At 70.1% G+C, this 90,358-nt stretch carries 84 protein-coding genes, 1 tRNA gene, 4 pseudogenes and 1 riboswitch (1 of these 90 running past the window's edge); of the genes and pseudogenes, 45 read left to right on the top strand and 44 right to left on the bottom strand.

From position 1 onward, the window contains the following. The first annotated feature begins 182 nt into the window (after window positions 1–182). From ACYVO6_RS42815 to ACYVO6_RS42790, 6 genes are all read left to right on the top strand, one after another. A complete protein-coding gene (locus ACYVO6_RS42815) occupies window positions 183–833 on the top strand; it encodes a class I SAM-dependent methyltransferase (protein ID WP_461071220.1) in 651 nt (216 codons plus the stop codon). A gap of 117 nt (window positions 834–950) precedes the next feature. Then, window positions 951–5,690, top strand: coding sequence for a cation-translocating P-type ATPase (locus ACYVO6_RS42810; protein WP_461071218.1), 4,740 nt, complete (start codon window positions 951–953; stop codon window positions 5,688–5,690). A 149-nt stretch (window positions 5,691–5,839) separates the two neighbouring features. Then, on the top strand, window positions 5,840–6,820 hold the full coding sequence (locus ACYVO6_RS42805) for an N-acetylmuramoyl-L-alanine amidase (protein WP_461071216.1): 981 nt from the start codon (window positions 5,840–5,842) through the stop codon (window positions 6,818–6,820). Window positions 6,821–6,978: 158 nt separating this feature from the next. Further along, on the top strand, window positions 6,979–7,851 hold the full coding sequence (locus tag ACYVO6_RS42800; protein ID WP_461071214.1) for a hypothetical protein: 873 nt from the start codon (window positions 6,979–6,981) through the stop codon (window positions 7,849–7,851). A gap of 112 nt (window positions 7,852–7,963) precedes the next feature. Next, window positions 7,964–8,983 (top strand): LLM class F420-dependent oxidoreductase, encoded by a 1,020-nt coding sequence (locus ACYVO6_RS42795; RefSeq protein WP_461071212.1) that lies wholly within the window; start codon window positions 7,964–7,966, stop codon window positions 8,981–8,983. Window positions 8,984–9,051: 68 nt separating this feature from the next. Next, window positions 9,052–9,342: a hypothetical protein gene (locus tag ACYVO6_RS42790; RefSeq protein WP_461071210.1), complete on the top strand. Its 291-nt coding sequence runs from the start codon at window positions 9,052–9,054 to the stop codon at window positions 9,340–9,342. 27 nt (window positions 9,343–9,369) lie between these two features. Here ACYVO6_RS42790 and ACYVO6_RS42785 read toward each other — a convergent pair whose 3' ends face one another. Genes ACYVO6_RS42785 through ACYVO6_RS42775 form a run of 3 tightly spaced genes read right to left on the bottom strand, consistent with a single transcriptional unit; the run spans window position 9,370 to window position 12,625 of the window. Beyond that, complete coding sequence (locus ACYVO6_RS42785) at window positions 9,370–10,440, bottom strand: prenyltransferase/squalene oxidase repeat-containing protein (protein WP_461071208.1); 1,071 nt, start codon at window positions 10,438–10,440, stop codon at window positions 9,370–9,372. Continuing rightward, a complete protein-coding gene (locus ACYVO6_RS42780; RefSeq protein WP_461071206.1) occupies window positions 10,437–11,216 on the bottom strand; it encodes a class I SAM-dependent methyltransferase in 780 nt (259 codons plus the stop codon). Before ACYVO6_RS42780 ends, ACYVO6_RS42785 begins: the two co-directional genes overlap by 4 nt. After that, a complete protein-coding gene (locus ACYVO6_RS42775; protein WP_461071204.1) occupies window positions 11,210–12,625 on the bottom strand; it encodes a glycosyltransferase family 4 protein in 1,416 nt (471 codons plus the stop codon). Before ACYVO6_RS42775 ends, ACYVO6_RS42780 begins: the two co-directional genes overlap by 7 nt. 219 nt (window positions 12,626–12,844) lie before the next feature. Here ACYVO6_RS42775 and ACYVO6_RS42770 point away from each other — a divergent pair, with 219 nt between their 5' ends. Next, window positions 12,845–13,585 (top strand): TetR family transcriptional regulator, encoded by a 741-nt coding sequence (locus ACYVO6_RS42770; protein WP_461071202.1) that lies wholly within the window; start codon window positions 12,845–12,847, stop codon window positions 13,583–13,585. A 39-nt stretch (window positions 13,586–13,624) separates the two neighbouring features. Here ACYVO6_RS42770 and ACYVO6_RS42765 read toward each other — a convergent pair whose 3' ends face one another. Further along, the gene (locus ACYVO6_RS42765) at window positions 13,625–13,858 is read right to left on the bottom strand and encodes a ferredoxin (protein WP_033324547.1); all 234 of its coding nucleotides are present in this window, start codon (window positions 13,856–13,858) and stop codon (window positions 13,625–13,627) included. Window positions 13,859–13,861: 3 nt separating this feature from the next. Next, window positions 13,862–15,325 carry an aldehyde dehydrogenase gene (locus tag ACYVO6_RS42760; RefSeq protein WP_461071199.1) on the bottom strand — a complete coding sequence of 488 codons (1,464 nt, stop codon included), beginning with the start codon at window positions 15,323–15,325 and terminating at the stop codon, window positions 13,862–13,864. Window positions 15,326–15,489: 164 nt separating this feature from the next. Between ACYVO6_RS42760 and ACYVO6_RS42755 the strand changes: the two genes are divergently transcribed. Beyond that, window positions 15,490–16,515, top strand: coding sequence for an MBL fold metallo-hydrolase (locus ACYVO6_RS42755; RefSeq protein ID WP_461071232.1), 1,026 nt, complete (start codon window positions 15,490–15,492; stop codon window positions 16,513–16,515). A 29-nt stretch (window positions 16,516–16,544) separates the two neighbouring features. Further along, complete coding sequence (locus tag ACYVO6_RS42750; protein ID WP_461071197.1) at window positions 16,545–17,273, top strand: nucleotidyltransferase family protein; 729 nt, start codon at window positions 16,545–16,547, stop codon at window positions 17,271–17,273. Between the two features lie 77 nt (window positions 17,274–17,350). Here ACYVO6_RS42750 and ACYVO6_RS42745 read toward each other — a convergent pair whose 3' ends face one another. Continuing rightward, on the bottom strand, window positions 17,351–18,106 hold the full coding sequence (locus tag ACYVO6_RS42745; protein WP_461071195.1) for a helix-turn-helix domain-containing protein: 756 nt from the start codon (window positions 18,104–18,106) through the stop codon (window positions 17,351–17,353). Window positions 18,107–18,331: 225 nt separating this feature from the next. On the opposite strand from ACYVO6_RS42745, the gene ACYVO6_RS42740 reads away from it, so the two are divergent. Beyond that, the gene (locus ACYVO6_RS42740; protein WP_461071230.1) at window positions 18,332–18,997 is read left to right on the top strand and encodes a DUF4097 family beta strand repeat-containing protein; all 666 of its coding nucleotides are present in this window, start codon (window positions 18,332–18,334) and stop codon (window positions 18,995–18,997) included. On the opposite strand, the gene ACYVO6_RS42735 is transcribed toward ACYVO6_RS42740, so the two are convergent. Beyond that, complete coding sequence (locus ACYVO6_RS42735) at window positions 18,994–19,224, bottom strand: hypothetical protein (RefSeq protein ID WP_461071193.1); 231 nt, start codon at window positions 19,222–19,224, stop codon at window positions 18,994–18,996. The genes ACYVO6_RS42740 and ACYVO6_RS42735 overlap by 4 nt on opposite strands. Between ACYVO6_RS42735 and ACYVO6_RS42730 the strand changes: the two are divergent. Then, a pseudogene (locus tag ACYVO6_RS42730) lies at window positions 19,133–19,463 on the top strand (GtrA family protein); the annotation flags it as partial. The gene ACYVO6_RS42735 and the pseudogene ACYVO6_RS42730 sit on opposite strands and share 92 nt — an antisense overlap. Window positions 19,464–19,547: 84 nt before the next feature. Here ACYVO6_RS42730 and ACYVO6_RS42725 read toward each other — a convergent pair. Next, the gene (locus tag ACYVO6_RS42725) at window positions 19,548–20,228 is read right to left on the bottom strand and encodes a phosphotransferase (protein WP_461071191.1); all 681 of its coding nucleotides are present in this window, start codon (window positions 20,226–20,228) and stop codon (window positions 19,548–19,550) included. 88 nt (window positions 20,229–20,316) lie between these two features. Beyond that, a riboswitch (cobalamin riboswitch) is annotated at window positions 20,317–20,406 on the top strand. Between the two features lie 143 nt (window positions 20,407–20,549). Here ACYVO6_RS42725 and ACYVO6_RS42720 point away from each other — a divergent pair. From ACYVO6_RS42720 to ACYVO6_RS42700, 5 genes are read left to right on the top strand one after another with little or no spacing between them, the layout of a single operon-like run. Beyond that, the gene (locus ACYVO6_RS42720; RefSeq protein ID WP_461071228.1) at window positions 20,550–21,806 is read left to right on the top strand and encodes a prenyltransferase/squalene oxidase repeat-containing protein; all 1,257 of its coding nucleotides are present in this window, start codon (window positions 20,550–20,552) and stop codon (window positions 21,804–21,806) included. Between the two features lie 53 nt (window positions 21,807–21,859). Continuing rightward, window positions 21,860–22,498 carry an SCO2322 family protein gene (locus ACYVO6_RS42715; protein ID WP_461071226.1) on the top strand — a complete coding sequence of 213 codons (639 nt, stop codon included), beginning with the start codon at window positions 21,860–21,862 and terminating at the stop codon, window positions 22,496–22,498. Window positions 22,499–22,509: 11 nt separating this feature from the next. After that, window positions 22,510–23,625 (top strand): energy-coupling factor transporter transmembrane component T, encoded by a 1,116-nt coding sequence (locus ACYVO6_RS42710; RefSeq protein WP_461071189.1) that lies wholly within the window; start codon window positions 22,510–22,512, stop codon window positions 23,623–23,625. Beyond that, window positions 23,622–25,364, top strand: a complete 1,743-nt coding sequence (locus tag ACYVO6_RS42705; protein ID WP_461071187.1) for an ABC transporter ATP-binding protein — start codon at window positions 23,622–23,624, stop codon at window positions 25,362–25,364. Before ACYVO6_RS42710 ends, ACYVO6_RS42705 begins: the two co-directional genes overlap by 4 nt. Next, window positions 25,361–26,212: an ECF transporter S component gene (locus tag ACYVO6_RS42700; RefSeq protein WP_461071185.1), complete on the top strand. Its 852-nt coding sequence runs from the start codon at window positions 25,361–25,363 to the stop codon at window positions 26,210–26,212. Before ACYVO6_RS42705 ends, ACYVO6_RS42700 begins: the two co-directional genes overlap by 4 nt. 20 nt (window positions 26,213–26,232) lie before the next feature. On the opposite strand, the gene ACYVO6_RS42695 is transcribed toward ACYVO6_RS42700, so the two are convergent. Next, complete coding sequence (locus ACYVO6_RS42695) at window positions 26,233–27,258, bottom strand: LacI family DNA-binding transcriptional regulator (RefSeq protein WP_461071183.1); 1,026 nt, start codon at window positions 27,256–27,258, stop codon at window positions 26,233–26,235. Window positions 27,259–27,439: 181 nt separating this feature from the next. Between ACYVO6_RS42695 and ACYVO6_RS42690 the strand changes: the two genes are divergently transcribed. The 6 genes and pseudogenes from ACYVO6_RS42690 (at window position 27,440) to ACYVO6_RS42665 (ending at window position 31,133) form a co-directional block, all read left to right on the top strand. After that, complete coding sequence (locus ACYVO6_RS42690; RefSeq protein WP_461071181.1) at window positions 27,440–28,222, top strand: TIM barrel protein; 783 nt, start codon at window positions 27,440–27,442, stop codon at window positions 28,220–28,222. 53 nt (window positions 28,223–28,275) lie between these two features. Continuing rightward, window positions 28,276–29,301: a Gfo/Idh/MocA family oxidoreductase gene (locus ACYVO6_RS42685; RefSeq protein ID WP_461071179.1), complete on the top strand. Its 1,026-nt coding sequence runs from the start codon at window positions 28,276–28,278 to the stop codon at window positions 29,299–29,301. A gap of 53 nt (window positions 29,302–29,354) precedes the next feature. Further along, a pseudogene (locus tag ACYVO6_RS42680) lies at window positions 29,355–29,567 on the top strand (ECF transporter S component); the annotation flags it as partial. Between the two features lie 19 nt (window positions 29,568–29,586). Further along, window positions 29,587–29,757: pseudogene (locus tag ACYVO6_RS42675) on the top strand (type II toxin-antitoxin system Phd/YefM family antitoxin); the annotation flags it as partial. Window positions 29,758–29,817: 60 nt separating this feature from the next. After that, window positions 29,818–30,252, top strand: a complete 435-nt coding sequence (locus tag ACYVO6_RS42670) for a VOC family protein (RefSeq protein WP_461071177.1) — start codon at window positions 29,818–29,820, stop codon at window positions 30,250–30,252. 104 nt (window positions 30,253–30,356) lie between these two features. Continuing rightward, window positions 30,357–31,133, top strand: a complete 777-nt coding sequence (locus ACYVO6_RS42665; protein ID WP_461071175.1) for a class I SAM-dependent methyltransferase — start codon at window positions 30,357–30,359, stop codon at window positions 31,131–31,133. Between the two features lie 18 nt (window positions 31,134–31,151). On the opposite strand, the gene ACYVO6_RS42660 is transcribed toward ACYVO6_RS42665, so the two are convergent. The 6 genes from ACYVO6_RS42660 to ACYVO6_RS42635 all read right to left on the bottom strand — a co-directional run bounded on the left by ACYVO6_RS42660 (window position 31,152) and on the right by ACYVO6_RS42635 (window position 36,993). Continuing rightward, a complete protein-coding gene (locus ACYVO6_RS42660) occupies window positions 31,152–33,944 on the bottom strand; it encodes a HEAT repeat domain-containing protein (RefSeq protein WP_461071173.1) in 2,793 nt (930 codons plus the stop codon). A 40-nt stretch (window positions 33,945–33,984) separates the two neighbouring features. After that, window positions 33,985–34,296: a trypco2 family protein gene (locus tag ACYVO6_RS42655; protein WP_461071171.1), complete on the bottom strand. Its 312-nt coding sequence runs from the start codon at window positions 34,294–34,296 to the stop codon at window positions 33,985–33,987. Window positions 34,297–34,334: 38 nt separating this feature from the next. After that, the gene (locus ACYVO6_RS42650) at window positions 34,335–34,580 is read right to left on the bottom strand and encodes a hypothetical protein (RefSeq protein ID WP_461071169.1); all 246 of its coding nucleotides are present in this window, start codon (window positions 34,578–34,580) and stop codon (window positions 34,335–34,337) included. Window positions 34,581–34,794: 214 nt separating this feature from the next. After that, a complete protein-coding gene (locus tag ACYVO6_RS42645) occupies window positions 34,795–35,274 on the bottom strand; it encodes a pyridoxamine 5'-phosphate oxidase family protein (RefSeq protein ID WP_461071167.1) in 480 nt (159 codons plus the stop codon). A gap of 1 nt (window position 35,275) precedes the next feature. Continuing rightward, window positions 35,276–35,734, bottom strand: coding sequence for a hypothetical protein (locus tag ACYVO6_RS42640; protein WP_461071165.1), 459 nt, complete (start codon window positions 35,732–35,734; stop codon window positions 35,276–35,278). An 89-nt stretch (window positions 35,735–35,823) separates the two neighbouring features. Further along, entirely contained in the window at window positions 35,824–36,993 is a 1,170-nt protein-coding gene (locus tag ACYVO6_RS42635) for a steroid 3-ketoacyl-CoA thiolase (RefSeq protein WP_461071163.1), read from the bottom strand. A gap of 312 nt (window positions 36,994–37,305) precedes the next feature. Here ACYVO6_RS42635 and ACYVO6_RS42630 point away from each other — a divergent pair, with 312 nt between their 5' ends. Together ACYVO6_RS42630 and ACYVO6_RS42625 are read left to right on the top strand one after the other, a co-directional pair. Next, window positions 37,306–38,541, top strand: a complete 1,236-nt coding sequence (locus ACYVO6_RS42630) for a cytochrome P450 (RefSeq protein ID WP_461071161.1) — start codon at window positions 37,306–37,308, stop codon at window positions 38,539–38,541. A 265-nt stretch (window positions 38,542–38,806) separates the two neighbouring features. Then, window positions 38,807–40,459, top strand: coding sequence for a hypothetical protein (locus ACYVO6_RS42625; protein ID WP_461071224.1), 1,653 nt, complete (start codon window positions 38,807–38,809; stop codon window positions 40,457–40,459). Here ACYVO6_RS42625 and ACYVO6_RS42620 read toward each other — a convergent pair. Further along, on the bottom strand, window positions 40,413–42,464 hold the full coding sequence (locus ACYVO6_RS42620) for a bifunctional glycosyltransferase 87/phosphatase PAP2 family protein (RefSeq protein WP_461071159.1): 2,052 nt from the start codon (window positions 42,462–42,464) through the stop codon (window positions 40,413–40,415). The genes ACYVO6_RS42625 and ACYVO6_RS42620 overlap by 47 nt on opposite strands. 288 nt (window positions 42,465–42,752) lie before the next feature. Between ACYVO6_RS42620 and ACYVO6_RS42615 the strand changes: the two genes are divergently transcribed. Beyond that, window positions 42,753–43,424, top strand: a complete 672-nt coding sequence (locus ACYVO6_RS42615) for an O-methyltransferase (protein ID WP_461071157.1) — start codon at window positions 42,753–42,755, stop codon at window positions 43,422–43,424. A 37-nt stretch (window positions 43,425–43,461) separates the two neighbouring features. Here the strand turns inward: ACYVO6_RS42615 and ACYVO6_RS42610 are convergent, their stop codons facing one another. Continuing rightward, on the bottom strand, window positions 43,462–43,857 hold the full coding sequence (locus ACYVO6_RS42610) for a hypothetical protein (RefSeq protein ID WP_033320636.1): 396 nt from the start codon (window positions 43,855–43,857) through the stop codon (window positions 43,462–43,464). Window positions 43,858–43,983: 126 nt separating this feature from the next. Here ACYVO6_RS42610 and ACYVO6_RS42605 point away from each other — a divergent pair, with 126 nt between their 5' ends. Continuing rightward, a complete protein-coding gene (locus ACYVO6_RS42605) occupies window positions 43,984–44,382 on the top strand; it encodes a DnaJ family domain-containing protein (protein WP_461071155.1) in 399 nt (132 codons plus the stop codon). Window positions 44,383–44,750: 368 nt separating this feature from the next. Here the strand turns inward: ACYVO6_RS42605 and ACYVO6_RS42600 are convergent, their stop codons facing one another. Continuing rightward, complete coding sequence (locus ACYVO6_RS42600; RefSeq protein ID WP_461071153.1) at window positions 44,751–45,422, bottom strand: hypothetical protein; 672 nt, start codon at window positions 45,420–45,422, stop codon at window positions 44,751–44,753. Window positions 45,423–45,556: 134 nt separating this feature from the next. Between ACYVO6_RS42600 and ACYVO6_RS42595 the strand changes: the two genes are divergently transcribed. Continuing rightward, the gene (locus ACYVO6_RS42595; RefSeq protein WP_461071151.1) at window positions 45,557–46,102 is read left to right on the top strand and encodes a GNAT family N-acetyltransferase; all 546 of its coding nucleotides are present in this window, start codon (window positions 45,557–45,559) and stop codon (window positions 46,100–46,102) included. A gap of 17 nt (window positions 46,103–46,119) precedes the next feature. On the opposite strand, the gene ACYVO6_RS42590 is transcribed toward ACYVO6_RS42595, so the two are convergent. Further along, complete coding sequence (locus ACYVO6_RS42590) at window positions 46,120–47,481, bottom strand: peptidoglycan-binding domain-containing protein (RefSeq protein ID WP_461071149.1); 1,362 nt, start codon at window positions 47,479–47,481, stop codon at window positions 46,120–46,122. A 177-nt stretch (window positions 47,482–47,658) separates the two neighbouring features. Between ACYVO6_RS42590 and ACYVO6_RS42585 the strand changes: the two genes are divergently transcribed. Continuing rightward, window positions 47,659–49,740: an MDR family MFS transporter gene (locus ACYVO6_RS42585; RefSeq protein ID WP_461071147.1), complete on the top strand. Its 2,082-nt coding sequence runs from the start codon at window positions 47,659–47,661 to the stop codon at window positions 49,738–49,740. 394 nt (window positions 49,741–50,134) lie between these two features. Here the strand turns inward: ACYVO6_RS42585 and ACYVO6_RS42580 are convergent, their stop codons facing one another. Next, window positions 50,135–50,818, bottom strand: coding sequence for an HAD family hydrolase (locus ACYVO6_RS42580; protein WP_461071145.1), 684 nt, complete (start codon window positions 50,816–50,818; stop codon window positions 50,135–50,137). A gap of 357 nt (window positions 50,819–51,175) precedes the next feature. Between ACYVO6_RS42580 and ACYVO6_RS42575 the strand changes: the two genes are divergently transcribed. From ACYVO6_RS42575 to ACYVO6_RS42555, 5 genes are all read left to right on the top strand, one after another. Next, the gene (locus tag ACYVO6_RS42575) at window positions 51,176–51,820 is read left to right on the top strand and encodes an HNH endonuclease family protein (protein WP_461071143.1); all 645 of its coding nucleotides are present in this window, start codon (window positions 51,176–51,178) and stop codon (window positions 51,818–51,820) included. A gap of 98 nt (window positions 51,821–51,918) precedes the next feature. Beyond that, a complete protein-coding gene (locus tag ACYVO6_RS42570; RefSeq protein ID WP_461071141.1) occupies window positions 51,919–53,640 on the top strand; it encodes an alkaline phosphatase D family protein in 1,722 nt (573 codons plus the stop codon). 191 nt (window positions 53,641–53,831) lie between these two features. Next, window positions 53,832–55,778, top strand: coding sequence for an FAD/NAD(P)-binding protein (locus ACYVO6_RS42565; protein ID WP_461071139.1), 1,947 nt, complete (start codon window positions 53,832–53,834; stop codon window positions 55,776–55,778). A gap of 85 nt (window positions 55,779–55,863) precedes the next feature. Further along, window positions 55,864–56,316 (top strand): DoxX family protein, encoded by a 453-nt coding sequence (locus ACYVO6_RS42560; RefSeq protein ID WP_461071137.1) that lies wholly within the window; start codon window positions 55,864–55,866, stop codon window positions 56,314–56,316. Window positions 56,317–56,611: 295 nt separating this feature from the next. Next, a complete protein-coding gene (locus ACYVO6_RS42555; protein ID WP_461071135.1) occupies window positions 56,612–57,229 on the top strand; it encodes a DedA family protein in 618 nt (205 codons plus the stop codon). 30 nt (window positions 57,230–57,259) lie between these two features. On the opposite strand, the gene ACYVO6_RS42550 is transcribed toward ACYVO6_RS42555, so the two are convergent. From ACYVO6_RS42550 to ACYVO6_RS42505, 10 genes and pseudogenes are all read right to left on the bottom strand, one after another. Continuing rightward, the gene (locus tag ACYVO6_RS42550) at window positions 57,260–57,493 is read right to left on the bottom strand and encodes a DUF2277 domain-containing protein (RefSeq protein ID WP_461071133.1); all 234 of its coding nucleotides are present in this window, start codon (window positions 57,491–57,493) and stop codon (window positions 57,260–57,262) included. Window positions 57,494–57,602: 109 nt separating this feature from the next. Beyond that, window positions 57,603–57,959, bottom strand: coding sequence for a YciI family protein (locus tag ACYVO6_RS42545; protein WP_461071131.1), 357 nt, complete (start codon window positions 57,957–57,959; stop codon window positions 57,603–57,605). Between the two features lie 150 nt (window positions 57,960–58,109). Next, a complete protein-coding gene (locus ACYVO6_RS42540; protein WP_461071129.1) occupies window positions 58,110–58,595 on the bottom strand; it encodes an SRPBCC family protein in 486 nt (161 codons plus the stop codon). Beyond that, complete coding sequence (locus tag ACYVO6_RS42535) at window positions 58,592–58,960, bottom strand: ArsR/SmtB family transcription factor (RefSeq protein WP_189323662.1); 369 nt, start codon at window positions 58,958–58,960, stop codon at window positions 58,592–58,594. Before ACYVO6_RS42535 ends, ACYVO6_RS42540 begins: the two co-directional genes overlap by 4 nt. A gap of 87 nt (window positions 58,961–59,047) precedes the next feature. Next, window positions 59,048–59,620, bottom strand: a complete 573-nt coding sequence (locus ACYVO6_RS42530; RefSeq protein WP_461071127.1) for a GNAT family N-acetyltransferase — start codon at window positions 59,618–59,620, stop codon at window positions 59,048–59,050. Window positions 59,621–59,736: 116 nt separating this feature from the next. Next, window positions 59,737–59,943, bottom strand: a pseudogene (locus tag ACYVO6_RS42525) (Lrp/AsnC family transcriptional regulator); the annotation flags it as partial. Window positions 59,944–60,017: 74 nt separating this feature from the next. Further along, window positions 60,018–60,152, bottom strand: a complete 135-nt coding sequence (locus ACYVO6_RS42520; protein WP_461071125.1) for a hypothetical protein — start codon at window positions 60,150–60,152, stop codon at window positions 60,018–60,020. 45 nt (window positions 60,153–60,197) lie between these two features. Then, window positions 60,198–61,364, bottom strand: coding sequence for an NAD(P)/FAD-dependent oxidoreductase (locus tag ACYVO6_RS42515; protein WP_461071123.1), 1,167 nt, complete (start codon window positions 61,362–61,364; stop codon window positions 60,198–60,200). Window positions 61,365–61,397: 33 nt separating this feature from the next. Then, window positions 61,398–62,111, bottom strand: coding sequence for a GntR family transcriptional regulator (locus ACYVO6_RS42510; protein WP_461071121.1), 714 nt, complete (start codon window positions 62,109–62,111; stop codon window positions 61,398–61,400). A 767-nt stretch (window positions 62,112–62,878) separates the two neighbouring features. Beyond that, window positions 62,879–63,796 carry an aminoglycoside phosphotransferase family protein gene (locus tag ACYVO6_RS42505; protein ID WP_461071119.1) on the bottom strand — a complete coding sequence of 306 codons (918 nt, stop codon included), beginning with the start codon at window positions 63,794–63,796 and terminating at the stop codon, window positions 62,879–62,881. A gap of 176 nt (window positions 63,797–63,972) precedes the next feature. Here ACYVO6_RS42505 and ACYVO6_RS42500 point away from each other — a divergent pair, with 176 nt between their 5' ends. After that, window positions 63,973–64,347, top strand: a complete 375-nt coding sequence (locus ACYVO6_RS42500) for a hypothetical protein (RefSeq protein ID WP_461071117.1) — start codon at window positions 63,973–63,975, stop codon at window positions 64,345–64,347. 87 nt (window positions 64,348–64,434) lie between these two features. On the opposite strand, the gene ACYVO6_RS42495 is transcribed toward ACYVO6_RS42500, so the two are convergent. Beyond that, window positions 64,435–64,509 (bottom strand) — tRNA-Val (locus tag ACYVO6_RS42495). Between the two features lie 227 nt (window positions 64,510–64,736). Here ACYVO6_RS42495 and ACYVO6_RS42490 point away from each other — a divergent pair. The 3 genes from ACYVO6_RS42490 to ACYVO6_RS42480 all read left to right on the top strand — a co-directional run bounded on the left by ACYVO6_RS42490 (window position 64,737) and on the right by ACYVO6_RS42480 (window position 67,272). Beyond that, window positions 64,737–65,504: a DUF4097 family beta strand repeat-containing protein gene (locus ACYVO6_RS42490; protein ID WP_461071115.1), complete on the top strand. Its 768-nt coding sequence runs from the start codon at window positions 64,737–64,739 to the stop codon at window positions 65,502–65,504. 74 nt (window positions 65,505–65,578) lie between these two features. Beyond that, entirely contained in the window at window positions 65,579–67,006 is a 1,428-nt protein-coding gene (locus tag ACYVO6_RS42485) for a hypothetical protein (protein WP_461071113.1), read from the top strand. A gap of 44 nt (window positions 67,007–67,050) precedes the next feature. Further along, on the top strand, window positions 67,051–67,272 hold the full coding sequence (locus ACYVO6_RS42480) for an FmdB family zinc ribbon protein (RefSeq protein WP_386356530.1): 222 nt from the start codon (window positions 67,051–67,053) through the stop codon (window positions 67,270–67,272). A gap of 20 nt (window positions 67,273–67,292) precedes the next feature. Here the strand turns inward: ACYVO6_RS42480 and ACYVO6_RS42475 are convergent, their stop codons facing one another. Both ACYVO6_RS42475 and ACYVO6_RS42470 read right to left on the bottom strand, forming a co-directional pair. Further along, a complete protein-coding gene (locus ACYVO6_RS42475) occupies window positions 67,293–67,937 on the bottom strand; it encodes a response regulator transcription factor (protein ID WP_461071111.1) in 645 nt (214 codons plus the stop codon). Next, window positions 67,928–69,022: a sensor histidine kinase gene (locus tag ACYVO6_RS42470; RefSeq protein ID WP_461071109.1), complete on the bottom strand. Its 1,095-nt coding sequence runs from the start codon at window positions 69,020–69,022 to the stop codon at window positions 67,928–67,930. The genes ACYVO6_RS42475 and ACYVO6_RS42470 overlap by 10 nt, the downstream gene beginning before the upstream one ends. Before the next feature lie 177 nt (window positions 69,023–69,199). On the opposite strand from ACYVO6_RS42470, the gene ACYVO6_RS42465 reads away from it, so the two are divergent. Beyond that, window positions 69,200–69,976 (top strand): DedA family protein, encoded by a 777-nt coding sequence (locus ACYVO6_RS42465; protein ID WP_461071107.1) that lies wholly within the window; start codon window positions 69,200–69,202, stop codon window positions 69,974–69,976. Here ACYVO6_RS42465 and ACYVO6_RS42460 read toward each other — a convergent pair. From ACYVO6_RS42460 to ACYVO6_RS42450, 3 genes are all read right to left on the bottom strand, one after another. Continuing rightward, window positions 69,903–70,715: an HAD family hydrolase gene (locus ACYVO6_RS42460; RefSeq protein ID WP_461071105.1), complete on the bottom strand. Its 813-nt coding sequence runs from the start codon at window positions 70,713–70,715 to the stop codon at window positions 69,903–69,905. The genes ACYVO6_RS42465 and ACYVO6_RS42460 overlap by 74 nt on opposite strands. Further along, window positions 70,715–73,174 (bottom strand): phosphoribosyltransferase, encoded by a 2,460-nt coding sequence (locus tag ACYVO6_RS42455; protein WP_461071103.1) that lies wholly within the window; start codon window positions 73,172–73,174, stop codon window positions 70,715–70,717. The genes ACYVO6_RS42460 and ACYVO6_RS42455 overlap by 1 nt, the downstream gene beginning before the upstream one ends. 64 nt (window positions 73,175–73,238) lie before the next feature. After that, entirely contained in the window at window positions 73,239–74,405 is a 1,167-nt protein-coding gene (locus ACYVO6_RS42450) for an HpcH/HpaI aldolase/citrate lyase family protein (protein WP_461071101.1), read from the bottom strand. Between the two features lie 206 nt (window positions 74,406–74,611). On the opposite strand from ACYVO6_RS42450, the gene ACYVO6_RS42445 reads away from it, so the two are divergent. Beyond that, complete coding sequence (locus ACYVO6_RS42445; RefSeq protein WP_461071099.1) at window positions 74,612–75,451, top strand: TerD family protein; 840 nt, start codon at window positions 74,612–74,614, stop codon at window positions 75,449–75,451. Window positions 75,452–75,494: 43 nt separating this feature from the next. Here the strand turns inward: ACYVO6_RS42445 and ACYVO6_RS42440 are convergent, their stop codons facing one another. From ACYVO6_RS42440 to ACYVO6_RS42415, 6 genes are all read right to left on the bottom strand, one after another. Then, window positions 75,495–76,235, bottom strand: coding sequence for a TerD family protein (locus ACYVO6_RS42440; RefSeq protein ID WP_461071097.1), 741 nt, complete (start codon window positions 76,233–76,235; stop codon window positions 75,495–75,497). A gap of 107 nt (window positions 76,236–76,342) precedes the next feature. Then, entirely contained in the window at window positions 76,343–77,485 is a 1,143-nt protein-coding gene (locus ACYVO6_RS42435) for a DUF475 domain-containing protein (RefSeq protein ID WP_461071095.1), read from the bottom strand. A 49-nt stretch (window positions 77,486–77,534) separates the two neighbouring features. Beyond that, complete coding sequence (locus tag ACYVO6_RS42430) at window positions 77,535–78,110, bottom strand: TerD family protein (RefSeq protein WP_461071093.1); 576 nt, start codon at window positions 78,108–78,110, stop codon at window positions 77,535–77,537. Between the two features lie 124 nt (window positions 78,111–78,234). Continuing rightward, a complete protein-coding gene (locus ACYVO6_RS42425; RefSeq protein WP_461071091.1) occupies window positions 78,235–78,810 on the bottom strand; it encodes a TerD family protein in 576 nt (191 codons plus the stop codon). A gap of 113 nt (window positions 78,811–78,923) precedes the next feature. Further along, on the bottom strand, window positions 78,924–79,382 hold the full coding sequence (locus ACYVO6_RS42420; RefSeq protein ID WP_461071089.1) for a peroxiredoxin: 459 nt from the start codon (window positions 79,380–79,382) through the stop codon (window positions 78,924–78,926). Between the two features lie 178 nt (window positions 79,383–79,560). Then, complete coding sequence (locus tag ACYVO6_RS42415; protein WP_328771960.1) at window positions 79,561–79,998, bottom strand: DUF3052 domain-containing protein; 438 nt, start codon at window positions 79,996–79,998, stop codon at window positions 79,561–79,563. A gap of 479 nt (window positions 79,999–80,477) precedes the next feature. Here ACYVO6_RS42415 and aceE point away from each other — a divergent pair, with 479 nt between their 5' ends. Together aceE and ACYVO6_RS42405 are read left to right on the top strand one after the other, a co-directional pair. Then, complete coding sequence (gene aceE, locus ACYVO6_RS42410; RefSeq protein WP_461071087.1) at window positions 80,478–83,225, top strand: pyruvate dehydrogenase (acetyl-transferring), homodimeric type; 2,748 nt, start codon at window positions 80,478–80,480, stop codon at window positions 83,223–83,225. Window positions 83,226–83,629: 404 nt separating this feature from the next. Further along, the gene (locus ACYVO6_RS42405; protein WP_461071085.1) at window positions 83,630–84,397 is read left to right on the top strand and encodes a potassium channel family protein; all 768 of its coding nucleotides are present in this window, start codon (window positions 83,630–83,632) and stop codon (window positions 84,395–84,397) included. Between the two features lie 64 nt (window positions 84,398–84,461). On the opposite strand, the gene ACYVO6_RS42400 is transcribed toward ACYVO6_RS42405, so the two are convergent. Both ACYVO6_RS42400 and ACYVO6_RS42395 read right to left on the bottom strand, forming a co-directional pair. Next, window positions 84,462–84,770 (bottom strand): small hydrophobic protein, encoded by a 309-nt coding sequence (locus ACYVO6_RS42400; protein ID WP_461071083.1) that lies wholly within the window; start codon window positions 84,768–84,770, stop codon window positions 84,462–84,464. 282 nt (window positions 84,771–85,052) lie between these two features. Continuing rightward, window positions 85,053–86,675: an MFS transporter gene (locus ACYVO6_RS42395; protein WP_461071081.1), complete on the bottom strand. Its 1,623-nt coding sequence runs from the start codon at window positions 86,673–86,675 to the stop codon at window positions 85,053–85,055. A 146-nt stretch (window positions 86,676–86,821) separates the two neighbouring features. On the opposite strand from ACYVO6_RS42395, the gene ACYVO6_RS42390 reads away from it, so the two are divergent. The 4 genes from ACYVO6_RS42390 to ACYVO6_RS42375 all read left to right on the top strand — a co-directional run. Continuing rightward, window positions 86,822–87,487: a TetR/AcrR family transcriptional regulator gene (locus ACYVO6_RS42390; RefSeq protein WP_461071079.1), complete on the top strand. Its 666-nt coding sequence runs from the start codon at window positions 86,822–86,824 to the stop codon at window positions 87,485–87,487. A 134-nt stretch (window positions 87,488–87,621) separates the two neighbouring features. Beyond that, window positions 87,622–88,842 carry an alpha/beta hydrolase gene (locus ACYVO6_RS42385; RefSeq protein WP_461071077.1) on the top strand — a complete coding sequence of 407 codons (1,221 nt, stop codon included), beginning with the start codon at window positions 87,622–87,624 and terminating at the stop codon, window positions 88,840–88,842. Between the two features lie 67 nt (window positions 88,843–88,909). Then, window positions 88,910–89,776, top strand: coding sequence for a DUF4429 domain-containing protein (locus ACYVO6_RS42380; RefSeq protein WP_461071075.1), 867 nt, complete (start codon window positions 88,910–88,912; stop codon window positions 89,774–89,776). Between the two features lie 155 nt (window positions 89,777–89,931). Next, window positions 89,932–90,358, top strand: partial view of a sensor histidine kinase gene (locus ACYVO6_RS42375; RefSeq protein ID WP_461071073.1) — the start only. It continues 1,061 nt past the right edge of the window; the window shows 427 of its 1,488 coding nt (coding positions 1–427); the start codon lies at window positions 89,932–89,934; its stop codon lies off the right edge, out of view.

Here is a 90,358-nt window from a genome sequence, read left to right as displayed (position 1 = left end):
CGGCCCGAGTCAAGGGTCGGCCGGAGGCCGATCGGCGGCAGCCGACGCGAAGCGCCCTTTACTCGGGCCGCGGAACCACGACACTGACAAAGAAGCGGGCGGTCCCCACGGCAACCAGGTAGCCAGGGCCCACAAGAACCCACCTCACCCCAGACCAACCACGCACAACCAGGAGGACCCCCATGCCCGCGGCCCCCAAGCCCGAAATCCTCACCGCTTTCGAGGAGGCCAAGGGCTTCATGCCCACCCGCGAGGGCCTCGCCCTGTACGCCGCCGCAGCAGAAGCGGGCACACTCGCCCTCCCCCTCCTGGAAGTCGGCACGTACTGCGGACGCTCCACAATCCTGCTCGCAGCCGCCGCCCGCGAGACCGGCGTCACCGCGATCACCGTCGATCACCACCGCGGCAGCGAGGAGCAGCAGCCCGGCTGGGAGTACCACGACCCGACGACGGTCGACCCGGAGCTCGGCCGAATGGACACGCTCCCCACCTTCCGCCGCACCCTCCACAAGGCAGGCCTGGAGGACCACGTGGTCGCGATGGTCGGCCGCTCTCCCCAGATCGCGGCCTTCTGGCGAACACCCCTCGGCCTCGTCTTCATCGACGGCGGCCACACCGACGAGCACGCGACCGCCGACTACGAGGGCTGGGCCCCGCACCTCGCCGAGGGCGGCCTCCTCCTGATCCACGACGTTTTCCCCGACCCGGAGGACGAGTTCACCGGACAGGCCCCGTACCGCATGTACCAGCGAGCCCTCGCCTCCGGCGCGTTCACCGAGCTCTCGGCCACCGACTCGCTACGTGTCCTCCGACGGACAGGCTCTGGAATCTGAACCGCACCCCTCCATACCGCTCCCTGCCTCCTGCTCCCTGCCCCGACGGTTGAACCGTTCGTAATCGGCTACTCGCCCCGAATCACCTCACGCCGACGGACGGGAGGCCTCTGCCGCATGTCGCTGCTGCCAGGTCTGCTCTCACGACCCCCTTCTCTCCTCAGGCCCGTGGCGTCCGGCGTGGCATCCGGTGTGACATACGGCATCGCAGCCGGCGTACGGGGAACCGCCGAGGTGGCGAGCCGACTCATGGGCATGGGCCTACCACGGCGGGACACGTGGTGGCACTCCGGACGCTGCTACATCAAAGTGCACGGAGCCCACGGCCCGGACGGAACCCGCCTTGCCCGCCATGTGGAGCGGACGCTCGAAGCGCACCCGGCAGTGCGGTGGGCGCGCGTGAACGCACCGTCCGAGCGCGTCATCGTGGCCGTGGACGCACCGCCCCCACCCGAACACGAGCTGGTCGCACTCGTCGATCGCGCGGAGGGCGAAGTCGGGGCAGGGGCCGACGAGTTCGACGAGTGGATCCCCGAGCCGCACCATCCGTCCGAGGGAGCCAGGACCCGCCCGACCGTGCCCGCACTGGCCGCCGACACGGTGGGACTCGCACTGTCCGCCATGCGCCAGCTGGCACCGTGGCTCCGGCTGCCGCCCGAGGTGGCCGCCCTCGCCGGTGCCCTCAAGTACCACCCGCGGCTACGGCATCTGGTCAGCGCCATCAGCAGTACGGAGCAGGCGGAGTCGTTCCTGCCGGTGGTCAACGCCCTGGCCCAGGGGGTCGCCACGCGCGGCGGAGGCATCGCCTTGGACGTACTGGAACGCATAGCCCAGTGGCGGGAGGCCACCGCGGAGGGTGACGCCTGGGAAGAGGCGGAACCCCGGCTCGTACGCGGGCCCGACGACGCCGCGGCCGAGCCCCCGGTGCTCGAACGGGCCGGGCCGACGCCCAAGGACACGATGGACCGGTACGCCGAGCGCGCCATGGCGGCGGGCCTGACCGCCGGTGCCCTCACGATGCCCTTCACCGGCCCCCGCCGGGCCCTCGCCGTCGCCCTCTCCGCCGTACCGAAGGCCCCGGAGGCCGGCCGGGAGGGCTTCGCCAGTCACCTCGGCCGGGCCCTGGCGCTGCGCGGCGTGGTGACCATGGACCGGGGTGCACTGCGGCGGCTCGGCCAAGTGGACACCGTGGTCCTGGACGAGGACGCACTGCGCGGCGACCGCTACGAACCCGTGGACCTGGAACTCCTCAACGGCGCCGACCCCGAAGGCACCGCCGAACGACTCTTCACCCTCTTCGACGCGGACGCACCGCTACGGACCGTACGCGACACCGACACCGACACCGACGACAACCGCAGCGACCACAACGCCGACGACACCGACACCAACGAAATCTGGGTCCTGGGACCGCTCTCCGAGCTGGAGTTGGACCCGACGGGCCCCACAGACTCCCCGGGCCCTACAGACCCCACCGGCCGGGAGGCCGAAGCGCGCCTCCGCCACCGCGGCAGCGAGCGCACACTCGGCCTGGCGAAGGGCCGCCGCCTCCAGGCCGTGGCAGGCCTGGCCAGGCAGACGGCCCCCGGCTCCGAGGCCGTCGCGGCGGCGGCCCGCCGTGCCGGGGCCCGGGTGGTACTGGCCACCGACCGCGCCCAGCGCCCGGCGTTCACGTTCGCCGACGCGGTGGTACCGGCGGGCGACCGCCTCGTCGCCTCGGTACGCGGCCTGCAGGCGGACGGCGCGGTGATCCTGCTCGTCTCCGGCGACCGCCGGGCGCTGGGCGCGGCGGACTGCGGCGTCGGTGTACACGGTGAGGGCGAACCCCCGGCCTGGGGCGCCCACTTGATCGTCGGCGCCGACCTCGAAGCAGCGGGGCTGATCGTGGACGCCGTGGGCGTGGCGGCGCGGGTCGACCGGGACAGTGCCGTACTCGCCGCCACGGGCAGCGGTGTCGGCGCGGTCGCCGCGCTGCGGGCCCCGCGCCCGCAGGCAACCGCGCGGGCGATGGCGACCGGCAACACCGCCGGAAGTCTGGCGTTCTGCCTGGGCAACTGGCGGGCCCGGCAGTTGCTCGCCCGCCCCCTCGCCCCGCCCGTGACCAGCGTGCCCTGGCACCTGATGCCCACCGACCGGGTCCTTCGGCGGCTGCGTACGACCGCCGAAGGGCTGACCTCCGAGGAGGCGTCCGCACGCGTCGGCCCGGGGACGAACGGCAGCGGCGGGACCGAACCGCCCCGGCTGACCCTCCCCTCGGCCTTCATCGAGGAACTGGCCAACCCCTTGACCCCCGTACTGGCCGGTGGCGCCGCCCTCGCCGCCGCCGTCGGCTCGCGTACCGACGCCACGCTCGTGGCCGCCATCACCGGCAGCTCGGCGCTCATCGGCGGCTTCCAGCGCGTACGTACGGAGCGGGCGCTCGCCGAGCTCTTCGCCCGCTCGGCCATCGGCGCACGCGTACGGCGGGCGGGCCGCGAGCGGCTGGTCACGGCAGGCGAACTGGTGGCGGGCGACATCATCCTGCTGCGGCCCGAGGACGTCGTACCCGCGGACTGCCGGCTGCTCGAGGCCGAGGGGCTGGAGGTCGACGAGTCGTCGCTGACCGGCGAATCGCTCGCCGTCGGCAAGGCCCCGGCCCCGGTGGTCGCCACGGACATCACCGGCCGCCGCTCGATGGTCTACGAGGGCACCACCGTCTCGGCGGGGCGGGCCGTGGCCATTGTGGTGGCCACCGGGTCGAACACCGAGGTGGGGCGCAGCCTCGCCACCGCACGGCAGGCCGCGCCGGAAACCGGCGTGGAGGCCCGGCTCGCCTCCCTCACCCATACCAGCCTGCCCATCGCGATCGGCTCGGCCGGCGCGGTGGCCGCCTCCGGGCTGCTGCACGGGCGCCCGCTGGCCGACAACCTCGCCTCCGCGGTCAACCTGGCCGTCGCCTCCGTCCCCGAAGGGCTGCCCTTCCTGGTCAACGCCGCCCAACTGGCCGCCGCCCGGCGCCTGGCCGACGTCGGCGCGCTGGTACGCAACCCACGCACCATCGAGGCACTGGGCCGCGCCGACGTCCTGTGCTTCGACAAGACCGGCACGCTCACGGAGGGCAAGCTCCAACTATGGGGCGTCAGCGACGGCGGCGCCGCGGGCCCGGACGACAAACGCGGCGACACGGCCGGCCCCGGCGCCCTCCCCCTCGACCGCCTGGACACCTCCCGCAAGGAGGTGCTGGCCGCCGGCCTGCGCGCCACCCCGCCCGCCCGGCAGGCGGAGCCCATGGCGCACCAGACCGACCGGGCCGTGACCGAGGGCGCGCGCACCGCCAGGGTCACCGCACGGCAGGGCGCCGCCCGCTGGCGACGCCTGGACACGCTGCCCTTCGAGCCGTCCCGGGCGTACCACGCGACGTCCGGCCAGACCACGCACGGCCTGCTGCTCAGCGTGAAGGGCGCCCCCGAGAACGTACTGGAACGCTGTTCCCGGCGCAGAAAGCCCGAGCCCGGCGACGGACGACAGACAGGACAGGCCACCGCCACCCCCCTCGACGACGAGGCGCGCACCCGGCTGACCGACGAGGCGGAACGGCTCGCCGGGGCCGGACGCCGGGTGCTGGCGGTGGCCGAGCGCCGGATGGGCGCGGACGAGGACCTCACCGACGACAGCGTGCGTGACCTGGTGTTCCTGGGGTTCCTCACGCTGGCCGACCCGGTACGGGCGGGCGCGGCGCCCGCGACGGCGCGACTGCGGGAGGCGGGCGTACAGACCGTGATGCTCACCGGCGACCACCCGGCCACCGCCGACGCCATCGCCTCCACGATCAGCGACATCACGGAGCCCAAGGTCTGCACCGGCGCCGACCTGGACGAACTCGACGACGCCGGGCTCGACGAGCTGCTGCCGACCGTGGACGTCATCGCCCGCTGCAGCCCGCACCACAAGGTCCGTATCGTCCAGGCGTACCAGCGCATCGGCCGGGTCGTGGCGATGACCGGGGACGGCGCCAACGACGCACCGGCCATCCGCCTCGCGGACATCGGCATCGCCCTGGGCCGCCGCGGCACCCCGGCCGCGACCGCCGCCGCGGACCTGGTGGTCGGCGACGACCGCCTGGAGACGATCGTGTCGGCGCTGATGGAGGGCCGGGCCATGTGGGCGTCGGTGCGGACCGCGCTCGGCATTCTCATCGGCGGCAATCTGGGCGAGGTCACCTTCAGCGTGCTCATCTCGGCGCTCACCGGCAGTACGCCGCTCAACGCCCGCCAGATCATGCTGGTGAACCTGCTGACCGACCTGGCGCCCTCGCTGGCCATCGCCGTACGCGAGCCGACCGGCCAGACCGGCGAACGGCTCCTGGAGGAGGGCCCGCGCCGCTCCCTCGGCACCGCGCTGACCAACGAGATGCTGCTCCGCGGCGTCATCACCGCCACCGGGGCCACGCTGGCCTGGGGCGCGGCACGGTTGACGGGCCGGGGGCGGCGCGCCGCCACGGTGTCGCTCGCCGCAGTCGTCGGTACGCAACTGGCGCAGACCCTCGCCACCGGCGGCCTGGACCGGCACGTCGTCGCCGCCAGTCTGGGCTCGGCGGCGGTCCTGGCCGGCATCATCCAGACGCCGGGCGTCAGCCAGTTCTTCGGCTGCACCCCGCTGGGCCCGTTCGCCTGGTCCATCGCACTCGGCGCGATCACCGCGGCCATGCTGCTAGGCCCTGTCGTCAAACTCCCGTCTGCCCTGCGACGCCATGCACGCACTCTCGCCGCACCGGGCGAAAGCCCAAGTACGTCCAGTACGAGGGCTTCCGCCCGGCACGCCGAGAGCACGCACCTGACGCCGCAGGGCCCGCCCTTCGGGCGGACGACGGGAGTTTGACGACAGGGCCTCACGTTCGGCTCGCCCCTCGTGACCCGGGCGGTCGGCCGGGCCTCCGGAGCCCTCGCCGGCCCTCTCGGCTCAGTCCCGGGAGCGCTGCGGACGGCGGTGGCAGCCCCGTAAGGTGACAGCCCCGTAAGGTGGCTGCCGTGTCGTACGTAGGTCCGGACTTCGATCCCCCCCGCCCGCCGCGCCGTTCCCGGCGCGGACCCCTGACCGTCGCCGTCGCCGCGCTCGTACCGGGCGCGTTGGTGGGGTGGCTGGTATGGCAGGCGGTGGGGGACTCGGGCGGGGGCGGCTCGGACGGATCGGTGGCGCAGTCGTCGCCGTCGCCACCTTCGCCGGATACGCCCGCATCGGACACGCCCTCCTCTCCCCCCACCCCCGGGACGGACGACGCCGACGCCAAGGAGCCCGGCAAGTCCGCCTCCCCCTCCGGCTCCTCGGCTGCCTCCGGCCCTCTCAAGGGCAAGGTCGTCGTGATCGACCCGGGTCACAACCCGGGCAACTTCCGGCACACGGCCGAGATCAACCGCCAGGTCGACATCGGCACGAACTCCAAGGAGTGCGATACGACGGGCACGTCCACGAACGACGGCTATACGGAAGCCCGGTTCACCCTCGACCTCTCGCACCGCGTGCGCACGCTGCTCGAGAAGCAGGGAGCCACGGTGAAGTTCACGCAGGACGGCGACCGCGCCTGGGGCCCGTGCATCGACGAGCGCGCCCGCATCGGCAACAAGGCGAAGGCGGACGCCGTGGTCTCCATCCACGCCGACGGCTCGGGCGCCGGAAACCGCGGCTTCCACGTGATCCTGCCGGGCGCCGTGAACGAAGGCGACGCCGACACCCGCCCGATCGTCGCCCCGTCCCGCGAACTCGGCGAACGCATCGCAGGCAATTTCGTCAGCGCCACCGGCAGCGCGCCCTCCAACTACATCGGCGACGGCACCGGACTCGACGTACGCACGGATCTCGGCGGTCTCAATCTGTCAACGGTTCCCAAGGTGTTCGTCGAGTGCGGCAACATGCGCGACAGCAAGGACGCGGCGCTGCTGACCAGCGGCGCGTGGAGGCAGAAGGCGGCGCATGGAATCTCTGCGGGAATCGTGAGTTTCCTGCGGGGGTAATGACCTGCGAACGGATCCGGCCACCCACCCTTCACGAGCGGACGATAGTGTCATCCCTACGATGAGGGGCCACTCCCGCGCTTCACACCGCGGCCATACGGCGACATGGTGACAGCGACGCCTCCACCGATGACGAGACGACTGACGAAGGACCTGAAGTGAATATCCGCTCCCTCACTCGAGGCGACGGCGTGGTGATCGGAGCAGCCGTACTGCTGTTCATCGCCTCGTTCCTCGAGATCTATTCCGTCGACGGGGCCAGCGACAGCGCCGACATTCCGAGCGCCTGGGGCAGTGGCCCGCTTCTCATGAGCGTCACCCTGGCCGGAATCATCGGCGCCGCGCTGATCGTCGTCGCCCACGGCCTGCCGCAGGTGCCCAAGGTCGCCGGTCTCGATCTCGGCCAGTTCGGCATCGCCTTCACGGTGTTCGCCGCATGGAGTGCACTCGGGAACATCTTCGACCCGATCGGTGGCCTCGACAATGACGGTGGACTCAGCACCATCAGCGCCGGCACCGGCCTCATCCTCAGCCTGATCGCCACCCTCGTCCTCGCCGCCGCCGCGATCGCAGCTCCGCTGGTGCCCGCGCTGAAGGGCCCCCTCCTCCCGGCCCCGAAGCCCGCCGCCCCCCAGCCCTACGGCGCCCAGCCGCAGGGTGGTTACGGCTACCCGGGCGCCCAGCAGCAGCCGGGCCAGCCGTTCGGCGGCCAGCCAGGTCAGCCGCAGCAGGGGCAGCCGTTCGGCGCGCAGCCCGGTCATCAGCAGCCCCAGCAGGCACAGCCGCAGCAGGCCCAGGCCCCGCAGGCACAGCAACAGCAGCCGCCCGCCGCGGACTTCTCGCCGTTCTGGTTCGCGGTGCCGGTGCCGCGTCCGCTGTACGGGGAGGACGGTTCGCCGACGCCGATCGCCGAACTGGCGCCCGGTACCTGGTACTTGGCCGTCGAGCAGCGCGGCCCCGGCCTGGTGGCCCAGACGCAGGACGGCCGTCGTGGCGTACTGCAGGACACGAGCGGAATCCAGCGCGGCTGACCAGCCCGCTTCCGCGCACGACTCACGGCCCACGGCCCCTCGTTCTTCCGAGCGGGGGGCCGTTGTCGTACAGTCACCGTCTTGGCTGACGGATCGTCAGGAAGGGGCAGTCATGCGACTCGGTCTCGCACTCGGCTACTGGGGGCGCGGCCCCAACGCGGACCACATCCCACTGGCGCAGGAGGCGGAACGCCTCGGCTACGACTCCGTGTGGACCGCCGAGTCCTGGGGCTCCGACGTCTTCACCCCGCTGACGTGGATCGCGGCGCAGACGTCCCGTATCAAACTGGGCACGGCCGTGGCGCAGATGGCCGCCCGCTCCCCCACCACGACCGCCATGCACGCGCTGACCCTCGACCATCTCTCGGGCGGCCGCATGATGCTCGGCCTCGGCCTTTCGGGCCCACAGGTCGTGGAGGGCTGGTACGGCCGCCCGTTCCCGAAGTCACCGCTCACGGCGACGCGGGAGTACGTCGATGTCGTACGCCAAGTCCTGCGCCGCGAGGCCCCCGTCGAGCTGAACGGCCGCTTCCACACCCACCCCTACCAAGGCCCGGACGCCACAGGCCTGGGCAAACCCCTCAAGCCCATCACCCACCCCCTGCGCCCCGACCTCCCCGTCCTCCTGGGCGCGGAGGGCCCGAAGAACATCGCGCAGACGACCCGGATCGCGGACGGCTGGCTCCCGTTGTACTGGTCTCCCCTGCGCCCCGACGTATACGAGGCGTCCCTGACCGACGTACAGGAGAACTTCCTCATCGCCCCCATGGCCCAGGCCAGGGTCTGCGACGACGTATCGGAAGGCCTCCTCCCCGTAAAGACGATGCTCGGCTTCTACATCGGCGGCATGGGCCACGCAAAACACAACTTCCACGCCGACCTCATGGCACGCATGGGATACGAGGAGGAGGCGCGACGGATCCAGCGCCTGTTCCTGGAAGGCCGCCGCGAGGAGGCCGTCCTCGCGGTACCGGACGCCTTCGCGGACGAGATCTCCCTGGTCGGCCCCCGCGAACGCATCGCGGAACGTCTGGAGTTGTGGAGGAAAGGACCGGTAACGGACCTGCTGCTCCTGTCCCCCGACCGCCACACCCTCCAGGTCCTGGCGGAGCTCAACGAGACCTCGGCGTGAGGTGACGGGATTTCAAATGATGAGACCTCAGGCGGTTTCATCCCGGATTCAAGGGCTACTCGGGGGACATGTCCCCTCGATATCGCACCAACCAGGCAGGCAGGGTCATCGCGATCGTCGCCGACATCATGGCGTTGATCCTCGGACTGTGGATCCTGATGTACCTGCTGGACGCGAACCGGGCGAACGACTTCGTGCAGTTCATCCAGGACGCGGCCCGCTGGCTCGCCGGCTGGTCCCATGACCTGTTCACGTTCGACGAGGGCTGGGCCCGAGTCGTCGCCGGCTACGGCCTGGCAGCGGTCGTATACCTCTTCGTGGGTCACGTGATCGCCAACCGCATGTACCGCCACCACTGAAACCACTGAGGCGCTACGCGCAAGGCGTTACGAACAGCAGTCGGCGTCCAGCCCCCGCGGCAGCCGCTCCCCGCTGAACACCGCACACGTCGCCTCGTCCCCGCCCAGCGCGGCCACGGCGAGCAGCAGCGAGCCCGCCGTCCAGGCCGTCAGCTCCTCGGGCCAGACCGCCGCGTCCTCGAAGACGTAGCCCGTCCAGTACAGGCCGGTCTTCGGGTCGCGCAGGTGCTGGATGGACTGGAGGATCTCCAGGGCACGATCGGACTCGCCCACGGCCCAGAGCGCCAGGGCGAGTTCGGCGGACTCGCCGCCCGTCACCCACGGGTTGGGGACGACGCACCGTACGCCGACTTCTGGCACCACAAAGCGATCCCAGTCCCGCTCGATACGTTCCTTCGCCTCGGCCCCGATGAGCGCTCCGCCCAGCACGGGGTAGTACCAGTCCATGGAGTAACGGCTCTTGTCGAGGAACCGCTCCGGATGCCGCCGTATCGCATGCCGCAGCGCCCCCACCGCCAACTCCCAGTCCGGCTGCGCCTCTTCCCGCTCCTCGGCGATCGCGAGCGCGCAGCGCAGGGCGTGGTGGACGGACGAACTCCCGGTCAGCAGCGCCTCGTCGGCCCCGGTCCCGTCGTCCTCGCACCGCCAGCCGATCTGCCCGCCCGGCAGTTGGAGCCGCAGCACGAACTCCATGGCCGAGTAGACGGTGGGCCACATCCGGTCCAGGAAGGTGTCGTCGCCGGTCGCCAGATAGTGGTGCCAGACGCCGACGGCGACGTACGCGCAGAAGTTGGTCTCCCGGCCGCGGTCGGTGACGTCGGCGGCGTCCCCGTCGGCATACGCCGCGTACCAGGAGCCGTCCTCGTTCTGATGCCGGGCCAGCCAGTCGTACGCCCGCTCGGCGGCCTCGTGCTCGCCCGCCGCGTCCAGCGCCATGGCGGCCTCGGTGTGGTCCCACGGGTCGAGGTGGTGCCCGCGGAACCACGGTATGGCGCCGTCCGCGCGCTGCACGGCGAGGAGGCCCCGCACCGTCTGGGCGGCCTGCTCCGCGGTGAGCACCCCGGTCAGGACGAGGTGTTCTGTACGGGGCGTCGTCACGAAGCGTCCACCGAGGCGTCGGCTGAGGGGGCGGCTGAGGCGGCGTCAACCAGGCTGCCGGGCAGATGCGGCTTGGTCGCGTACGCCACGAAGCTCTTGCCGATCAGCGGGTTCAGCGCCTGCTCGGCGACCCGCGTGGCGAGCGGCTTCTTCATGATGTCCCAGACCAGAAGCTTGTGATACGCCCGCACCGGCAGCGCCTTGTCGTTGTCGACGCCGAACGCGCACTTCAGCCACCAGTAGGGGCTGTGCAGCGCGTGGGCGTGATGCGTGCCGTACGGCTTCAGCCCCGCCTCGCGCATCCTGCCGAGCAGTTGGTCGGCCTTGTAGATGCGGATGTGGCCGCCCTCGACCTCGTGATACGCGTCGGACAGCGCCCAGCACACCTTCTCGGGCCCGTAGCGCGGGACCGTGACGGCGATCCGCCCGCCCGGCTTCAGTACGCGCACCATCTCCGCGAGTACGCCCTTGTCGTCGGGTATGTGCTCCATGACCTCGGAGATGATCACGACGTCGAACGACTCGTCGGGAAACGGGAGTTGAAGCGCGTCGCCCTCCATGGCGACGGCGCTCGCGCCCTCCGGCGCCTCCCCCGCCTCCTTCATCGCGGCGAACCAGGTGGCGACCTCGCGGATCTCCTCGCCGTTCTGGTCCAGCGCCACGACGTGTGCTCCGCGCCGGTAGCACTCGAAGGCGTGCCGGCCGGCTCCGCACCCGAGGTCCAGTACGCGGTCGCCCGGGGCGAGCGGGAACCGGGAGAAGTCGACGGTCAGCACGTGGCCCTGCTTTCGCGATCGGTTACGACTACTTCTTCGACAGCTTCGGCTTCAACAGCCCGTACAACGGCGGGCCGAGGGGCTCCCCCGGCATCGGCGATCGCCTCGCGATACCGCGCCACCGTCCCCTCGGCCGCCCGCGTCCAGGTGAACCGCTCAAGGACCCGCGCACGCCCTGCGGATCCGAGCCGCGCACGCAGCGAGGGGTCTGAGAGAAGCCTGCTCAGGGCGGCGGCCAGCGCCCCGGAATCACCCGGCGGGACGGCCAGACAGGTCTCGCCATCGGGTCCGGTGACCTCCGGGATGGCTCCGCCGGTCGTGGCCACGAGCGGCGTCCCCGTCGCCATCGCCTCCGCGGCGGGCAGCGAGAAGCCCTCGTACAGGGAGGGCACGCAGGCGACCTCGGCGGACCGTACGAGGTCGACCAGTTCCTCGTCCGAGATCCCCTTCACGAACTCGACGGCGCCTTCGAGCCCGTACCGCTCGATGGCCTGCGCGACCGGCCCGTCCTCGGCGCGCTTGCCGACGACGACGAGGTGGGCGGCGGGGTGCTCGGTGCGCACCTTCGCGAGCGCCTCGACGAGGAAGACGAGCCCCTTCAGCGGCACGTCCGCGCTGGATGTCGTGACGATCCGCCCCGGCACCTGCGGCACGGACGGATCCGGCGAGAAGAGGTCGGTGTCGGCGCCGATGTGCACGACGTGGATACGTTCGTCGCGTACGCCGAGCTGGTCGACGATCTCCTGGCGCGACGTACCGGAGACGGTGAGGACAGACGGGAGGCGGCGGGCGACGCGCTTCTGCATGCGCGTGAAGGCGTACCAGCGGCGCTTGGAGGCCCGCTCGCGCCAGCCGTTCGCCGCGTCCAGCTCCAACTGGCGGTCCACGGTGATGGGGTGGTGGATCGTCGTGACGAGCGGCGCGCCGATGTCGCCCAACAGGCCGTAACCGAGGGCCTGGTTGTCGTGCACGACGTCGAACTCGCCGCGGCGGGCGCGGAGATGGCGCCGGGCGCGCAGCGAGAAGGTCAGCGGCTCGGGGAAGCCGCCGGTCCACATCGTGCCGACTTCGAGGGCGTCGATCCAGTCGCGGAACTCGCCGGGTTTCGGGGTGCGAAAGGGGTCCTCGGGGCGGTACAGGTCGAGGCTGGGCAGCTCGGTGAGAGAGAGCCTGCCCGGGCCCTCACCTGCGTCGAGCACGTCCACGTCGAGTACGGGGTACGGCTGGGCTCCGATGACCTCGATCCGGTGACCGAGGCGGGCGAGTTCGCGCGAGAGGTGCCGTACGTAGACGCCCTGGCCGCCGCAGAACGGGTTCCCTTTGTAGGTGAGGAGCGCGATGCGCAACGGTCGGTCGCCGTCGGCGGCCGAGCCCTCCTCGGGACCCGCCTCCATGGCCTCAGCGGTCACTCCGGGCCCCCTTCTTCCAGCAGTTTCCCGCGAGATTACTTCGGGACGGTAATCTAGAACAAGTTTCAGAGTTGATCGTTCAGGGAGCACTGAATCTACCGGGAGGTAGTCCTCCTGTGAGCGGTGGATGGGGTGATTCACGCCACGGCAAGGCCCTAATCTGCTGTCGCTCGCCCCACCCCCACCGACCCTCTGCACGAACGTCACGGAACGGGACACATGCCAGCGGAAGCCAAGACTCCGGCGAAGACCGCGCAGCCGACGACGAAGGCCGGGCGCTCGGCCGCGGACGCCGACAAGTCCGCCGGAAAGACCGATCGGCCCGCCGCCGCGAAGAGCGCGCAGGCCGCGGTACGAACGGTCCAGTCGGACTCGCCGCCGCTCACCGAGCGGCAGGAGGCGCGGCGGCGGCGCATCCTGCACGCGAGCGCGCAGCTGGCCAGCCGGGGCGGTTTCGACGCGGTGCAGATGCGCGAGGTCGCGGAGTCCTCGCAGGTCGCCCTCGGCACGCTGTACCGCTACTTCCCGTCGAAGATCCACCTGCTGGTCGCCACGATGCAGGACCAGCTCGCCCACATGCACGGCACCCTCCGCAAGAAGCCCCCGGCCGGCGACACGGCGGCGGAACGCGTCGCCGAGACCCTGATGCGCGCCTTCCGCGCCCTGCAGCGCGAGCCGCACCTCGCCGACGCCATGGTCCGCGCCCTGACGTTCGCGGACCGCAGCGTCAGCCCGGAGGTCGACCAGGTCTCCCGCCAGACCACCATGATCATCCTGGACGCCATGGGCCTGGACGACCCCACCCCCGACCAGCTCTCCGCGGTCCGCGTCATCGGCCACACCTGGCACTCGGCCCTCATCACCTGGCTTTCCGGCCGCGCATCCATCGCCCAGGTCAAGATCGACATCGAGACGGTGTGCCGTCTGATCGACTTGACGGACCCGGGCGAGGAGGGCTGACTCCCGCACGACGGCCATGACGAGCGGCCCGAGCGATCGTCACTCCTCCGGCGGAAACACCGGCTCCCCCGACCCCACCAGGCTGATCATGATCGCCTCCACCGGGCAGCCCTCCGCCGCCTCCAGGACCTTCTCGTTGGCGTCCGTGTCCGGGTCCAGGGGGTGGGACTGGCGGGCGGAGTCGAGGTGGAAGGCGTGGGGAGCCTGGTTGACGCACTGGGACGAGCCGATGCAGACCGAGCGGTCGACCTCGATGTGCCAGCGGTCACCCATCTTCTAGGCCTCCCCCTCGTAGCCGTTGGGCAGGTGGATCATCTTGTGCTCGAAGTACTCGCCGTACCCCTCGGGCCCGAACTCCCGCCCCAGACCGGAGTTCTTGTAGCCGCCGAACGGGCCGAGCATGTCGAGGCTGAAGGTGTTGACGGAGTACGTGCCCGTACGGACCTGACGCGCGACCTCGATGCCGCGCTCGACGTCCGCGGTCCACACGCTGCCGCTCAGCCCGTACTCCGAGTCGTTCGCGATCTTCACGGCCTCGCTCTCGTCGCCGTACGGGATGAGGCAGATGACCGGCCCGAAGATCTCCTCGCGGGCGATCCGCATGGAGTTGTCGACGTCGCCGAAGAGGGTGGGCTCCACGTACCAGCCGCGGTCAAGGCCGGGCGGACGACCGCCACCGGTGAGGATCTTGGCGCCCTCCTCCTGGCCGATCCGTATGTAGTCGAGCGAGCGCTGCTGCTGACGCCGGGCGACCAGCGGGCCCACCTCGGTGGCCGGGTCGAGCGGATCGCCGATCTTCAACGCGCCCGCGACGGCGGCGAAGGCCTCGGCGAACTCGTCGTAGCGGGTGCGCGGCACGAGGATCCGGGTCTGGGCCACGCACGCCTGCCCGTTGATCATCCACGCGAAGGGCGCGATGCCGCCCACGGCCGTCTGGGCGTCGGCGTCCGCCAGGATCACGGCGGCCGACTTGCCGCCCAACTCCAGCGTGACGCGGGTGAGGTTGCGCGAGCAGACCTCCATGACCCGCTTGCCCGCTCCGACCGACCCGGTGAAGGACACCTTGTCGACCCCCGGGTGCCCGACCAGGTACTCACTCACCTCACGGTCCGCGGGCAGGATCGACAGCACACCCTCCGGCAGCCCGGCCTCGGCGGCGATCTCCGCCAACAGGTAGGCGTCGAGGGGGGTTTCGGGCGACACCTTCAGGATCGCGGTGCAGCCCGCGAGCAGCGCGGGCGCGAGTTTGGCGGCGGCGGTGAACTGCGGCACGTTCCACGGCACGACGGCCGCGACCACGCCGACGGGTTCGCGCCGCACGAGGATCTTCCCGAGCACGCCGTCGCGCTGCTCCTCGTACGTGAAACCGCGTGCGGTGGTGATCGCCGCGTCCCACACCATCATCGAGGCGAGCGCCTGCACCATCACGGAGGAGGTGTACGGGGTGCCGTTCTCGGAGGAGATGACGCGGGCGATCTCCTCGTGCCGTACGGCGAAGGCGTCCTTGATCCTGCTTATGACCTCGATCCGCTCGTCGAGCGTCATACGCGGCCAGGGCCCCTCGTCGAACGCCGTACGCGCCGCCGCGACCGCCCGGTCCACATCGGCCGCCGAGGCGTGCGGCACCCTCCCGATGACCTCTTCCGTGTGCGGCGAGACCACCTCGATGACGTCCTGGCCCAGGGGGTCCGTCAACTCCCCGCCGATGAACAGCTGTCCGTGTTCCACGAGCTCGGTCATGAGCGACTGCCTCCTGCGGAGCCGGCGATCCCAGTTGCTGATCTCAGGTACTGACACTTTCTGACGCTGTTTCAGATGCGTACGAGGAACTGATACCAGTTCTAGTTATCATGAGCAATGGCCATGCCGAAGCGGACCAGGACGAGGACCAGGACGGGGAATCCATGACGAAGGTGACCGACCACGGCGGGGGCGTACGGTCCATCCGGGTCCCCATTCCGGACAACCCGCTCGGTTACACGCTGGTGTACGTGGTCGACACCGACCGCGGCCCGGTCCTGGTCGATACGGGTTGGGACGACCCGGATTCCTGGGAGACACTCGCCAACGGCCTTGCGGGATGCGGCACTTCGGTCTCGGAGATCCACGGGGTGGTGATCACCCACCACCACCCCGACCACCACGGACTGTCCGGCAAGGTACGGGAGGCCTCCGGCGCCTGGGTCGCGATGCACGAGGCGGACGCCTCGATCGTCCGGCGCACGCGCGGGACGCGGCCCGAGCGCTGGTTCACGTACATGACGGACAAGCTGACGGCCGCCGGCGCGCCCGAGGAACACGTGGCGCCCATGCGCACGGCCCAGCCCCGCAACCTCCCCGGCCTGTCCCCTGCCCTCCCCGACCGCGAGATAGTCCCCGGCGAACTCCTCGACCTCGCGGGCCGCCGCCTCCGCGCGATCTGGACGCCCGGCCACACACCGGGCCACGTCTGCCTCCACCTGGAGGAGGACCACCCGGCCCAACTCCCCGGCAAGGGCCGCCTGTTCTCCGGCGACCACCTCCTCCCCGAGATCACCCCGCACATCGGCCTGTACGAGGACCCGGACGACGCCACAGTCATGGACCCCCTCGGCGACTACCTCGACTCCCTCGAACGCATCGGCCGCCTCGCCCCCGCCGAGGTCCTCCCGGCCCACCAGCACGCCTTCACCGACGCCCCGTCCCGCGTACGGGAACTGCTGACCCACCACGAGTCCCGCCTGACCGGCCTCCTCTCCCTCCTCACCACCCCCCTCACCCCCTGGCAACTGGCCGAACGCATGGAGTGGAACCGCCCCTGGGCCCAGATCCCGTACGGCTCAAGGAACATCGCGGCCTCCGAGGCAGAGGCCCATCTGCGCCGGCTGGTGAAGCTGGGGCGGGCGGAGGCGGTTACGGAGAGCGATCCGGTGACGTATATGGCGGTGTGAGGGCGGGGGCTGAACTACGGTCGCTGTTCATGTTCACGGTGGAGCGGCGGCAGCAGGTACGGGAGCGGCTGCTGGAGCGGGCGCGGGCGGACGAGCGGATCACCGGGGCGGCGCTCACCGGGTCCGCCGCGCGCGACGCCGAGGACCGCTGGTCCGACATCGACCTGTTCTTCGGGGTCGGCGTCCCGGTGACCGAAGTGCTCACGGACTGGAGCGCGTACGTGTACGACTCCCTCGGCGCCCTTCACCACTTCGACCTGCACACGGGCCCGGCCGTCTACCGCGCGTTCCTCCTGCCCGAACTCCTGGAGGTGGACCTGGGGTTCACTCCTGCCGAGGCCTTCGGCCCGCTCGGCGAAGGAGCTTTCCAGGTCGTCTTCGGCGAGGCGGTGCCGCAACCCACCCCCGCACCCACCGACCGCGACCACCTCATGGGCCTCGCCTGGCACCACGTCCTCCACGCCCGCACCTCCCTCGAACGCGGCGCCTTCTGGCAGGCAGAGCACTGGATCAGCGCCGTACGCGACCACGTCCTGACCCTGGCCTGCCTCCGCCTCGGTCTCCCCGCCGCCTACGCGAAGGGCGCGGACCGGCTGCCGCCGGCTGTCACCGGGGCACTGGAAGAGACACTCGTACGCTCCCTCGACCGCCCCGAACTCGCCCGCGCGCTAAGGGCGGTGACCATGATCCTCGTACGCGAATCGCGGATGCCGGACGCTCTCGCTCAGGCGCTCCTCGATCTCGCGGAAGATGCGTAGTGGCTTGGCTCGCATTGCGGAAGGGCAGGGCGTGGCATCCGGCCACCAGTCAGCGCAAGCGGTGGGACGACGGCTGTCTATCCGCGGTCTGAACTTGGCGTGGCGGTGCCACCTGTGGTCGTTTCGGGTTTTGCGTGGAGGATCTCGCGGGCCTGTTCCGCGGCGCGGGCGGTGCTCTCGGAGACAAAGTCGAGGAAGCGGGCGATGTTCTCCAGGCGGGTGGCGGCCGGGGTGCCGGGGACGAGGACGCCGACGCCCTGCCGTGCGGTCTCGACGATCTGAGTGAGGGACCGGGCGCTGGCCACCATCGACTGGTACCAGACGTCGTCGTCGACGACGTAGCGCTCGCGGCGGCGTTCGCCTTGTTCCCGGCGGACGAAGGCCTGGCTCTCGAGGAACGTGATCGCTTTCGAGATGGACGCCGGGCTGACCTGGAGGCGCTGGACGAGTTCGGACGCGGTGAGGCTGCCGGAGTCGGTGAGGGTGAGGCAGACCATCACCCGGGCCGTCATCGTGGTCATGCCCGAAGCCATCATGACGGTGGTGAACATCTCCTCGTACTCGCGCACCGCCTCGGCGTCGCGTCCGTAGGCCTGCTCGGGTGTCTCCGGTCCCCGGGGTGCGGCCTGTCGGCGCCGGTGGGTGCGGCGTTCGGTGGCGCGGTGGGCGAGGTCTGCGCGGTAGGCGGTGGGGCCGCCGTTGCGCATCACCTCACGTGTGATCGTCGAGGTGGGGCGGTCGAGGCGTCGGGCGATCTCCGCGTAGGCGAGGCCGTCGGCCAGTCCCAGCGCGATCTGCTGGCGTTCGGGCTGGGTGAGTCTGCCTCCCGGCATCGCGGTCTCCTTCGTCGTGCTCCGTGGCGCCCCCAGTATAGCGTTCACTCTCAATTCATTGCAACGAGCCCGCGATCGCCGTTGCATTAATCTAGAAGCCCGTTGCAACGATTTCCTGGCTTTCACCTGCGTCTATGACAATATTTCGCAACGAGTACGTTGCTAGATCTATGAATGCAACGTAGCCTTTCCGTCATCAGAAACGACGAGTCACAGGAGAGCATGATGCAGAAGTTCGACACCCCCGCCCCGGTCTCCGCCGTCCTGGACATCCCTGCGGGACGCATCCAGTTCATCGCCGCCGACCGGGCCGACACCACGGTCGAGGTCCGGCCCGCCAACCCCTCCAAGAGCCGCGACGTGAAGGCGGCGGAGCAGACCACGGTCGCTTACGCCGACGGCGTCCTGCGGATCACGGCCTCGGCCCCCGGCAACCAGCTCTTCGGCCCCTCCGGATCCCTGGAGGTCACCGTCCAGATGCCCGCCGGCTCCCGCATCGAGGCCAAGACGGCCAGCGCCGAGCTCCGCGGCGTCGGACGGCTCGGCGACGTCGCCTTCGAAGGCGCGTACCGACAGATCAAGATCGACGAGGCCGCGAGCGTCCGCCTCACCGCGATCGACGGCGACGTCGAGGTCGGCCGGCTGGGCGGCCCCGCGGAGATCAGCACGGCAAGGGGCGACATCCGGATCACCGAGGCGGTGCGCGGCACGGTCACGCTGCGCACCCAGTCCGGCGACATTTCGATCGCCGCCGCCCGCGGCGTCTCAGCCGCCCTGGACGCCGACACCGGCTATGGCCGCGTCAGCAACTCCCTCAAGAACGACGGCACCGCCGAACTCGACATCCGCGCCACCACCTCCCACGGCGACATCACCGCCCGCAGCCTCTAAAAGCACCCAACCCTCCGGAAGGACGCCGCCATGAAGTCGCCGCTTTCAAAGAAGTCCGAAGTGGCGACTTCGGCCGGCCCCGGCCCGATCGCCTCCTTCATCCGGTTCGTGGTCTTCGGTGGTGGCGTCGGAGTCCTGTGCAGCTTCGCGGTGCCGCTGTTGGCCATGACCATGCCCTGGGCGGTCTCGAACGCGATCATCACCATCGCCTCCACCCTGCTGTGCACCGAACTCCACGCCCGCTTCACCTTCGCCAAAGGGCGCAGCGCCGGATGGCGGGAGCACTGGCAGTCCGCGGGCTCGGCGACCGCCGCCTACCTGGCGACCAGCGTCGCCGTTTACGTCCTGCATCTGGCGCAGCCCTCCCCCGGCACGCTGACCGAGCAGATCGTCTACCTCGGCGCCTCCGGCCTCGCCGGCGCAGGCCGCTTCGTCATCCTGCGCCTCTACGTCTTCGCCGGCCGCCGCGGTCAGACCACACGACCGCTGCGGCACCGGATCCTTCGCGGTCCGGCTGATCCGCCGCAGCCAACGCCTCTGAGCCAAGCCACTAACGCAGCAGTCCGCGTATCAACTCCTCGGCGTCACCCAGGACTTCGACCTCCCGGGCCGTCATGGTCGCGTTGGCGGCCCGTCGTCGGCGGGCCTCCGCGAGGCCCTGCTCCGTCACCTCGTGGGCGTTGCCGTCGAGCAGCGCGGCGAGTATCGCCCCGGCCGGTTCCGTCAACTGCTCGTCGCCGGCCGCGGCTTGGGCGAGGATCACTGCAGACATGCCCCAGTCCAGACCGGGTGGGCCTTCCTCGGAGTTGGCCCAGTCGATCACGCGCGGGCCGTCCGGGGTGAGCATCACGTTGTCCGGGTGCAGGTCCAGATGGAGGATCCGGACGGCGGGGTCGGTGGAGAGCCGGGGCGGCAGCGCGTGCAGGTCACGCAGCAGCCGCGCGAGCGTGGCTCCGGCATCCCGGGGCCCGAGCAGGCCATCGCTGAACGCCTGCAACATGGTTGGCCCGGAGAGCCGCTCCATCACCAGGTCGGTGCGCTTACGCGTCGGCCGCACGCGCGGCACCGGATAGCCGTAGCCGCGTACGTACTCCATGACGGCCGCCTCGGCGGGCGCGTCGCCGTAGCCGTCGCGGTAGCGGCGTAGCACCCACCCCTCGTCGTCGAGTGCGTACACATCCGCCGTACGGCCCGATCCGAGCAAGCCGCCCACCCCTACGTGACTGTCCATAAGCCGAAGCTACCGGCGCCGCACAGCCGGGCCTCAGCGTCTCCATACGGGCCGGTACAGTAAGCAGGTCGTCATCACGCTCGTACGGGGGGAAGCCGGTGCAAATCCGGCGCTGACCCGCAGCCGTGAATCGCCCGGAGCGTCAGAGCAGAGCAACGGGCGGTGAGCCGGAATGCCCCGTACGGAAGTGACCGGCTCGCGTCACTGGAAATCGCCGGTGACCGGCACCGTCGAGGCATACGGAGCCGAGCCGCCTGGAGTTCTGGGCTGCCCGGCTCCCTGTAGGGAGAGCCGATGAGCTCAGAGAGGCATCCGTCGATCATGGTTGTTCGCCGTAGCGCCGCTGTACTGGCCGCCACCGCCGTGATCGCGACGGCGTGTGCGCCGGTCGCCCTCGCCGCCGAGTCGCCCTCCCCGTCGCCGTCCAAGGCGTTGCCGTCCGGGCTGTTCGGCAGCGCCGATCCGACGTACGACGGCGTCTGGCGGCAGTCGCTCGCGCTGCTCGCCCAGCACACCGTGGGCGTGACGCCCGCGGCGAAGGCGGTCGACTGGCTCGTCGGGCAGCAGTGTGAGAGCGGGGCGTTCGCGCCGTATCGCGCGGACGTGAGCGCGAAGTGCGACGCCAAGACGATGGTCGACACGAACAGCACGGCCGCCGCGGTGCAGGCCCTGGAGGCGCTCGGCAGGCAGGGCATGGCGGCGGACAAGGCCGTGGCCTGGCTGAAGTCCGTGCAGAACAAGGACGGTGGCTGGGGCTACGCGGCGGGCGGCGCCAGCGACGCCAACTCGACGTCCGTCGTGATCGGCGCGCTGGTGGCCTCGGGCGAGCAGCCTGACGACGTGCTGTCCAAGGGCGGCGAGTCCCCGTACCAGGCGCTGCTGAGGCTGTCCGTCCCCTGTGACGAGGACGGCGGGGGTGCGTTCGCCTTCCAGCCGGACAAGAAGGGGCAGCTCGTGGCGAACGCCGACGCGACGGCGGCGGGCGTGCTGGGAAGCCTGGGCAACGGGTTCGTGACGAAGACCGGGAAGCTCGCGGCAGAGGAACCCGCGTGTGCCGACGGTGGCGACAAGTTCACGCCGGAGGACGCCTCACGCAACGGCTCCGCGTATCTCGTGAGCGCCCTCGCCAAGGACGGTTACCTGAAGTCCGCGCTCGCCGGCACTGAGGACCAGCCCGACCACGGCAACACCGCCGACGCGGTTGTCGCGCTCGCCGCCGCGGGTCATACCTTCGACGCCTCGAAGCCGCTGGCCTGGCTGGAGAAGAACTCCGGTACCTGGGCGGCGCAGAGCGGCCCGGCCGCGTACGCCCAGCTGATCTTCGCGGCGCACGCGACCGATACGGACCCTCGCGACTTCGGCGGCGTGGACTTGGTGAAGCAGCTCGGCTCGACCGGCCCGGCGGGCTCGGGGGGCGCGAACGCCACCGTTACCGACACCGCCGGCCCCAGCAATGAACAGAAGGACGAGGAGGACGGCGGCGTCAGCGTCTGGTGGATCGTCGGCGTCGGCCTGGTCGGCGGCATCGGTGTCGGCTTCCTGATCAGCAGCCGCAACAAGAAGCAGCCGCAGCCGTGATCCGCCGTCGTACGTTCCTGCTGGTCCTGGCACCGTTGTTCGCCGTAATCACCATGCTCGGCTCGTCGGGGCAGGCCCACGCGGCCGGTTACCGCTACTGGTCCTTCTGGGACCGCGACGGCGACACCTGGGTGTACGCGACGCAGGGCCCGTCGACCGCACGCCCCTCCGACGGCGACGTACAGGGCTTCCGCTTCGCGGTGAGCGAGGACTCCCGGGACGCCGCGAAGCCACGCGGGGCCGCGGAGTTCGCGACGATCTGCGCGAAGACGCCCGCGCGGGACGGCTCGAAACGGGTCGCCCTCGTCCTCGACTTCGGCACGAGCGCGGACGCGCCGTCCGGCGAGACGCCGCCCCGTCCGCGTACGGCCTGCGCCCGCGTCCCGGAAGACGCGACGACGGCGGATGCCCTCGCCACGGTCGCGAAGCCGCTCCGCTACGACACGAACGCGCTGCTGTGCGCCATCGCGGGCTACCCGCGTACGGGGTGCGGCGAACAGGTCTCGGCCACAGAGCCGACGACGACGGCTTCGGCCACGCCTCGCGACACGAGCGCCTCCGGCGAAAGCTCCTCCGGCAAGAGCGACTCCGACGATCAGGGCCCGTCGCTGGGCCTGCTCGCGGGCATCGGGGCCGTGGCAGTGCTGGGCGCGGCGGCGGTCTGGCAGACGCGTCGGCGGCGCAGCGGCTGACGGTGGACGCGATGAGCGAGGTCAGCCGTCCCGCCGCACCGGGTGCGCAGGCAAGCAGGGCCCAACGACGGAACGCCCTGCACCCGGGCGCCTGGTGGCTCTGGTCCCTGGGCCTGGCCACCGCCGCCTCCCGCACCACAAACCCCCTCCTCCTCGGCCTCCTCATCGCAGTGACGGGCTACGTCATAGCTACCCACCGCACGCAAACCCCCTGGTCCCGCTCCTACACCGCCTTCGTCAAACTCGCCCTCGCCGTACTCGCCATCCGCCTCGCCTTCGCCGTCTTCCTCGGCTCCCCCATCCCCGGCACCCACACCCTCGTCACCCTCCCCGAACTCCCCCTCCCCGACTGGGCGCAGGGCATCCGCATAGGCGGCCGGGTCACCGCGGAGGGCCTGGTCTTCGCGCTGTACGACGGCCTGAAACTGGCCACGCTCCTCATCTGCGTAGGCGCCGCGAACGCCCTAGCCAACCCCGCCCGTCTCCTCAAGTCCCTCCCGGGCGCCTTGTACGAGGCGGGAGTTGCCGTGGTCGTCGCGCTCACCTTCGCCCCGAACCTGATTGCGGACGTCCAACGCCTACGCGCCGCACGCCGCCTGCGCGGTCGGCCCGACAAGGGGATACGCGGACTGCTCCAGGTCGGACTCCCGGTCCTGGAGGGCGCGTTGGAGCGTTCGGTCGCGCTCGCGGCGGCGATGGACGCGCGCGGTTACGGCCGCAGCGCCGAGGTAGCGCCCGCCGTCCGCCGCACCACCGCCGTACTCACCCTCGGCGGCCTGGTCGGCGTCTGCGCGGGAACGTACGGCCTGCTCACCGCCGAAGGCGGCACCTACGGCCTGCCCGTGCTGCTCGCCGGACTCGGCGCGGCCCTCGCCGGGTTGTGGCTCGGCGGTCGCCGATCGCTGCGTACGCGGTACCGGCCGGACGTGTGGGGTGTACGGGCGTGGCTGGTCGCCGCGTCCGGCGCGGGGGTCGCGGCGCTGCTGATCCTGTACGCCGCGTACGACTCCGCCGCCCTGCACCCCGGCGTCGTACCCCTGACGTCCCCCACCCTCCCCCTCTGGCCGGCCGCCGCGATCCTGCTCGGCCTCGCCCCGTCCTTCATCGCCCCCAAGGAGCCGTCGTGATCCGCTTCGAGGATGTCTCCGTGACGTACGACGGGGCGACCGAGCCGACCGTACGGGGCCTTGAACTCACCGTTTCCGAGGGCGAGTTGGTGCTGCTGGTTGGGCCATCCGGAGTCGGTAAGTCGACGGTCCTCGGTGCGGTGAGCGGTCTGGTCCCGCACTTCACGGGCGGCACCCTGCGCGGACGCGTCACGGTGGCCGGCCGGGACACCCGTACGCACAAGCCGCGCGAACTCGCCGATGTCGTCGGCACGGTGGGCCAGGACCCGCTCGCGCACTTCGTGACGGACACGGTCGAGGACGAACTCGCGTACGGGATGGAGTCGTTGGGCCTCGCACCGGACGTGATGCGCCGCCGTGTCGAGGAGACCCTGGACCTGCTGGGCCTCGCGGACCTCCGCGACCGCCCGATCGCCACCCTCTCCGGCGGCCAGCAGCAGCGGGTCGCGATCGGCTCGGTCCTCACCCCGCATCCCAGGGTCCTGGTCCTCGACGAGCCGACCTCGGCGCTCGACCCGGCCGCCGCGGAGGAGGTACTCGCCGTCCTCCAACGCCTCGTCCACGACCTCGGCACCACGGTCCTCATGGCCGAGCATCGCCTGGAACGCGTCATCCAGTACGCCGACCAGGTCGCCCTCCTCCCGGCCCCGGGCGCCCCGCTCGTACTGGGCCCGCCGTCCGAGGTCATGGCTGTCTCCCCCGTGTACCCGCCGGTCGTCGCCCTGGGCCGCCTCGCCGGATGGTCACCGCTGCCGCTGACGGTGCGCAACGCCCGCCGGAGAGCGGGGGCGCTGCGGGAACGGCTGGAGAGGATGAAGGGGGTGGCGTACGAGGACGAGTCCGCAGAAGTGAGTCCGCCCGCACCCCGACCCGTACCACCCCGCTCCCGCCTCTTCCGCAAGCGCGACACACCAACTGCCCCGGTGGGAACCGCAGTTGCCGCGGTCGACCACCTCACCGTCCGCCGAGGCCGTATCGAGGCGCTCCACGACGTCACCCTGACCGTCGCCCCCGGCGAGACCATCGCCCTCATGGGCCGCAACGGGGCCGGAAAGTCCACGCTGCTCAGCGCACTCGTCGGGCTGGTCGAGCCGGCGTCGGGTTCCGTACGGGTCGGGGGTGCCGTACCGCACCGGACGGCACCCCGTGAACTCGTCCGCCGCGTCGGTCTCGTACCGCAGGAGCCTCGCGACCTGCTGTACGCGGACACGGTGGCCGCCGAGTGCACGGCCGCGGACCGGGACGCGGGCGCGGAACCGGGCACCTGCCGCGCCCTGGTCTCCGAACTGCTCCCCGGAATCGCGGACGACACCCACCCCCGCGACCTCTCCGAGGGCCAACGGCTCACCCTGGCCCTGGCCCTCGTCCTCACGGCCCGCCCTCCACTCCTTCTGCTGGACGAGCCGACCCGCGGCCTCGACTACGCGGCCAAGTCCCGCCTGGTCACAGTCCTACGGGACCTGGCGACCGCGGGCCACGCCATCATCCTGGCCACCCATGACGTGGAACTGGCCGCCGAACTCGCCCACCGGGTAGTGATCCTGGCCGACGGCGAACCGGTGGCCGACGGCCCCACCGCCGAGGTCGTCATGGCGTCCCCGTCCTTCGCCCCGCAGGTGGCGAAGATCCTGGCCCCGCAGAGGTGGCTGACGGTCTCCCAGGTACGCGCTGCTGTGGGCGCAACGGAGCGGGAGACGGAAGGCCGGGCGACGACGGCAGACCGGGAGGCGGAGGCGTGACCCCCCAGGCGGCCCCTCCGGCGATCCCCCAGGCCCGCGCGATCCGTCTCGGCCCCCGTTCCGTCGCCGCCCTCGCGCTCGTCAGCGTCATCGGGCTTGCGGCCTTCGCGTGGCCGCTGTTCGCCGGACCGACGTCCCAGGTCAGCGCCCATGCGCAGGATGCGCCCTGGCTGTTCGCGGGGCTGCTGGTGCTGCTGGTCGGGGTGGTGGGCGCGGCGGTCTCGGAGTCGGGGATCGGGGCGAAGGCCGTGGCCATGCTCGGGGTGCTGGCGGCGACGGGGGCAGCGTTGCGGCCGATCGGGGCCGGGACGGCCGGGATCGAGCCGATGTTCTTCCTGATGGTGCTGAGCGGCAGGGTGCTGGGCCCCGGCTTCGGGTTCGTACTCGGGGCGGTCACGATGTTCGCGTCCGCGCTGCTGACCGGCGGGGTCGGGCCTTGGATGCCGTTCCAGATGCTCAGCATGGGCTGGTTCGCGATGGGCGCGGGCCTGCTCCCGGGTCCCGACCGGCTGCGCGGCCGGGCCGAGCTGCTCATGCTCGCCGCGTACGGCTTCGTGGCGGCCTTCGCCTACGGCACGCTCATGAACCTGGCCGGCTGGCCCTTCATGAACGCCCTCACGTCGAGCGTCGCCTTCGACCCCCAGGCGGACATCGCCACCAACCTGACCCGTTTCCTCGCGTACTGCCTGGCCACCTCCCTCGGCTGGGACCTCGGCCGAGCCGCCGTCACAGTCGCCCTGACCCTCACCCTGGGCCCAACCATCCTCAAGGCACTGCGCCGGGCCACCCGCCGAGCGGCCTTCGAGACGCCGGTGACGTTCGAGCGCCCGCACACCCAGGAGCCCTGAAACACCGAAGCAACCAGGACTCACCTGGGCGGTGCGGTCGTGCCCCGGACGACGAGGCGGGGGGCGATGACGTCCTCCCCGGCTGGGACCCCGTCGCCCTCCAGGCGGGCGACGGCCCGGCTGACGGCGAGGTGGGCGAGGCGGGAGATGTCCTGTCCGACGGTGGTGAGGCCGATGTGGGCCAGGCGGGCCAGATGGCTGTCGTCGAAGCCGACCACGGAGATGTCTCCGGGGACCGCGATGCCGGAGCGGAGGAAGACGTCGAGGACGCCGGTCGCGCAACGGTCGTTGAAGGCCAGTACGGCGGTGGGGCGCGGGTGGGCGGTCGACAGGGTTCGGGCGGCCTCGGCGCCTTCCTCCTCGGTGAGCCCGCCGGGGAGGATGCGGATGCGCTCGCTCAGGCCGTGGCGGTTCATGGCGGTGCGGTATCCGCGGCGCCGGTCGGCCGCGCCCGGTGCCCGGCCGCCGTCGATGTGGGCGATGTCCTGGTGCCCCAGAGCGACAAGGTGGTCCACCGCCTGTCGGGCTCCCTCGTCGTCGGCGGTCCGTACAACCTCCAGGCCCGGGATGGACGGCCGCAGCCGGCGGGCCACGGAGACGACCGGCAGCTGCCGGGCCAGCTCCGCCAGCCGCTTGGCGGGGGTCTGCGGGCCGAGCAGGATCAGTGCCTCGCAGCGGTCGTCGAGCAGCGTCTCGACGGCGCGCTGTTCGCCGCGCCCGGCGGTCACGGCGCTCAGCGCGATCTGGTAGCCGGCCGGTTCGGCCGCCGCGTAGAGGCACTCCACCAGATCGGCGTGGAACGGATGCTGGAGGCCGAACTGCACCCCGAGCAGCCGCGAACGGTGGCTGCGCAGCAACCGTGCCCGGGCGTCCGGGCGGTATCCGATCTCCCGTGCGGCCTGGAGGATGCGCTCGCGGGTGGCCGCACTGGCGCCCTTGGCGTCGCGCATCACGATGGAGACCAGCGCCGTCGACACCCCCGCCCGCGCCGCGACGTCCGCGAGCGTCGGCCGCTTTCCGTCGGGGACTGCGGGGGTTTCTGGCACCTGTCCTCCCTGGTCTGAGCCGTTTGCGCAGAGGTCGACTATAGAACGTTCTAGGCTTCCCCGGCCACCGAAGTCTTGACAGGTGTGCGCGGTGACTGGCGTACTGCTCTCACAGGCAAGTGCTAGAACGTTCTAGGACCTATAACGTTCTAGCTATCGACGCGGAAAAAGGGTGGCGGCGATGTACACACTGGCGGTCTGCGCCGAGATGGTCTTCCTGGACCTGCCGATCGACGAACGAGTGCGGCGCATCCACGACGCCGGCTTCCAGGTGGAGATCTGGGACTGGACCCGGCACGACCTGGACGCTCTGGCCCGGACCCCGGCCGACTTCTCCTCCATGACCGGCTACATCCGCGGCAGCCTCACCGACGCGGAGGGAGCGGCCGAACTCCTGCGCACCGCAGAGGAGTCGCTCAAGGCGGCTGAGCATCTGGGCTGTCCTCGGCTGAACCTGCACGGCACCGGACTGGACGGCAAGGGCCTGCCGGTGGTGCCGGTGACCGGTGCGGCCACGGGGGAAATGTGGCTCGCCGCCCATCGCACGCTCACCCGCCTCGCCGAGCTGGGCGAGAGTGCGGGGGTCACCTTCACCCTGGAGAACCTCAACACCGCGGTCGACCACCCCGGGGTGCCGTTCGCGACGGCCGCCGACACCCTGGCCCTGGTCCAGGCGGTGGACCGGCCCGGGCTGCGGATGAACCTGGACCTGTACCACGCGCAGATCGGCGAGGGGAATCTGATCGAGCTGGTCCGCAAGGCCCACGCCCTGGGCCTGATCGGCGAGATCCAGGTGGCCGACGTCCCCGGCCGCTGCGAGCCCGGAACCGGGGAGATCAACTACTCGGCCGTCGCCCGCACCCTGGCGGAGCTGGGCTACGCGGGCACGGTCGCGATGGAGGCGTGGGCCTCCGGCGACAGCGAACTCGCCCTGGAGCGCTTCCGCGCCGCCTTCACCCACTGAAGCTCTTGAACCTCTGAAGCCCTCTGACGACAAGTGACGTACGGAGTACCCGCATGACCACCCAACAGCCTCTCTCCGTCGGCCTCATCGGCGCCGGCCGGATGGGTTCCTTCCACGCCGAGACCCTCGCCCACCGCCTCCCCGGCGTCCGGCTCGCTGCCATCGCCGACCCCGCCCCAGGCGCCGCGCAACGCCTGGGCGAGCGCCTCGGCTGCACCACCACCTACACGGACATCGACGAGCTGCTTGCCGACCCGCGGATCGATGCCGTAGTGATCGTCACCCCGGCCCGCACCCACGCCGACCTCGTCGAGGCGGCGGCCAAGGCGGGCAAGGCGGTCTACTGCGAGAAGCCCATGGCCGTCACCCTCGCCGAGGCCGACCGCGCCATCAAGGCTGCCGCCGACGCGGGCGTGCCGCTCCAGGTGGGCTTCAACCGCCGCTACGACCCAGGGTTCCGGGCCGCCCACGAGAAGATCGCCGTCGGCGCCATCGGCACACCGCAGCTGCTGCGCTCGCTCACCCGCGACCCCAAGCTCGCCGACCCGGCCCGTATACCGCCGTGGACGATCTTCCTGGAGACCCTCATCCACGACTTCGACATCCTGCGCCACCTCAACCCCGGTGCCGAACCCGTCGAGGTGCACGCGGTGGCCGACGCCCTGATCCGCCCCGACTTCAAGGACCGCGGTCTGCTCGACACCGCGGTCGTCACGATCCGTTTCGACAACGGCGCCCTGGCCACCGCCGAGGCCAGCTTCCAGGCCGTCTACGGCTACGACGTCCGCGCGGAGGTTCTCGGCTCGGCCGGCATGCTCACCATGGGCGACCTCCGCCGTACCCACCTGACCGCATACGGCCCGGACGGCTCCGCCGCCGAGTGCGTCACCTACGACCAGCATCTCTTCCACGATTCCTACGTCGCCGAACTCGCCGACTTCACTGACAGCATCCGCACCGGCCGCACCCCCTCCGTCACCGGCGAGGACGCCCGTGGCGCCCTGTCCATCGCCCTCGCCGCGACCGAGTCCGTCACGAGCGGCGGCCCCGTCCGCGTCGCCCAGGTCCAGGACGTATGAGATACGGCGTGCCCCCCCCGGGCCACAGGGCGAACGACGACGGCCCCTCCGGCGACCCCCAGGCCGACGTCACCACCAACCTGACCTGTTTCCTCGCCTACTGCCTGGCCACATCCCTCGGCTGGGACCTCGGCCGAGCCGCCGTCACAGTCGCCCTGACCCTCACCCTGGGCCCAACCATCCTCAAAGCCCTACGCCGGGCCACCCGCCGAGCGGCCTTCGAGACACCGGTGACGTTCGAGCGCCCGCACACCCAGGAGCCCTGAAACCAGGATGAGGGTCATGGCCATCCTCATGTCCGCCGAGGACTACAACGCCTGGCAAGAGACGATCTACCTCCTGCGATCACCGGCCAACGCCCGCCGTCTCATGGAAGCTGTCGCCCGCGACCGTGCGGGCCAGACAGGCATCACCAAGCCACTTGAAGAGCTCCAGGAACTGGCCGGTGAGGAGTGAGGGACGTCAAACTTCGACCCGTGACGCATTGACGACGAACACCGCCTCTATGGTGGACCGATGGCGTCGATCAAGCAGTTCCAAATCACCTTCGACTGCGCAGAACCTGAGCGCGTCGCTCGTTTCTGGTGCGAGGTGTTGGGGTACGTCGTACCGCCGCCACCGGAGGGGTTTGCTACTTGGGACGATTACGATCGCTCGCTGCCGCCTGAGCGTCAGGGTTCAGGGTTTGTCTGCATGGATCCCTCAGGTGTGGGCCCGCGGATGTACTTCCAGCGCGTTCCCGAAGGCAAGGTCGTCAAGAATCGGGTGCATCTTGACGTGCGGGTCGGCACCGGGCTCGTGGGTGAAGAGCGCCTGGCCGCACTTGAGGCCGAGTGCGCACGACTGGTCGCGCTCGGCGCGGTACGCGGGCGACTGCTGCTTGCCGATGACTACAACGAGTCGTGCCAACTGATGCAGGACATCGAGGGCAACGAGTTCTGTCTCGACTGAGTGGCCGCGAACGTGGCACCGTGGATCTTGCTTTGGGATAACCACGCGCTGTGGTGCGGAAATGGATTGATCGCCATCTGCGCGCGTGACTAGCGTTGCCCACCATGACGACGGCCCCAGACACTGCCGACTGGCGCGCGACCAACCGTGCCAACTGGGACGAACGCGTTCCGATCCACATTGCCGGCCCCTTCTACGACCTTCCCAGCTTCGTGGCGGGCAAGGACACGCTCCGAGACTTCGAGCTCGCCGAGGTCGGCGACGTCAGCGGCAAGACGCTGCTCCACCTCCAGTGCCATATAGGGCTGGACACCTTGTCCTGGTCCCGGCGCGGAGCCGCCGTCACCGGCCTCGACTTCTCCGCGCCCGCCATGGACGTGGCCAGCGACCTCGCCGCGCAGATCGGCGCCACCACCGCCCGCTTCGTCACCGGCGACGTGTACGACGCCATCAACGCGCTCGACGCGCAGACCTTCGACATCGTCTACACCGGCTTCGGCGCGCTGTGCTGGCTTCCGGACATAGCCCGGTGGGCACAGACAGTGGCCGCGCTCGTCGCTCCAGGCGGCTTCCTCTACCTGGCCGAGTACCATCCCTTCGCCGACGTCCTGGCCGAAGACGGCCGCACCATCGAAAACGACTACTTCCAGCGCGACCCCATCGTCGTGGATGCGCCCGGCACCTATGCCGACCCCGGCGCGCCGACCACCGCGCCCCTCACAGTCGAATGGCGGCACGGCATCGGCGATGTCGTCAGCGCCCTGACCGCCGCCGGCCTCCGCCTGGACTTCCTGCACGAGCACAACCGCGGCCACTTCCGCCTTCCCGCAGGGCTACGCATCCCGCAGGTCTACTCGCTCCGTGCGGCGAAGGCAGAGTGATCATCGCAGCAGGGAGTGTCATGAGAATTCCCCCAGCAGCAAGGACACTGTGTCGGCGGCACGGGGGTCGCCGAGTTCCACCAGGGACTCGGCTGCCTGCACGCGGTAGCGCCCCTCCAGGGTGGGGTCGTGGGCCAGGGCGTACAGGAGGTCGGCGGCGCGGGGGTCCCCGAGCATCGCCAGGGTCTCGGCGGCGTCCACGCGGTAGCCCCAGTTCAGAGTGGTGTCGTGGGCCAGGGCGTACAGGGGGTCAGCGGCACGGAGGTCGCCGAATTCGGCCAGGAGACCGGCGGCCTGCACACGGTCGTCGCTCTCCAGGGTGGTGTTCTGGGCCAGACCATAAAGGAGGTCGGCGGCACGCGGGTCGCCAAGTTCCGCCAGAGACCCAGCGGCGGACACACGGTCGTCGCTCTCCAGGGTGGTGTTCTGGGCCAGACCATAGAGGAGGTCGGCGGCGCGCGGGTCGCCAAGTTCCGCCAGTGACTCAGCGGCGGACACACGGTCGTCGCTCTCCAGGGTGGTGTTTTGGGCGAGGCGATATAGGCGGTTCGCGGTGAAGTGGAGGGTCTCGTCGGGGAGAGCGGTACCCAGGCCGGCGAGCTCGATGATGAAGTCGCAGCCTCGGATTCCGGAGCGGGCCAGACGGCTGAGGTACCGGGGGCCTGCGGTGAGGCCGCTTTGGTGTGCGGCGTCGAGGAGGAACCCGACGTAGGAGGGATCTTCACGCGGGGTTTCCCAGTATCTGCTCCCCCACACCCGCGGCGCGATGCCGAGCCCGCGGTCGGAGGGCCAGTATCTGTATGGCTGATGAAAGACACGGCGGAGGACTTGGGCTCCGGTGTGCCGGTTGTTCATGAGGTGGCGGGCGGCGAGGTGTTCCTGGAGGGTCTGGTGGAGGAAGACGAGGTCGCCGGCTTGTGCGGTGAGCTGGCCGCTGCCGCGCAGGGCTGTGCTGAGGAATGCGTTCCAGTCGTCGGCGGGTACCCGGTCGGGGCGCTTGGCACTGGGGTGGGACTGCACGATGTCCACGGCGGGCCGGGGGTTTCCGGCCTGTTGACGTTCGGCTGCGAGGTGGCCGGTGATGTCCTGGAGATGGTCCAGGGTGATCTCGGCCTGTGCGGAGGCGGCGGGTCCGTATCGGTCCACGCCTGCGAGCAGGCGGGAGGGGCTGCCTGACGCGTCGGCGGTGTGCTGGCGTTTGTGCAGCAGTGTGGTGAAGCGGTCGTAGATGCCCCCGCGCCCGGCGGGCAGGGGCTGGTCGGGTGCGGCGGCGTGGAGCTGGCAGAGCATCGCGGCCATCAGCGGTACCCGGGCGAGCGCCGCAAGGCGGCTGCGGTCCAGTGCCAGGACGAAGCGCTCGGCGGCGTCGTCAGGGTCCGGCAGGCCTGCGGCCCGGAACCAGCCGCTGGCGACCTGCGGCAGGTCGTCGTCGCCGAAGGGCTGCAGGTCGTAGCGGGGCACGCCGGCGCCGAGGGTGTCCAGTGTGTCGTCCGACAAGGGGCGGGTGGCGATCACGAACCGGTACAGGTCCTTGTCGTCGCCGCCGGAGACCCTGGCTATCCTCGTCAGGACCCGGTAACGCGCCGCCGGGTCGGTGACCTCGTCCAGCCCGTCGATGAGCACCAGCCAGCGCATGCCCGGCTGCGGGGCGGTGGCGAAAAGCTCCGGAGGGATGCCGTCGCTCAGACCATGGTGGATGAGATCGGCTGTCACAGCCTCTGCCAGTGCGCGCCGCAGGGGCAGCTCAGCGGTCAGTGCGGCGGCGGGAACCATGACCGGGAGCACCGCCCCGCCGGAGCTGTCGAGGAAACGTGCGGCGCCCTCGGCCATACGGGTGCGCAGCAGGCTGGACTTGCCGCCCCCCGGCCCGGCCACGACCACGCAGGTCGGCGGGTCGGCCAGGACATCGTCGGCTGCCGTTGCCCCCGCCGCGGTGACGGCGGCATGGGCTTCGCGATCGCCGTCGGCAGCGTCGTGATCCAGCCGACGGACCTGCTGACGCAGGTAGACCGCGGCCAGCGGGGGTGCGGTGCCGGGCAGGACACCGGCGTAGGGGTGCTCGGTGGCGGCGCGGTGCGCAGCGGTCAGGTAGTCCGCCAGATGCCGCGCTGCCGGACTGGCGTGTTCCAGCCCCAAGCCGACCCCATTTGCGGCCAGAGTGTCGCGGAAGCCCGGCAGGTCGGCCAGGGTCGTCACGGGGACCGCTCCCAGCACACTGGCGTCCTCCGCGACAGGGCGGTCGGTGGCCAGCACCCCGACGAGCAGGGACCCGCAGAACACCGCCGTGCCCGAACTGCCCGCCCAGCCCGACCCGCCGGCCAGGCGGCGGGGCACGACACCCTCGTCGACGTGCACGGTCAGCATTCCCGATCTACGCGCGTGCAGGGCGTCCACGTGGCCGCGCACCGGCATGGTGTCGCGCCGGCTGCCGGGACGCGCCTCCGCGTCGGGGAAACCCAGCCCCACGCAGGGGACCTTGTCCTGGCCGGTGATCCGTCCGAAGCGGACCGCCCCGGCCGGCGGGCCCGCCCCGTGCGGGCCGTCGATCACCAGCAGCGCAGCATCATGGTCCGGTGCGGCATCCAGGTCCACCGGCTCGTGCGGCCAGCACCGGGCCGCTGTGAGCCACGCGGTGCGCTGCGGGACTTCCAGAGGCCGGACCTCGACCCGCCCGCCCGGCGCCACGTTCTGCACCACGTGGTAGGACGTCAGCACCAGACGGTCGGCCAGCAGATACCCGGTACCCACCCGCCCGGTGCCCGCCTGCCCAGCGCCGGGAGCCCACACCTCAACGACCCGGGCCTGATCCATCCCTACCCCCTACGGTGAGCGAGTCCGACGGCTGCGGCGCTCACGAGGGCCGCTGCGCGGCCTGGGCGTGGATGCGCGCGTCCGCGCCCGCATCATCGACCGGCTGCAGCGTGAGCTTGATCCGGTGAACCATGCCGGAGCCGGCCGTACCACGGGCCTCCGCCGACCACGGCAGCACGAACACCTTCGCCGTGGCCCCCGCCTCCTTGCGGACCTCGACGGAGAACTCCAGCTCCACCGGCCCCGCACGGAACGCCAGCGCCTTGCCGGCACCCTCCTCCATGGCCTGCTGCAACTGAGCACGGATCGCACCGACCGCCTCACCCAGCTCCGCCCACGGTTCCGACACCACCACCCACCCCCTCAACCTGATTGATAACGCTGCGGAGTTCACCGTAGGGCACAACCGCCACACACAAGGAGGCCGCAACCGTCAGTTCGCGCCCACTCATCGGAAACCGGCCCTCCTTCGCGACCTTGGGAGAGGCCGAGGGCGGTACGCCGGTCGTAGACCAGCTGGCCGAGGTCGTGGGCCAGCTCCGCCTCTTCGTACAGCCGGTCGTACTCGGCGTTGCCCTCGACCGCTTCGCCGAGGAGCGCGCGCCGGCGGCGGGCCTTCCACTCGGCGTGGTTCATCGCGGGAGTCTTTCAGTGATCGACGGTGGAGCCGACGGGTCGCGTCCACGCACGTGGCGCACGGCGGTTGCCCACAGGCAGGTAGATCTACGAACGTTACAGATCACCCCATCACTGTCACATTCGCAGCCGGTACACCATGCCCGCGGACGTGGCCTGCCCCCATGGGCGCCCGGCCGGCTGGTGAGACGGAGTAGGTCAGGTACGGAGCAGATCAAGCAAGGTCGACCGGGACCCTATGGTCCGGTTGGCCGTCCTTGGCCAGGATCGAGTGGTCGTCGGCCACCGCGCGGTACAGCGTCAGGCCGGAGGGCTCGTTCACGTCGGCGGCTGTCCAGGCGCGGCCTCCGTGTGAGAGGGAGCGGCGGGAGAACACCTCCAGCGCGCGCTCGATACCGGGGCCGTCCACCGGTTCGGCGACGGCGGACATGTAGACGCCTTGGCCGGTGCCGATCGGGGCCGATGAGTCGAAGATCGCGATGCCCACCTGGGGGCGCACCGCGATGTTGCGTGAATGGACGGCCTCGGGCGAGGAGAGCCAGAAGAACTCCCGGCACTCCACGTGAGCGAAGTAGACCGGCGAACTCCACGGCCGTCCGGCCGCGTCGGCGGTGGCGAGCACCATGTACAGGCTCGCGTCGACGATGCCGCGCGCGATCTCGGCAGGTGATCCAGGTGATCCAGCAGGAGCCATCTCACCTGCTCCTTCGGTACGTGAGCTCGAAGTCCTTCTCCCATGCGGCCGAGCTGTCGTACGACTTCTCCCAGACGCCACGGATCGTGTTGCCGTCGTCGCCGACCTGCCCGGTGAACCGCTGCCGGAAGGGAAGGGGAGAAAAGTCCGGCGTCTCCCGCAGCAGCCGCCACACCCCGCCGGCAAAGGTCATCGCGTACACCCGTACGACGCCCCGAGAGTCGAAGTAGTGTTGTGTGTACGCGCCCGTCTCCGGGTCGACCGCGACGATCGCCATACTGTCCGGGACCTCGGTCTGCGGGATCTCTGTGCGCTGGACCAGGAAACGTCCATCCAGCGTCCACTCGAACACGCTGCGTGCAGCAGGGGCGGCCAGACCGGGAAAGTCGGCCTCCACCTCCCACTCGCCGACCAGGACGTCCAGCCTCTCCAAGGCTTCCTGCCGTGCCGCTTCGTCCATGACGAACACATCAGCCTCATACCCGACGACAGCTATGAAGCTATGACGGCAGCGGCAGGAGAAACTCATCGGTGCCGCCGACGAGGTGACTACAGCCGCTGAATGATCGTCCCGGTGGCCAGCGCCCCACCCGCGCACATCGTCACCAGCGCGAACTCCTTGTCCCTGCGCTCCAGTTCATGCAACGCGGTCGTGATGAGCCGCGCCCCCGTCGCACCCACCGGATGCCCCAGCGCAATAGCCCCGCCGTTGACGTTCACCTTCTCCAGGTCCTGCTCGAAGACCTGCGCCCAGCTCAACACCACTGAAGCGAACGCCTCGTTGATCTCGACGACGTCGATGTCCTTCAGGGTCATGCCCGCCTTGCCGAGCACGGCGCGCGTCGCGTCGATCGGCCCGTCCAGGTGGAAGTGCGGGTCCGAGCCCACCAGTGCCTGGGCGACGATCCGCGCCCGCGGGCGGAGTTTCAGCGCCCGCGCCATCCGCTTGGACGCCCACATCAGGGCCGAGGCGCCGTCGGAGATCTGCGACGAGTTCCCCGCCGTATGGACCGCCGTCGGCATGATCGGCTTCAGGCCGGCCAGTGCCTCCATGGACGTGTCCCGCAAGCCCTCGTCCCGGTCGACGAGCCGCCACATTCCCTGACCGGCCCGCTGCTCGTCCTCCGTGGTCGGGACCTGGACGGCGAACGTCTCCCGCTTGAAGCGCTCCTCCGACCAGGCGTTCGCGGCCCGCTCCTGTGAGATGAGGCCGAGCGAGTCGACGTTCTCGCGGGTGAGGCCACGGTGGCGGGCGATGCGTTCGGCCGCCTCGAACTGGTTCGGGAGGTCTACGTTCCACTCGTCGGGCGTCGGCTTTCCAGGCCCGTGCTTGGAGGCCGAGCCGAGCGGCACCCGGGACATGGCCTCGACGCCACAGCTGATCCCGACGTCCACGACCCCGGCGGCGATCATGTTGGCGACCATGTGCGAGGCCTGCTGCGAGGAGCCGCACTGGGCGTTCACGGTCGTCGCGGCCGTCTCGTAGGGCAGGCCCATGGCGAGCCACGCGGTACGGGCGGGGTTGCCGGACTGTTCGCCGGCGTGGGTGACGGCGCCGCCGACGATCTGCTCGACGCAGTCGGCGGGGATGTTCGTACGGCCCAGCAGTTCACGGTAGGTCTCGCCCAGGAGATAGGCGGGATGCAGATTGGCGAGCGCGCCACCGCGCTTGCCGATCGGAGTGCGTACGGCTTCGACGATGACGGGTTCCGCGACCATGCTCTCGCCCCTTCCTCGCGCCGAACTAGAACGCGTACTAGTTCTCAGTGCAGTCTGCTGAGCGGACACCCGGCACCGCAAGGGTCTTGCACGCTCCGAAGTCGCGATCTGCACGAACTCCGCACGCAATTAGCCCTGTCGTGCCTCTTGCTACTTCTAGAACCCGTTACTACCTTCACGGCAATTCGCAGTTCCTGATGGGCCGTCAGAACCTCGCTCGCCCCGAGCTTCAGACCTCCAGAACCCCAGACCTTCAGACCTCTGGAGCTTCAGACCTCCAGAACCCGACCGTCGCACGACCCGGAGTTGCCGATGCCCTGTCCAGCGCTGCCCGACGGGTTCGATTTCACCGATCCCGATCTGCTGCACCACCGCGTACCTCTCCCGGAGTTCGCCGAGCTGCGTCAGGCCGAACCGGTCCACTGGATCCCCCAGCAGCCCGGTATCGCGGGCTTCGAGGACGAGGGTTACTGGGCCGTCACGCGGCACGCTGACGTCAAGTACGTCTCCACGCACCCCGAGCTCTTCTCCTCCTGGCTCAACACCGCGATCATCCGCTTCAACGAGCACATCCCGCGCGACGCCATCGAGGTCCAGCGGCTGATCCTGCTCAACATGGACCCGCCCGAGCACACCCGCGTCCGCGGCATCGTGCAGCGCGGCTTCACCCCGCGCGCGATCCGCGCGCTGGAGGACACGCTGCGCCGCCGCGCCCACTCGATCGTCCAGGAAGCCCTCGCGCAGACCGGCCCGTTCGACTTCGTCACCCAGGTCGCCTGCGAACTCCCCCTCCAGGCGATAGCCGAGCTCATCGGCATCCCGCAGGAGGACCGCCTCAAGATCTTCGACTGGTCCAACAAGATGATCTCGTACGACGATCCCGAGTACGCGATCACCGAGGAGGTCGGCCAGGAGTCGGCCACCGAACTCATCTCGTACGCCATGAACATGGCCGCCGACCGCAAACAGTGCCCCGCCAAGGACATCGTCACGCAGCTGGTGGCGGCCGAGGACCAGGGCAACCTCACCTCGGACGAGTTCGGCTTCTTCGTACTCATGCTGGCCGTCGCGGGCAACGAGACGACCCGTAACGCGATCACGCACGGCATGCATGCGCTCCTCACCCACCCCGACCAGTGGGACCTCTACAAGAGGGAACGCCCTTCGACCACGGCCGAGGAGCTGGTCCGCTGGGCGACCCCCGTCGTCTCCTTCCAGCGCACCGCGACCCAGGACACCGAACTGGGCGGCCAGCGGATCAAGAAGGGCGACCGCGTAGGCATCTTCTACTCCTCCGCGAACAACGACCCTGCCGTCTTCGACTCCCCGGAGGTCCTCGACATCACTCGCGACCCCAACCCCCATCTCGGTTTTGGTGGCGGCGGCCCGCACTACTGCCTCGGCAAGTCCCTGGCCACCCTCGAGATCGACCTCATCTTCAACGCCATCGCCGACGCCATGCCCGACCTCCGCCTCGTCGGCGACCCCCGCCGGCTGCGCTCCGCCTGGCTGAACGGTGTCAAGGAACTCCAGGTCAGCGCCAGTTGACCCACGGGTCTCGCAGATCAGGAGGCGGGGGCATCCTCCTACGCCCCGCCCCCGCCTCCTGCCACCGCGTCGACGTGGGCCGGAAAGGCGACATCCCCTGAACGCGGAAATTGGAGTGACCGGAGTCCGCTCCGTGTCGTTGCATGGCTCGTGAGTGCGAGCCTCCCGGGCCACCAGTCGGGAATCAGTGAACGTTTTCGTTCGAAAGCACGTCTTCGCACCTGACACAGCAAGCACACAGCCTCGAAGACTCCGAACGGAAACGCTGACCGTGGTCTCTGCCGCCGAGCTGTCCCCCGCCCGTCCGGCCGAACCGGCCGCCGGTACGCGGAAGGAGCTGTTCCGGGAGTTCAAAGGGTTCTACCGGCGGCATCGTGTGCCGCTGCTCGCCACGCTCCCGACGGTTCCGCTGTACGTGGTGTGGTGGGTGTTCCTCGCCACCGGTGGCGGGGATCTCGCGGCGCAGGAGGCGTGGGCCCAGTTCGTGTCGCGGCACGGGGACTCGGCGTACAGCCTCTTCTGGTACGGCGGGATGCACACCGCCAACTACAGCCTGATCTCCCCGTACCTGATGGCCACCTTCGGTGTGCGCACGATCACGGTCGTCGCCGGGCTGCTCGCCACCTGGCTGGCCGCGGTGCTGCTCGTGCGTACAGGGATCCGCCGTCCCCTCGGCCCCGCGCTGCTCGCGTCGCTCGCGCTGTGGTGCAACGTCGCGTCCGGCCGTACGACCTTCGCGCTCGGCGTCGCCTTCGGGCTCGCGGCCCTGGTGCCGCTCACGCGGGAGCGGCGGCTGCCGCTGGCGGTGGCGTACGCGGTGCTGGCGACCATGGCGAGCCCGGTGGCGGGGCTGTTCCTGGTGGTGGCGGGGGCCGGTTACGTCCTCGTACGGGACTGGGGGCGGGCCGCCGCTCTCATCGCGCCGCCGTTCGTGGTGGTCGCGGTGACCACGCTGCTGTTCCCGTTCAAGGGCGAGCAGTTGATGCCCGCTGCCCGGATCTGGCCGCCCGTCCTGTTCGGTGTCGTGCTGCTGGTCTTCGCTCCGCGCCGCTGGTGGGTGCTGCGGTGGGGTGCTCTGGTGTACGCGGCCGGGACGGTGCTGACGTATCTCATCCCCTCGCCGATCGGCACGAACGTGGAGCGGCTGGCCGAGCTGTTCGCACCCACCGCCCTGCTGGCCGCGCTGCTCGCGCAGAAGGGGCGGAAGGGACAGAGATACAGACGTCTCGCCCTCACCGCGACGCTGGTCTTCTCCGTGGCCTGGGTGGGCACGAAGACCGCCGACGATCTGCGGGTGTCCACCAGCGTGCCCGCCTGGGCCGCCGACACGCGCGATGTCGTCCGCGCCCTGGACCGGCTCGGCGCCGAGCGCACCCGGGTCGAGGTGGTCCCGGCCCGCAACCACCGCGAGGCCACCGCGCTCGCCCCGCATGTGAACCTCGCCCGCGGCTGGAACCGGCAGCTGGACATCGAGCGCGGGCGGCTCTTCTACGACGGAACGTTCTCGGAGACCACGTACCGGGCCTGGCTGGACCGCTGGGCCGTCGGCTTCGTCGTGCTGCCCGCCGGGAAGCCGGACGGCTTCGCCGAGGACGAGGCGCGCCTGGTCAGGAGCCGGCCCGCCTGGCTGGAGCCGGTCTGGCAGGACGCGCACTGGCAGGTGTACCGGGTGCGCGACGCGGTGCCCATGGTGTCGTCGCCCGGCTCCGTCCTGCGGGCCTCCAGCGCCGAGGTCGTCGTACGGATGCCGAGGCCCGGCTCGGTCACCGTGCGCGTCGCCTACTCGCCGTGGCTGTACGCCGAGGGCGGCTGCCTGGAGAAGCGGGGCGAGTTCACGCGGCTGACGGTGACCGAGCCGGGCGTGTTCCGGATCAGCTCGGGGTACGGTCCTTCGCCTGGTCCGGCTCCGCGATGCTGACCTCGGCGGGCTTGCCGCGCGAGCTGCCCCGGGGTCCCTGGAGCAGGTAGGTCAGCGCGAAGCCGGTGCCGACGACGGCCGCGCCGCCGGCCGCGTCCAGCACCCAGTGGTTGGCGGTCGCCACGATCGCCGAGACCGTGAACAGCGGATGCAGGAGACCGAGCGCCTTCATCCACCATTTCGGCGCGAGGATCGCGATCACCAGACCGCACCACAGCGACCAGCCGAAGTGCAGCGAGGGCATCGCCGCGTACTGGTTCGTGAGCGCGGTCAGCGTCCCGTAGTCCGGCTGAGAGAAGTCCTGCACGCCGTGCACGGTGTCGATATAGCCGAGGCCCGGCATCAGGCGCGGCGGGGCCAGCGGATAGAGCCAGAAGCCGAGCAGCGCGAGGACCGTCGCGAAACCGAGTGCCGAGCGGGCCCAGCGGTACTCGGCGGGACGGCGCACGTAGAGGACGCCGAGGACGCTGAGCGGCACCACGAAGTGGAACGACGTGTAGTAGAAGTCGAAGAACGCCCGCAGCCAGTCGACGTTCACCACCGCGTGGTTGACCCAGTGCTCGACGTCCATGAACAGGAACTTCTCGATCGCCAGGATCTGCTCGCCGTGCTGCTCGGCGGTGGCCCGGGCCGCCTCGTTGGAGCCGCCGTGCGCCTCCAGCCTGACCTGCTGGTACGCGGAGTAGCCGACGCGGATCAGCAGCAGTTCAAGGAGCAGGTTCGGGCGGCTGAGGACCCGGCGCAGGAACGGCAGCAGGGGTACGCGTTTCCAGCGTGCCTCGACCGGTGGCGCGTACTGCGTGGGGATCGGGACCTGGTAGTGCGGCGAAGTGCGGGACAGGAACGGAACGGCGCAGGCGGCGGTGAGCGCGGCGAGCAGGACGACGTTGTCACGCAGCGGGTGGAGCACCGGCATGTTCGGCAGCATCATCTTCGCCGGGAGCGTCATCACCAGGACGACGGCGACCGGCCATACGTACCGGTCCGAGGCCTTCTTGCCGACCCGGCCGACCAGCGCGAGCAGTACCCACAGCAGCTGGTGCTGCCAGGTGGTGGGCGACACCACGATCGCGACGCAGCCGGTCACCGCGACGGCGAGCAGCAGCTGCCCGTCGCGCGCGTAGCGCACGGCGCGGCGCAGGCCGAGGACGGCGACGGCCGCGCCCAGGGCGAGGAAGAGCGCGATCTCCAGCGGCCCTTCGAGGCCGAACCGCAGCAGCGCGCCGTGCAGTGACTGGTTGGCGAGGTCGTCGGCGCGCCGGCCGAGACCGACTCCGGCCAGGTGGTGCACCCAGTACGTGTACGAGTCGTGCGGCATCGCCGCCCAGGCCAGCGCCGTGCACCCGGCGAAGGTGACGCCGGTGGAGAGCGCGGCCCGGCGGCGGCCGGTGAACCACAGCAGCGGCGCGAAGAGCAGCACGGTCGGCTGGAGGGCTGCGGCGACGCCGATCAGCAGCCCGCTGGTCCGCTCCCCCCGGACCGCGAAACAGCCGAGCAGCACCAACAGCACCGGGATGATGCTGGTCTGGCCCAGATACAGCGTGTTGCGCACCGGCAGGGACAGCATCAGCAGGCTGATCGCCACGGGCGCGGCGAGCAGGGCCGTGCGTCTGCTCACGGGCTGCGGCAGGGCACGGGCCGCGACCAGACCGAGCGCGACGACCAGCAGCAGTGTGCCGAAGGTCCAGCCCCAGCCGAGGGCCTGCTCGGCCGCGCGGGTGAGCGGTTTGAGGACGAGTCCGCCGAACGGCGTGCCCGTGAAGCGCGTCGAGTCGTACAAGGATCCGTTCACATGCAGCACGCCGCCCGGGCCGACCCAGGTCTCCAGATCCGTCAGGCGTTCCCCCTTCGGCGTGCTCAGGACGACGGTGACCTGCCGTACCGCCAGTACGGCGGCTACCAGCCACAGGGCCGCGCGCACCATGCCCAGCCGTGCCTTCGCCGTGCCCGCGGCTCCCGCCGCGAAGGCATCACCTGGTCGCCCGCCGTGCTCCACATTCGCCACGCCCCGTCGGCCCTCCCGCCCCGTTGGTCACCCGTGTCCCGTGGGTGTCATCTGTTCGTTTTCAATGTGCGAACCCTATGAGGCTCGCACTACCCCCACGGAGGGACGCAGGCAACCCCCGCTTTACCTGACGTCCTTCCATCTTTTGTCCGGAAGAAGGTGTGGCGCGACCGCACCGGTGGCATCCCGCCGGGTGCGTCACCGACGGGCCGGTCCGGTGGTGACGGGCTATATTCTCGACGGCGGACTAGTTAGCTCCTCTAACTAGCCGGACGAAAGGCATGGTGTATGACCGAGCCACGGCTCTGGAACGACGTGGACGACTACTTCACCGCTCTCCTCGCCCCGCCCGACGACGCCCTGGCCGCCGCGCTGCGCGACAGCGACGCCGCCGGACTGCCGCACATCAACGTCGCCCCGACCCACGGCAAGCTGCTGCACCTGCTCGCCGTGATCCAGGGCGCCCGCCGCATCCTGGAGATCGGCACCCTCGGCGGCTACAGCACCATCTGGCTGGGCCGCGCCCTCCCGGCGGACGGCCGGCTGATCAGCCTCGAGTACGCCGAGAAGCACGCGGAGGTGGCCCGCCGCAACCTCGCCCGGGCCGGCCTCGACAAGATCACCGAGGTACGCGTGGGTCCTGCCCTGGACTCGCTGCCGAAACTGGCCGACGAGGACCCCGCTCCGTTCGACCTGGTCTTCATCGACGCGGACAAGGTGAACAACCCGCACTACGTCGAGTGGGCCGTCAAACTCACCCGCCCCGGCAGCCTGATCGTCCTCGACAACGTCGTACGCGGCGGCGCCGTCACCGACGCCACCGGCGACGACCCGAGCATCCGAGGCACCCGCGCGGCCCTCGAACTCTTCGCCTCCCACCCGAAGCTGGACGCCACGGCGATCCAGACGGTGGGTGTGAAGGGGTACGACGGCTTCGCGCTGGCGCGCGTACTGCCGTAGGCCGCCCGTCAGCCATCCGGACTTACGCCGCCCGGCCTCAGGCCTCGTGGTAGAAGCCCACGTTCACGCTGCGCGGGGCGGTGCGGTCCTGGATGACCAGTTCACCGGAACCGTTCCGGGGCAGCTTCGCCGTCCCGCCGTACGGCAGGGGCTGCGGGGTCCCGCCGACCAGCACGAGCCGCACCTCGGACGACGGATCGGCGTGCGAGCCCCGCAGCCACGTCACCTGCCACGTCCCGTCGGGCCCGCACAGGAACTCCAGGTGCACCCGCGAGACGAACAGCCAGTCGTCGGGCGTCGCGAGGCGGCAGAAGCCCCGGTCCCGCCCCACCCGCAGCACGGCACCCGGTTCGCTGGGCGAGTCGGCCATCTGCATCCCGGCCGTGGCACCCGCGTCCGCCTCCGACACCGTGGCCATGGTGAGCTCGAGCACGTGCGCTCCTTCGGTTCCCGCAAATCCAATGGTTCGGCACCGGAACATGGTGGCGCACCGGCGACGACGTATCGCGGCCGAATGATAGATCGCCCGGGTGACGTGCCGTCCGGCACACTGGGCTACATGACCGAGCGAAAACCTCCCGGTGTCAGCTTCGAGTCCTGGATCGACAAGCAGATTCGCGAGGCGGAGGCGCGTGGGGAGTTCGATCAACTCCCCGGTGCGGGGAAGCCGCTGCCTGGCGACAGCGACACCACGTATGACGAACTGTGGTGGATCAAGCAGAAGATGGCCCGCGAGGGGCTGTCCGTGCTGCCGCCGACGCTGGCGTTGCGCAAGGAGGCGGAGGACGAGCTTGCGCGGGCGTTGGACGCCCCTTCCGAGCGGGTGGTTCGGGAGATCATCACGGCGATCAACGTGAAGATCCGCGACGTGATGTTCAAGCCGCCGCCGGGGCCGCCGTTGGGGTTGAAGCCGTATGACGTCGAGGAGGTCGTGCGGGAGTGGCGGGAGCGCCGCTAGGCGCTCCGCTGGTTGTGCGGTTTTTGGGTGCGGGTTCGTTGTGGCTGGTCGCGCCGTTCCCCGCGCCCCTGGGTGGGTGGGGGGTGCGGGGCCGTGGGCCGGTGCGTCAGCCCGTCGCAGGCCGGGCGTACGGCCCTGGCCTGGTACACGGTCCTGGTTCTCCGAGACCGAACCTACGCGACGGGCATACGACGCACCGGCCCACGGCCCCTCCCGCCGGTGGGCAAGTGACGGGTCCGTTGTGGCTGACGGCTCCAGGGACGCGCCCCTTAGGGGCGCGGGGAACTGCGCGACCAGCCACAACGAACCCGCACTCGCCAGCGAACCGAACTCACCCTCCCCGTAGGCGCCCCGCTCAACCGTCGGCCTCAACTCCCCTTCGCGTGGCGCCTGTTGAATGCCCATGGCGTGTGCAGGCGTTCGCCGAGACGGTCGGAGCGGGTGGGGGCGGGCTCGTCGCCCGCGCGGTGCTGGGTCGTGTCCTCGCGGCCCGGTGTCACCAGGTCGTCGAAGAGGGCGCGGGCCTCGATCATGGCCTCACGGAGTTCCTCCGTACCGGTGCGGCTCTCGTCGCCGTCGGCGAGGGGCGCGTGTGCGGCCCGGTGGATACGCCGGTAGCCGTGGACGTGGGGTGCGTGGTGCACGGAGAGTGCGGCGAGCTGCTCGTCGTAGCGGTCGCCGTCGGGGAAACCGCGGGCGCCGGCCAGTTCGCCGAGCAGCCGGTCCGCCTCGGACACGGCCTCCCGCGGCGAGTCGACGAACCGCTCCTGGGCGGCGGCCCAGCGCGCCTCGTACCGCTCCGCGGGCTCCAGCGGCTGCCTGCGCAGCGAACCGTGCCGCTTCACCCGGTCCGTGAGCTCGCGTTCGGCAGCCTTGGCGTCGCCGTCGTGCTGGGCGACGGCCCGGTCGTACTCGGGCCCGAAGCGCCGCCGCAGATTCCGCCCGCCGCCGCCCGCTCCGCGGGACATGGCGAGCCAGACGACCGCGCCGATGATGATCGCCGCGACCACGATCAGAACGATGATCACGCCTGTGGACATGGAATACCTTCCGGTTTCGGCCCGTTGGGGCCGGCTCCCTGCCCGAGTTGCCCTCAGAACGCCGGCCAAACGACTCGGCCGGGGGCCGGGGCTCCGGTAATTGGCTTGCGGACGGCGGACCGTACGTACCGACAATGCCCGCCATGAGCACTCGTACCGAGACGTCCTGGAGCGTCGCCCCCGAGCCCTTCGACTCGCCCGCTGCGGCTGCCCTCTGGCGGGCCTACTACACGGAGGTCAGCGACCGCTGGTATCTGCTCCACGAGGGGCACGCCACCGACCCGGCCGAGCTGGAGCGTGAGATCGCCGCCGAAACGGGGGCCGAACTCGTCCCGCCCACCGGGGTGTTACTGCTCGCCCGGTACGACGGCGAGCCGGCCGGCACGGTGGGCGTGCGCCTGCTCATGCGCGGGGGGACCCCCATCGCGGGCATGGGCGAGCTCAAGCGGATGTTCGTACGGAAGGAAATGCGCGGCAAGGGCGGCGGTTCCGTGCTGCTCGAGGCGGCCGAGGAGGCTGCGCGCGGGCTCGGCGTCGAGCAGCTCGTGCTCGACACCCGCAATGACCTCGTCGAGGCCCGGGCGATGTACGGGCAGCACGGGTACGTGGAGATCGAGCGGTACAACGACGAGGAGTACGCCGAGCACTGGTTTGCCAAGCGGCTGCGCTCCGCTGGTTAGGCGGTTCGAAGCCGGACTTACGGTTCGTCCGTCTCCGATTCCAGGCTTTCTCGCGTCGGCTCGCCGTAGATGCCCAGTTCGTCGTTGACGCCTCGCGAGCCCTGGAAGCTCCGTACGGAGTTTTCCGTCTGGTCGTCGTACGTGCCCGTGGTCGGGCCTGCGTAGAGGAAGAGCTGGCGTAGGCGGAGTTGGAGTTCTGTGACCTCGTCGCCGGAGTCGCCGGGGCGTAGGACTTGCTGGTTGCTGCGCTCGCCGCCTCCGCCGGAGTCAGGCGGTGCCGAATCGGCGGGGGGCTCGGTCGACGGTGGGCGTGTCGACGGGGTCTCGCGGGGCGGAGTGGGCTCGGCCGTGGGCTCCTGGGTCGGTGGGGAGGTGCTCGGGGTGGCTGGTTCGGACGGCTCGGTGGGTGGGGCCGAGGTGGGTGGCTGGGCCGGCGGTGTCGTCTTCGACGGGGACGGTGACGACGGCTCAGGTGAGGACGCGTCCGGGATGCTCGCGCGCATGTCGCCCGGGCCCGCGCTGTCGCGCGACGGCGTGTCGTACGAGAACAGCCCGCTCGCGAACCCGGCGGCGGTCATCACCACGGCGCCGACCGCGGTACCGACGAAGGCGAGCCGACGCCGACGGCCGCCCCTGCGAGCGGGCTGCTCGGGCTCGGGCATCGGCAAGGGGCCGGTCACGGGATCCGGGCCTGGGGCCTGTGCCCCGAACCGGTGTAGGTCCGTCAGGTGGAGGTCGGCCGTCGGCGCGTCGTTGGGCGAAGGCGCCTGAGACGCCGGATACGAGGCGGTCGGAGGCGAGGTCTGGGCCGCCGGGGACGCGCTCTGCGCCGACGGTTGCCCGGATCGATGCTGCCCCGCGGGCGGTTCGGACGGCCACGGCGGTGCGGCGGGCGCACCCGGCTCACCGGGCTCGACCAGCGCATCCCCTGCTTTCGAGGGCATGTGCTCGACGAACGGGTCGCCCGCCCCCGAGGACGTGTGCTCGACCAGCGGGTCAGCCACCTCCGAGGACATGGGCTCGACCAGCGGGTCAGCCGCCCCCGAGCCCTCGGGCTCGCCAGGCGCGTCGCCCGCCCCCGAGGACATCGGCTCGACCAACGGGTCAGCAGCCTGCGAAGACCTGGCCCCGTTTAACGACCCCGGAGGCCCCATACCCGAGCCCACCCCGAGGTCGGGGTCGACCTCGACCTCGATCGCCTCCAGGTCCACATAGGGCCGTATGCGCAACGGATCGAAGTCCTCCGCCGCGGCAGTCTCTGCGTACCGGGTCTCCAGCAGTTCGTCCGCCGCCCGTTGCGCGCACGCGCACGACGGCGCACCTCCCGGCTCGCGCGGTGTCCCGCATTCCGGACAGACGTGCACGCTCCGGTCACTCACGTATGGATCCCTCCCCAAACGAACTCCAGCGATTATGCAGACCTCCTCCACACCATCTCCCAGTTACCGCCGGAATCTCGAACTCCTCTGCGGATTCAACAGGCCATAACCGGTCACTCCGACCACAATGCAAGGACAACCGGGGGCCCAAGGGACCCTCGCGGCCGGGAGGTCTGCATGGCCGAGGAAGCGCACCGCACGAACGCCCACGAGACGGCGGACGGGGACCACCTGCCACCGCCCCGTGACCACACACGTGGCGCCCCCGGTGAGGAATACGTACGGGGCGGCGTCCTCGTCTCGATCGGCGCTCTGCTGCTGGGCATGCTGCTCGCGGCGCTGGACCAGACGATCGTGTCGACCGCGCTGCCGACCATCGTCAGCGAACTCGGCGGCCTGGACCATCTGTCCTGGGTGGTCACGGCGTATCTGCTCGCGGCCACCGCCGCCACCCCGCTCTGGGGCAAGCTCGGTGACCAGTACGGACGCAAGAAGCTGTTCCAGACGGCGATTGTGATCTTTCTCATCGGCTCCGCGCTCTGTGGAATGGCGCAGAACATGCCCCAGTTGATCGGCTTCCGGGCGCTCCAGGGCCTCGGCGGCGGCGGGTTGATGGTGCTGTCGATGGCGATCGTCGGCGACCTCGTCCCGCCCCGCGAACGGGGCAAGTACCAGGGCCTGTTCGGTGCCGTCTTCGGCGCGACCAGTGTGCTCGGCCCGCTGCTCGGCGGGCTGTTCACCGAGCATCTGAGCTGGCGCTGGGTCTTCTACGTCAACCTTCCCGTCGGCGTGGTCGCGCTCGCCGTCATCGCCACCGTCCTGCGCATCCCGGTCCGGACGACGCGGCACACGATCGACTATCTCGGTACGTTCCTGATCGCGGCCGTCGCCACCTGCCTCGTCCTCGTCGCCTCGCTCGGCGGCACCACCTGGGGCTGGGCCTCGCCGCAGATCATCGGCCTCGCGGTACTGGCCGTCGTACTGGCCGTGGCCTTCGTGTCCGTCGAACGGAGGGCCGCCGAGCCCGTACTCCCCCTGAAACTCTTCCGTATCCGCACCTTCACCCTCACCGCCGTGATCAGCCTGATCGTGGGCTTCGCGATGTTCGGCGCGATGACGTACCTGCCGACGTTCCTGCAGGTCGTCCAGGGCGTCTCGCCCACCATGTCGGGCGTGCACATGCTGCCGATGGTGGCCGGCCTGCTGCTCGCCTCGACCGTGTCCGGCCAGATCGTCAGCCGTACCGGCCGCTGGAAGGTGTTCCCGATCGCGGGCACGGGCGTGACGACACTCGGCCTGCTCCTGCTCCACCAACTCGACGAGAACAGCCCCACGTTCGAGATGAGCGCGTACTTCCTTGTGTTCGGCCTCGGCCTCGGCCTGGTCATGCAGGTCCTGGTGCTGATCGTGCAGAACGCCGTCTCGTACGAGGATCTCGGCGTCGCCACCTCCGGCGCCACCTTCTTCCGGTCCATCGGCGCCGCGTTCGGCGTCGCCATCTTCGGCATGATCTTCGCGAGCCGCCTCGCCGACAAACTGACGACCGCGCTCGCCGGGCAACCGCTGCCGCCCGGCATCACCCCGGACGCCCTAGAGAGCGATCCGCGCGGCATCGCCGAACTCCCTTCCGCGCTGCGCCTGTCGGCCGTGCAGTCGTACGCCTCGGCGATCACGGACGTCTTCCTGTACGCGGCTCCCGTCGCCGTTCTCGGCTTCGTACTGGCCTGGTTCCTGCGCGAGGACAAGCTTCGGGCCTCGGTCACGGCGCCCGACGTCACGGAGACGCTGGCCAGCAATCCGGTGGAGCGCTCCTCGTACGACGAGGTGTGCCGGGCGCTGTCCGTGCTCGGCACTCGCGAGGGGCGGCGCGCGATCTACGAGAAGATCACCGCCCGCGCCGGCTACGACCTGCTGCCCGCGGCGAGTTGGCTGCTGCTGCGCATCCGGCGCTACGGCTGGGCCGAGCCCGGCGTCCTCGCCGAACACAGCGCCGTCCCCCTGCACATCATCATCGCGGCGTCCCGCCAGGTCGAGGAACGCCGCCTGGCCGTACGCGAGGGCCTCGACCTGGTCCTCACCGCCGAAGGGGCCGAGGTCGCCGAGAAACTCGCCAAGGCCCGCGAGGAATCCCTCGCCGAACTGCTCGGCGACTGGTGGACCCCGGACCGCCCCACCGACCTGGCCCAGCTCATCAAGGAACTGAACGCGGAAATGTGCGGCTCGGACGCGGAACGCCCACGGGTTGCCTCCGGCGGTTGAGCGGGTGGGTTCGTTTTCGGGTGCGGGTGCGTGGTGGCTGGTCGCGCCCACGCGGCGGAGCCGCACATCGATACAGCCCCGCGCCCCTGGGGTCCGGTGGGTGGGTCGGGGCCGCGGGCCGGTGCGTCAGCCCGTCGCCAACAGGGCATACGGCCCTTCGCTTCCACAGGGCGCAGGTGGGCCGAGACAGAACCTACGCGACGGGCATACGACGCACCGGCCCGCGGCCCCTCCCGCCGGTGGGAAGCTGCGGGCAGTCGGGGGTGCGGGCTTTCCCTGGCCGCGGGAAGGCGCAGGCCTTTGCTTTTCAGGGGCGCGGGGAACTGCGCGACCAGCCACGACGGACCGGCAGTCGTCAGCGAACCGAGCCCACCAACCCCGTAGGCGCCCCCGCTCAACCGCCGGAGGCATGCGCGTCCACGAGCACCCGAATCTCTCCGGCGCCGGAAGCCTCCACCCGCACCTGCGTAAGATCCCGCACCACCACATCCGGCCGATGAAACCCGGCCCGAGCCCCAACCCCCACCACCCGCATCCCGGCGGAGCGCCCCGCCGCGATCCCCGCCCCCGAGTCCTCGAACACCACACACTCGGAAGGCGCGACCCCCAACTCGGCCGCCCCCTTCAAGAACCCCTCAGGATCCGGCTTGCTCGCCCCGACGGACTCGGCGGTGACCCGGACGTCGGGTAGCGGTAGCCCGGCGGCAGCCATCCGCGCGGTCGACAACGGCACGTCCGCAGAGGTCACCAGCGCATGCGGCAACCCCAATCCCCGCAGTGAGGCGAGGAGTTCCGCGGCTCCGGGAATCGCGACAACGCCCTCCATGTCGGCCGTCTCCTCGGCCAGCATGCGCTCGTTGTCCGCGAGGTTCTTCTCCATGGGCCGATGAGGCAGCAGCAGAGCCATCGACGCATGCCCTTGCCGGCCATGAACGACCTTCATGACCTCGCCCCCGTCGAGCCCGTGCCGCTCGGCCCACCGGTGCCAGACGCGTTCGACGACGGCATCGGAGTTGACGAGGGTGCCGTCCATGTCCAGCAGCAGGGCACGGGCGGTCAGCACGGTCGTGGCCGTCATCGGCTTGCTCCAAAACGTGGGAGAGGGGGCTGAGGGCGCCCCGGGGACAAGGTGGCCCCGCCCACCGGTCAGGGAAAGCGGGCGGGAGCCACTTTGTTCCTCCACGGTACAAAACAGGTCGGCAATCCCGCCACCACTCAGAGGACCCGGTTTCAGGGAACTTCGCGTGACAAGGGCCCGACCAAAAGCCCAACAAAGGCACGCACACCCCCAAAGCCCCGCCGGACCCCCGCGCCGTACCCCTTGTTATGTCATGGCCACGACATTAAATTCTCACCCGGCGCACATCTCCCCGAAACGCGGCACCGCAAGCATTCGCACGCACCGTCAACTTCCCCCCTCCCCAAGGGAGTTCGCATGCCGAAGGTCTACGCGCGTCGACGGCTCAGCATACTCGCCGCCGTCAGCGGATTGATAGCCCTGGTCGGGCTGTTCAACGGTCCGACCGCCTCCGCCGCCCTGCCCACCCCCGTGAGCGCCGCCACCGCCCGCACCTACCTGTCCTCGCTCACCGTGGCGACCGAGGACCGCACCGGCTACAACCGCGACCTCTTCCCGCACTGGATCACCCAGTCCGGCACCTGCAACACCCGTGAGGTCGTCCTGAAGCGCGACGGCACGAACGTCGTCCAGGACTCCGCCTGCGCCGCCACCAGCGGCCGCTGGTACTCCGTCTATGACGGCGCCACCTGGACCGCCGCCTCCGACGTCGACATCGACCACCTCATCCCGCTCGCCGAAGCCTGGGACTCCGGCGCCGACAGCTGGACCACCGCCCGCCGCCAGTCCTTCGCCAACGACCTGACCCGCCCGCAGCTCATCGCGGTCACGGACAACGTGAACCAGTCGAAGAGCGACCAGGACCCGGCCGAGTGGATGCCGCCGGTCAGCTCGTACGCCTGCACGTACGTACGCGCCTGGGTCCAGGTGAAGTACTACTACGACCTCTCCGTCGACTCCGCGGAGAAGAGCAAGCTGACCTCCGTGCTCAACGGCTGCTGACCCGTCCGCAGTCCGAGAAGTCCGAGAACCTCCACCGGAACCTCGCCACTGACCTCCGTCGTTCCGTACCGTACGGGGCGACGGAGGAGGGTGATCACGTGGCGAGGCTGCGGCTGGGACCACTGCTGAGGTACGTCGACGGCTCGTCCGCGACCGTCTGGGTCGAGGCGAGCCGTCCGTGCGCCGTCGAGGTGCGCTGTGCGGACGGCGCCGGCGGCGAGACGCGCACCTTTCAGGTCGCGGGCCATCACTACGCCCTGATCCCGGTGACCGGACTCACGCCGGGCACGTCGACCGCGTACGAGGTGCGGCTCGACGGTACGACCGTGTGGCCGCTGCCCGGCTCGCCGTTCCCGCCCTCGGTCATCCACACCCCGGCCGACGACCACGACGCGACGGTGCGGGTGGCCTTCGGCTCCTGTCGCTGGGCCGCTCCGCCCGCCGACGAGAAGGACCCGGTGGGCCCGGACGCGCTGGACACGCTGGCCGCCCGCCTCGCATCGGATCCGGGGGCCGAACGGCCCGATGTACTGCTGCTGTTGGGCGACCAGGTGTACGCGGACGAGACCTCCAAGGCCACCCGCCGCTGGCTGGCGGCCCGCCGCGATCTCAAGGACCCGCCGGGCAACGAGGTCGCGGACTACGAGGAGTACACGCGTCTCTACTACGAATCGTGGCTCGACCCCGAAGTCCGCTGGCTGCTGTCCACCGTGCCCAGCTGCATGATCTTCGACGACCACGACGTCATCGACGACTGGAACACCAGCGCCTCCTGGCTCGCCGATATGCGAGCCACGCCCTGGTGGCGTGAGCGCCTGCTGAGCGGCCTGATGTCGTACTGGGTCCACCAGCACCTCGGCAACCTCCCGCCCGAGCGCCTCGCCACCGACCCCCTCTACGCCGCCGTACGCGCCACCCCGGACGGCACGGACGTCCTGCGCACCTTCGCCTCCGAGGCCGACGCGAACCCCAGCTCGGTCCGCTGGAGCTACCGCCGCGACTTCGGCCGCGTACGCCTGCTGATGATCGATACGCGCGCGGCGCGCGTTCTCGACGAGAACGACCGCGCGATGCTCGCGCCCAGCGAGCATGCGTGGCTGCGGGAGCAGGTGTTGGAGGGGCGGGGCGTGGGCGCCACGAGTGCGGCGGGCACGGCGGGTGCCGCGATCGCCCCGCAGACCTCCGCCACCCCCCGCACCCCCTACGACCACCTCCTCATCGGTACGTCTCTCCCCTGGCTGCTCCCCCACCTCGTGCACGACGCCGAGGCGTGGAACGCCGCGTTGTGCCGGGGAGAGCGTGGGGATCGGTGGGCGCGGTTCGGGGAGGATCTGCGGCGGCGGGCCGATCTGGAGCACTGGTCGGCGTTTCCGGCGTCGTTCGATGCGCTGGCCTCGCTCATCGCCGAGGTCGGGTCGGGGCCCGAGGCGCCGGCGACGGTGTGCGTGCTGTCCGGGGACGTGCACCACGCGTACATCGCCGAACCCTCGTGGCCTCAGGGTGCCTCGGCGCCTGACGCGCGGGTGCTGCAACTGACCTGCTCGCCCGTCCACAACTCCATCCCGATGTCCATCAAACTCGGCTTCCACTTCGGCTGGAGCAGGGTGGGCCGAGTCCTCGGCCGCCGTTTCGCCGGGCACGGCGGCGTTCCGCGCCCGCTGATCGACTGGCGCAGAACGGGCGGCCCCTGGTTCGGCAACCAGCTGATGACGCTGACCCTGCGCGGGCGCTCGGCCCGACTGCGGCTCGACCAGGCGCGGGCGGAGAAGGGCGGCGGCGCCCGGCTGCGGACGGTCGTCGAGTCCGAGCTCACCCCATAACCCATGCTCGGCGTACGTTGCCCGGCTATCGCGCCTGTTGCCCCTGATGCTCGTGAGGCATCCCACACCGGGCGCCGATGATCCGCTCAAGGGCTCGGCTCCCGTGCCCTGCGACGGCATGATGATGCGGACCGTCCGCTTCCAGTGGGCGGTTTGCCGCTCAGTGCCCCAGATGCCCGGGAGTCACACCTTTGTCTGCAGCGACCGCGGACCCACCGGCGAGCGCCGAGTCCACCGAGGTCTCCATTGCCCTGGTCGGCGCAGGCCCGCGCGGCACCAGCGTCCTGGAACGCCTCTGCGCCTCCGCACCCGAGCTCCTCGCGTCCGGGGCGCGCCTGACGGTCCACGTCGTCGACCCGTCGCCGCCCGGTCCGGGCCGCGTATGGCGGACCGACCAGCCGGCCGAGCTGCTGATGAACACCGTGTCCTCCCAGGTGACCCTCTTCACCGACGACAGCGTGGACTGCTCGGGCCCGATCCGCCCGGGCCCGAGCCTGCATGCCTGGGCCCGCGGCGAGCTGGACCCGGACGAGTACCCGACCCGCGCCCAGTACGGCCACTATCTGGAGTGGGTCTTCGCCGAAGTCGTACGCGGGGCGCCGCCCTCGGTCCGCGTCGAGACGCACCGGGCCCGTGCGATACGGCTCGACGACGCGCCCGACGGCCACCAGATGCTCGTACTCGACAACGGCCGCACCCTGCACGACCTCACCGCCGTGGTTCTCGCCCAGGGCCACCTGCCGACGGTCGCGGACCAGACACAGCGACGCCTCGCCGAGTACGCCGACCGCCACGGACTGCGCCACATCCCGCCTGCCAACCCGGCCGACCTCGCCCTCTCCCCGCTCGCCCCCGGCGAACCCGTCCTGCTGCGCGGCCTGGGCCTCAACTTCTTCGATCACATGGCCCTGTTGACGACGGCCCGCGGCGGGCGTTTCCTCCGCACGGCGCACGGTGGCCTGCGTTATGCGGCGTCGGGCCGCGAGCCGCGGCTGTACGCGGGTTCCCGGCGCGGCATCCCGTACCAGGCCCGCGGCGACAACGCGAAGGGCCCGTACGGCCGTCACCTCCCGCTCGTCCTCACCCCGGACGTCATCTCCGCCTTCCGTAAGCGCGCGGACAACGGTGACGCGCCCGACTTCCTCGCGGAGATATGGCCGTTGGTCGCGAAGGAGGTCGAAACGGTCTACTACGAGGCGCTGTTGGGGCGGGGCGACACTGTGGCAGGGGGTGACGCGGCGACGGTACGGGACTTCCGTGAGCGTTTTCTCGCCATTCCCCATCGCGATCCCCAAGAGGCCCTGCTTCTCGGCGAGTTCGGCATCACGGAGGCCGACCGCTGGTCCTGGGACCGCATTTCGCACCCGTACGCGGGACAGGTCTTCAACTGCCCGGAGAACTTCCGGAGTTGGCTGCTGGAGTATCTGCGCGAGGACGCCGAGCAGGCGGCGCTCGGCAATGTGTACGGCCCCCTCAAGGCGGCCCTCGACGTGCTGCGCGACCTGCGCAACGAGGTGCGACTGATCGTCGACCACGGCGGCCTTGCGGGCGCTTCGCGACGGGAGCACCTGGACCGCTGGTACACGCCGCTCAACGCGTTCCTGTCGATCGGGCCGCCCCGGCGCCGTATCGAGGAGATGATCGCGCTGATCGAAGCGGGCGTCCTGGAGGTGCTCGGCCCTCGCCTGGAGGTGCGGGCCGAGGACGGGGCGTGGGTGGCGCACTCCCCCGACGTGCCCGGCTCGACGGTCCGGGCGACCACCCTCGTCGAGGCGCGACTGCCGGAACCGGAACTGCGGCGGACCGCCGACGACCTGCTCGCCCGGCTGCTCAAGACCGGCCAGTGCCGGCCGCACACGGTGGAGGGTTACGAAACCGGAGGGCTGGACGTAACACCGCGCCCGTACCGTCTGATGGACCGCCAAGGGCGCGCGCACCCCCGGCGATTCGCGCTCGGCGTGCCCACGGAGGGTGTGCACTGGGTGACCGCCGCGGGGGTCAGGCCGGGCGTGGACTCGGTCACACTCTCGGATACGGACGCGGTGGCTCGGGCGGTGCTGCGCTCGGTCTCACCTGCGGAAACGTCGGAAGTGGAAGCGGAAATCCGGCCAGATGTTGAACTGGCAACAACCAATTAGGCTAGCCTAAAATCGATCACTCGCTCGGTTTACGTCCCCAACAGCGGCCCCCAGGACCGCACCAGACCGAAGGAGTTCCCCCACCATGACCGGACACTTAAACAGTGCCCAGCCGTACGCCATCGGCCTGTTCCGCATCGTCATCGGCCTGCTTTTCGCCTGCCACGGCGTCATGTCGCTCTTCGGCGAGTTCGGCGGCGCCGACGGCAAGGGCGGCACCGTCGAGCCGACCACCTGGCCGAACGGATACGCGGCCGTCATCGAGCTCGTAGGCGGCAGCCTGGTCCTGCTCGGCCTCGGCACCCGGTTCGCGGCGTTCATCGCCTCGGGCGCCATGGCCTACGCGTACTTCAAGGTCCACCAGCCCGAGGCCCTGTGGCCGATCGAGAACAACGGTGAAGGCGCGGCCATGTACTGCTGGTCGATGTTCCTGCTGGTCTTCACCGGCTCGGGCGCGCTCGGCCTCGACCGGCTCTTCTCGCGGCGCACCTCCTCGTCCACGGCGAGCAGCCGCAGTTCGGAGCCCGTCGCGGCCTGACGCCCGCGGCTGCTGACCGTACGAGAGCGGTACGAAACGGCGCCCGCCCCCTTCGCATCGGGGGCGGGCGCCGTCGTCGTATCAGGCCGTTCGCATGGGAGGCCGGACCGGGCCGCCCTCCAAGAGGCGGCAGCCGCGTGAACGTGGTGTAGCGATCACACGTGCCCCCTGTGGATCTCCTCTCCAACCCCCGGCGTACGCTGTATGGCTGTCACAAGCCGCTCCTGCCGCTCCCCCGCGACATCGCGGCTCTCGGCACGGTTCGGGCTTACGGGGGAGACACAGGGGAGTTCGGGTGCTTGAGAGTGTGGGGCTGCTGACGGGCAGCCCATGGATCTACGCCGTGGTGGCCCTGTCCGTGCTGTTCGACGTGTTCGTGCCGGTGCTGCCGAGCGGGGTCCTCGTCATCGCGGCGGCGACGGCGGCCGCGGCCGGCTCCGAGGCGGCGACCGGGAACGTACCGGACCTCCTGCCGTTGACTCTCTCCGCGGCCACCGCCTCGGTCCTCGGCGACCTGATCGCGTACCGGCTGGCCCGGCGCGGCGGTGAGCGCCTTGACCGGGCCCTCGCCCGCTCCCGCCGCCTGACCGGCGCGCAGGAACGTCTCGGCGCGGCCCTCGCACGCGGCGGCGGCACCCTGGTCGTCATCGCCCGCTTCGCGCCCGCGGGCCGCTCACTCGTCTCGCTCGGCGCGGGCGCCGCCCAGCGCCGCGTCCGCGAGTTCCTGCCCTGGTCGATCCTCGCGGGCCTGGCCTGGGCCGCGTACAGCGTCGCCCTCGGCTACTTCGGCGGCCATCTGCTGGGCACGACGTGGCTCGCCACGGGCGTTTCACTGCTCGCGCTGTTCGGGGCGGGCGCGGGGGCGGCGTACCTGATACGGCGGCCGGTGGCGGAGACGGGCACGGGCGTCTGAGGCGTACGCGGCTGGTGCGTGCGTACGCGGTCAGCCGGCCCGGCGCGCGGCCGTCTGCCCCCGCACCTCGAGCCCGTCCAGCAGCTCGGCCGTCGCCTCCGCGATCGCGTCGACCGCCCGGTCGAACACCTCACGGTTGTGGGCGGCCGGGGCCCGGAAGCCGGACACCTTGCGGACGTACTGGAGGGCGGCGGCCCGGATGTCCTCCTCGGTGGCCTCTTCGGGGAGTAGGGGCGGGCGGAGAGTCTTGATGCTTCGGCACATGGGTCCAGTCTCGCGCGTGCTCGGGGATTGTGTGGGCGGGAAGCCTGAGTTGAAACCGGGAGCGGCGGTACGCCTGCAGGGACGTACCGCCGCTCTCACCCCGTGCCGGTCAGCCCTCGGCGATCTCGCGGACCTCGACCGTGAGCGTGAACTCCGCCGGGTGGATTTCGAGGAAGCGCTTGGCCCACTCCATGGCTTCGGCCTTGTCCTTGCACTGGGTGATGGAGTAGCCGCCGATCACTTCCTTGGTCTCGGTGAACGGGCCGTCGACCTGGTTGAACTTGCCGCCGGACCAGGTGATCCGGGTGCCCTCGGCGGTCCCGTGTAGTCCGGCCGTGTCCAACATGACCCCGGCCTTGGTGATCTCTTCGAGCAACGCGCCCATACGCTCATCGAACTCCGGGCCCAGCCCTCCGGCGGGAACGTCGTTCTCCTCGATACGGACCAGCGTCAGAAATCGCGGCATGGTGACTCCTCGGTCGTCTCGTTCGTCGCGGTTGTCGCGGTGACAAGGACGGGGCTTCTCCCCGCCTCTTACCTGTGCGTCGAGCGGGCGACGGCGGAATCGACAACTGCCCGGAGATTTTTTTGAGGACGTGTCGGGGGCTTGGCCTCGTCAGCCGGCGAGGATCGCGTCGATCTGGCCGACCGCCTCCTGCAGACCTTCGACCATGCCCATGTTCACCAGCTGCTCCATCTGTTCCCGGGAGTCGAAAGTCGAGCGCATCTCCATCCGGGTGCCGCCGTCGCGCTCGGTGAGCTGCACTCGCATGCTGGTGATCGGCTGGTCGGGGATCGGCTTGCCCTCCTTGTCGGCGAAGCCGTCGGTGAACTCCAGGGACGTCGGCGAGGTGACCGAGGTGATACGCCACCAGCCGTAGTGCTTCTCGCCCTCCGGGCTGGTCATGAAGTAGCTGACGTCTCCGCCGGGGGTGAGGTCGTGCTGCTCCACGGTCGCCGGGTAGGTCGGCGGTCCCCACCAGCGCTCCAGCTGCCGCGGGTCGGCCCACAGCTGCCACACCCGCTCGACGGGTGCGGAAAAGTCGGCGATCAGGGTGAGGGTCAGGTTGTCGAGGTCCTTGTCCACACTGGTGACGGTCATCTGTCCGGTCCTTCCGTAGGGTCGTTCTCCTCGGGGTCCTGTGCGAGCAGACGGGACATCCTGTCCACTCTCCCGCGCCAGGCCGTCTCGAGCTCGTCGAGCGCCTGCCGCGCGCGGCCCACCGCATCGGGGTCCATACGCACGAGCTGCTCCCGTCCGCGGCGCTGCTTGGTGACGAGACCGGCCCGCTCCAGCACCGCGACATGCTTCTGCACCGCGGCAAAGCTCATCGGGTAGGCCTCGGCCAGCCGTGACACCGACATCTCGCCCCGCACACAGCGGCGGAGGATGTCACGGCGCGTGGCGTCGGCCAGTGCGTGGAACAGGCGGTCCACGGTCTCGTCGGTCATCCCATCTACAACCATTTGGTTGTACGTTAGCGGGGGGCGGCGCACTTGTAAAGGGGTGCACGAAGGGAGTACACGAAGGGAGTGCACGCATCCGCGCATCCGTCAGCGCAGGTCGAGCCGCATCAGGACCCGAGGGTGACCGGCCAGCACGGAGGTGGTGTCGGCGGCGTGGACGAAGCTGGCGCGTTCGAAGTTCTTCCGGATCCCGGCGTACGCCATCGTCAGGTCGACCTTGGCGTCGCCGTTGTCGAGGGGGTACGCCTCGATCGCCGGCGCACCATGGGCGCGGGCGAACTCGACGGCGCCGGCGATGAGGGCATGCGAGATGCCCTGCTTCCGGTGACCGGGGCGTACGCGGATGCACCACAGCGACCAGACCGGCAGGTCGTCGACGTGCGGGATCTTGCGGTTGCGCGCGAAGGACGTGGCCGCGCGCGGCGCCACGGCCGCCCAGCCGACCGGTTCGTCACCGTCGTAGGCGAGCACTCCCGGAGGCGGATCGGCACGGCACAACCCGGCGACGTACTCACCGCGGGCCGGGCCCCGAAGCTCGTTGTTGAGCCTGGACGGGATCCGGTAGCTCAGACACCAACAGACGGTGGCCCCGAGCGACTTGGGCCCGACGAGGGTACGGACGTCCTCGAAGACCGAAGCCGGGCGAACCTCGATGGCCATGGCTCCACGATGCCACGGCGTACGGGGCGCCGCCGCTCCGTTCGTCTCCGTCTTCGGCGGCGCGGAGTCACGCCCGTCGTGGGAGTCACACCCGTCGTGGCTGAGCAGCCGGGGGCTTACAGCAGCACCGGCGCGTGGAATTCACCGAGGCCGGAGGCCAGGTCCCGGTCCCGGTCCGGCCAGTAGCGGCGCGGCTCGGCGAGCATGACGTCGACGCTGACGGTGATGATGCCGGGGATCTTGGCCAGCTCGTTGTCGATGAAGAGCGCCAGGGCGGAGCGGTCGGTGACCAGGCCGGTGGCGAGGACGGACATGTCGCTGGCGCCGTTGGACTCTACCGAGAGCGGCCAGGTTCACCACATCGAGGAAACTCAGGCATGAAACTGCATTGTTCGGATCAAACTGCCTGTTCGGTGCTGCCGATGAACGGGTGGGGAAGCTTGTTCCCAGCATGCTCGATCGCGCCGATCACTCTCGGCAGGCTGTTCATTCTGCTCTTGGTTTGTGGGTCGCGGGTGTCTGTGGCTGTCATGCCATCAGGCCTTCCGTGAAGAGAATCGCGGTGCAGGGCTGTCGGCTACTGCTCGCCCAGACTGCTGGCGTGTTGATCCACCTCGATGTCCGAGCGCCGTACGCCGGTGAATCGTGTGGGCCGGAAGGCCCCAAGGAGGTCCTGCTCCTGATCGGTTGAGATCTCGGCCGCGACCAGCCGTCCCAGAATCGGCGCCAAGGTGACCCCGCTGTGCGAGACGAGGCAGTAGACGCGGGACCGCGTGGAGGCATAGCCGGCGACGGCGTGGCCGTCCGCGGGCAGTGACCGGAAGCCGATGCGCAGGTCGATCTCCGGTGCCCGGCCCGGGTCGGGCAGCAGTGCGGAGAACCGCTGCGCGAGGGTGCTCGCGATGTCCCCGTCCGCGGACGGAGGGTCTGCCGGATCGACGTCGGCGTTCAGATCGAGAGCCTGCAGGACGGTATGCCCGCCGACCTCGGGGCGGAGGTTGAGGCCGGGGCTGTGGATCACACAGCGCAGGTCGAGTTCCGGTGACCTGGCGTATCCGAGCAGGCCGACGGTCTGCGCTCCGCGACCGGTATCCGTCACCATGGGAACGTCGATCCCGGCCCGTGCGGCGAGCCGTTCTGTCCAGCGGCCTGCCGCCAGGACGACTCGATCGCCTGTGCAGACCTCGCCTCCGGCCAGGGTGACGGATACTCCGTCGGGCCTGTCGTCGATGGCTACGACCTCGCCGATCGCGCACGTGGCGCCGTGCTGCTCGGCGTCCGCCAGCAGGTTGTTCACGAAACGGTCCGGCAGGACGTATCCCTCGCTGGGGAAGTGTGCGATGGACGTGATGGCCGCCGGGATGCGGAGGCCGCCTGCGATGCTCGTTGCTTCGTTGGGGGTGACCCAGTGTGCGGGGTAGCCGAGGGACTGCAGTCGTTCCATGTTGCCGGCGAGCCGCTGCTCGTTTGCGGCGTCCGCCCACTGCAGCGCCCCGCTGGGGAAGTACGAAGGTGCGCCGTCCAGTTGCGCGGCGAGCCTGGCGTGCTCCTCCATCCCCGCGAGGTTCAGCCGGTGGTAGTCCGGGTCGGGCTTCCGGCTGGAGTTGGTCCAGGCGAACGTGGTCGCGGTCGTACCGGTGCCGACTCCCCGCTGATCGAGCAGGAGAACGTCCTCGCCGGCGACGGCAAGCTGCCTCGCGACGCTCACGCCGAGCACGCCGGCACCCACGATGATGACCTTCATGTGCGTACTTCCTTTCTGGCAGCGGCACGCTGCTCATATGGCGGGGACGGGAAGCTCCAGGAAGAACTCGGCGGTTCCCGGACGGACGAGGGTCGTCACCACCTCGACGGTGCTTCCGTCGTCGGCACGCAACTCCCTGCGCCTCATCAGCGCGGGCGTTCCGGTCTCGCTGTCCAGCAATGCGGCGTCGTGCTCGTCGAGGACCACCGGGTCGAGGTAGAGCCGGATCGCGTCGATCGGTACTCCTCTGCGCTGCAGATACGGGAGGGTGACGAGGTCTTCGAGGTTCTCGTTCAGCAGGTCGGGGGCGGCTGCGAAAAGCACGACGTGCCGCTCGACCGACTGGGGCTCCTCGCGTACGTTCAGCTTGCGGCGGACCAGTTCCACTACGGCCGTGTCGGCTGAGGCGCCGGGGAGGGCCAGGATGGCGTCGGCGGCCCTGACGATCCGCGCGGAAACGACTTCGTGTCTGCCCGGTGCGCCCTTTGCGGCTGCCGCGGGGGTGACGAAGTTGAGCAGATTGATCTGCCGCGTCACGTCCACGACGAACGTTCCATGGCGCCGCCGGCGGATCGCCAGTCCCGCCTCGGCCAGGTCGTTGAGGACCCGTTGGGCCGTAGCACGACTGACGCCGTACTCGGCGGAGATATCCATCTCGCTTGGCAGACGCGAGCCAGGAGGCAGGGCCCCGGCCCGGATCTTCACTTCGAACTCTCGCCTGATCTGTACATAGAGTGGCACGGTCATGGTTAGACCGTACATTCAGTCAATTGACTGGTAAGAGCGAGCTGACCAGCCAGTTCTTCGGCGTCCGCGCCCTGCGGGCGGGGCGCTGTTCCCGACCTGCCCCGCGCGGTTGCCGGGCCGGTTCGAAAGTGACCACGGAGCCGAATCGGCGACGGTGCGGGCGCGGCTGCGCCCGGAGCGTTCCGGAACGCCGATGACGGGTGATCGGACCCGTTGCTACCGATTCGCCGAGGACACGCTGGGCCCCGTAACGGCTGGCGTCGTTCCCACGGTGGAGATCTTTTTCAGCCGCTGGTCGAGCACCAAGGGGCTGAGCCCTTGCCTGATTCGTCATGTCGGTCTCCCGCCTGATCTGCACGGCGACCAGCGCCGTCCTCTAGACCGTACAATCAGCTAATTGACCGGTCAATAGCGAGTTCGCCAAGGATCTACTCAGCAGCCACCTTTCTGAGAGGAAGGCCGGCACCAACGGGACCGGGGGCCGGCGGCGCGAGGCCGCGAACCAAACATGTCCACTCGCCGGTGCCGAGTCGGATGCGCGGCCCGGCGGCCGGTGAGCGGTCCACTGCTCCGTTGGCCGCCGAGCGCTGGGGCATCAACGGCCCCCAGCCCATCGCATCAGGACGAGGTCACGCGGGGCACTCCTAACGGCAGGAACCCGGGACCCGCGCAGCCGTCCGAGGGCCTCCCCGGCCACTGGGTGACCTGCGCGCTCAACCATCGGTGAGAGGAACTGTCGGCCGCCGGCTTTCGCTGGGAAACACTCATCAGTGGCTGGCCGTTGCGATGAGGCGTCGAAGTGCGGCGTGGGCGGGTGGGCCCCAGGTGGGCCTGCCGCCGGGGCGGCCGTGGACGCCGGCGTCTCCGATGAAGATGCAGGCGAGGGCGCGCAGTACCGCCCAGCCGCGGGCGCGACGCAGGGTCGCGACGTCCGGGGCCGGCTGGTAGGCGCCATGGAAGCGGTCGGCGGCGCCGTCCGGCAGCAGGATCCAAGCGGCGGCGAGGTCGCAGGCTGGGTCGCCGGCGAAGAGGTCGCCGAAGTCGATCACGCCGCAGAAGGTGCCGTCCGCGGTGAGGACGTTGGCCGGATGCAGGTCGCCGTGGAGCCACAGGGCCGGGCCCGCCCAGTCGGGCGCGGCGGCGGCGTCCTCCCACACCGCGCGGACGGCGTCCGGGTCGGGGATCAGCCCCAGCTCGGTGGCCGAGGCGAGCTGCTCGGCGAACCCCTCGGCACAGTCGGCCAGTGGCCCCCCGCGGCCACGGCCGGCGGGCGCCCCGTCGGGAGCGGGTCGGTGAAGAGCCGTCAGGAAGGCGGCCAAGGTGTCGGCCGCCTCCGCAGCACGCGTGGCGGGAGCGCGGTCGGCGGGCTCGCCCGGCACCCAGGTGGTCACGATCCAGGGCCGCGGAAACCGCTCGGAGGGCTCGCCGAGGCGCTGCGGAACGGGGATCTGCAGAGGAAGGTGCGGGGCGAGAGCGGGCAGCCAGGCATGTTCCTTGCGCAGCAGCGCATCGGCAGACTGCGTCGCCCAGGGCAACCGGACGGCGAGGTCGTCGCCGAGCCGCCACAGCTGGTTGTCCCAGCCACGCGCGCCGAGCCTCACTGGGCGATCGGCCAGGTCGGGGTGCTGGTCGCGCAGCAGATCCCGGACCAGCTCCGCGGTGATCTCGATCTCGGTGTGGGTCATGCGGAGCAACGGTAGTCGGGCAGCGGCCCGCCGTTCGTGACGCCCAGCACCAGCCGCTGAGCACAGAGCGGCCAACTGAAGCACTCACTGGCCAACTGAAGCGCCAGTCACACCCGTCCGGGTGAAGTCCCCCAAGGAACTCGCATCCCAAATTCGAACAGGCGTAGCATTGGCGTGTGGCTGAGACCTACGACTTTCCGAGTGACCTCCTGGCCGGTCAGGAGGAGCTGCATCAGGTCCGGGCCGAGTTGCTGGCCCTGCTGAAGCGACTCCCCTGGTCGGTCGAACCCATGGACGGCTTCAGCGACAACCACGGCTGGCGCAAGGTGGAGCTGCCTGCCTCGCCGGGCTGGAGTGCCGACGAACAGGCCGAGGTGGAGAAGCTCCGCGAGCGCGAGCGCGAACTGGCCGTCTTCGTGACCTGCCATCGCTTCTGGGCCGAGGTCACGGGCGCGGAGAAGGTGGACGCGAGGATGCGCCTGAAGCACGTACATGAGGACGTACACGAGCACGTACGTGAGCCGGCGGAGGGGCCTGCCGCGGAGGCGTGACCGTTCGGGAGTCCCGGGAGCGGCGGCGCATCACCGGACAGCGAAAAACCCCGGCCATGATCGGCCGGGGTTTCCCGCTTCTGTCCGTGGTGGGCGCGGACGGTTTCGAACCGCCGACATCCTGCTTGTAAGGCAGGCGCTCTACCCCTGAGCTACGCACCCGCGGCGAGTCGACAGCCTACCTTGCCAGGGGCAGTGCCCGGCAAACGCGTATCGGGCAACGTATCGGGTCCGGTCCCGCGCGATACGGGGGTTTTCCCCACCGAGATCCGGGAGCGGGCCGGATCCCGCCCACAGCCCGCGCTCCGTACGGTCGAAGAGCGTCCCGGGCAGAACCGTAGGTCCACGAAGTCCACGGTCGGGGCGCCCGACATCAGGGGGAACCCATCATGGCCGTACGTATCCGCCGTTCCGCAGCCGTGGCCACCGTGGCCGTCGCCGCCGTCACCCTGCTCGCCGCCGGGTGTGGCGCAAGCGCCGGGGACGACGACGAACCCGAGCAGCGTTCGTTCGCGCTCCAGGGCCGCACGCTGACCGTCGACTCCGACGACTCCGCGCTCGAACTGGTCGCCGCCGACGTCGACAAGGTGAAGGTCACCCGGTGGTTCCAGGGCAGCGTCGTCGTCGGCGGGGACCCCAAGGTGACCTGGGCGATGGAGGACGACAGGCTCACGCTGCGGATGAAGTGCACGGGCGTGGTCGCCGACTGCTCGGCCAAGCACCGGATCGAGGTGCCGCGCGGCATCGCGGTCACCGTGAAGGACGGGGACGGCAGCGTACGGGCGAGCGGCTTCGAGGAAGCCCTGAACGTCCGCACGGGCGACGGTTCCGTGCACGTCAAGGACTCCAGCGGGCCCCTGACCCTGCACACCGGCGACGGTTCGGTCACCGCGACCGACGTCGGCTCCCGGCGCGTGGACGTGAACACGCGGGACGGCTCAGTGCGGCTCGTCCTCGCCGCCGTACCGGACCGGGTCGCCTCACGCAGCCACGACGGCTCCGTCACCATCGAGCTGCCCGCGGAGGCGACGTACCGCGTGGACACCGAGACCGGCGACGGCAGCGTCGATGTATCCGTGCCCCGCGACGAGCGCAGCGCACACGAGGTGTCCGCCCACACACGGGACGGGAAAGTCACGGTGCGTACGGCGAACTAACCGGGCCGTGTGTTCGTCCCTACCTGGTGGGAGAATGACACCGGGCAGGGTGGACCACAGCACGGGAGAGGGATGTGACGGCGACACCTTCACAGCCGTACACGCCGTTTGTGCCATGGGCACAGCAACTACCTCGCCACCGTGCCGATTTGAGGGCCACGAGGGCTGCCGGGACCCTCGGCGCCGCCCGTGACCTGCTGACCCTGGTCCTCCTTCCGCTCCCGCTGCTCGCGCTCACGCTCCCCGCCGCGTTCACCGGCGGCGGGACGCGGCGGTGGTTCGGCGGCCGTTCCGAGAGCCAGCGGGCCGAGGCGCAGGCGGCCAAGGACGCCGCCGCGGCCGCGTTCTACGAACTCGACACCGCGCAGCGCGATCTGCGCATCTCGATCGAGACCATCACGGCCGTCGACGACTCCCCCGCGGCCCGGCGCACGGTTTCCGACTTCGACGCGCTGGGGCGTCGTATCGACGAGGTCAGTCATACGTACATCAACGCGGTCGACGCCCACGACCTCGACCGCGACGACCTGGAGGCCTCCGTCGCGGCCCGGGCGCGTACGGAGCTGACCAAGGCCAAGGACGAGCTGGCCCGCGTCAAGCAGGAGCTGGACCGGTTCGCCGACGGGCTCGGCCCGCTGCTCGGCAAGGCCGAGACCCAGCTGGCCCGGCTCGCCCCGGCCGTCGAGCGCGCCCGCCAGGCCCTGCTCGCCGCCTCGAACGCCCTTGATGCCGTACGAGGCTCAGGGCTCAAGGCCGACGACCTGGCCGCCCGCCTCGCCGCCCTCGGCCCCGAGCTGACCAAGCTCAACCAAGGCGCCGGGCAGCACGGCGTCCCGGAGACTCTGGAGCGCGCCGACCGGGTCGCGCGCGACGCCGAGGCGGTGCGCGCGGAGGCCGAGCGACTGCCGGAGCGGGCCGCCGAGATCGACCGCCGCCTGGTCTCGCTACGGACGCGTGCCCAGGCTCTGACCACCCGTTCCGGGCAGGTGGATCCGGTGCTGAGCGAGCTGCGGCGCCGGTTCACGGCCGCGTGCTGGCAGGACCTTCAGCACGTACCGGACCAGGCCGCCGAGACCGTACGACAGGCCGAGGCGAAGCTGACGGAGGCCAAGGCCGCGCGCGACGAGCAGCGCTGGGCGGACGCTACGGCGCTGCTGTCGACGGTGCGGGCCTTGCTGAACACGACCGACGAAGCCGTGTCCGCGGCCGGGGACCGGCTGCGGCGGCTGAACGAGGTACAGAAGGACCCGCAGCGGGAGATCGACCGTACGCGCTTCGCGATCCGTGACGCCCAGCGGCTGGCGATGGCAGGCCGCCATACGCCCGACCCGCGTCACGCCCGGCCGCTCGACGACTCGGTGGGCCGTCTGGAACGGGCCGTCGCCACCCTGGAGGGGCGGCACCCTGATTACTGGCACTTCCTGACCGAGACGGAGGCCGTGCGGCGGACGGTGTCCCGGGTGGTGGCGCAGATCCGTGAGGAACGCGGGCACTCCGCCTGAAGTACGCGTCCCTTCGGCGCACGGCCGCCCGCTAATCTGTCCGTATGCCTCGCTACGAGTACCGCTGCCGGACCTGCGGCGACACCTTCGAGAAGAGCCGCCCCATGGCCGAGTCCTCGGCGCCCGCCGCCTGCCCGGCCGGCCACGACGACACGGTGAAGCTGCTGTCGACGGTCGCGGTCGGCGGCTCGGCCTCGGCGCCCGCGACCGCGCCGGCGCCCAAGGCGAGCGGCGGAGGATGCTGCGGCGGGGGCTGCTGCGGCTGACGCCAGGTTCCTCAAGTCCCTCAGCTCCCCAAATAGCGGAGTACGGCCAGGACCCTGCGGGAGTAGCCCTCGCCTCCGGTCAGCTCGAGCTTGTCGAAGATCGCGTTGATGTGCTTCTCGACCCCGCTGAGGGAGATGTGCATCCGTCGCGCGATGGCCGCGTTCGTGTGCCCCTGCGCCATCTCCGCCAGCACGTCCCGCTCGCGCGGGGTGAGCCGGTCCAGCAGGTCTGCGCGCTCGCTGCGCCCGAGGAGCTGACGCACGACCTCGGGGTCGAAGGCGGCCCTCCCCTGACTCACCCGCTCCAACGCGTCCAGAAACTCGTCGACTTGTACGACACGGTCCTTGAGCAGATAGCCGACGCCCTCCGAGTCTCCGGTCAACAGCTCCGTCGCGTACCGCTTCTCGACATACTGCGAGAGCACCAGCACGCCCACGTCCGGCCAGCGCTCGCGAATCTCCAGGGCCGCGCGCAGGCCCTCGTCGCTGTGGGTGGGAGGCATGCGCACGTCTGCCACCACCACGTCCGGCGGCTCGTCGGCGACGGCCGCCAGCAGCCGCTCGGCGTCGCCGACCGCGGCCAGCACCTCGTGGCCCTCCTCGGCGAGCAGGCGCACGAGACCCTCTCTGAGCAGGGTCGAGTCCTCGGCCAGGATTACGCGCACGGCAGCTCCGCGGTGATGACGGTGGGCCCGCCGGGCGGACTGAGCACATGGAACCTGCCGTCGAGGGCGTCGACCCGCCGGGCGAGCCCGAACAGCCCGCTGCCCGTGGGATTCGCGCCACCCATGCCGTCGTCCTCGATCCGTACGCACAGGACACCCTCGGCCGCCCACAGGTGGACGGTGATACGGCTCGCCGCCGCGTGCTTGACCGCGTTGGTCACTGCCTCGCAGACCACGAAGTACGCGACGGACGCCGTCGCCTTCTCCGGCTCCGCAGCCAGCTCGTACTCCACACGCACCGGCACGGACGAGCGCTCGGCGACCGTCTCCAGGGCCGCTCGCAGTCCCGCCTTGTCCAGCGTGGTCGGGTAGATTCGCCAGGCCACCTCTCGCAACTCGGCTAGCGCCTGCCGGCTCTCGTCGTGGGCCTGTCGCAGCAGCCGGTCCGCGCGCTCCGGGTCCTGGCTGCGCAGGGCGCGGCCGAGCAGCATGCCGAGGGCGACGAGCCGCTGTTGTACGCCGTCGTGCAGGTCGCGCTCGATACGGCGCCGTTCGTCGTCGACGGCGTCCACCACCCCGGCGCGGCTCGCGGCCAGCTCCACGATCCGCCGCTCCAACTCCTCCTGGTGGCTGGGCCCGAGGAAGTGCCGGGCCAACTGCCGCTCCAGCTCGGCCACTCCGAATATCCCCTGCACGGCGAGGAAGAACAGAAACAGCCCACCGAAGGTGCCGAGGACCATCGCACCGGGATTCTCGATGTCCGTGACCAACCAGCCGAACGCCCCGAACATGCCGTACGCGAGACCGATCGCCACCGACAGCATCACGACCGCACCCAGCGCGCCGAGTGTCCAGCGGCACGCGATGTAGCGCAGGGCGCGCGCATCCTCGTACGCGGGAGATACGGACACGCTCATCCAGGTCCCGAGCCGTCGGCGCTCGAACTGTGTCAGTCTCCGCGCACCCGCGAACACGGGCCGGAGCACGGCCTGCCGGCCGCGCGGCCAGGCCAGTACGGGTAACAGGGCGAGGCCGGACAGAACGGTGAAGAGCAGCTCGACGGCGGCCGAGGCGGCTCCGGTCATGAGCCCCACCCCGCACCACGCCCCACGTCGCGCCACATCTCGCATGATCGCCACGCTAGCCGGGCGTCGGGGCGGCGCGCACTGCGGAAAACCGCAATTCCGAACTGCGGTTGACCGCATGGAACCTTGCGGTCGGCCTCAGGGTCTCTTCAGGTTCGGTTTTCTAGCGTGAGCGGCATGACAGCCATCGCAGCCGGCGTCGCGGCGGACAGCGGCGCGCCTCAGTGGATCAACAGCCTCATGGACACGCTCGGGGCGCCGGGCGCGGGCATCGCCATCGCCCTGGAAAACCTCTTCCCGCCTCTACCGAGCGAGGTCATCCTGCCACTCGCGGGGTTCGCGGCGAGCACCGGACAGATGAACCTGTTCGCGGCACTGCTGTGGACGACGGCCGGTTCCGTCATAGGCGCACTCGCGCTGTACGGAGTGGGGGCGCTGCTCGGCCGCGACCGCACGGTGGCGATCGCGGCCCGGTTGCCGCTGGTGAAGGTCGCGGACATAGAGAAGACGGAGGCGTGGTTCGTCCGGCACGGCACCAAGGCCGTGTTCTTCGGACGCATGATTCCGATCTTCCGCAGTCTGATATCCGTGCCCGCGGGCGTCGAGCGCATGCGCCTGCCCGTCTTCCTCTGCCTGACCACGCTGGGCAGCGCGATCTGGAACACCGTCTTCGTCCTCGCCGGCTATCTGCTCGGCGAGAACTGGACGGAGGTCAGCGGCTATGTGTCGGCCTACTCGAAGGTGGTGCTGGTCGCGGCGGTGCTCGCGGTGCTGTTCTTCGCGGGCGTACGGCTGTTCAGGCCGGGGCGGGGCGGGCGACGGCGCGCCAAGGAGCGGGAAGCGTCCACAGCCTCGTCCACCGCAGCCGCCGTTGAGGCCCCTACCGGACCTCCCGCAGGAACTCCCGCAGAATCCGCTCACCCGCGGCGACACCCCGTTCCGGAAGAGAGGTGATGCCGGGGGCCGTCCAGCCCACGTCGGCCAGTTCGCCGTGGCCCGGGCGCCAGCCCCGGTCGGCGGCGAGGAGGAGATCGGCGTCGAGGAGGGAGTCACCTGCCGCGAGGGTGCGGTCGGCTCCGGTGCGGCGGGCGATCTCCCGCATGGCGGCGCTCTTGGTGAGCGGCTTCGGTACGGCGTAGATCTTGCGGCCCTGGAGAGAGACCGTCCAGCCGAGGTTCTCCGCCCAGACGGCCAGTTCCTTCACCCAGTCCTCGGGGAGCAGTTCACGCTCGACGACGACGTATGCGAAGAGGTCCTCGGCGACGCGGTGCTTGCGCACCCAGGCGGGATCGGCGGTGGCCGTCATATGGGCCCGCACCTCGGCGAGCGGGGCGCACTCGCCGGCCAGGCGCCCGGTGACCTGCGCGTGCCACTCCGGGTCCGAGACACCGTCGACAAGGAGATGGCCGCCGTTGGCGCAAATCGCGAACTTCGGGGCGGAGCCGGGGAGTTGGATGCGCCGGTACTGCTGACGCGTACGGGTCGTGGTCGGCACGAAGACGGCCGCCTCGCCGAGTTCGGCGAGCAGTCCTGCCGCGGTCTCCGTCATGTACGACAGCGGTTTGCTCTCGTACACCTCGACGCACAGCAGCCGCGGCGCCCGCTCGTCCGGCAGGGGCAACGCGAGCGCGGCGGCGGAGTAGATGAGCGTGCGGTCGAGGTCGCTGGCCACGAGCACCTTCGGCGAGGACATCAGACCGTCACCGCCTTGCCGTCGGCGCCGGTCGCCCCGCGCGTGTACTGGGGGTGGATCAACCCCACGCAGGTGTACGGGAGTTCGGCCACCTCCTCGACGGGCACGCCCCGCTGCTCGGCGAGCAGGCGTACGTGAGCCAGGTCTGCGCCCGCTCCCGCGCGGGCGAGGATCTTCCACGGGACGCGGCGCAGCAGTACGCGAGTCGTCTCGCCGACGCCCGGCTTCACGAGGTTCACATCATGGATGCCGTACTCCTCGCTGATCCGCTCGACAGCCGCCCAGCCCTCCCAGCTTGGGCTGCGGTCCATGGAGAGCAGTTCCTTGACCAGGGTGTCGACCGCGTCGCCGACCTCGTCGAAGCGGTCGGAGATGGCGTCCAGGAAGTCGACGGAGACGTCCGCGTCGGCAAGCTCGCGATAGAACTTCGCGCCGTGGAAGTCGTGCTCCCCGACCAGGTCGGCGCGCAGCACCGTACGCGAAATGAGCCCGGAGACCGTCGAGTTGAGGCAGGCGGAGGGGATGAGGAAGTCCTCGCGGGTGCCGTAGGTGCGTACGCAGGAGCCGGGGTCGGCGAGCACCGCGATCTCCGGGTCGAAGCCGGTGATGCCGTCGGAGACCTCGAACTCCTCGATGGCCTGGGCGAGTTCGCGCGTGATGGCGCCCTTGCCGGTCCAGCCGTCCACGAAGACGACATCGGCCGGGTCGTGGTGGGCGGCCAGCCAGCGCAGCGCGTTGGCGTCGATGCCGCGCCCGCGCACGATGGAGACGGCGTAATGAGGGAGGTCCAGCCCGTGCCGGTGCTTGGCCCAGCGGCGCATCAGGATGCCGATGGGGGTGCCGGCGCGGGCGAGCGACACGAGGACGGGCCGCGGCGACCGCTCCGCCAGCACGGTCTCGGTGACGGCGCCCGCAGCCTGGGCGATGCGCGCGGCCGAGGTGTCCAGCGCGGCGCGGAACAGCTCCTGGTACTGGTCACTCGGCTGGTACTCCACCGGCAGCGACTCCGCGTAGTGCGCGCCCCCGCTCTGGATCGCCTCCTCGCGCTCCTCCGTCGGCGCCTCCAGCGTCACGTCCGAGAGGTCCTGGAGCAGCCAGCCGACCTCGTCAGGTGCGTACGAGGAAAAGTCGGGGCCGCGGAGGGGCTCGGGCAGCATGGAGGGCCTTTCGGACAGCTGCGGGGTGGGGGCGTACGACGGTATGTACGAGGGGACGACGGCCAGCAGCACGCTCGGGGTGTGGGCGGCGAGCTGCGCCAACAGGCCGTCCGGGGCGTGCAGTTCGGCGGTGTCGGCGACCGAGTCGACCACGGCGACGACGGCGTCGAATCCGGCGCCCGCGACGTTGTAGGCGTAGCGCTCGCCGGGGCCGTCGCCCGGCCGGTCGTGGGCGGGGAAGACCAGGCGGCTGCGGATCGCGTAACCGGGGTCGTCGACAGCGAGGACGGGAGAACGGGTCGTGGTGGAGTAGCGGACCTCGGCGTCGGTCAGCTCCTCCAGCGCGACACCGAGCCGCAGCGGCGCGTACATCAACTCCTCGAAGCCGAGGACGAGTACGCGTCGCGCTTCGTCCGGCAGCGCGTCCGCGAGCCGCGCGGCCATGGCGGGCAGGGCGCCCTCCAGGCGTATGCGGTGCTCGGGGGTGAAGCCGTGCCGGCCGCCGTCGGGCAGGCCCTGCGGCCAGCCGAGTTCCACTCGCGCGACGGTGCCGCGCTCCGGAAGCCCTGCCGGCCCCGGCAGCTGTTCTGCGGCCGTCTCGTGCTCGGTGACCAGGGCCTGCCCCTTCTCCAGTACGCCGTCGGGCAGCCGCACCGTGCCCGAGGCCGCCGCCACCAGGTCCACGCGGGCGCCGATCTCGCGGGCGAAGGCGTCGAGGCGGCCCTGGTCGGCCGGGGAGCGCATGTCGACGAGCGCGACGATCACGTAGTGCTCGCGCGGGTAGCGCTCGTGCAGCGCGCGGATCGTGTTGAGCACGGTGTTGCCCGTGGAGAACTCGTCGTCCACGAGGACCAGCGCCCCGTCGCCCGCGAGCAGCCCGGGCTTCTCCGGCAGCAGCAGATGCGAGGTGGCGTGCGAGTGGGACTCCTCGAAGCCGCCCGCGCGCTCGACCCCTTCGACGGGGCGCCGCGTCGAGTGCAGGTAGGGCGCGAGGCCCAGGCCGTCCGCGACCGAGTGGCCGAGGCCCGTCGCCGTCTCCGCGTAACCGAGCACCACGGCACGGCTCGCCGCTGCGTCGCCGAGCAGTTCACGCACCCGGTGGCCCAGTTCGTACCCGGCCTGCCACACCGTGCGCGGGCTCTGCGGTACGTGCTTGCCCAGCACGTTCGACACGAGCAGATGCGCGCGCTTGGGGTTGCGCCGCAGGGCAAGCCCCAGCAGCTCGCTCAGCTTCTCGTCACCGACGAGTTCGACGCCGAGCCGCTCGGCGACCCAGGTCCCTGTCCACACCACGTTTTCCATTAAATCCCTGTGTTCGGCCGGGGAACCCGGCGGCTAAATCCCTGTGCTCAGCCGGGCAGACCGGTCAGCTGGGCAGCCCGGCGGCAAGCAGCTCCACGAAGCCGATGTCCTCGTTCGCGACGCCGAAGACCTCGGCGCGCTGCAGGGTGCGCTCGGCCCAGGCGCGGTGCGGCTTCACCTCGTTCATCTTGTTCGTGTACGCGGACCGCAGGACGCCTCCGCCGCCACGCTCCGGACGCAGTATGTCCTGGGCGTCGCTGTACTCCTCGTGGCTGACCACGGACAGGGCGTGCACGGGCAGTACGTGCGAGGGGTGGATGCAGGTCTTGCCGAGCAGACCGTTGGCGCGGTCGAGGGAGATCTCGCGCAGCAGCCCGTCCATGTCGTGCTCGATCAGCGCGTTGCGCAGGTCCTCGGCCTCCGGGGTGAAGGGGCTGCGGCGCAGTTGTGGCTTGAACATGCGCTCCTGGACCCGGAAGTACTCCCACACGGGCCCCGTCACGGTGAATCCGGTGCCGTCGGCCCGTCCCAGCACGTTCACCACGTCGGCGATCACGGAGGCCACGATCTGTACGTCGTACGCGGTCATGTCGGGCGCCCGGCGCAACCCGTACGAGGAGCAGAAGTCGGTGACGCCGAGCCTGAGCGCGAGGATCCGGTCGCGGTACTTGTCGACGGCGCGGAAGATGCCCGCGAGGGTGTCCACGCGGGACTCGCGGTACAGCAGGTCCGGCGATTCGAGGACGGGCATGGCGAACAGCCGCCGCCCGCTCGCGGCCTCGGCCGCGGTGAGCGCCTCCAGGAACGGCACGCCCCGCTCCTCGGTGAACTTCGGCAGTACGAAACCGGACAGCAGCCGGGCCGCGTCGCCGAGCCGCTGGACGAGGTCCGGGATCTGCTCCGGCGTACGGACGCGGACGAACAGCAGCGGCAGCTCCGTATCCGGGCAGCCATCGGCCAGGACCCCGAACTGCCGGACCAGGTTCTCCTCTGCGCCCGGAACCTCCGAGTCGTCTATGGAGTCCTCCAGGCACAGCACCATCGAGACGACGCCGCGCCCGGTCTGCTTCACGATGTCCTCGGCCAGCCGCGGTCTGGTCGCGGGGCTGTACAACGTGGCGCCGAGGGCCACGGAGAGCATCCGGGCCGGGGATTCCGCGGTGAAGACGCAGGGTTCCTGATGGAAGAGGCGCTGCCGCACCTCCGGAGCGATGTGCCCGAAATGACGCATGAGACTCCCCGGGGCGGCTGAGGCCTGACGATATGTGGCCGGTAATAGTACGTAGAGGCCCATGTCCGGGGTTCCCACCCGGCATGAAATTCAGGTTACGCAGATCAACACAGCCGAACACGGCCATGCCGTCCAGCGTCACATCGAACGGCTTGTGGCGCACCCCCGCATTGTCGTGACCAGGACCGAGAAGGCAGGATGACCGCATGACGCACGCGATGCTGAAGGGGTCGAACGTACCGCTGAACGCCAAGGCGGTACGGTCCGTGCTGCGCTGGTCGCCGGGGCCGGGCGTTCCCGACGTGGACGCCTCGGCGCTGCTCCTCGGGCCCGACGACCGTGTGCGATCCGACGAGGACTTCGTCTTCTACAACCAGCCCCGCCACCCCTCGGGCAAGGTCTGGCGACTCGGCAAGAAGCGGGTCGCCGAGGGGCTCACCGAAACGATCCAGTCGGATCTGGCGGGCGTCGACAAGGCCGTGACGAGGATCCTCCTGGTCGCCTCGGCGGACGGCGACACCTTCGACCGCGTCCGCGCCCTGCGGATCCTGCTGTACGACGCCGCCCTCGCGGACGGTGAGCCGCTGGCGTACTTCGACATCAAGCCGGAGACCGGCGAGGAGACCGCGCTGATCTGCGGTGAGCTGTACCGGCGCGGGGAGGGCTGGAAGTTCCGGGCGCTCGGCGAGGGCTATGCGAACGGCATCGAGGGTCTGGCGAGCGACTTCGGAATCGAGGTGGACGAGTCCGAGCCCGCGTCCGCGGGCAACTCGGTGCCGCTGCCGCCCGAGCAGCCCGCCGCCCCCGGTCTGCCCCAGCAACCCGCGCAGCCCGCCTACGGCTACCCCCCGGAGTCCACGACCCAGCCAGCGTACGGCTATCCGCAGCCGGCCTCCCCTGCCTCGTACGCCTATCCGCAAGCCGCACCGCCCCAGCCCGTCGCGGCGACCGCCCAGCCTGCGTACGGCTATCCCCACCCGGTCCCGGCCCTGCCCGACCCGGAGTTCAAACTGCCGCCGCAGGGACCGCAGTTCGTCGGGCGGTGAGCACCCCTCCGCAGCCCGCACACCCGCTTCAGGCGAGCGGGGCTCAACGGTCGGCCTTCGCTTTGTAACCGCGCCCCCACTGCAGCCCCCATCCATAGAGGCGGTCGAGTTCGGCCTGGAAGCCGTACACGAACTTCACCTCGCGCCGCACGATCAGCTCGTTCTTGACGTTCTCGATCATGACCACCGCGCAGGAACGGGCCTGCGGCTGGCGCTCGTCGAGGCCGACCTCGATCCGCGGGCCGTTGCTCGGGTAGAGGGTCACGATGGCGCGCGTACGGTCGAAGGCCGGGGTCTGGTCGTAGATGTAGACGAAGACCAGGAGCCGCTTGATCTGCTCCCGGTGGTCGAAGTTGACGAAGATCGTCTCGCCCGAGCCCGAGCCGAAGCGGTCGTCGCCGCTGAGTTTCACGTACGGCGGTCCGTTGAGCTCTCCGTAGAAGCTGCCCAGCGGCTGTACGACGCCCTTGGTGCCGTCCGTCAGCTCGTACAGGCACCCCAGGTCGAGGTCGACGTTGACCATGCTCTGGGTGTGCGCCTGCACCACTTCGGGCTTGAACGCCTGGAAGGGGTGGCGCAGCAGGCTGCCGCGCCGGCCGCCGCCTATGTCGGAGGTACGCATCCGCCAGGACAGGTTGATACGCAGATTGCCGTTGGCCGCGCCCTGTTTGGTGAGCGAGACCGACTGGTTCCGCTTGGTCAGCGTGATGGCGTTGGTCGCCGCGCTCCCCGAATCGAACGGCGTCGATCGCCCACCACGCCACAGACCGTCCCAGAAGCTCATTCCACCCCCACGGTTAGGTGTTCACCTCGACGAATACGACGACGGGGCGGCCATGAGGACTTCCTCGTGACCGCCCCGCCTCAAAGCGTTCCTCACCGGGAGAGGTGTCACACCCCGGACGAGATTTCTGCCTTGTCCGAGGCGTCAGCTTTTCCCTCGGCTGCCGCCAGTGCGCGGTTGCGGCGGACCGAGGACCAGAAGGACCAGGCGATCAGGACGACGCCGATGGAACCGGTGATGAACTCGTTGATCTCGTACTGGATGGTGATCAGCAGGATCGCGGCGAGCGCGCCGATCGCGTAGTGGGCGCCGTGCTCCAGGTAGACGTAGTCGTCGAGCGTGCCCTCGCGGACCAGGTAGACGGTGAGCGACCGGACGTACATGGCGCCGATGCCGAGACCGAGGGCCATCAGCACGATGTCGTTGGTGATGGCGAAGGCGCCGATGACACCGTCGAAGGAGAACGAGGCGTCCAGGACCTCCAGGTAGAGGAACATGAAGAAGGCCGCCTTGCCGGCCAGCGCCACCGCGGAGACCGGCTTGCCGGCCTTCTTGGCCTCCTCCTCGACCTCGTGCTCGTGCTCTTCCGATTCCTCGATCCGGTGCTCGAAGAAGCCGGAGAGGCCGCCGACGACCAGATACGTGATGAGACCGGCGACGCCGGAGAGCAGCACCGTCTCCGCCTTGTTGGCGGATCCGGCGTGCAGATGGGCGTTCTGGGCGAAGGTCAGCGCGACGCCCAGCAGGACGATCAGCGCGATGCAGGCCGAGAGCATGTCGACCTTGCCGAGCTTGGCCAGCGGGCGCTCGATCCAGCCCAGCCACTTTATGTCACGGTCCTCGAAGATGAAGTCGAGGAAGATCATCAGCAGGAACATGCCACCGAAGGCGGCGATCGACGGGTGGGCGTCGGTCACCAACTCCTCATAGCGATTCGCGTCGTTCAACGCCAGATCGACGGCCTCGATAGGGCCGAGCGAGGCGCTGACCGCCACGATCACGACGGGGAAGACCAGCCGCATTCCGAAGACGGCGATCAGAATGCCGATGGTGAGGAAGATCTTCTGCCAGAAGGCATTCATCTTCTTCAGGATTCCGGCGTTGACCACCGCGTTGTCGAAGGACAGCGAGATCTCGAGGACGGACAGGATCAGCACGATCCCGAACGCGCCCCATCCGCCGAACAGCACCGCTGCGACGAGGCCGAGCGCGGTGACCGCGAACGACCAGCCGAAGGTTTTCAGAACCACTGGCTACCCAATCATCTGTGTACGGGTCTCCCCCGCGCCGCGCGCGGCTTTACGAAACGTTGACTCCGAAGTCTAGAGCGATGCCCCGCAGCCCCGACGCGTACCCCTGTCCCACGGCTCGGAACTTCCATTCCGCGCCATATCGGTAGACCTCGCCGAAGATCATCGCGGTCTCCGTGGAGGCGTCCTCGGAGAGGTCGTAGCGGGCCAGTTCCTGGCCGTCGGCCTGGTTGACGACACGGATGAAGGCGTTGCTGACCTGGCCGAAGGTCTGGCCTCGGTTGTCGGCCTCGTGGATCGAGACCGGGAAGATGATCTTGTCGACGTTGGCCGGCACCTTGGAGAGGTCGATCAGGATCGACTCGTCGTCGCCGTCGCCCTCGCCGGTGAGGTTGTCGCCGGTGTGCTCGACCGAGCCGTCCGGGCTCTTGAGCTGGTTGTAGAAGATGAACCACTCGTCACCGAGCACCCGCCCCGAGTTGCACAGCAGTGCGCTGGCATCGAGGTCGAACGGGGCTCCGGTGGTGGAGCGCGCATCCCAGCCGAGCCCGATCAACACCTGCGTGAGGTTCGGTGCGGCCTTGGAGAGGGAGACATTGCCCCCCTTGGCGAGCGTGACGCCCATGTTTCTGTTCCTCCCCGGTCAAGCCTTCAGTTGTCGAGCGCGTCCGGCGCCGCACTAGTGGTGTGCGACGCCGGACGGGAGGTGAAGCGGCAGGTCCTGCCTTCTGTGACAGGAACCGAAAGGCTCAGACGTTGACCCCGAAGTCCTGCGCGATGCCGCGCAGGCCTGAGGCGTAGCCCTGGCCGATGGCGCGGAACTTCCACTCCGCACCGTGACGGTACAGCTCGCCGAAGACCATCGCGGTCTCCGTCGAGGCGTCCTCGGAGAGGTCGTACCGTGCGATCTCCGCGCCGCCGGCCTGGTTCACCACGCGGATGAACGCGTTGCGGACCTGGCCGAACGACTGCTGGCGGTTCTCGGCGTCGTAGATCGAGACCGGGAACACGATCTTCTCCACGTCCGCCGGTACGCCGGCGAGGTTGACCTTGATCTGCTCGTCGTCGCCCTCCCCCTCACCGGTGAGGTTGTCACCGGTGTGCTCGACCGAGCCGTCCTGGCTCTTGAGGTTGTTGAAGAACACGAAGTTGGCGTCGCTGCTGACCTTCCCCTCCGGGTTCGTCAGGATGGCGCTGGCGTCGAGGTCGAAGTCGGTGCCGGTGGTGGTGCGGACGTCCCACCCCAGACCGACGATGACCGCGGTAAGGCCAGGCGCCTCCTTGGAAAGCGATACGTTGCCGCCCTTGCTGAGGCTGACTCCCACGAGTCCTCCCATTGGTGTCCAGGGGCGGGGTGCCCCGTAGTGCGTTGCTATCGGATCAACGTGTCGATCCTAGTGAGGGGTTCCCTGTTGACGCAGGCCCTGCGCCCGAAGAATCACAGAGTGTCCAGCGCCTTCACGTACTCGTTCAGGTCACGCGCGTCCGGCAGCCCGTTCACGACGGTCCAGCGGACGACGCCTTCCTTGTCGATGATGAAGGTCCCGCGCACCGCGCACCCCTTGTCCTCGTCGAAGACGCCGTACGCACGCGAGACCTCGCCGTGCGGCCAGAAGTCGGACAGCAGCGGGTACTCCAGCTCCTCCTGCTCGCCGAAGACGCGCAGCGTGTGGATGGAGTCGTTGGACACGGCGAGCAGCTGGGTGTCGCGCTCGGAGAACTTCGGCAGGTTGTCGCGCAAGGCACACAGCTCGCCGGTGCACACGCCGGTGAAGGCGAAGGGGTAGAAGAGCAGCACGACGTTCTTCGCTCCGCGGAACTGGGAGAGCGTCACGGTGGCCCCGTGGTTGTCCTTCAACTCGAACTCCGGCGCCCTGGTCCCAACCTCGATCGCCATGGTCCTGCCATCCCTTCCTGGGGGTTCGTCGGGCAGGCCCCACCTTACGATCACTGTGGGCTGCATCCCAGGCCCCCTCGAGAGGGTCGTTTCTCGGCTACGGGCCCACAAAACCCCGGAGAGGCCCGCAAAAACGAGCCCCTCCGGTACTACGAGAACGTTCAGCCCAGCGGCAGCGTCACCTCTTCGACTTGGCCGCCTTGGGCGTAGCCAACCGGCTGCCACTCCAGTCCTTGCCCACGCTGATGCTCTTGGTCTGGGACAGCCCCGCGGTTGTCGCGGCTTCGGCGATATCGCTCGGCTCCACATAGCCGTCACGGCCGGTCTTCGGCGTCAGCAGCAGAATGCCGCCGCCCTCCTCGACGTACGTGGTGGCATCCACCAGCGCATCCGTCAGGTCGCCGTCGTCGTCACGGAACCAGAGCACCACGGCGTCGGCGACGTCGTCGTACTCCTCGTCCACGAGCTCGCTGCCGATCACTTCCTCAATGGCCTCGCGGAGCTCCTGGTCGACGTCGTCGTCGAAGCCGATCTCCTGGACCACCTGCTCGGGCTGGAATCCCAGCCTGGCGGCCAGGCTCGTCCGCTCCTCCGCGTGGTCCGCGGTCGCGCTCACGGGTTGCCTCCTGATCATGTTTGGTAAAGGTTCAAGCCACGCGCGTGCGCGAAGCATTGGCCGTAGTCCACACGGGCGGGACGGATCGCGCAAGTACCCGGCCGTCGAGACCGCCGAAACGGTGACGATCCTGGCGGTGTCGCCGCAACTCCAGACAGCCAATCATGGCTCTAGGTGACGCACACCACAGCGATCTGCCCGCTTTGTGAATTTCGGAACCCTATGAGGGTACGGGACTCGAATGGCTTTGCGGAACGCGTCATGGCTCGGGCGTATCGTTACGATTTGCCGGAACCCTCCCCCGGAGAACCGCGCGAACGTGCTGGTTACCCCTCGGTAGAGGTGACGTTTCCGTTTCCGAGGTACACGATGGGGATCGGTGCGGCCCTCAAGGACAACGGCGAGAACACCGACGACAACACTGAGCAAGAACCAAGAAAAACCGAGAAGAACGGCCTCCCTGAAAGCGAAGGAACAGCGTGGCTTCCGGACCCGATCGCAACCCGATCATCATTGGCGGCCTTCCGAGTCAGGTACCTGACTTCGATCCCGAAGAGACCCAGGAGTGGCTCGATTCCCTCGATGCCGCTGTCGACCAGCGCGGCCGGGAGCGAGCCCGGTATCTGATGCTGCGTCTGATCGAGCGGGCCCGCGAGAAGCGCGTGGCCGTGCCCGAGATGCGCAGCACGGACTACGTCAACACCATCGCCACCAAGGACGAGCCGTTCTTCCCCGGCAACGAGGAGACCGAGCGCAAGATCCTGAACGCGACCCGGTGGAACGCCGCGGTCATGGTCTCGCGGGCCCAGCGGCCCGGCATCGGCGTCGGCGGCCATATCGCCACCTTCGCCTCCTCCGCCTCGCTGTACGACGTGGGCTTCAACCACTTCTTCCGCGGCAAGGACGAGGGCGACGGCGGCGACCAGGTCTTCTTCCAGGGGCACGCCTCGCCGGGCATCTATGCGCGCGCCTTCATGCTGGACCGCCTCTCCGAGCGGCAGCTCGACGGCTTCCGCCAGGAGAAGTCGAAGTACCCCGACGGCCTGTCCAGCTACCCGCACCCCCGCTCGATGCCCGACTTCTGGGAGTTCCCGACCGTCTCCATGGGCCTCGGCCCGCTGGGCGCGATCTTCCAGGCGCGGATGAACCGCTACATGGAGGCACGCGGCATCGCGGACACCTCCAAGTCCCATGTGTGGGCCTTCCTCGGCGACGGCGAGATGGACGAGCCGGAGTCGCTCGGCCAGCTGTCCATCGCCGCGCGCGAGGGCTTGGACAACCTGACCTTCGTCGTCAACTGCAACCTCCAGCGGCTCGACGGCCCGGTGCGCGGCAACGGCAAGATCATCCAGGAGCTGGAGTCGCAGTTCCGGGGCGCCGGCTGGAACGTCATCAAGCTGGTCTGGGACCGCACCTGGGACCCGCTGCTCGCGCAGGACCGCGACGGTGTGCTGGTCAACAAGATGAACACCACGCCGGACGGCCAGTTCCAGACGTACGCCACCGAGACCGGCGCGTACATCCGCGACCACTTCTTCGGTGACGACCAGCGGCTGCGGACGATGGTCGAGAACATGACCGACGACCAGATCCTGCACCTGGGCCGCGGCGGTCACGACCACCGGAAGATCTTCGCGGCGTACTCGGCGGCCCGCGCCCACAAGGGCCAGCCGACGGTGATCCTCGCCAAGACGATCAAGGGCTGGACCCTCGGCCCGAACTTCGAGGGCCGTAACGCCACGCACCAGATGAAGAAGCTGACGGTCGCCGACCTCAAGGGCTTCCGCGACCGCCTGCACCTGCCGATCTCCGACAAGGAGCTGGAGGAGGGCCCGCCGCCGTACTACCACCCGGGCCGGGACTCCGAGGAGATCCAGTACATGCACGACCGCCGCAAGGGCCTGGGCGGTTACGTCCCGACCCGCGTCGTGCGCTCGAAGCCGCTCGCGCTGCCCGAGGACAAGACGTACGCGAGTGTGAAGAAAGGTTCCGGTCAGCAGTCGATCGCCACGACCATGGCGTTCGTACGGCTGTTGAAGGACCTCATGCGGGACAAGGAGATCGGCAAGCGGTTCGTGCTGATCGCACCGGACGAGTACCGCACCTTCGGCATGGACTCGTTCTTCCCGAGTGCGAAGATCTACAACCCGCTGGGCCAGCAGTACGAGGCCGTCGACCGCGACCTGCTGCTCGCGTACAAGGAGTCGCCGACCGGGCAGATGCTGCACGACGGCATCTCCGAGGCGGGCTGTACGGCCTCGCTGATCGCGGCGGGTTCGGCGTACGCCACGCACGGCGAGCCGCTCATCCCGGTCTACGTCTTCTACTCGATGTTCGGTTTCCAGCGCACCGGCGACCAGTTCTGGCAGATGGCCGACCAGCTGGCGCGCGGTTTCGTACTGGGTGCGACCGCCGGCCGTACGACGCTGACCGGTGAGGGTCTCCAGCACGCGGACGGCCACTCACAGCTGCTCGCCTCCACCAACCCGGGCTGTGTCGCGTACGACCCGGCGTACGGCTTCGAGATCGCGCACATCGTGAAGGACGGCCTTCGCCGGATGTACGGCTCCTCCGAGGAGCACCCGCACGGCGAGGACGTCTTCTACTACCTCACCGTCTACAACGAGCCGATCCAGCACCCATCGGAACCTGCGAGCGTGGACGTCGAGGGCATCCTCAAGGGCATCCACCGCTTCTCGGCGGGCACGTCGGGCTCCATTCCGGCGCAGATCATGGCGTCCGGTGTCGCGGTGCCGTGGGCCGTCGAGGCGCAGAAGATCCTCGCCGAGGAGTGGAACGTCAAGGCGGACGTCTGGTCGGCGACCTCCTGGAACGAGCTGCGGCGCGAGGCCGTGGAGGTGGAGCAGCACAACCTTCTGCATCCCGAGGAGGAGCAGCGCGTTCCGTATGTGACGCGGAAGTTGTCGGACGCCGAGGGTCCCTTCGTAGCGGTCTCCGACTGGATGCGATCGGTTCCGGATCAGATCTCGCGCTGGGTGCCCGGTACGTACCAGTCCCTGGGCGCGGACGGCTTCGGCTTCGCGGACACCCGCGGGGCGGCTCGCCGCTACTTCCACATCGACGCCCAGTCGATCGTGGTCGCGGTTCTCACGGAGCTTGCCCGCGAGGGGAAGGTCGATCGCTCGGCACTTAAGCAGGCCATCGATCGGTATCAGCTGCTGGATGTTTCGGCGGCGGATCCCGGTGCCGCGGGAGGCGACGCGTAAGCGCTCCGCTTGGGCAGCCGGTTCCAAGGTGCGTTCCTTGACTGCAGGTCCGTTGTGGCTGGTCGCGCCGTTCCCCGCCGGTTGCCTCCGGCGGTGGGGCGGCTGCGGGTTCGTTGTGGTTGCTCGCGCCGTTCCCCGCGCCCCTGGGGTCCGTGCGTGGGTCGGGGCCGCGGGCCGGTGCGTCAGCCCGTCGCAGGCCGGGCATACGGCCCTGGCCTGGTACACGGTCCTGGTTTCCTGAGACCGAACCTAAGCGACGGGCATACGACGCACCGGCCCACGGCCCCTCCCGCCGGTGGGCAAGTGACGGGTCCGTTGTGGCGGACGGCTCCAGAGACGCGCCCTATAGGGGCGCGGGGAACTGCGCGAGCAACCACAACGGCCCCGCAGCCGATAATGCCGACATGGATGAGAGATCGGCGCAACATCGTTGGGAGCGGCGCACTCAGCGCCCGCTGATGGGGATGGCGATGGTGTTCGCCGCCGCCTACGCCGTGCCGATCGTCTGGCCCGACGCCAGGCAGGCCGTGATGAAAGCGTGCGAGGTCGTGGAGTGGGTGGTGTGGGGAGCCTTCTCCCTCGACTACCTCGTACGGCTTGTACTGGCCGAGCGGCGCGGCGAGTTCGTACGGACGCACTGGCTCGACCTGTGCGCCGTACTGCTACCGCTGATCCAGCCGCTGCGGCTGCTCAGGGTCGTGGCCACGGTGCTGCTCGTCGGGCAGCGGGCCAGGATGGCCACGCAGATCCGGCTCACGACGTACGTCGCGGGTGCCGTGGTGGCGTTGATGATGTTCGGCTCGCTCGCCGTGCTGTCCGTCGAACGGGAGTCGCCGGACGGCAACATCAAGACGATGGGTGACGCGGTGTGGTGGTCGTTCACCACGATGACGACCGTCGGATACGGCGACCACGCGCCGACGACCGGCCTCGGCCGCATGATCGCGGTCGGGCTGATGCTCTCCGGAATCGCCCTGCTCGGTGTCGTCACCGCCAATATCGCGGCCTGGTTCATCGCCCGCTTCGAGTCGGACGACGTGGAGGAGCGCCGGCAGACGGCCGCGATCGAGGCCCTCGCGGAGGAGGTACGGGCGCTGCGCGCCCAGGTCGCCGCGTTGTCCGAATCCCCGGCAACGCTCCCCGGGAAGGGCCGTACACAGGATCGCGTATAGGGCCATACGCAGGTAACCGCCCCGCGCCCCGGACGGAGCGCGGGGCTCCCTCACGTCCCGCGGATCAGAACATTCCGGTCGCGGGAGTCCCTGCCCCGGCGAGCCAGACGATCGCCAGGACCGTGTCGATCGTGCCCAGCACCACGGCGATCAGTGCCGGTACCGGGCGGGCGCCGCTCCAGCTGCGTCCCATGGCGAGCCAGCCGCAGGCGATCGCCACCGGGCCGAGAATGATGCCCAGTACGAAGAAGCCGGCGACCGCGCAGACGGCTCCGATGATTCCGAGCGTCGCGCGATCCGGCCCACTCCGTGACCACGTCCGGCTACGTGAGCGGGGGTGCTTGCGCGTGGTGTGTCCGAAGCCCGCCATCATCAACTCCCAGGACTTTTGCTGCCGGTTCGGGCTCGATGCGGCGAGTACCCTGGTTCGTCACCCTCAGTCCCGTTGAATCCACAGCCCCGTTGAATCCGCGGCGCGCCATCCCCCTCCGGCGGCGCGCCGCGGCCTGGCCCGACTGCCGTGGCGTACGGATCAGTTGAACCACTCTGGCCGCCGATAAGGCCCGTACGAAAGTCGTACGGACACCTGTCACCCTGATAGGCGAATGCCCCGCCGGGCGGACCCGACGGGGCGTCAGTCACGGCGGACGGTTGCCTAGATGTGCCCCGCCCCCGGCCCCGCGGCGTCTGCGTTGGCGCCGCGCTTGGTGAGGAAGGCGACGAGGACCGCGACGGCGGCGACCCCGGCGGCGACCAGGCTGGCCAGGCTCATGCCGGAGATGAACGTGTCGTGGGCGACGTCCGTGATCTTCTCGGCGATCGGGGCCGGAGTGTCCGGCGGCACCGGCGCGGCGCCGACCTGGACCGCCTCGGAGGCCTGGTGGAGCTGGGCCTCGGAGAGCGGCGGAAGCTTGGCGTCCGCCCAGTTGCCCGCGAGGTCGTTGTCGACCTTGGAGGCCATCACGGCGCCGAGAACCGCCGTACCGAGACTGCCGCCGATCTGCATGGCCGCCTGCTGGAGACCGCCGGCGACACCGGAGAGCTCCATCGGCGCGTTACCCACGATGACTTCGGTCGCGCCGACCATGACGGGCGCGAGCCCGAGGCCGAGGAGGGCGAACCAGATCGACATGACGCCGCTGCTCGTGCCCTTCTCCAGCGTCGACATGCCGTACATGGCGATGGCCGTGCACGCCATGCCGCCCGCGAGCGGGATGCGCGGCCCCACCTTGGTGATCATGGCGCCCGCGAGAGGCGAGCCGACAATCATCATGCCGGTGAGCGGCAGCAGGTGCAGGCCCGCGTCGATGGGACTCATGCCGTGCACGTTCTGCAGGTAGAAGGTGACGAAGAAGAGGCCGCCCATGAAGGCGATGGCCATCAGGACCATCAGGACGACACCCGCCGAGAGCGGTACGGAACGGAACAGGGCCAGCGGAATCAGCGGTTCCTTGACCCTCGTCTCCCAGAACGCGAACAGGGCGAAGCCGAGCACGGAGATGCCCAGGAACGCCCAGGTCATACCGTCGCCCCAGCCCCACTCCGGGGCCTTGATGAGCGCCCAGACCAGGCAGAACATGGCGCCGGACAACAGCCCGATGCCGAGCACGTCGAAGGAGCGCGGCGCGTTCTCGGCGCGGTGGTCGGTGAGGATCGCCACTCCGAGGACGACGGCCAGGATGCCGACGGGGACGTTGATGAAGAAGACGGACTGCCAGTTGACGTTCTCGACGAGTACGCCGCCGAGGATCGGGCCGCCCGCGGTGGAGGCGCCGATCACCATGCCCCAGATACCGATGGCCATGTTCAGCTTCTCGGCGGGGAAGGTGGCCCGCAGCAGTCCGAGCGCGGCCGGCATCAGCAGCGCGCCGAACAGGCCCTGGAAGACGCGGAACGTGATCACCATGGCGATGGAGCTGGACATCCCGATGACGCCCGAGGCCGCCGCGAAGCCCACGACGCCTATGAGGAAGGTCTGCCGGTGTCCGAACCGGTCGCCGAGCTTGCCCGCCGTGATCAGCGTGACGGCGAGCGCGAGGAAGTACGCGTTGGTGATCCACTGGACGTCGGCGAAGGTGGCGCCCAGGTCTGTGGCGATGGCCGGGTTGGCGATGGCCACGATGGTGCCGTCGAGGGCCACCATCATGACGCCCACGGCCACGGTGATGAGGGTCAACCAGGGGTGGCCGCGAAGCCCCCGGTCCGGTGTCCGGTCCGACGGGACGACTGGCGTCTTGTCCCCCGAGCCCGTCGTGTCGACAGTGGTCTGACTAGTCATGCGTTCGAGGCTAATGACAGCCACTGACACTTGACAAACCAATTCACAAGTCGGTAACTGTCACGTCACTCACGGATAGGGTGAGCTGGACAAAAAGGCCTGGGAGCAGACAAGGCTTCGTGCGATCAGTCCGGAAGGGAGGGCCCATGGACACGCTGCCCCGACCCGGGCTGCGCGAGCGCAAGAAGCAGCGGACCCGGGACGCGCTGGTGCGGGCCGCCCTGGAGCTGTTCACGAGCAAGGGGTACGAGCAGACGACCGTCGACGAGATCGCCGAAGCCGTCGATGTGTCACAGCGCACGTTCTTCCGTTACTTCGCGGGCAAGGAGGAGGCCGCGTTCGCCGTCCTGGAGATGACGGAGGCGCACTTCCTCGACCTGGTGCGCGAACGCCCGCCCCACGAGAGCCCGTTGGAAGCGCTCCGCCGGGCCGTCCTGGAGAACTGGGACACCCTGAACGAGACCGTCGAGAGCGTCATCCCGGTCGAACTGCACATGCGCACCTTCCAGCTGATCGAGTCGACGCCCGCCCTGCTCGCCGTCCATCTGCGCCGCACCGCGGAGTTGGAGGAGAAGCTCGCGCGACTGATCGCCGAGCGTGAGGGCCTGGACGTGGACACGGATCCGCGACCGCGGGTGGCGGTGGCCGTGTTCAGCGGCGTGATGCAGGTGACCGGGCGGCTGTGGAGCACGGGCGAGGACCTCAGCGTCGAGGCGATTCGCGCGCTGACCACCACTTATCTCGACCAGGTGGGGCCCGCGTTGACCAAGGGCTGGAACATACAAGGCGAAACGGGCAACGACCCGGCGTGACGCTTCAGCTCCCATACACAGCGTGACGCTTTAACTCCCACTGAGCCCGGATTGCCCCAATTACCCAGTGAGAAACGTGATCCCCCTCACTCGGTTAACGCGAGACCGTCTTGTTCTCTTAGTGTGTCCTCCCAGTGACTTCCTTCGACTCCCCTCCCCAACTCAACGTCTGGCGCGCTCTCCTCGCTCTGGCCGTCGTCTTCGTCATGCTGGCGACCACCGGCTGGACCGTCGTACGCAACCACAGAGCTGCGGCAACACCGCTCGCGGCCTCCCTCTCCGCCTGGGAACGCGGCGGCATCGGCGGACGTGAGCTGCCGGACCCGGACTCCGCGCCGGCCCGCCTCGCCCGCTTCTTCGCCTCGCTCGACGTCCAGCAGCGCCACCGGCTCGCCGCCCGCTATCCGCTCGCTGTCGGCAATATGAACGGGGCGCCGGTGAAACTCCGATACCGCGCCAACCGCATCGCACTCGACGAGGCACGCAGGACCGAGCTGAAACGCATGCACGACGAACGGCTCTCGCCCGCGGGTCAGCACGAGGCGGGCCGCCGTATGCATCGTTACGAGGACCTGCTGCACAAGGACCGTCAAGTCCTCGCCTTCGACCCGCTGGGCGCGGGCCGGATCGCCGAGGTCTTCGGAGACCTGGGCAAGGCACAGCGCGTCTCAGTCGTCGTTCCGGGCGTCGACACCGACCTACTGAACTTCCAGCGCACCGACCGCGAGTTCTCCGCGCCCGTCGGCATGGCGAGGTCGCTGTACCTGGAGGAGCGCGCGGCGAGCCCGAGTACGCGTACGGCCGTGATCGCCTGGGCCGACTACACGGCGCCCAGCGGACTCGGTATGGACGCGGCCACCGGCGTACGCGCCGAGGAGGGCGCGGTCCGGCTCAACACGCTCGTACGGACGCTGCCCGGCCGCTCGCCGATCGCGCTGTACTGCCACAGCTACGGCTCCGTGGTGTGCGGCGTCGCCGCGGACACGCTGCCGTCCCGGGTCTCCGACATCGCGGTCGCGGGCAGCCCCGGGATGCGGGTCGCGAACGCCGGGCAGCTGCACACCTCCGCGCGGGTGTGGGCCACGCGGGACTCCGACGACTGGATCCAGGACGTGCCGTACATGGAGGTCGGCTGGCTCGGTCACGGGGCCGATCCGGTGTCCTCGGGGTTCGGGGCGCGGGTGCTGTCCGCATGGGGCGCGAAGGGCCACGGCGGCTATTTCGAGCCGGGTACGGAGAGCCTGCGCAACTTCGCCGAGATCGGCGTTGGCGCGTACCGCGCGGTGAGCTGCGCACACGAGGATGACGTGTGCCAGAAGGGTTTGTCCGACATGGCTGAAGCCGGACGCGCGTAGAGGACGAAGAAACCGCGGTTCGCACGGGGAGGGGACGAGGAAGCGCATGGCGCATACGATGGCCCGCATGGGTGACGTACTGGCCGGATTGCATGCCGCCTGGGAGTTCGAGTCCGACTCCGTGCTCATCCGCTTCGAACGGGGGATCCGTACGCCGAAGCTGTTCCAGGCGCTCGGCGAGCGCCGTATCCCCATCGAGGCGATCGCAGCGGTGACGCTGACCCCCGGCAGGCGCGGGACTGTCGTCCTGCGCGCCGAACCGAGACCGGGCGCGGACCCGCTGATGGAGGCGGCGGCGGGACAACTCAAGGAAGCATGCGATCCCTACCGTCTGGTGCTCCCCGGCGATCGCGAGACGCTCGCCGAGTACTACGCCGACGAGCTGCGGGCCCAACTCGTCCCCGACGACGCTGCCGTGGCGGAGCGCTATCTGGTGGACCCGCCCGAGGCGCCGCTGCAGTTCAAGGCGTACGACGGGAAGGCGTCCTTCGACGGCAAGTCGGTGTCCTTCCGGTGGTTCTGGACAGGCGCCTCGTCCGCCAAGTGGAAGGCGGGCGACCAGAGTTTCGCGGTCTCGGAGCTGAGCGGCGTCGAGTGGCGCTCGCCCGAGGTCTTCGAGGGCCATCTGCGGCTGCTGCACCGCGAACCGTCCTCCGTCAGTCAGCCCGCGCAGGCCGACCAGGACCCGGCGGCGGTCGTCTTCGGCCTCGGTTACGGGCCCGTGCACGAGTCGCTGCCCTTCGCGGCCTCGGTCCTCGCGGCGGTACGCGCGGCCGGGCCCCCGGCGAAGGGTGACGGCGCCGCGTCCGTCCGGCACCGCGACCCCGCGGACATCGCCGACCGGATCCGGCACCTCGGGGAGCTGCATCAGGCGGGGCTGGTGACGGACGAGGAGTTCACGTCGAAGAAGGCGGAGTTGCTGGCGGAGCTTTGACGGGCTGTGCTGTGGCTCGTCGTGGCTTCACCCCTCGTGAGGTGACTCGTCGTGGGGTGACTCGTCGTCATACCGCTCGTACCTGGGTATGAGGTGCGGTTGGGCTCTCAGGTAGGACGCGGCGGTGGGATCTTCGCGCCTACGCTGATCAGGCCATGAGCAATGCAGCGACTCCTCCCGGCCAGGAGCCCCGCGCACCGGCCGAAGAGCGGTCAGGGCACGGGGTACGGCACCGTGCGCTTGCCGCCGCCCGGCGCAGGCTGGGCGGCGCACGGGACAGACTGCGCTCGGCCGGGCCCTCGCTGCGTGAGGCCGCGGCGGCCTTCGTCCCGCCCAGCGGTGCGGCCGAGCCTCTCCTCGCGCAGGCGCCCAAGCGCTGGATGCGGCGGCTGCCGTACGTGATCGTGCTGGGCTTCGCCGCCGTCCTGGTCCCAGTCACGGCCCAGGTACTGGGAACCGACTACGGGGTGAACGACGGTCTCTCCGGTGCGCTCGGCTTCGCCCAGGCCGCACCTCTGCTGCTGGCCGTGAGCCGCCCGCTGACCGCGTGGTGGATCGTCTTCGTGGCGGACGTCATCGGGT

Source organism: Streptomyces pseudoechinosporeus (genome assembly GCF_054783935.1).
The sequence above is the reverse complement of the archived record's forward strand: the minus strand, read 5'-3'. Positions and strand labels throughout refer to the sequence as shown.

Bases quoted from the DNA above. Each gene is read 5' to 3' on its own strand.
- ACYVO6_RS42815 (WP_461071220.1), top strand. From the start codon at position 183: ATGCCCGCGGCCCCCAAGCCCGAAATCCTCACCGCTTTCGAGGAGGCC.
- ACYVO6_RS42810 (WP_461071218.1), top strand. From the start codon at position 951: ATGTCGCTGCTGCCAGGTCTGCTCTCACGACCCCCTTCTCTCCTCAGG.
- ACYVO6_RS42795 (WP_461071212.1), top strand. From the start codon at position 7,964: ATGCGACTCGGTCTCGCACTCGGCTACTGGGGGCGCGGCCCCAACGCG.
- ACYVO6_RS42790 (WP_461071210.1), top strand. From the start codon at position 9,052: ATGTCCCCTCGATATCGCACCAACCAGGCAGGCAGGGTCATCGCGATC.
- ACYVO6_RS42770 (WP_461071202.1), top strand. From the start codon at position 12,845: ATGCCAGCGGAAGCCAAGACTCCGGCGAAGACCGCGCAGCCGACGACG.
- ACYVO6_RS42765 (WP_033324547.1), bottom strand. From the start codon at position 13,858: ATGGGTGACCGCTGGCACATCGAGGTCGACCGCTCGGTCTGCATCGGC.
- ACYVO6_RS42760 (WP_461071199.1), bottom strand. From the start codon at position 15,325: ATGACCGAGCTCGTGGAACACGGACAGCTGTTCATCGGCGGGGAGTTG.
- ACYVO6_RS42755 (WP_461071232.1), top strand. From the start codon at position 15,490: ATGACGAAGGTGACCGACCACGGCGGGGGCGTACGGTCCATCCGGGTC.
- ACYVO6_RS42750 (WP_461071197.1), top strand. From the start codon at position 16,545: ATGTTCACGGTGGAGCGGCGGCAGCAGGTACGGGAGCGGCTGCTGGAG.
- ACYVO6_RS42745 (WP_461071195.1), bottom strand. From the start codon at position 18,106: ATGCCGGGAGGCAGACTCACCCAGCCCGAACGCCAGCAGATCGCGCTG.
- ACYVO6_RS42740 (WP_461071230.1), top strand. From the start codon at position 18,332: ATGCAGAAGTTCGACACCCCCGCCCCGGTCTCCGCCGTCCTGGACATC.
- ACYVO6_RS42725 (WP_461071191.1), bottom strand. From the start codon at position 20,228: ATGGACAGTCACGTAGGGGTGGGCGGCTTGCTCGGATCGGGCCGTACG.
- ACYVO6_RS42720 (WP_461071228.1), top strand. From the start codon at position 20,550: ATGGTTGTTCGCCGTAGCGCCGCTGTACTGGCCGCCACCGCCGTGATC.
- ACYVO6_RS42715 (WP_461071226.1), top strand. From the start codon at position 21,860: ATGCTCGGCTCGTCGGGGCAGGCCCACGCGGCCGGTTACCGCTACTGG.
- ACYVO6_RS42710 (WP_461071189.1), top strand. From the start codon at position 22,510: ATGAGCGAGGTCAGCCGTCCCGCCGCACCGGGTGCGCAGGCAAGCAGG.
- ACYVO6_RS42690 (WP_461071181.1), top strand. From the start codon at position 27,440: ATGTACACACTGGCGGTCTGCGCCGAGATGGTCTTCCTGGACCTGCCG.
- ACYVO6_RS42685 (WP_461071179.1), top strand. From the start codon at position 28,276: ATGACCACCCAACAGCCTCTCTCCGTCGGCCTCATCGGCGCCGGCCGG.
- ACYVO6_RS42670 (WP_461071177.1), top strand. From the start codon at position 29,818: ATGGCGTCGATCAAGCAGTTCCAAATCACCTTCGACTGCGCAGAACCT.
- ACYVO6_RS42665 (WP_461071175.1), top strand. From the start codon at position 30,357: ATGACGACGGCCCCAGACACTGCCGACTGGCGCGCGACCAACCGTGCC.
- ACYVO6_RS42660 (WP_461071173.1), bottom strand. From the start codon at position 33,944: ATGGATCAGGCCCGGGTCGTTGAGGTGTGGGCTCCCGGCGCTGGGCAG.
- ACYVO6_RS42650 (WP_461071169.1), bottom strand. From the start codon at position 34,580: ATGAACCACGCCGAGTGGAAGGCCCGCCGCCGGCGCGCGCTCCTCGGC.
- ACYVO6_RS42645 (WP_461071167.1), bottom strand. From the start codon at position 35,274: ATGGCTCCTGCTGGATCACCTGGATCACCTGCCGAGATCGCGCGCGGC.
- ACYVO6_RS42640 (WP_461071165.1), bottom strand. From the start codon at position 35,734: ATGGACGAAGCGGCACGGCAGGAAGCCTTGGAGAGGCTGGACGTCCTG.
- ACYVO6_RS42635 (WP_461071163.1), bottom strand. From the start codon at position 36,993: ATGGTCGCGGAACCCGTCATCGTCGAAGCCGTACGCACTCCGATCGGC.
- ACYVO6_RS42630 (WP_461071161.1), top strand. From the start codon at position 37,306: ATGCCCTGTCCAGCGCTGCCCGACGGGTTCGATTTCACCGATCCCGAT.
- ACYVO6_RS42615 (WP_461071157.1), top strand. From the start codon at position 42,753: ATGACCGAGCCACGGCTCTGGAACGACGTGGACGACTACTTCACCGCT.
- ACYVO6_RS42605 (WP_461071155.1), top strand. From the start codon at position 43,984: ATGACCGAGCGAAAACCTCCCGGTGTCAGCTTCGAGTCCTGGATCGAC.
- ACYVO6_RS42600 (WP_461071153.1), bottom strand. From the start codon at position 45,422: ATGTCCACAGGCGTGATCATCGTTCTGATCGTGGTCGCGGCGATCATC.
- ACYVO6_RS42595 (WP_461071151.1), top strand. From the start codon at position 45,557: ATGCCCGCCATGAGCACTCGTACCGAGACGTCCTGGAGCGTCGCCCCC.
- ACYVO6_RS42585 (WP_461071147.1), top strand. From the start codon at position 47,659: ATGGCCGAGGAAGCGCACCGCACGAACGCCCACGAGACGGCGGACGGG.
- ACYVO6_RS42580 (WP_461071145.1), bottom strand. From the start codon at position 50,818: ATGACGGCCACGACCGTGCTGACCGCCCGTGCCCTGCTGCTGGACATG.
- ACYVO6_RS42575 (WP_461071143.1), top strand. From the start codon at position 51,176: ATGCCGAAGGTCTACGCGCGTCGACGGCTCAGCATACTCGCCGCCGTC.
- ACYVO6_RS42560 (WP_461071137.1), top strand. From the start codon at position 55,864: ATGACCGGACACTTAAACAGTGCCCAGCCGTACGCCATCGGCCTGTTC.
- ACYVO6_RS42550 (WP_461071133.1), bottom strand. From the start codon at position 57,493: ATGTGCCGAAGCATCAAGACTCTCCGCCCGCCCCTACTCCCCGAAGAG.
- ACYVO6_RS42545 (WP_461071131.1), bottom strand. From the start codon at position 57,959: ATGCCGCGATTTCTGACGCTGGTCCGTATCGAGGAGAACGACGTTCCC.
- ACYVO6_RS42540 (WP_461071129.1), bottom strand. From the start codon at position 58,595: ATGACCGTCACCAGTGTGGACAAGGACCTCGACAACCTGACCCTCACC.
- ACYVO6_RS42535 (WP_189323662.1), bottom strand. From the start codon at position 58,960: ATGGTTGTAGATGGGATGACCGACGAGACCGTGGACCGCCTGTTCCAC.
- ACYVO6_RS42530 (WP_461071127.1), bottom strand. From the start codon at position 59,620: ATGGCCATCGAGGTTCGCCCGGCTTCGGTCTTCGAGGACGTCCGTACC.
- ACYVO6_RS42520 (WP_461071125.1), bottom strand. From the start codon at position 60,152: ATGACAGCCACAGACACCCGCGACCCACAAACCAAGAGCAGAATGAAC.
- ACYVO6_RS42515 (WP_461071123.1), bottom strand. From the start codon at position 61,364: ATGAAGGTCATCATCGTGGGTGCCGGCGTGCTCGGCGTGAGCGTCGCG.
- ACYVO6_RS42510 (WP_461071121.1), bottom strand. From the start codon at position 62,111: ATGACCGTGCCACTCTATGTACAGATCAGGCGAGAGTTCGAAGTGAAG.
- ACYVO6_RS42505 (WP_461071119.1), bottom strand. From the start codon at position 63,796: ATGACCCACACCGAGATCGAGATCACCGCGGAGCTGGTCCGGGATCTG.
- ACYVO6_RS42490 (WP_461071115.1), top strand. From the start codon at position 64,737: ATGGCCGTACGTATCCGCCGTTCCGCAGCCGTGGCCACCGTGGCCGTC.
- ACYVO6_RS42480 (WP_386356530.1), top strand. From the start codon at position 67,051: ATGCCTCGCTACGAGTACCGCTGCCGGACCTGCGGCGACACCTTCGAG.
- ACYVO6_RS42470 (WP_461071109.1), bottom strand. From the start codon at position 69,022: ATGACCGGAGCCGCCTCGGCCGCCGTCGAGCTGCTCTTCACCGTTCTG.
- ACYVO6_RS42465 (WP_461071107.1), top strand. From the start codon at position 69,200: ATGACAGCCATCGCAGCCGGCGTCGCGGCGGACAGCGGCGCGCCTCAG.
- ACYVO6_RS42460 (WP_461071105.1), bottom strand. From the start codon at position 70,715: ATGTCCTCGCCGAAGGTGCTCGTGGCCAGCGACCTCGACCGCACGCTC.
- ACYVO6_RS42455 (WP_461071103.1), bottom strand. From the start codon at position 73,174: ATGGAAAACGTGGTGTGGACAGGGACCTGGGTCGCCGAGCGGCTCGGC.
- ACYVO6_RS42450 (WP_461071101.1), bottom strand. From the start codon at position 74,405: ATGCGTCATTTCGGGCACATCGCTCCGGAGGTGCGGCAGCGCCTCTTC.
- ACYVO6_RS42445 (WP_461071099.1), top strand. From the start codon at position 74,612: ATGACGCACGCGATGCTGAAGGGGTCGAACGTACCGCTGAACGCCAAG.
- ACYVO6_RS42440 (WP_461071097.1), bottom strand. From the start codon at position 76,235: ATGAGCTTCTGGGACGGTCTGTGGCGTGGTGGGCGATCGACGCCGTTC.
- ACYVO6_RS42430 (WP_461071093.1), bottom strand. From the start codon at position 78,110: ATGGGCGTCACGCTCGCCAAGGGGGGCAATGTCTCCCTCTCCAAGGCC.
- ACYVO6_RS42420 (WP_461071089.1), bottom strand. From the start codon at position 79,382: ATGGCGATCGAGGTTGGGACCAGGGCGCCGGAGTTCGAGTTGAAGGAC.
- ACYVO6_RS42405 (WP_461071085.1), top strand. From the start codon at position 83,630: ATGGATGAGAGATCGGCGCAACATCGTTGGGAGCGGCGCACTCAGCGC.
- ACYVO6_RS42400 (WP_461071083.1), bottom strand. From the start codon at position 84,770: ATGATGGCGGGCTTCGGACACACCACGCGCAAGCACCCCCGCTCACGT.
- ACYVO6_RS42395 (WP_461071081.1), bottom strand. From the start codon at position 86,675: ATGACTAGTCAGACCACTGTCGACACGACGGGCTCGGGGGACAAGACG.
- ACYVO6_RS42390 (WP_461071079.1), top strand. From the start codon at position 86,822: ATGGACACGCTGCCCCGACCCGGGCTGCGCGAGCGCAAGAAGCAGCGG.
- ACYVO6_RS42380 (WP_461071075.1), top strand. From the start codon at position 88,910: ATGGGTGACGTACTGGCCGGATTGCATGCCGCCTGGGAGTTCGAGTCC.